This window comes from Bacteroidota bacterium (assembly GCA_041658205.1).
In the GTDB taxonomy this organism is placed as follows: domain Bacteria; phylum Bacteroidota; class Ignavibacteria; order UBA10030; family UBA8401; genus UBA8401.
Genome location: JBBAAO010000001.1, coordinates 1,211,100 through 1,326,442, shown reverse-complemented (window position 1 = coordinate 1,326,442; position 115,343 = coordinate 1,211,100). Strand labels below are relative to the sequence as shown.

Annotated in this window: 92 protein-coding genes and 1 tRNA gene (2 of these 93 cut by a window edge); 23 read left to right on the top strand and 70 right to left on the bottom strand. The window is 40.5% G+C overall.

Annotation, left to right across the window (positions count from 1 at the left end; translation table 11 throughout):
- The 14 genes from WDA22_05430 to WDA22_05365 form a co-directional block, all read right to left on the bottom strand.
- On the bottom strand, positions 1-1,120 hold the 5' end (the start) of the coding sequence (locus tag WDA22_05430; protein MFA5832904.1) for a serine hydrolase domain-containing protein. The gene continues 1,271 nt to the left of window position 1, outside the view; 1,120 of the gene's 2,391 nt are visible here — the first part of the coding sequence; it begins with the start codon at positions 1,118-1,120; its stop codon lies beyond the left edge, outside the window.
- 56 nt (positions 1,121-1,176) lie between these two features.
- Positions 1,177-2,859 carry an alpha/beta hydrolase-fold protein gene (locus tag WDA22_05425; GenBank protein ID MFA5832903.1) on the bottom strand — a complete coding sequence of 561 codons (1,683 nt, stop codon included), beginning with the start codon at positions 2,857-2,859 and terminating at the stop codon, positions 1,177-1,179.
- Positions 2,860-2,885: 26 nt separating this feature from the next.
- Entirely contained in the window at positions 2,886-3,401 is a 516-nt protein-coding gene (locus WDA22_05420; GenBank protein ID MFA5832902.1) for a T9SS type A sorting domain-containing protein, read from the bottom strand.
- A 205-nt stretch (positions 3,402-3,606) separates the two neighbouring features.
- Positions 3,607-7,890 carry a fibronectin type III domain-containing protein gene (locus WDA22_05415; protein MFA5832901.1) on the bottom strand — a complete coding sequence of 1,428 codons (4,284 nt, stop codon included), beginning with the start codon at positions 7,888-7,890 and terminating at the stop codon, positions 3,607-3,609.
- Between the two features lie 117 nt (positions 7,891-8,007).
- Entirely contained in the window at positions 8,008-10,197 is a 2,190-nt protein-coding gene (locus tag WDA22_05410; protein ID MFA5832900.1) for a T9SS type A sorting domain-containing protein, read from the bottom strand.
- A 36-nt stretch (positions 10,198-10,233) separates the two neighbouring features.
- Positions 10,234-11,181, bottom strand: coding sequence for a ribokinase (gene rbsK / locus WDA22_05405; GenBank protein MFA5832899.1), 948 nt, complete (start codon positions 11,179-11,181; stop codon positions 10,234-10,236).
- A gap of 46 nt (positions 11,182-11,227) precedes the next feature.
- Positions 11,228-12,256 (bottom strand): PorV/PorQ family protein, encoded by a 1,029-nt coding sequence (locus WDA22_05400; GenBank protein ID MFA5832898.1) that lies wholly within the window; start codon positions 12,254-12,256, stop codon positions 11,228-11,230.
- Positions 12,256-14,175, bottom strand: coding sequence for a hypothetical protein (locus WDA22_05395; GenBank protein ID MFA5832897.1), 1,920 nt, complete (start codon positions 14,173-14,175; stop codon positions 12,256-12,258). Before WDA22_05395 ends, WDA22_05400 begins: the two co-directional genes overlap by 1 nt.
- Positions 14,176-14,187: 12 nt before the next feature.
- Positions 14,188-17,124 carry a carboxypeptidase-like regulatory domain-containing protein gene (locus WDA22_05390; protein ID MFA5832896.1) on the bottom strand — a complete coding sequence of 979 codons (2,937 nt, stop codon included), beginning with the start codon at positions 17,122-17,124 and terminating at the stop codon, positions 14,188-14,190.
- Between the two features lie 31 nt (positions 17,125-17,155).
- On the bottom strand, positions 17,156-18,202 hold the full coding sequence (locus tag WDA22_05385; GenBank protein MFA5832895.1) for a LacI family DNA-binding transcriptional regulator: 1,047 nt from the start codon (positions 18,200-18,202) through the stop codon (positions 17,156-17,158).
- A gap of 386 nt (positions 18,203-18,588) precedes the next feature.
- On the bottom strand, positions 18,589-19,362 hold the full coding sequence (locus WDA22_05380; GenBank protein MFA5832894.1) for a TlpA disulfide reductase family protein: 774 nt from the start codon (positions 19,360-19,362) through the stop codon (positions 18,589-18,591).
- 51 nt (positions 19,363-19,413) lie between these two features.
- The gene (locus WDA22_05375; protein ID MFA5832893.1) at positions 19,414-20,280 is read right to left on the bottom strand and encodes a SprT family zinc-dependent metalloprotease; all 867 of its coding nucleotides are present in this window, start codon (positions 20,278-20,280) and stop codon (positions 19,414-19,416) included.
- A 13-nt stretch (positions 20,281-20,293) separates the two neighbouring features.
- On the bottom strand, positions 20,294-20,944 hold the full coding sequence (locus WDA22_05370) for a DUF6629 family protein (GenBank protein MFA5832892.1): 651 nt from the start codon (positions 20,942-20,944) through the stop codon (positions 20,294-20,296).
- A gap of 372 nt (positions 20,945-21,316) precedes the next feature.
- A tRNA-Thr gene (locus tag WDA22_05365) sits at positions 21,317-21,389 on the bottom strand.
- Positions 21,390-21,529: 140 nt separating this feature from the next.
- On the opposite strand from WDA22_05365, the gene WDA22_05360 reads away from it, so the two are divergent.
- From WDA22_05360 to WDA22_05345, 4 genes are all read left to right on the top strand, one after another.
- Positions 21,530-21,970, top strand: coding sequence for a hypothetical protein (locus WDA22_05360; GenBank protein MFA5832891.1), 441 nt, complete (start codon positions 21,530-21,532; stop codon positions 21,968-21,970).
- A 95-nt stretch (positions 21,971-22,065) separates the two neighbouring features.
- Positions 22,066-24,438, top strand: a complete 2,373-nt coding sequence (locus WDA22_05355; GenBank protein MFA5832890.1) for an alpha/beta hydrolase-fold protein — start codon at positions 22,066-22,068, stop codon at positions 24,436-24,438.
- A gap of 7 nt (positions 24,439-24,445) precedes the next feature.
- Positions 24,446-25,753 (top strand): YCF48-related protein, encoded by a 1,308-nt coding sequence (locus WDA22_05350; GenBank protein MFA5832889.1) that lies wholly within the window; start codon positions 24,446-24,448, stop codon positions 25,751-25,753.
- A 143-nt stretch (positions 25,754-25,896) separates the two neighbouring features.
- Entirely contained in the window at positions 25,897-27,897 is a 2,001-nt protein-coding gene (locus WDA22_05345) for a M1 family aminopeptidase (protein MFA5832888.1), read from the top strand.
- Positions 27,898-28,032: 135 nt separating this feature from the next.
- Here WDA22_05345 and WDA22_05340 read toward each other — a convergent pair whose 3' ends face one another.
- Entirely contained in the window at positions 28,033-28,740 is a 708-nt protein-coding gene (locus WDA22_05340; GenBank protein ID MFA5832887.1) for a hypothetical protein, read from the bottom strand.
- Between the two features lie 63 nt (positions 28,741-28,803).
- Between WDA22_05340 and WDA22_05335 the strand changes: the two genes are divergently transcribed.
- The gene (locus WDA22_05335) at positions 28,804-30,300 is read left to right on the top strand and encodes a bifunctional UDP-sugar hydrolase/5'-nucleotidase (GenBank protein ID MFA5832886.1); all 1,497 of its coding nucleotides are present in this window, start codon (positions 28,804-28,806) and stop codon (positions 30,298-30,300) included.
- A 59-nt stretch (positions 30,301-30,359) separates the two neighbouring features.
- The gene (locus tag WDA22_05330; protein MFA5832885.1) at positions 30,360-30,761 is read left to right on the top strand and encodes a hypothetical protein; all 402 of its coding nucleotides are present in this window, start codon (positions 30,360-30,362) and stop codon (positions 30,759-30,761) included.
- On the opposite strand, the gene WDA22_05325 is transcribed toward WDA22_05330, so the two are convergent.
- The 11 genes from WDA22_05325 to WDA22_05275 all read right to left on the bottom strand — a co-directional run bounded on the left by WDA22_05325 (position 30,762) and on the right by WDA22_05275 (position 41,994).
- Positions 30,762-31,529 (bottom strand): PAS domain-containing protein, encoded by a 768-nt coding sequence (locus WDA22_05325; GenBank protein MFA5832884.1) that lies wholly within the window; start codon positions 31,527-31,529, stop codon positions 30,762-30,764.
- 2 nt (positions 31,530-31,531) lie between these two features.
- Positions 31,532-32,044: a thioredoxin family protein gene (locus WDA22_05320; protein ID MFA5832883.1), complete on the bottom strand. Its 513-nt coding sequence runs from the start codon at positions 32,042-32,044 to the stop codon at positions 31,532-31,534.
- Positions 32,034-32,933: an NAD(+)/NADH kinase gene (locus WDA22_05315; protein ID MFA5832882.1), complete on the bottom strand. Its 900-nt coding sequence runs from the start codon at positions 32,931-32,933 to the stop codon at positions 32,034-32,036. Before WDA22_05315 ends, WDA22_05320 begins: the two co-directional genes overlap by 11 nt.
- Positions 32,930-33,202, bottom strand: a complete 273-nt coding sequence (locus tag WDA22_05310; protein MFA5832881.1) for a DUF1844 domain-containing protein — start codon at positions 33,200-33,202, stop codon at positions 32,930-32,932. The genes WDA22_05315 and WDA22_05310 overlap by 4 nt, the downstream gene beginning before the upstream one ends.
- Complete coding sequence (locus WDA22_05305; GenBank protein MFA5832880.1) at positions 33,199-33,966, bottom strand: glycosyltransferase family 2 protein; 768 nt, start codon at positions 33,964-33,966, stop codon at positions 33,199-33,201. Before WDA22_05305 ends, WDA22_05310 begins: the two co-directional genes overlap by 4 nt.
- A complete protein-coding gene (locus tag WDA22_05300; GenBank protein MFA5832879.1) occupies positions 33,963-35,066 on the bottom strand; it encodes an O-antigen ligase family protein in 1,104 nt (367 codons plus the stop codon). Before WDA22_05300 ends, WDA22_05305 begins: the two co-directional genes overlap by 4 nt.
- 56 nt (positions 35,067-35,122) lie before the next feature.
- Complete coding sequence (locus WDA22_05295) at positions 35,123-36,982, bottom strand: ABC transporter transmembrane domain-containing protein (protein MFA5832878.1); 1,860 nt, start codon at positions 36,980-36,982, stop codon at positions 35,123-35,125.
- Between the two features lie 38 nt (positions 36,983-37,020).
- On the bottom strand, positions 37,021-37,824 hold the full coding sequence (locus tag WDA22_05290; GenBank protein ID MFA5832877.1) for a glycosyltransferase family 2 protein: 804 nt from the start codon (positions 37,822-37,824) through the stop codon (positions 37,021-37,023).
- A gap of 80 nt (positions 37,825-37,904) precedes the next feature.
- Positions 37,905-40,514: a leucine--tRNA ligase gene (gene leuS / locus WDA22_05285; GenBank protein MFA5832876.1), complete on the bottom strand. Its 2,610-nt coding sequence runs from the start codon at positions 40,512-40,514 to the stop codon at positions 37,905-37,907.
- A gap of 54 nt (positions 40,515-40,568) precedes the next feature.
- Complete coding sequence (locus WDA22_05280; GenBank protein ID MFA5832875.1) at positions 40,569-41,108, bottom strand: copper resistance protein NlpE N-terminal domain-containing protein; 540 nt, start codon at positions 41,106-41,108, stop codon at positions 40,569-40,571.
- On the bottom strand, positions 41,098-41,994 hold the full coding sequence (locus WDA22_05275; protein MFA5832874.1) for a tyrosine-type recombinase/integrase: 897 nt from the start codon (positions 41,992-41,994) through the stop codon (positions 41,098-41,100). Before WDA22_05275 ends, WDA22_05280 begins: the two co-directional genes overlap by 11 nt.
- Before the next feature lie 162 nt (positions 41,995-42,156).
- Between WDA22_05275 and WDA22_05270 the strand changes: the two genes are divergently transcribed.
- The 3 genes from WDA22_05270 (at position 42,157) to WDA22_05260 (ending at position 45,785) form a co-directional block, all read left to right on the top strand.
- Positions 42,157-44,229, top strand: coding sequence for a T9SS type A sorting domain-containing protein (locus WDA22_05270; GenBank protein MFA5832873.1), 2,073 nt, complete (start codon positions 42,157-42,159; stop codon positions 44,227-44,229).
- Positions 44,230-44,334: 105 nt separating this feature from the next.
- Positions 44,335-45,216: a serine hydrolase gene (locus WDA22_05265; GenBank protein MFA5832872.1), complete on the top strand. Its 882-nt coding sequence runs from the start codon at positions 44,335-44,337 to the stop codon at positions 45,214-45,216.
- 56 nt (positions 45,217-45,272) lie between these two features.
- The gene (locus WDA22_05260) at positions 45,273-45,785 is read left to right on the top strand and encodes a hypothetical protein (GenBank protein ID MFA5832871.1); all 513 of its coding nucleotides are present in this window, start codon (positions 45,273-45,275) and stop codon (positions 45,783-45,785) included.
- 354 nt (positions 45,786-46,139) lie between these two features.
- Here the strand turns inward: WDA22_05260 and WDA22_05255 are convergent, their stop codons facing one another.
- The 5 genes from WDA22_05255 to WDA22_05235 all read right to left on the bottom strand — a co-directional run bounded on the left by WDA22_05255 (position 46,140) and on the right by WDA22_05235 (position 51,906).
- A complete protein-coding gene (locus tag WDA22_05255; protein ID MFA5832870.1) occupies positions 46,140-46,418 on the bottom strand; it encodes a transposase in 279 nt (92 codons plus the stop codon).
- Between the two features lie 70 nt (positions 46,419-46,488).
- Complete coding sequence (locus tag WDA22_05250) at positions 46,489-47,070, bottom strand: RNA methyltransferase (protein ID MFA5832869.1); 582 nt, start codon at positions 47,068-47,070, stop codon at positions 46,489-46,491.
- An 11-nt stretch (positions 47,071-47,081) separates the two neighbouring features.
- A complete protein-coding gene (locus WDA22_05245) occupies positions 47,082-47,984 on the bottom strand; it encodes an EamA family transporter (GenBank protein MFA5832868.1) in 903 nt (300 codons plus the stop codon).
- Positions 47,981-48,517 (bottom strand): hypothetical protein, encoded by a 537-nt coding sequence (locus tag WDA22_05240; protein ID MFA5832867.1) that lies wholly within the window; start codon positions 48,515-48,517, stop codon positions 47,981-47,983. Before WDA22_05240 ends, WDA22_05245 begins: the two co-directional genes overlap by 4 nt.
- Before the next feature lie 206 nt (positions 48,518-48,723).
- Positions 48,724-51,906, bottom strand: a complete 3,183-nt coding sequence (locus WDA22_05235; GenBank protein MFA5832866.1) for a phospholipase D-like domain-containing protein — start codon at positions 51,904-51,906, stop codon at positions 48,724-48,726.
- A gap of 111 nt (positions 51,907-52,017) precedes the next feature.
- Here WDA22_05235 and pgsA point away from each other — a divergent pair, with 111 nt between their 5' ends.
- From pgsA to WDA22_05200, 7 genes are all read left to right on the top strand, one after another.
- The gene (gene pgsA / locus WDA22_05230) at positions 52,018-52,650 is read left to right on the top strand and encodes a CDP-diacylglycerol--glycerol-3-phosphate 3-phosphatidyltransferase (GenBank protein ID MFA5832865.1); all 633 of its coding nucleotides are present in this window, start codon (positions 52,018-52,020) and stop codon (positions 52,648-52,650) included.
- Positions 52,631-53,122 (top strand): phosphatidylglycerophosphatase A, encoded by a 492-nt coding sequence (locus WDA22_05225; GenBank protein ID MFA5832864.1) that lies wholly within the window; start codon positions 52,631-52,633, stop codon positions 53,120-53,122. The genes pgsA and WDA22_05225 overlap by 20 nt, the downstream gene beginning before the upstream one ends.
- A complete protein-coding gene (locus tag WDA22_05220; protein MFA5832863.1) occupies positions 53,122-54,372 on the top strand; it encodes a competence/damage-inducible protein A in 1,251 nt (416 codons plus the stop codon). The genes WDA22_05225 and WDA22_05220 overlap by 1 nt, the downstream gene beginning before the upstream one ends.
- 79 nt (positions 54,373-54,451) lie before the next feature.
- Complete coding sequence (recA, locus tag WDA22_05215) at positions 54,452-55,516, top strand: recombinase RecA (protein MFA5832862.1); 1,065 nt, start codon at positions 54,452-54,454, stop codon at positions 55,514-55,516.
- Positions 55,517-55,564: 48 nt separating this feature from the next.
- Positions 55,565-56,191, top strand: a complete 627-nt coding sequence (locus WDA22_05210) for a RecX family transcriptional regulator (protein ID MFA5832861.1) — start codon at positions 55,565-55,567, stop codon at positions 56,189-56,191.
- Entirely contained in the window at positions 56,188-57,237 is a 1,050-nt protein-coding gene (locus WDA22_05205; protein ID MFA5832860.1) for an AI-2E family transporter, read from the top strand. Before WDA22_05210 ends, WDA22_05205 begins: the two co-directional genes overlap by 4 nt.
- A complete protein-coding gene (locus WDA22_05200) occupies positions 57,234-57,905 on the top strand; it encodes a ribonuclease H-like domain-containing protein (protein ID MFA5832859.1) in 672 nt (223 codons plus the stop codon). The genes WDA22_05205 and WDA22_05200 overlap by 4 nt, the downstream gene beginning before the upstream one ends.
- A 128-nt stretch (positions 57,906-58,033) precedes the next feature.
- Here WDA22_05200 and WDA22_05195 read toward each other — a convergent pair whose 3' ends face one another.
- Positions 58,034-58,609 carry a biotin transporter BioY gene (locus WDA22_05195; protein MFA5832858.1) on the bottom strand — a complete coding sequence of 192 codons (576 nt, stop codon included), beginning with the start codon at positions 58,607-58,609 and terminating at the stop codon, positions 58,034-58,036.
- Positions 58,609-59,481: an alpha/beta fold hydrolase gene (locus WDA22_05190; protein MFA5832857.1), complete on the bottom strand. Its 873-nt coding sequence runs from the start codon at positions 59,479-59,481 to the stop codon at positions 58,609-58,611. Before WDA22_05190 ends, WDA22_05195 begins: the two co-directional genes overlap by 1 nt.
- 149 nt (positions 59,482-59,630) lie before the next feature.
- Between WDA22_05190 and WDA22_05185 the strand changes: the two genes are divergently transcribed.
- The 7 genes from WDA22_05185 to argH all read left to right on the top strand — a co-directional run bounded on the left by WDA22_05185 (position 59,631) and on the right by argH (position 64,809).
- Complete coding sequence (locus tag WDA22_05185) at positions 59,631-60,584, top strand: ribose-phosphate pyrophosphokinase (GenBank protein MFA5832856.1); 954 nt, start codon at positions 59,631-59,633, stop codon at positions 60,582-60,584.
- A gap of 33 nt (positions 60,585-60,617) precedes the next feature.
- Entirely contained in the window at positions 60,618-61,307 is a 690-nt protein-coding gene (locus WDA22_05180) for a 50S ribosomal protein L25 (GenBank protein MFA5832855.1), read from the top strand.
- Positions 61,308-61,360: 53 nt separating this feature from the next.
- Positions 61,361-61,963, top strand: coding sequence for an aminoacyl-tRNA hydrolase (pth, locus tag WDA22_05175; GenBank protein MFA5832854.1), 603 nt, complete (start codon positions 61,361-61,363; stop codon positions 61,961-61,963).
- An 81-nt stretch (positions 61,964-62,044) separates the two neighbouring features.
- Entirely contained in the window at positions 62,045-62,464 is a 420-nt protein-coding gene (gene rpsF / locus WDA22_05170) for a 30S ribosomal protein S6 (protein ID MFA5832853.1), read from the top strand.
- The gene (gene rpsR / locus WDA22_05165; protein MFA5832852.1) at positions 62,461-62,784 is read left to right on the top strand and encodes a 30S ribosomal protein S18; all 324 of its coding nucleotides are present in this window, start codon (positions 62,461-62,463) and stop codon (positions 62,782-62,784) included. Before rpsF ends, rpsR begins: the two co-directional genes overlap by 4 nt.
- Positions 62,785-62,803: 19 nt before the next feature.
- On the top strand, positions 62,804-63,247 hold the full coding sequence (gene rplI, locus WDA22_05160; GenBank protein MFA5832851.1) for a 50S ribosomal protein L9: 444 nt from the start codon (positions 62,804-62,806) through the stop codon (positions 63,245-63,247).
- A gap of 170 nt (positions 63,248-63,417) precedes the next feature.
- A complete protein-coding gene (gene argH, locus WDA22_05155) occupies positions 63,418-64,809 on the top strand; it encodes an argininosuccinate lyase (protein MFA5832850.1) in 1,392 nt (463 codons plus the stop codon).
- 27 nt (positions 64,810-64,836) lie between these two features.
- On the opposite strand, the gene WDA22_05150 is transcribed toward argH, so the two are convergent.
- The 37 genes from WDA22_05150 to WDA22_04970 all read right to left on the bottom strand — a co-directional run.
- Entirely contained in the window at positions 64,837-65,475 is a 639-nt protein-coding gene (locus WDA22_05150; GenBank protein ID MFA5832849.1) for a transposase, read from the bottom strand.
- Positions 65,476-65,569: 94 nt separating this feature from the next.
- Positions 65,570-66,358, bottom strand: a complete 789-nt coding sequence (locus tag WDA22_05145; GenBank protein MFA5832848.1) for an SDR family oxidoreductase — start codon at positions 66,356-66,358, stop codon at positions 65,570-65,572.
- A gap of 48 nt (positions 66,359-66,406) precedes the next feature.
- A complete protein-coding gene (locus WDA22_05140) occupies positions 66,407-67,603 on the bottom strand; it encodes a M24 family metallopeptidase (GenBank protein ID MFA5832847.1) in 1,197 nt (398 codons plus the stop codon).
- Between the two features lie 125 nt (positions 67,604-67,728).
- Positions 67,729-69,363 carry a chaperonin GroEL gene (gene groL / locus WDA22_05135; GenBank protein ID MFA5832846.1) on the bottom strand — a complete coding sequence of 545 codons (1,635 nt, stop codon included), beginning with the start codon at positions 69,361-69,363 and terminating at the stop codon, positions 67,729-67,731.
- Between the two features lie 41 nt (positions 69,364-69,404).
- Entirely contained in the window at positions 69,405-69,695 is a 291-nt protein-coding gene (groES, locus tag WDA22_05130) for a co-chaperone GroES (protein ID MFA5832845.1), read from the bottom strand.
- Between the two features lie 121 nt (positions 69,696-69,816).
- Positions 69,817-70,488, bottom strand: coding sequence for an ABC transporter ATP-binding protein (locus tag WDA22_05125; protein ID MFA5832844.1), 672 nt, complete (start codon positions 70,486-70,488; stop codon positions 69,817-69,819).
- Between the two features lie 2 nt (positions 70,489-70,490).
- A complete protein-coding gene (locus tag WDA22_05120) occupies positions 70,491-71,711 on the bottom strand; it encodes an ABC transporter permease (protein ID MFA5832843.1) in 1,221 nt (406 codons plus the stop codon).
- The gene (locus WDA22_05115) at positions 71,711-72,940 is read right to left on the bottom strand and encodes an ABC transporter permease (protein ID MFA5832842.1); all 1,230 of its coding nucleotides are present in this window, start codon (positions 72,938-72,940) and stop codon (positions 71,711-71,713) included. Before WDA22_05115 ends, WDA22_05120 begins: the two co-directional genes overlap by 1 nt.
- A gap of 1 nt (position 72,941) precedes the next feature.
- Positions 72,942-74,063 (bottom strand): peptide chain release factor 2, encoded by a 1,122-nt coding sequence (prfB, locus tag WDA22_05110; GenBank protein ID MFA5832841.1) that lies wholly within the window; start codon positions 74,061-74,063, stop codon positions 72,942-72,944.
- A 9-nt stretch (positions 74,064-74,072) separates the two neighbouring features.
- Positions 74,073-74,396, bottom strand: coding sequence for a hypothetical protein (locus tag WDA22_05105; GenBank protein ID MFA5832840.1), 324 nt, complete (start codon positions 74,394-74,396; stop codon positions 74,073-74,075).
- A complete protein-coding gene (locus tag WDA22_05100; GenBank protein ID MFA5832839.1) occupies positions 74,393-75,754 on the bottom strand; it encodes an acyclic terpene utilization AtuA family protein in 1,362 nt (453 codons plus the stop codon). Before WDA22_05100 ends, WDA22_05105 begins: the two co-directional genes overlap by 4 nt.
- 78 nt (positions 75,755-75,832) lie before the next feature.
- The gene (gene aspS / locus WDA22_05095; GenBank protein MFA5832838.1) at positions 75,833-77,596 is read right to left on the bottom strand and encodes an aspartate--tRNA ligase; all 1,764 of its coding nucleotides are present in this window, start codon (positions 77,594-77,596) and stop codon (positions 75,833-75,835) included.
- A gap of 124 nt (positions 77,597-77,720) precedes the next feature.
- Positions 77,721-79,115, bottom strand: a complete 1,395-nt coding sequence (locus tag WDA22_05090) for a hypothetical protein (protein ID MFA5832837.1) — start codon at positions 79,113-79,115, stop codon at positions 77,721-77,723.
- 284 nt (positions 79,116-79,399) lie between these two features.
- A complete protein-coding gene (locus WDA22_05085; protein ID MFA5832836.1) occupies positions 79,400-79,834 on the bottom strand; it encodes a hypothetical protein in 435 nt (144 codons plus the stop codon).
- Positions 79,835-80,020: 186 nt separating this feature from the next.
- Entirely contained in the window at positions 80,021-80,587 is a 567-nt protein-coding gene (locus WDA22_05080; protein ID MFA5832835.1) for a hypothetical protein, read from the bottom strand.
- Between the two features lie 2 nt (positions 80,588-80,589).
- The gene (locus tag WDA22_05075) at positions 80,590-81,210 is read right to left on the bottom strand and encodes a hypothetical protein (GenBank protein MFA5832834.1); all 621 of its coding nucleotides are present in this window, start codon (positions 81,208-81,210) and stop codon (positions 80,590-80,592) included.
- Between the two features lie 54 nt (positions 81,211-81,264).
- Positions 81,265-83,061, bottom strand: coding sequence for a GspE/PulE family protein (locus WDA22_05070; protein ID MFA5832833.1), 1,797 nt, complete (start codon positions 83,059-83,061; stop codon positions 81,265-81,267).
- Between the two features lie 16 nt (positions 83,062-83,077).
- Entirely contained in the window at positions 83,078-84,397 is a 1,320-nt protein-coding gene (locus WDA22_05065; GenBank protein ID MFA5832832.1) for a type II secretion system F family protein, read from the bottom strand.
- Positions 84,398-84,534: 137 nt separating this feature from the next.
- A complete protein-coding gene (trxA, locus tag WDA22_05060) occupies positions 84,535-84,858 on the bottom strand; it encodes a thioredoxin (GenBank protein ID MFA5832831.1) in 324 nt (107 codons plus the stop codon).
- A gap of 12 nt (positions 84,859-84,870) precedes the next feature.
- Entirely contained in the window at positions 84,871-88,362 is a 3,492-nt protein-coding gene (gene dnaE / locus WDA22_05055) for a DNA polymerase III subunit alpha (GenBank protein ID MFA5832830.1), read from the bottom strand.
- 71 nt (positions 88,363-88,433) lie between these two features.
- Complete coding sequence (locus WDA22_05050; GenBank protein ID MFA5832829.1) at positions 88,434-89,846, bottom strand: aldehyde dehydrogenase family protein; 1,413 nt, start codon at positions 89,844-89,846, stop codon at positions 88,434-88,436.
- A gap of 48 nt (positions 89,847-89,894) precedes the next feature.
- Positions 89,895-91,592 carry a proline--tRNA ligase gene (locus WDA22_05045; GenBank protein ID MFA5832828.1) on the bottom strand — a complete coding sequence of 566 codons (1,698 nt, stop codon included), beginning with the start codon at positions 91,590-91,592 and terminating at the stop codon, positions 89,895-89,897.
- Between the two features lie 191 nt (positions 91,593-91,783).
- Complete coding sequence (locus WDA22_05040) at positions 91,784-92,545, bottom strand: TMEM175 family protein (GenBank protein ID MFA5832827.1); 762 nt, start codon at positions 92,543-92,545, stop codon at positions 91,784-91,786.
- Positions 92,546-92,676: 131 nt separating this feature from the next.
- Positions 92,677-94,578, bottom strand: coding sequence for an Ig-like domain-containing protein (locus tag WDA22_05035; GenBank protein MFA5832826.1), 1,902 nt, complete (start codon positions 94,576-94,578; stop codon positions 92,677-92,679).
- 1 nt (position 94,579) lies between these two features.
- Positions 94,580-95,443, bottom strand: coding sequence for a hypothetical protein (locus tag WDA22_05030; protein ID MFA5832825.1), 864 nt, complete (start codon positions 95,441-95,443; stop codon positions 94,580-94,582).
- Between the two features lie 136 nt (positions 95,444-95,579).
- Positions 95,580-98,240, bottom strand: a complete 2,661-nt coding sequence (locus tag WDA22_05025; GenBank protein ID MFA5832824.1) for an N-acetylmuramoyl-L-alanine amidase — start codon at positions 98,238-98,240, stop codon at positions 95,580-95,582.
- A 16-nt stretch (positions 98,241-98,256) separates the two neighbouring features.
- On the bottom strand, positions 98,257-99,657 hold the full coding sequence (locus WDA22_05020; protein ID MFA5832823.1) for a DUF4159 domain-containing protein: 1,401 nt from the start codon (positions 99,655-99,657) through the stop codon (positions 98,257-98,259).
- Positions 99,654-102,794: a tetratricopeptide repeat protein gene (locus WDA22_05015; protein ID MFA5832822.1), complete on the bottom strand. Its 3,141-nt coding sequence runs from the start codon at positions 102,792-102,794 to the stop codon at positions 99,654-99,656. The genes WDA22_05020 and WDA22_05015 overlap by 4 nt, the downstream gene beginning before the upstream one ends.
- Before the next feature lie 82 nt (positions 102,795-102,876).
- Complete coding sequence (locus WDA22_05010; GenBank protein ID MFA5832821.1) at positions 102,877-105,594, bottom strand: T9SS type A sorting domain-containing protein; 2,718 nt, start codon at positions 105,592-105,594, stop codon at positions 102,877-102,879.
- 29 nt (positions 105,595-105,623) lie between these two features.
- Positions 105,624-106,067, bottom strand: coding sequence for a hypothetical protein (locus WDA22_05005; GenBank protein MFA5832820.1), 444 nt, complete (start codon positions 106,065-106,067; stop codon positions 105,624-105,626).
- 5 nt (positions 106,068-106,072) lie between these two features.
- Positions 106,073-106,696, bottom strand: a complete 624-nt coding sequence (locus WDA22_05000; protein ID MFA5832819.1) for a DUF5683 domain-containing protein — start codon at positions 106,694-106,696, stop codon at positions 106,073-106,075.
- Positions 106,693-108,177 (bottom strand): DUF4159 domain-containing protein, encoded by a 1,485-nt coding sequence (locus tag WDA22_04995; GenBank protein ID MFA5832818.1) that lies wholly within the window; start codon positions 108,175-108,177, stop codon positions 106,693-106,695. Before WDA22_04995 ends, WDA22_05000 begins: the two co-directional genes overlap by 4 nt.
- 2 nt (positions 108,178-108,179) lie before the next feature.
- Positions 108,180-111,206, bottom strand: coding sequence for a hypothetical protein (locus tag WDA22_04990; protein ID MFA5832817.1), 3,027 nt, complete (start codon positions 111,204-111,206; stop codon positions 108,180-108,182).
- Positions 111,207-111,216: 10 nt separating this feature from the next.
- On the bottom strand, positions 111,217-112,104 hold the full coding sequence (locus tag WDA22_04985) for a type IX secretion system membrane protein PorP/SprF (GenBank protein ID MFA5832816.1): 888 nt from the start codon (positions 112,102-112,104) through the stop codon (positions 111,217-111,219).
- A gap of 52 nt (positions 112,105-112,156) precedes the next feature.
- Positions 112,157-113,884, bottom strand: a complete 1,728-nt coding sequence (locus WDA22_04980) for a hypothetical protein (GenBank protein ID MFA5832815.1) — start codon at positions 113,882-113,884, stop codon at positions 112,157-112,159.
- Positions 113,885-113,976: 92 nt separating this feature from the next.
- Positions 113,977-114,666, bottom strand: coding sequence for a 16S rRNA (cytidine(1402)-2'-O)-methyltransferase (rsmI, locus tag WDA22_04975; GenBank protein MFA5832814.1), 690 nt, complete (start codon positions 114,664-114,666; stop codon positions 113,977-113,979).
- Positions 114,666-115,343, bottom strand: partial view of an NAD+ synthase gene (locus tag WDA22_04970; GenBank protein MFA5832813.1) — the 3' portion only. The gene runs 168 nt beyond the window's last position; only the last 678 of its 846 coding nucleotides appear in the window; its start codon lies off the right edge, out of view; the stop codon is at positions 114,666-114,668. The genes rsmI and WDA22_04970 overlap by 1 nt, the downstream gene beginning before the upstream one ends.

Here is a 115,343-nt window from a genome sequence, read left to right as displayed (position 1 = left end):
AGCAATACAATGTAACATATCGTTTTACAATAAATCCTGACGGTGTTACCAATTCGATCACAGCGCCATATCGACCGGGAGATTCCGCAGATTTCACTTTTTGAAAATCCTTATTGTAAAATGTTACCGTACTTTGAGTTTTACCCAGTTCGTTTTCGACAAGGATTTCATTTTTCCATCGAAATGTTGGGAAACTTCCGGGAGGAAAGATATATTTTTCCGGAACAATCTCTTCCTCCATGAATGCTCGAATCCGTTTTTTATTAATTTCAGCCCATTTGATGGTGTCAACAATGTTTTCGGCAATGTTTATGTATGAATATCCGTTCCCTTCAGGCTGTTGATTCCTGGGAATTGTGATTTGTGCTTTAGACATAACTCCATCTTGCTGCAATCGAACTTCTCCTTTATCAGCACCGGGAGAATAGTGAAGAAGTGTTTTACCGGAAAGTTTTTTTGAAGTGCAGAGCGTATATGCAGCATCTCCCATATGAATAAAATCCATTGCAGAGTAGATGTTTCGATACTCATTGGCCTTCATGTAGACTAATGCATCCCGATACGCATATAAGCGATACCATATTTCCTCTTTCACCTCTCTGCCGCGGATTCTGAGTTTTAACGATTTCCCCTTGGTCAATTTTGACCGGTGAAGAGCTAACACCATATATCCCAAATTTGCCCCATAAGAATTTTGAGCAACTGCCGTAAACGAAAGACGGATTCCATTATTTCTTTTAACAGTCCATGCACTTTCATTTTTTGTGGAGAATGTAACAGTATCAGCGTCATTCACTGTAAGATCGAACCATTCATTGCCTAAATTGTTTCCAAAACCGCATACCCAAATGAATGAAGCTGAATCTCCTTTCCATGATTGTGGAATAGGGGCTGTATTCCATGCAAACATCGATTCACTGCCGGAAGTGCGGGCAACAAATGCTGAGTCCCTACTTTGACCGCTACGGTGAGATTGATACGGTGAGAATGTTCCCTCTATGTATGATTGATATCCTTCTATCCACTTATTCGGCTCTGACTCAATTGTAAAATGAAGTCTGGCCACTGATTCAATATTTACTTGTGCGTATAGAATAGAATGGATTGACAGAACTACCATTACTGAGACAAAGTGAATATTTTTACGAATAACGTGCTTTTCAGAATTTACTATCATCACTGTTTTTTCTTCGTTAAAAGCCATTCATAGATTGCAGGATTATTGTATGTTCTGGTCCAAGCATCGTGATATAGATCAGAATACGATGTGAACGTTGGGTTAGCACCGCAAACAACTAACATATTGATAACTGTTTGAGCTTTTGAAAATGGAATAATATCATCTTTTTCTCCGTGGAAAGCCCACAGTGGAATATCCTTTATTTTGCAGAGATCCCATCCATCTTCAATGCGAAATGCAACAGGAATCAGTGCCGCAAATCGTTTCGGATATCGTATTGCCAAATCTAATGTGCCAATCCCACCCATACTTAATCCGGTAAGATATATTCGATTTGTATCGATCGGGTAACGGGAAATAAGACTATCGATGAGTGTATTCAATTTTTGCTGGATTCCGCCGTTGTAATACCATTCTGTAGATGACGGGCATTGAGGGGAGACAACAATAAATGGAAATGTGTTTTTACCGTCAAGAATTTTTGGTAACCCCTCTCCTTTTACTTTCCAAAGATCGCTTCCCCGTTCGCCGATTCCGTGCAACGAAATGATTAAGGGATATTTTCCGTTCACGACTGCTGAAGTTTCGCGAGGCATAAAAAATAAATAGTTTAAAGTAGATAAGTCGTAAATCTCTTGTTGAATAATCGGATCGCTACCAAAATCCGGTTGCCCCAACACATAATCCGCAAAAGCGCCATTCGGCAGAGATGCGGCGTGATTAAAAACAAGAATACGATTGTTCGATTCATCAACAAGATATAATCTACCCGAAGCATCGCCAAATACTCCTCGTAAATTGCTCATACCATTTCGAGAGAAGTTTTTCAGATTGGTGGTAAAATCGGATTGCCCTAAAACTCCGCTTGCCGCCGCACCATTAGCCAACATCGAGACAGAATCAAATCGAATCACGCGGTTATTGTCATCTTCACAAACCCATAGATGATCGGTACTATCGGCATATACGCCCATCGGTCTATTCATTTTTGTCGATGAAAGTCCGCTTGTGCTTGTCACAAAATCCGGCTGGCCCAATACCCCATCGGCATTTGATCCATTTGATTTCGTCGAGGCAATTTCGAATCGTAAGACACGATGGTTTAATCGATCGGTGACCCACAAGTTTCCTTTCCGATCAACAAAGACACCAACCGGACCCTTCAATTTATTAGCAGAAGTTCCGCCGAAATTTGAAATAAAATCTGCTTGTCCTAACACTCCATCCGCTGCGGCACCGCTCAGTTTTGAAGAGGCATTATCAAACCTTAAGACTCTGTTATTGAGATAGTCACTCACCCACAATCTTCCGGCATTGTCCAGATGGACTCTGAGAGGATCATTAAACTTTGAAGCAGATATTCCGCTGGATGCTGTTGTGAAATCTGGTTGACCGAACACCGCTTCTGCCGGTGATCCGTTAATCATCTTTGCCGACGAGCTCCACCGAAGAACACGATTATTGTAGCGATCGACAACAAATAATTTTCCAGAAATTGGATCGACAGCAACACCAGAGGGAGAATTTAACAACGTTGACGTGGTTCCAGAAAGTTTTGCTGTAAAAATTGATTGTCCTAACACTCCCGCAGCTGGCATATTGTTAAATAGCGGAGACTGAGCGGAAAGTAATCCGAAACCAAAAGCAATTAAAACAAAAACATACAATTGTTGTTTCATTTCCTAAACATCCTTAACGATAAAAACTACTTCATCAAACACATTCGTTTAACAACAACTCCTTGTGTTGTACGAAGGGCATACCAATAAATACCACTGGGTAAATATTTTGCATCAAACGTGAGCATGTATTGCGTATTCGATGTAGCAACGTCATTGAATAAGTCCGTTATTTTTTGACCTAAAAGATTGAACACAGCAACAGAAGTATGGCCTGTATTTCCCACAGAAAAGAAAATCTGTGTTACAGGATTAAAAGGATTCGGGTAATTTTGAGAGAGGAAATGGTCTGCTGGGAATGTAGTACCTTCGACTCTGTTGATTGATACCAAGATTGATACATCGAACCGCATCACGCGATGATTATCAAAATCAGTCACCCAAATATGTCCATTGGGAGAATCCACAAAAATAGATTGCGGATAAGCGAAATTATTTACGGATGGAGCAACGGCGTTTACGGCAACGGATGCTTGTGAGTAGATGAATGGCTGAAGCGTGAACATTAACAACAACGCGCAATGTAATCCAGAGAGATGCATATTCTTCCAAAAAGGTGAAGTCAATTCTACCGAATTTCCATCTTCAAGATACCGGTAAGGTAACAATAAATAGAAAGGAATTGTAGAACATTATAATGCTGAGCATACATCAAACCCTTGAAAGGTTTTGAGGAATCAACATTCGGTGATTGAAATTCCTCTATTGAATGCTGCGCCTTTCAAGGGTTGATGATATTACCAAGAATTATTTCTGAAGCATCAGTTTTTTAACTTCCGTAAAGTTCTGCTCTGTTTCCCCATCGGATGAGGTTGCCGTAATCCGATAGATATACATACCGGTCGATAGTCCTGATGCATTCCATTGATAGGAATAATATCCAGCGGCGAGTTGGCTATTGACAAGTGTAACCACTTCTCTGCCGAGAACATCATAGATTTTCAATGAAACTGTACTTGCTTCCGGTAATCCGAATTTAATTGTTGTCGATGGATTAAATGGATTTGGGTAATTTTGCGACAAGGAATAGACAGTCGGTAAATTACTTTCTGCGTTTTCAACACCGGTTGTTGACGGTGTAGCATCTACTTCATTACTATATCCGCTTTCCATGCCGTAGATATTTACTGCTGTGATTCGGAAATAGTATTTCGTTTCATTTGTGAGGCCGGTCATCACTTTGACGGTATCGGAAATCCCTCCGGTGGCCGAATCGACTTTCGTTGTCGGATTTGCCGCAGTTCCACGATAGATTCTATACCGCAGGAAATCACCTTCTTGATTTTTATTCCATTTTATTGTCACTTGGCCGACGCCGCGTGCTGCACTGAGATTTTGAGGAGCTGCCGGAGCAGTGACAGTAATCGTTGGACCGTTAAACCGCAACACACGATGATTATATACATCAGGAATCCAGACACTGCTTGTTACATTGTCAACAAACACTGACAATGGATATCCCAAACTGCTTGCTGTCGGTGGAGTCGGTGATTCATCGGAAACGAAATCAAACTGACCGTACACTTGATCAGCATTTCCGCCATTCGCTTTTGCTGCTGCATTGTCATACACCATCACACGTGTATTTCCTTCGTCTGCAACATACAATCTTCCTGTTGCATCAACAGTCACTCCACGCGGTTCACCGAGACCTGCTTGAGTTTTTGCAAATGCAGATGATGTGAAGTTTACCTGACCTAACACGCCGTTTGCATCAGCGCCATTTGATTTCGATGCAGCATTATCAAACCGCAATACACGGCTGTTCGATCTGTCAGCAACCCATAAGCGACCATTGATATCCAAAAATACTCCCCATGGAGCACTCATTGTTGCTGCCGTTGTTCCTGAGGTTGTGGATGTATAACTGTCTTGTCCGAGCACACCGTTTGGTGTACCACCGTTTGCTTTTGCAGCAGCGTCATCATAACGAAGAACTCGATTGTTCGCTCTATCTGCTACCCACAATCTGCCATTTGCATCGGCATAAACACTTGCCGGAGCATTCATTTTTCCGCCTGAAGCACCTAAGGTGTTTGTAATAAAATCCGGCTGCCCAAGCACGCCATCTGCTGCAGCTGAGCTTGCTTTAGAGGATGCATTATCAAATCTCAGCACACGATGATTGTCTCTGTCTGCAACCCAAAGTCGACCGCTTGCATCAACGGAGAGGCCGTTTGGATTATTCATTGTGGAAGCGGAAATTCCGCCGGTATTTGCCGTTCGTGTGGTAAAATTCGGCTGTCCAAAAACCGCTTCGGCTTTTGCACCATTGGTCAATTTTGCAGTTGAACTGAATCGAAGGACTCGACGATTATCCCGATCGGCGACAAATAATTTTCCAGTCGTCGGATCGACGGCAACGCTTGCCGGTTCAGCAAACGTTGAGTCCGTCGGGGAAGTCCAATTTGTGTTCGTGGTGAAGTTGTTTGTTCCTAAAACACCGAACGCTGTTCCAAATGTGGATGGTGTCGCTGTGGCTTCATTGCTGTATCCGCTTTGCATACCATAAATATTCACAGCAGTAATGCGGAAATAATATTTTGTTTCATTCGTTAGTCCATAAATGACAATGGAGGTGTCGGAAGGGCCACCCAAGGTCGAATCGACTAACGTTGTGGGATTGGCTAGCGTTCCGACATAGATTCGGTATCGTGCAAAATCCCCCTCGGTATTTTTGTTCCATTTTAATGTTGCTTGCAGATTTCCACGATACGCAGCAAGTTGTTGCGGTGCTGATGGAGCAACAAGATTTATTTTGGGACTTTTAAATCGCAATACACGGTGATTATAAATATCCGGTATCCACACATAGCTATTCAAATTGTCAATGAAAAGCGAGAGTGGATATGCCAATGTATTAGCACCCGGAGGGTTTGGTGAAGCATCGGATGTAAAATCAAGTTGCCCATACACATTATCGGCATTTGCACCATTTGCTTTTGCTGCTGCACTATCATAAACCATTACGCGAGTATTTCCTTCGTCAGCAACATATAATCTACCTGCTGCATCCACCGCAACGCCGCGAGGTTCACCAAGACCTGCTTGTGTTTTTGCAAATGTTGCCGTAGTAAAGAGAGCTTGTCCTAACACACCATTCGCGTCTGCACCATTTGATTTTGTCGCTGCGTTATCAAAACGTAACACACGACTATTCCCTCTGTCTGCTACCCATAAGCGTCCATTCACATCAAAGAACACTCCCCACGGCGCACTCATTGTTGAAACTGATGTTCCGCTTGTCACCGATGAATAATCTGCCTGGCCTAATACGCCGTTAGGTGTTGAGCCGTTTGACTTGGCAGCAGCATTATCAAACCGGAGAACACGATTATTTGCTCGATCAGCAACCCAAAGTCGTCCATTAGCATCGGCATGCACACCGGCAGGAGCACTCATTTTACCGCCGGTAGCGCCAGCAGAGTTGGTGACAAAATCAGGTTGTCCCAGTACACCATTTGCGGCTGATGAACTTGTTTTTGTTGCTGCACTGTCAAAACGGAGGATACGATTATTATCTCGATCTGCAACCCACAATCGTCCGTTCGCATCAACGGAAACGCCGTTCGGATTATTCATTGTAGAGGCAGAGATACCACCGGTGTTCGCCGTTCGAGTCGTAAAATTTGGCTGGCCAAACACAGCTTCAGCAGCTGCTCCATTTACCATTTTATCGGCAGAACTAAACCGCAAGACTCTGCGATTATCACGATCGGCAACAAACATTTTTCCGGAAGCGGGATCGATTGCAACACTTGCCGCTTCTGCAAATGTTGATGTCGTTGGCGATGTCCAATCCGTGTTCGTTGCAAAATTATTTGTTCCTAAAACACCTATTGCTGATGGTGGACCAACCTCAAATCGTAACACACGATGATTCCCTAGATCCGGCACCCACAAATTGCTGGTAGCAGGATCAATAAAGAGCGACAAAGCATATGCTAAACTTTTTGCAGTGGGCGGATTCGGAGCAAGATCTGAAACAAAATCTGCCTGACCAATCACAAAATCTGCATTTGCTCCGTTTGCTTTTGTTGATGCACTATTATAGACCATGATTCTTGTATTGCCTTCATCCGCAACATATAATCTTCCCATAATATCCACAGCAACTCCGCGAGGCTCGCCAAGTCCTGCTTGTGTTTTTGCATACGTAGCTGTGGTAAATGTTGCTTGTCCTAATACACCGTCCGCAGACGCACCGTTTGGTTTTGTTGCGGCAGTATCAAATCGCAGAACACGACTGTTAGAACGGTCGGCAATCCAAATACGTCCTTTACTGTCTCCGGTAACACCCCATGGGGCACTTAATGTTGTTGCTGTCGTACCACTTGTAACAGTAACAAGATCCGGTTGACCGAGTACACCATTAGCCAATGCGCCATTGGTTTTTGTTGCAGCACTGTCAAACCGTAACACTCGATTGTTTGCTCTATCAGCAACCCATAAGCGGCCTTTGCTATCAACGTAAATGCTCGCAGGTGCATTCATTCTTCCTGCTGTAGTTCCTGTAGTACTATCGGCAAATGTCAATTGTCCTAATACTCCATTCGCTGCTGCACCGCTTGCTTTTGTTGATGCACTATCAAAACGTAAAATACGATTATTATCACGATCAGCAACCCAGAGTCGTCCATTCGCATCTACAACCACACTATTGGGGTTTTTCATTGTTGCAGCTGAAATTCCGCCGTTATTAGGTACTCTGGATGTAAAGTTCGGTTGTCCAAATACAGCTTCCGCTGCTGATCCGTTTATGAGTGATGCTGCGGAAGTGAAACGCAATACTCTACGATTATCCCTATCAGCAACAAACAATTTCCCTGTCGTCGGATCGATGGCAACACTGGCAGGTTCTGCCAATGTGGTCGTTGTCGGCGAAGCATAATTCGTATTTGTTATGAAATCTGTTGTGCCTAGAACACCTGCCGCTGCCGGAGTGTTCGAGAGAGGAATTTGTGCGAACAATGACAGATTCATCATTGCCAGCAACAAGAGCATCGTACCGAGTAGCTTGTTTTGTTTCATAAAACCTCCATCATAAAAAATTGAGAGGTGTATAAAAAGTGAACTATGTGATCTATTGTTACTAAACATGTTATGAAAAACACTTATTGACTTCTTAGGTGCATCAACATATCATAATTATTTGATGAGCATCATTTTTTTTGTCATCGAAACACCATTCACCTGCAGTCGGTAAAGATACACACCGGTCGAAAGTGAGGAGCCGTTAAATGGCACGGTCATCGTTCCGGCAGGAAGTTGTGTATTTAACAATTCATCAACTTTTTGTCCCAATGCATTAAAGACTTCCAGCAAAACAAACGACTTTGTTTTCACATCGACCGTGATAAAGGTTGTTGGATTGAATGGATTCGGATAATTCTGATGAAGCGATATTTTTTCCGGCATTAGCATATTTTTTTCAGACACAGATGTCAAAAGATCATTGGAATAGATCGTCAAACCATCTAATTTCTCTGCCGTATAGATATACTTACCATTCACAACAACGCCTCGTGATTCCGGAACTCCGTCATAAAATCCATCTTCTACCGGCGCTGATGGGTCAGAAATATTTATTGCCCTCACTCCCGTTCCTTCTGACGCCACATAACAGTATTTTCCATCCACTACAGCCGTATAGCCATATCCGCCTGTTTTAATTTTGGAAACCAACGATGGGACATTTAAATTTTCAATTTTGTAGATCTTTAAACTGTCGCCGTCCGGCACAAATGCATTCGTTCCGGAAATTGCAAAACCTTCGTTTCCTATTTTAAATGATCCGGTAGAACCCTTTTTCACCGGAGCGGAAGGATTAGAGATATCGTAAAAAGTAATTTTACTGTAGTCAGTAATCCCGGCGATTGATCCATTCACAGAAACATTTTCACCATAAACACTGTTGCCGGTATATTTAATAACAGAAGCAGAGGTCGGTGTTGTGATATCAATTACTCCCATTCCGCTGTCACTAGCGGCAACGTATACTTTTGTACCGCTGATGGAAATTCCGCGAGCACGAGGAGTTTTAATGGTATTGATCTTAACAGGAGTTGATGCATTTGTTACGTCAACAATATATACGCCGGAATCTCGAGCTGCCACATACGCATAATTTCCACTTGCAACAACTGCTCGAGAATCGCCACCCAAATCTACTGTTGAAAGTAATGCCGGACTGGAAGGATTTGACACATCGAGAATTCTGAGACCGGCCGTTCCATAAGCAACATATACTTTTCCGTTATCATAGAATGGCGTATATGCGGTTCCGGATGGCGCAGCAAGTGCTGCAAGAAAGGACGATGTCACCGGTGCCGTAGGAGTCGATACGTTGATGGCGCTGACTCCGGGAGCAGGATTTCTGTTTGCTACAAAAATATGTCCTGTTGGTGTTCCACCAACAGAGACGGCACCATAGTACAGCGAAGCAGCCCGTCCTGTCGTTTTAATTTTTGTCGAGTAAACCGGTGCTGCCGGATTCACGACATTATATATAGACATACCGGAATCACCGACGGCTACATATCCATAGTTACCATCAAATACAATCCGCGCAGTTCTGTATCCTGATGGAATCTCCATCACATTCACAGGATTTGCCGGTGCCGAAACATTCACCACAGCTAATCCGGCATCATAATTACATACGTAGGCATAACCCGACCTGACATTGATATACTGGTGGTATCCTCCATAAGCCGCAATTCTTCCGACATAAATTGGAGCTGCCGGGTTTGTTATATCAAGGATATGACTTCGTGATCCTGCTGCGATGTATGCGTACTGTCCAGAAATGACGACACTTTCACAATACTCTAAACTATCAATTGAGATAACTAATTGTGGAGTTGCTGGAGTGGCAATGTTGTACACTTTAAAACCAGCCCCACCAGCAGCTACGTACGCATATGTTCCGCTCGTGGCAATTCCTTCACATGTTGTGCCGGGAGCAACTTCCACCGTTGACACCAATGATGGTGTTGTGGGATTTTGAACATTCGCGATCCACATCTTACTGCCGCCGCTTGCAACGATGTATTGCGTACTATTGATCGATGTCCTTACAAGATCTTCGACAACAGCAGACACAGTCACGCTTCCAATTTTCACGGGAGTTGAGGGATTTGTGAAACTCGCTATCTGAATTTTATTTCCCAGTCCGTAATATACCACCGAACCTGCGGCAAATATTCCTTTGGATTCCCCTTCACCTTTTCCATAATTTCCAAGGAGTGACATGTTCTTACTCTCCTGAGCGATCAACACTTGACCTAACAGCATCACGAACGTAAGAAATATTGCAAACGGTGAATTAGATTTCATCTGAACCTCCATTGTGATGATGATAAAACAACATTCTTAGTTGAACGCTACAGCTTCAGAGGACGCATGTGTAGCAATAAATTTTTCAATTTCAGTCCGACGCGGGGCAGAATTTTGCGCTCCCATTCGGGTGACAGAAATAGATGCGGAAGCATTTGCCATCCTTGCACCTTTTTCGATCGACATGCCTTCAGACAGAAACGCAGCCAACGAACCGCTGAAGACATCGCCCGCTCCCGTTGAATCAATAGATCGTACCTGGTATGCAGGAATAAGTTCCATTGAACCGGAAAGTCCGGCAAAAATTCCTTTCGAACCGAGCGTGATCAAGACATTTTTAATTCCATAGTCAAAAAATTTTTTAGAAATAGTCCGCATGCTCTCTTCATCAGTTACTTTGGTTCCTGTAAGCATCTCTGCTTCTACTTTATTGGGAGTGATGATGTCAATCTCCTTTAAGATGCTTGCCTCCAACACCTGAGCGGGAGCAGGATTCAAAATAACTATCGTACCGTTACGGTGGGCATTTTTAATTGCTGCAAGAACCGCATCAAGCGGTGATTCTAACTGCACAAGCAATACTGCGGCTGAGGAGATTTCTTCCTTTGCCTTTTCAATATCCGCAGGATGTAGACGTGCGTTTGCGCCGGAAGCTACGACAATGCTGTTTTCTCCCCGTTCATCCACGACAATAAATGCAACGCCCGTTGCAACATCGGTATCATGAAAAACATACCGAGTGTCGATCCGCTCTTCTGACAGCCGCTGGATTCCTTCTTTCCCAAGCACATCATTTCCCACTCTAGCGATAAAACTGACTTTGGCTCCGGCACGGACTGCCGCTACTGCCTGATTTGCCCCTTTCCCTCCTCCACCTTCCGAAAAGATTCCGCCAATCACCGTTTCTCCCGGACGTGGGATTCTTCCTGTTTTTATGGTGAGATCCGTATTATAACTTCCTATGACAACTACTTTATTTTTCATGGTCAAATTATCACGTTCCGCATTATTAGGACAATGCTGTTAAGGTTTAAAAAGAAAATCCAAACGAGAACATGTGCGCCTGCGTTAGTTCATTAAAGTCGACATATGCATAATTGAGAGTGCCAAATGTTCCTGCAAACGGATACGTAATCCCTGCTCCGAATGTAAATCTCTGCACGTCATAATTGAATTTATATCCGCCGCGAAGAAAAAATATTCCATCAAATGCATAACTTGCACCAAAATGAAATTTTTCTTTCCCGTCATTTGGATGGTCCCCTTCTATCACAACTGTTACAAAATGAGGGCTCCCGTCTTCATTCAAAAAATCCATCGCCATACCGGCACGAAAATCCAACGGCATGCGAACGTTATCCGATTCTGTTTGAAATTCTTCACTCCATCCGCCAAAACGTGAATCGGGACCGAAATTTCTCGCCGTAATGGCTATGCGCAATGTTTTAAATCCTGTGTAGTACATTGTTCCGAAATCTAACGACCAGTTTCTCATGGAAAGTTCTGCAATTTGTTGCTGCATCCATCGGATGTTGCCGCCGACCGAAAGATTGTCCGTAATCTTTCGAGCGAATGAAAAACCTGCCGCAATGTCATTTGCTGTGAACATATTTCCCGTCACGACCGGTGTTGTTCCGCTTGTTCCAGTAGACATATTGATCGTTTCTGGAATATCACCGTATCCAAGTATGGCAATACTGGCACCTACTACACCGATATCACCTAAATTATATGCAATGGCAGAGGACTGATGATTAATATCTGCAATCCACTGTACTGCATTAATTTGAACATCGATATTTTTCACATCGGAAAGTGAGGCGGGATTTCCGAAAATAGCACTTGCATCACCATGAGAGACTGCGGTATATGCTCCCGCTAATGCCGCTTGCCTGGCATCGCCGTTTATTTTTAAGAACTGCCAACCTGATTGTCCCGCCCGTTCAATATCGATCGGTGAAATTCCGGATTGTGCATAAATACTTATCGGCAAAACAAGCGTGATAGAGAGGATTGCGTGAAATATTGTTTTTTTCAATTGCATGAGATTCTTCTCCATTACTTCACAATTGCTAATTTGCCGATATATGATTCACTCGTATGGCCCGGTACTAGCGATTCAACACGGTAGATATAAACGCCCGGTGCAATACCGAGAGTCCATTTGTTCAATTGATAATCAAGTCGTTTAATGCTTCCCCATGCTTCAGATCCGCTTCCGTCATCATGTGTAATTTCTTGTATGACATCACCGGTGAGGGTGTAGATTTTTATTTTGCATTTTGCCGGAATGCCGATGAATTCCATTCGATATCGTTCGCCGGTGCCGTTAAGATTACTATGTTGTCGAAAAGGATTAGGAACAACAGAAACGTTATTCGGAAACTGAAGATTTGGCCCGCGCAGTGGATATACCGGAAAGCGTGTATTATTTACTTTACCGCATTCATTACCGCTCACATCATAACTGGTCACACAATAATAGTTGCCGACACCGAACGGTAAATCTTTATCGACAAATCGAATATTTCCATTAACCAATACAGTAGAATCTTTTTTGATATCTGATACTAGTGTCCACGGTCCGATTGTAAAGTAGTTAGAACGGTAGACTCGATATCCGGCAAGATCATTCACGCCAGAGATAGGATCTTTATACGCTGCTGAAACTGGAGTCCAATCAATAATAATTCTTCCGGGCTCAGTGGTTACTTTCAAACTATTCTCTCCATCCGTAGGTGTTGGAGGTGGATGAACGGCAGGAAGATAATTACTTGCATATAATTTCCGTGCAGCACGAACGTGCGAAAACATGGAATCGCGAGATGCCGTTGCCATGAGATCAATGTTCGCAACGCCCCCTTCTACTATTTTTGCACGATCCATTTCTCCCATAACTTCGGCAAAAACGATTTTAACAGAGCCGAATGGAGAGAGAGAAACGGGGCCGACACTTACTAAAAATTCAGGCCGACGTTCGTATTTATTTCCTCCTTCACCACCAATTATACGGGCAGAATCCCAGGACATTCGCGGCTGCTGATGCGTCATCACTTCTTTCACACGTGCATGGGAAGATGATCCCTGAATGAACATTTGATCTACTGCTCCGGCACCTTCTGTTAAACCTTGTCCGGTATGTTCCAAAATATTTTGATATACATTGGCTCCCGCTGAATCAAGAACGACAACCGTAAAATATCCCGGAGCGTCGAGTTCGTGTTCTCGTATTCCTTGTTGATAAATATCCCTGGCATCTCCTATATCACCGCGTAATGGACCGACACCAAAATTATATACCGTCGGCGCTTCGTCCTGACTCCTGAATCGTTGATGATCATAAAAGTAGAAGAGTTTCTCCGTCGGGCTCCATGCATATTTTTCATCTCCTCTGCTGCCCGAACGTTGGGTCATACGAATACCATATCGCATTCCAAAAATCATCGAATCGACCGACGTCAATTCGTTATTGGTGATTGTCACCTCATGAATGATAAAATCACTTAACCCGGGGTAACTCCAAACCATGCTACGGCGTGACACATCCACATTTAGTCCGTTCACATGATGAGCGCCAGTCACAATCTCTTCTCCCGATATTCCAAGATTTTGCAGATTATAATTTTTCGTCAATGTCGCCTCTTCAATCGGAAAAACATCTTGCCCCGACGGGAAGAACCGTGAGTTGATTGTGTATGAGGATGCAACATTCTGTCTTACACCATAGATTGCGTATCCGGCAGCTTCAGCATAATTTAAAGCATCATTAACATTGGTCCCTTTTGAATATCCGGGATAATCAATCGTATGAAATCCATTTTGCGTTTCTGTCGGATCTCCGTATTGAAGCGAGTTCCAAACAGTCGCCCACAGTTTCCCTCGTTTTAAAGTCTGTTTTCCCCACGTCACTTGTGCGGACACTTCAGTAACACCAATCAGAAAAAGAATAATTACAATACCATGTTTTTTTATGTTCACTGTAAGACCTTCTTAAAATTTTATCGATACCTGGAAATAGATTCGTTGCGGTGCCACTTCGTACGAGTACCATTCCCAAATGTTCGGTTCGGAAAAATCGGATGTTTTCGGAAGGCGTTCGCTGTCAGGTAACTGTGAATTTTCAATATAGCGTATCAATTCATCGCCATAAAGCAGGCGGAGAAATTTAGAATTGAGCACATTTTTAATATCAACGCTGAACTCTGTCGTCAATCCGATCAGGTCAATCCCCTTTGAAATTTTGAGATCGATCTGATAATAGTTGAACCATCGCATATTATTCGGTTCCGTGGAGGGATCGCCCGGACCATGGTACGTGTATTGATCCCCCGTTCTCCACCAAAAATTTGAATAGATGTTCACATCACTTAACGGTTTTATTCCCGCAAATTCAGGACCTTCATCTTTATTGATCGAAAAACTTGCCCATCCTTTAATGCGCTGATAGTTGCCCCATGCTCCTCTTCCTTGACGCAAACCTTTCGGGACATTGAGGCTTTGCGATCCCGGTTCATATAATCTGCTGAATCCAACTTCGCCGTCGAACGACCAATACATTTCATGACTCAATCCGAAATTGAACATTCCATCAAATCGCGAATCAAGCTTTGTTTCAATACCGCGTACATCGGAATATCCAGAATTGCTTACCATTAATGCTTTTGTTGCTGTGTGGGTGGACGCATAGACACCAGTAATCACATCCGCTTCGTGCGAAGCATCTTTATAATAACCGGTGAGATCGATTTTTATGATCTCTGCGATATTATAATCTACTCCCAATTCGTATTGTATTGTCCGCTCATATCCCAATTGTGAATTGCCATAATATCCCTGCCATTCATCCATATAGGTAGTCTGTTTTGCGTACGGATTCAGAATACTATCCCACGATGTTCTATAGTTTACAAAGGGAAAACCAAACATTTTCGTCCAGGAAGGACGTTGATAAAAATGTCCATACACAAAATGAAGAACAGAATTTTCACTCATTGGATGAGAAATACCAAGGCGAGGAGCAATGGCAATCTGTATTTTTGTCTGTTCCCGTTCCGGCGTTCCTGGAATTCCCAACGGCGCACCAGGATCATGTCCCGGCGTTCCAACTTCAAATGCCAGCGGATCAAACATCAACTTTGGAGTATTCCTATTTTGATTAAAAAAATCTCCCCGGATACCGATGTTCACAATCAAACCGGGAAATTCTATTTTGTCCTGTGCATAGACATTCCCTTCGTACGGATTTCCGTCAAAGATATTCATAGAATTATTTCTGCTGCTTTTGGATTCGGCGGCAAAATTTTCATAATAAAAGTCATGCGTTTTAAACGTAAAGCCAGTTTTAAGGTTGTGTGTTTTTGTAACCTGATTGGTATAGTCCCCTTTAATTTGATATGACTGCGAGAAATTTTTTGTCCACGTGTGATAGTACGCCTGAAGCGTATAGCGCGGATGCATCGATACAACATCAGCCAACCAAAGAGTATCCGAAATGCGGTGTTCTCTATCCGATCGATCCATCCGGTCCTTTAGATAACTGACGGTTACTTCATATAATGATTGTTCATTCAGCACATGAGTTACCTTCCCATAGAGTTGAGACCAACGTCGTAATTCCGGCCATTGTCTGAACGGAGCACCAAACAAATTAAATTTTGCTCGTGCATATTGTTCATCGATTCTCATCGGGGCAAGCCATCCTGCTTCCTGTCCCATCTCCGACGTATTAAAATTTGATGAAGTGTAATCTGCACTTTCATATCCGCCGACAAACCCACCGACACGAAACTTAAATGCTGGAGAAAATTTGTAACTAAGGTATCCTTGAATATTAAATTCGGGATTGAACGGAATGGCCTGTGGAAATATTCCTACTCCTTCTTTATATCGACCCGAGGCAAGAAAACTTAACTCATCTGTTACACTGCCAAAGAATGTCCCTTCATATTCATATTCGGCACGATCGGCATATTTTCCCATCACATCATTCGGCGTCGTTTGCTTACGCCAAGACTGAAGCAGTGAATCAGGATTTTTTTGATAATATCGACTGTTCACATCTTTTGATTCATCAGTCCAATATTGAATACCAGTGCTGACATAATCGTTGTTCTCTTTGCTGTACATGTTTCTTCCAAAATGATACACACCGGCCGGACGCACGCGACCGATCAATGTACCGCGTATCCCTTCCGGCGCTTCTTTGGAAACAATATTAACAACCGCAGAACGTCCTTCGCCATATTCCGCATTATACCCGCCGGTCAAAACCGATATTTGTTCAATGGTTGAGGTGTTGAATCCGGAATAGTTATCCGATACTAATCCACTGTTCACGGAAAGATTGTCAATCATATACACTGCCTGCACCATAGAACTTCCACGGACATATCCTTTTGTTGTTCCCCGCTGCCATGCAAGATTGGAGTTATCGCTGAAAATTCCCGCTTGAGTTTCCAAAACATCTTTTATCGTACGCACTCCGGAATTTTCCAGAACTTTGCTTGTCACAATTTGTTCGCTTGCTGTTAAGTCCTTATCGATTATTGGACGCTCTGCAACAATATTAACAACTTCCCCTTCAAGCACAGAAGATTCGAGTGCGAAATTTTTCGTTGTTGTTCTATCGATAATGATCGAAACATTACTGCTGTTGACCGTTTCGTATCCAAGAATAGAAACAGTCAGCGTATATATTCCGGGAGGAACGTTCAGAATAAAATAGTCACCATTCACATCAGTAGAAGCTCCCGTTTTTAATCCTTTAATCATAACATTGGCACTAATGAGCGGTTCACCATTCGCTTTGTCAATCACTCGTCCCGCAATCTTGCCGGTATTTCCTGCAACACCAATGAACGATACAATTACCGTCACACAAATCATGGCAATGATTTTTTGAGAAACATATTTTAAGAAAGGCTTCATTCGAACAATCTCTTTGATGTACTCAGTTACGTTATTTTTTGTTTAGATGCGTTATGTTGGAGAATGTTGCGAGACGAGCAACGGAATTGCGAACATTCAACTTTGGTTCCAACAATACCTTTCGGCGTTCATCTTCGGGGTTTCTCATTCTTCGATACAACATTGCCACAGCCATCTCAGTCATTTTCGTGATTGGCTGTTCAATCGCAGTAAGTGCCGGAGACAAATATGATGTGAAGACAGGATCGTCGAACGTGACAAGAGAAATATCTTTGGGAATATTAACACCGTTCTCTCTGCACGCTTCGAGTGCGCCGAGCGCAATAAGATCGCCCGCAGTAAAGATGGCGGTCGGAGGCTTTGATAATTTTAAAAGATGTTTTGTTTCAAGGTAACCGTTCAACGAACGAAAGTCATCACCAACAATCAAATGTTCGTCGATGGCAATTCCTGCGTCATCCAGTGCTTCTTTGTATCCTTGAAGTCTTGTTTCATTTGCATATGTCCCGGGCAATCCCTGAATGAAAGCAATGCGGGTGTGCCCCTCTTTGATAAGATGATTTACCGCATACAGAGATCCTTTCACATTATCCACGCTCACGGAGTCAATATCCAGAAAATCGAAACAGCGATCGATCATCACCAGCGGAATAGCTGCCTCCCGAATTTTTTGTATATGGGAAAACTCTTGACCAACAGAAGCGATGATCAAACCATCCACACGTTTTTCCAGCAGACTCTTTACAGCAGATTTTTCGATGGAAATATCTTCATCCGTATCATATACAATAAAATTGTAGCCACCTTTACGAAGTTCGCCGGCTAGAGACTTAATCACTGCAGAAAAAAATGGGTTGGCAATGTCCGGAACAATCAAACCAATCTCATACGTCTTTTGCAAACGCAGTCCCCTCGCTAGCGTATTAATTCTGTATCCAAGATCCTTTGCTGCCTGTTTTATAGTTGCTTGAGTCTCTACGCTGATTTTATATTTTTTGGAATTGTCGTGGAGAACTCTCGATACTGTGGAGATGGAAAATCCGGTCTTTGTTGCAACATCCTTGAGCGTAGATGACATAGTATTCGTTGGTTAATGGATGCTTTTATGTAGAAATTTTAGATTTTGTGCAAACGATTGTATAATAATCAGGTATTATTGTTTTTATTCGATTATTAATGCATGCAATCGTTTGCACAACGTAGGGAATTATTCCAACTCTGTCAAGTTAAAAAATCGAGGATGGGATTTCTTAGAAAATTAGAAGGAAAATGAGGAACTAATCTGGTTATTGTATTGAGAAGTTTTTTAGAAGATAATTCAATATCTAATGGTTTTTACATAGAATTCGTCTGGCAGTTAATGACATTTATTAAAATTTTACCGTCTCACATGTTCGCTAAGAGATACATCTTAAAAGGAAGCAAGAAGGGTATTATTAATTTTCGTCAGGTGATAATATTCTGTTATTCGATTATAGCAGCAGCAATTTTATCAACCATTCGTTGAAAGCTTTCTTCACTAAATCCAATTGACTGGTAAATAATGGTCCCCTCTTTTCCGACAACAAAATTTCGCGGGATTGACTTCACTCCAAATAATCTCGAGATATTTTTATCATGGTCGTACCCAAGAGGAAACGTATAACCATATTGGCGCATAAAGTTTCGTAACTCATTTTCGTTATGATCTGTTGTTAATGCGATCATCACAAAATCGGTGGACTTAAATCGCTGCCATACTTCTTTTTCCAGATGCGGTATTTCTCTCACACACGGTCCACACCATGCTGCCCAAAAATTGATCAGGACTACTTTCCCTCGCAGACGGTTAATATCAACTTCCGATCCGTCCAAATTTCTGTAAGTAAACGATGGGACAGGAAGGCCAATTAAATTGTCACTCGCTTTGGGATTTGTTCTTCCTGTTGAACCTCCCGCAGTTTTCTCTAACTCAAGGTTAGTCGATGAAGATTGAGGGAAGGAGGGCATCGGTATTGAAGCCGTTGAACGTTTTACTTCAGTTAATTGCCACGTACCATTTCGTTTTAAAACGACCACACGGCCGTCAAATGTTAATGCTGTATCTTCCGGTTGTGCGGAACGATTCATCATGAACCACATTCCATTTTTTTTTAGCATGACAGTTTCCCCACTAAGCGTCCTTGCACGGATATCCTGACAGAAAACAACGCTTCCCGTCAAAAACATAGAACCAATCATTATTAAAATTATTTTCATCAATTCCTCAACTATTGATACATCTGTGGGATGAATAAATCTTACAAAATTTCAGATAAGAGTATTTTCACCCTTCGCAGCGTTGTTCGGGTTATATTTTTCCATCAGTTTCTTAAATTTTGCGTTATGCTTCCGCTCAATAAAGTGCGCTAACTCATGAACAATGACATGTTCAATAAAATGCAACGGTTTTTGTGCTAATTCAAGATTCAGCCATATTCTTTTTTTAGTAATATTACACGTACCCCATTTTGTTTTCATTTTTTTAATTCTCCACTCTTCCGCGTGCACATTCATCTTCTCTTCATATTGTGGAATAATCGGCAGGATGATCCTTTTCAACTCCTCTTTATACCACGCATCCAAAATCGCCTGACGGTTTTTACGGTTTGATCCTGGTCGTACCACCATAACAAGTCTTGAACTCTCCTTCTCCTTCCTTTCCAGATCTGTTTCTTTAGTTCTATTCATTCCCGGTTTCGTCTTTCTCGTTACTGAAGTCAAATTCTGACAGCACGATGAATCTGATGAATTTTTCCCATAAAAGTATTTGTCATTGAAAATAACTCCTTGTTTCCCTTTTCTCTCCACTACTTCCAAACGGTATGCTTTCCCGAGATAGCAATGTCCTTCACCAGAGAGATAGTGCACCGGAACTTTCCATACAACACTCTTCATCTTAGACTGATGTTTGCGTATCCATTCTATCTTTGATCGTACAAAATGAATGATTTTTTCTTCCGGATAATTGTGAGGCGCTGTTATTACAATATTCCCTGAAGGAGGTGTAATACGTAGATTAAGATTTTTAATCTTTTTCGATATCACATCAAGCGATATCTCTTCTATCATAATATTCTTCTTCGGATTCATTAACACATTCAATCCTATTAATCCTGTATTTTGAGAATTTTGCAATTTTGATAATTTATTACGTTTTGTTCATTACAGATTTATCGTTCACTATCCAAAGAATTACAACACTCACCACGGCCGCAAAAAAGCACCAAACTGAAGTAAGATACTCAATGTAAAATACCCCCGTCACAATACAGGCAAGTAACATTAATATTCCTAAAAGGCGACTCCTTTTTATACTTGAGACAAATAGCGGCGGTATAGCTGCAACTACGTAGATGAAAAACACTACATCAGCTAACGACTGAGGGAAATCACTGATGTATTGAATATGATGTCTATCGATCTGTGGATAAACATTCATAAATAAAAGACAATATGAATAATAGATCGCAACCGCAGCGCCCAGCCCAAACATTACCCGTAAAATCTGCTTTCGTTTGGGATCCTCCTCCATTAACAATACTGACAATGGCATAAGCACAGGCCAAAGGATTCTGGCGACAAATAAAAAGATATATGTGCCATACTGTTCCAAATTAGCATTCGCCGGATTGGATAATGAGTACCAAACAAGACCTTCAGAGAATTGTTGAATTCCAAAAACTAATGGAATTGACGCAAATGTCGTTTGTGCAGGAACGTGGATTTTTTTTACAGCGGCTACGCCTATCGAGGAAACAACAATACCTCCTGCAATACTTGCTTCTAATGAAAAACACATATCAAATCCTTATCATAATTATTTACTATTCATGCAAACAAAAATATCTGTCTCGGTTGTTGTACATTCTATTTGGTAATTCATGTTCTATTATACATACATAGAGTTTTGAGAAATTGCAATCCCGTAAAAGCGGTATAGAGAAAAGGTAACAATGAATGAGAATAACAATTTTGAAGGGAGAGATCTAATACTTGAATTCTGGATAGTAAATCTTTACCACAGAGGCACAAAGGCACAGAATAATAGATGGATAAAACTTGAATCCTAAATCCCTAAACTTTTGAGAATTCATCTTGAACCATAGGTATATAGGTTCATTTTAAAAACAAAAAACCCGTTAATTCAAAAACAATTAACGGGATCTTTTTGAGCTGGCAACGAGACTTGAACTCGTGACCTGCTGATTACGAATCAGCTGCTCTACCAACTGAGCTACGCCAGCAAACAATGTTCTTGCTTGAAATTGTGAATAAATATACAATTTTTAGCGCAAATCCTCAACTAATAATATATCTCCCTTCTTCAAACCGTTTGGTGCTATATTAGTATACTTCATATTAGACTCACAATAAAGAACTGTTGATGCCAATCGAAATAAAAATAAGCTTAGAAGATTTAATACGAAGAGTATTCTCTCTCATCGATGGACAGATACAAGTATCTTCTTCTGAAAATGTTCCTTTTCCTTATTATGATCTGAATGAAATGATAAAAATCGAATTTGAACAGATCCAATCTCCTCTGCGGCTTTCCATCAAATTTAAGAACAACAAGAATAAATATGGATCCGAGTGTGACATCACTGGCAATCTCTTTGCCATGCTCTGGATGTATAAGCATCGAAAACAAATATCGGACAGGAAAAAGGATCCAAAACCTAAGTTCAAGGTACAATGTGAGCTCTACGATTTATGGCTGGAGGATTATCAGGAAGTAGAAGAAATTGATATGAATTCTATTTCAACTATCGATGCCTATACCATCAACAAAAAGACCAAGAAAATCTTCCCACTAAAGTTTTAGTAATAGATCAATAAACAGATTGCACTTTTTTTTCCTCCTGTTATTCTTCCCTTTTTTTGGTACGTTTAAACTGTCCATCTAAGAAAGGACATACCATGAAACATCTGATACTGTTCCTTCTCATTTCATTTTCCTTCGCACAACCCAGTAGGATTGAATTAAAAAATCATTATTCGGCAACACTTACTACTGTGAAAGAATTTAACATTTTTTACCCTGAAGGATACGATACTGAATCAGTGCGTTATCCCGTTGTCTATCTTTTCCGCGGCGCTGTGGACGAATGGGCAGATCCGACGGAAGATAACAACCGTCGAGGAAACATCAAGACGGTTTTCGATTCACTCTATGCAAAAAAGAAGGTCGGGAAAATGATTTTGATCATGCCGGGACTGGGTGCTCCCGCTTCGGGTGCTGAATATCTTTACCTTGTCAATGATCTCATACCGTATATCGATGCAAATTATCGAACCATACCGAGCAGATCGCATCGTGCCATGGATGGCTTTTCTCTCGGCGGACTCATTGTGACAAATCTTCTTGCCGAGGCACCACAATATTTTATATCTGCCGGTTCGTATGACGGAACATTATCATTATTCAATAATGTAAAGTTCACGAATGCAAGCAGCTCCCTTATATATTCTATCAAACAAGTGCAGCTTCTCTATCATACAGCGTCAGTCGGCGGGAATAATAATAGCAACAATCTCATAACGTTTAACATTCTCAACACAAAAGGTGTTTATAATTCTCTTCCATCGTTTTTATTAGATCCTAATTCACAACACAATTGGTATTATGCTGATTGGCATGTGGCTATAACTCTACCGCTTCACTGGCAAAAGATGCTTACTTCAAATAACAGTTTGGATGTCGCCTTAAAAACGGAATTGACCGGTAAGACTGTTTCCGGCAATGTTACAATTGATTGGACACACAGAAATGTTTCCGATACAATAACAACGCTTCTCTCTTATTCAAAAGATAATGGAAAGAACTGGTCAGTGTTTTATACGACAAACGGAAGCGACTCTTCAGTAATATGGTCTACATTATCACTCCCTGACGGAACGCGGTATAAATTACAAGTTGTGGCAGCCGGAGATACATTATATGGTTCATCCACAAGCGGATTATTTACAGTGAATAATCCCGGCAACGGTTCACCCGATGTAGAATTCGCCAATCTGAAAGAACAAGATACTGTCTCCGGCAATTATAATCTGCAATGGTATGCAGGCGATGCTGATGGCGATCTTTTAACAATCTCGATCGATATTTCTTATAATTCCGGTACATCATGGAAAAACATTGCGTCATCCATTCCAAACAATGGGTCCTATCTTTTTGATACAAAGAATCTTCCCAATGGAAATAATACTCTCTTCCGAATTACCTGTAGCGACGGAACAGTAAGCACACAATCTACTTCTCCAGCGTTCATCCTCTATAATAAACGACTCAACTTAACAAATGCCGTATTTATTCATCACACCGGATTCAGTGATGCAATACTCAAAGCGGTTGGGATGTCCGTCGATTCACTTCGGCAAGCGAATTATTCCATCACATTCCAAGAAGCATCCGGGAAAAAATCATACTCAGTGTTTACTGCCAATGGAGTTGAAGTTGTAAAAAATGCTACAGAGCTCGATGGAAAAACAGAGGGACCGTATTTTGACGGATTTCGTCTGTTGATTCAGGATGTTACCGTACCGATTGTGAATATAGATTCTTCTCGTTGGATCACCGGCTCATCCACTCTCTCCGGTGAAATTAAACTAATTGATATCATAACCGAAACTGGCACTGTTTCAGCGACTCCTTTTGCTTCGGATTATGAAATTAGGATAAGTAATTCCATTGTTGATACTTCACTTTCGCTGTATGGAGCATCGGCTGTTCCGCTGAATTTTCTTCTTTGGAACACAAACATTAATAGAAAGACAAAATTTCTTTTTGTAGAGCTGGATAATAATGGAATACTCAGCAGAAACGATGAGTTGTATTTTATCGAAAAGGATTCTCTCAACGCTCAGATATTAACTTGGCATATTCAATTTGTCGGGAATGTGACCGCCACGAACCCCGGAAGTGGTGATGTGTTTAGAATCAAAGTCATTAAACCGTTGACAATATCCGATCGCTATCAATTCCTTTTTACACCACCGCAAGCAGCCGCAGACAATACAATCATACCGACAGAGTTTACATTAAAACAAAATTTTCCAAATCCGTTCAATCTATCCACAGCTATTGAGTTTTTTATTCCAAAGGATGATATTGTCTCATTATCAATCTATGATGTTCTCGGAAGGAAAGTGAACACATTATTTGATCAAAAATTACTGTCCGGAAAACATACATATCATTTGTATGCTGATCAATTTGCAAGCGGCGTTTATTTTTATCGTCTCAAAACTCAACAACATATTCAGACGAAGAAAATGATTCTCATTAAATAATGTTTCTATGAAAATTATTTCAACACTATTTTTTTTAGTTTTGTATACCCCAACATTTTCACAGAATGGATACGAATGGAGCATATTGACCTCCTCTCCAATGCAATCAGGACGATATGAGGATATCAGTTTCATTAATGCACAGCAAGGATGGGCTGTTTCCGGAACATCTACAATTATTCGAACGAACACTGGAGGAGAAACATGGGAAGTATTGCAGGCTTCAGCGCCATATAATGTGTATTTCCGTTGTATCTCCCTTGTTTCTTCTACTAAAGCCTTTATCGGAACGCTCAATTCCACGTATCCATTAATTGTCACTCCAAACAGCGGAAAGACATTTTCACCCGTAACATTTGCCGGGAAAAAACCGACGAAAATTTGCGGATTGTTTAGAATCAATACAACTATTTTTGGAGTCGGTGGATTTGATGGAAATGCTACTTTTATTAAATCCACTGACGCTGGTAACACGTGGACAGGATATGATATGACTCCCTATGCTGTTTCCCTTGTGGATTGCTTTTTCTTTAACGACAGCCTCGGATTCACTATCGGTTCTGCCGATGGCTCTGCATATAACAGCGGAAAATCTGTTGTGCTGCGCACCACTAACGGTGGTACAACATGGACACCAATGTATAAATCTACGAGAGTAAAAGAATGGGGCTGGAAACTATTTTTTATTAACGATTCTATCGGATTTGTCAGTATTGAAAGAAGATCTCCTGATCCGGGTGGGATTTTCTACTTAAAAACGACAGATCAAGGAAGCACGTGGAGCGATTATTATTTTACCAAGGATTATGATGTTGAAGGAATCGGCTTTGCCGATGAATCGACAGGATGGATCGGAGGATGGTCTGGACCGACATATCAAACAACTGACAGCGGAAAAACGTGGAATGAATTTTCTCTCAGTAACAAAATGAATAATTTGAACAGAGTCCGAAGAATTAACGACACACTCATGTTCGCCGCCGGAACACAAATATTTCGATGTGCTCCTCGAAATATCACTTCTGTGCAAGCCCAGGAAAATCTCCCGCAAGGTTTTTCAGTATTACAAAATTATCCCAATCCATTTAATCCAAACACGACCATTGAATTTACATTGAATCAATCCTCCACCGTACGAGTTTACATCTACAATTCTGTGGGTCAATTGATTGAAGCGATTATGGATAACCCAAAACCTGCCGGTGTGTACAAACTGCAATGGCGTCCCTCCTCGCATCTCACCAGCGGAGTGTATTTCTACCAAGTACGCACTGAGAGTGCCACAATCACAAAGTCCATGCTATATCTTAAATAGCATATTTTCAAAAATATAATCGGACAATTTGCTATGGAATGAAGGTTATTATAAAAACATTTTCATCGTTGACGATTACTACTCACTTTCCTTTTCGCTATCTTTCCTTATGTTCTTCGGCATAATCATCATGGACATCCACTATGAAAAAGTTCATTATCATATTTTTATCCTTCCTTCTTGTCACTTCTATTCATTCCCAAGAAAAAATAAAATCCGGAGCTGAGATCTGTTCGGAAGGAAAACAACATCGAACATTATCGCTCCAAAAAATATCGTCAACAGGTTCTCCAAAGCACACATTCGATGTATTGCATTACAAAATAGATCTCGATCTTTTCAAAAACTACACTTCCCCTTTTCCCTCGTCATTTACCGGTTCTGTTACTTTGACAATGAGAGCGGATACTTTGCTCACTTCAATTTCTCTTAATGTTGTAAACACATCGCTGCTTATCGATTCCCTTCAATTAAGCGGGAAGACATTTAAACATACAGGAAATATTCTCAACATCGATCTTGATAAAACGTATAATCTCAATGATACGTTTGCAGTAAAGATTTATTACCGTCATCAAAATGTTGCCGATGGGGCATTCTACGTCGGGAACGATGGTATGGTCTTTACGGATGCTGAACCGGAAGGTGCTCGAAAGTGGTTCCCGTGCTGGGACAAATCGTCGGATAAAGCCACAGTGGAATTAATTGCAAAAGTTCCAGGCACAGTAAAACTCGGATCAAATGGCATTCTCATTGATACAATGAGAATTGCTGATACGCTCTATTATCATTGGTACAGTAACGAGCCGGTGGCAACCTATCTTATCGTTTTGTCATCAAAAGTAAATTACAATCTCGATATCGTCTATTGGAAAAAATTATCAAATCCAAAAGACAGTATCCCGATTTATTTCTATTGGAATACCGGTGAATCTCAAACCGGTTTAAATAATATTAAATCCAAAATTGTCCCCATGACTACACAGTATTCACAATTATTCGGGGAGCATCCGTTTCAGAAGAACGGTTTTGCTACTATGAATAATTTATTCAACTGGGGAGGAATGGAAAATCAAACGCTTACCAGTCTTCTGCCCAATGGATACAACAGTGAAAATTTGGTTTCTCATGAATATGCACATCAGTGGTTTGGCGATATGATCACATGTGCTACATGGGCAGACATTTGGCTCAACGAAGGATTCGCAACGTACGGCGAAGCATTATGGTTTGAATATACATCCGGGTATAGCCGTTACAAAACTGACATTCTTGCTGATGCAACAGGATATCTCACCAATAATCCCGGACGGCCAATCTATGTCCCAACGTGGGCAACCAATACTCCAACGACAGGAGAGCTCTTCAATACTGCCGTCACATATTACAAAGGTGCTTGCGTACTGCATATGCTTCGATATGTATTGGGAGATTCAACCTTCTTTGCGGCGCTGCACGATTATGGAACAAATCCATCTCTAAAATTCGGAACAATCACTACAGCAGATTTTATTCAAATAATGAATACAAGCACGAAACAGAATCTGACATGGTTCTTCGATCAATGGCTGAAAGTTGCAAATCATCCTCAATATTCAGTTCAATATTCTGTTAATCCCGATGATAGCACAGCAAGGGTCGTAATCGCTCAGACACAAACATCAGGAGCATTTTGGAAAATGCCTGTGACAGTAAAATTTACGATGTCGAATGGTAACGATACAACGTTGAGAGTATTCAATGCAGTCAACAAAGACACGTTTTATTTTAAATTTCCTTCTGTCCCACAAACAATGGTTTTCGATCCAAACAACGATATCGTCTTAAAAACAGCAGTGACGCAAAAAGTGACAAGTCTACAGGAATCATTTACTCCGCCCGTGGAATATGCGCTCCATCAGAATTTTCCAAACCCATTTAATCCTTCAACAACTATCCAATTTTCAGTCTCGCAATCCGAACGTGTGATGATACAGATTTTCGATATTCTTGGCAGGGAAGTCGATATGCTCTTAAACCAAATAATGGATCAGGGCGTTTACAAGATAAGTTGGAATGCAAAACAACATCCCAGCGGGGTGTATTACTATCGCCTAAAGACTGAAAATTACATCCAATCTCGAAAAATGCTTTTGATAAAATAAATTATTGCATACTGCAATCCCAAATGTGGACATATCTTAAAAGAAATCCCCCGCCACGATGGTACTGTTGTTGATTGGATGGAGTGTGAAATTTGATCGACGGAAGTACGAGTTTTGAGGATACTCAGAATGGAGTTAAAACATAAAGCCAATAAATGCGCCGTGATATTGCCGTTGATAATCAAGTGCATTATTGTTCATATTCCAGCGCTGTGATTCAAATCGATATCCCACAAGAACCCCCTGATAGAGAATATCAGAAAAGACAAGCTGCACTTCCCCGCAGAATGAAGTTTGGGAACCATAATCCGTACTGAATCCCTCCGATGCATAATAGAGAGAACCAACAGCGAACGCTTGAATACCAAATGACCGTTCGAAATGTTTGAATTTAATTCCTGTTCCCAGTCCAAAACTGCCAATATCGAAATCTTCCAACACCGCTTTTAGAGATTGCGCCCGGACATAATTTGCAGTGACAATAATGGGAAGATAAAACAATGCTTTATTACTTTTTGATTCGCCCAATGCAAAATCATTTTGCGATTCGCCATAGACAGAAAATGACTCCCTGCTTTTTCCGTTAATATCGTTGTATGTCTGATACCCGACTGCGAGTCTGCCGTTGTTTTGCCGGAATTCAATAAACGGTAATCCCGTCAAAAAATCTATCTTATTGGAATCAGACAATGAGTTGGACGAAGTGGAATGAAACCGTTGCGCATTATAACTTACACCCAACGCTCGGTATTCCGTCAGCATAAGGTATTCATATCCAAAATCTTGAGCGTTAGCGATCGAAAATCCGAATAGGATGAACACTAAAAAATATTTCTTTTCCATGAGAGATTATAACATTTTTTCCGTTAACATTCATTATATTTGAACTAATCATTAAAGGAACGTATGAAAATATTTACCATTGTATTATTTGTTGTGAGCAACATCTTCGCTCAACAGACAACCTTAACCATTCTCCATTGGAATGATTTCCATTCACAGAATCTCCCCTTTCAGGTAAAATCAAGAAATAGAGTGACCAATACCGATACAACATTTTTTGTCGGTGGCAGCGCTACATTGTCGTCGTATCTCAAAAAATATAAAGCCGAATCTCCGAATGTATTGCTCTTACACGGTGGCGACGATTTCCAGGGAACTCCTATTTCCTCTATAACGAAAGGAAAATCACAAGTTGAGTTGCTGAATCTTCTTCATCCCGATGTGATGCAGCTGGGAAATCATGAATTTGATTACGGACGCGAGCAAGTAACAAAATATTTACAATCCTTCAACTTTCCTGTGCTTGGTGCGAACATGTTCGATACACGCACAAAACAGACATACGCAAAGCAATACGTGATTAAACAAATAGGGAATGTGAAAGTTGGAATTATCGGATTGATGTCGATGGAATTACCGACACTTTCTCTCCCTGATAATGTGAAAGATATTGAATTGAAAGCATTGTCACAGACCGTGAAAGATCTTGTTCCTGAACTGAAAAAACAAAATGTCGATCTCATTATTGCGTTAACGCATATTGGCGCTGACGAAGACAGTGTTTTAGCATTGAACACCCCGGATCTCGATATTATCGTCGGCGGACATAGTCACACACCTCTCTTTCGTCCCAAACGAGTGAATGGAATCCTCATTACACAAGCAGGCTCCCGTGGAAGATGGTTGGGGAAAATAGATTTAACTGTCGATACCGAGAAAGATACCGTTATCTTGTCGAAAGCAGAATTGATTGAATGCCGCACAGCTGATATAGCGCCGGACAGCATCGTTGCTGCGAAAGTACAAGAATTTGAACAGCTGGCAACCAGCGAATTAAGTGAAATTATTGGTGAATTAAAAACGGATTGGAAACGTGACGGCAGAGGCGAAAGCAATCTCGGAAATTGGATCTGCGATGCGGTACGTGTCTATGCAAAAACAGATGTATGTTTACAAAATAGCGGCGGAATCCGTAAAGAATTATTAGCAGGAAAGATTACCGTACGCGATCTCTGGGAAATCAGTCCGTTTGGAAATACAATCGTAACGTTTATTGTAGATGGTACAACGTTACGACGCATGGTTCAACATCAACTCTCCCTGAATGATGATTTCTGTCAGATCTCCGGAATGAAGGTAGTCTTTCGTAATAATAACGGAGAACGAATACTTCACAATCTGAAAGTAAATAATGTGCTTGTGAAGGACACGCAAAAATATTCCATTGCAACAAACAACTTCGTGGCAGCACAATCAAAAAAATATTTCGGGATAGAACTCCCATCCGTTGAAATAACGCAATTGAACATTACTGATCGCGATGTTCTGATTGAAGCAGTAAAAAAACAAAAAGTAATCAATTCGCAGATTGAAGGACGAATTAAAGAAACAGAAGAATAATATTCCCCAAATGCCATAGTAGCTCTCTGAGATTTTATTGACGGATGTTTGTTTATTAGATGAAAAACCTTTCTATCTTTACACTTATCAGTGCTGTAGTCTTCCTATTGGCATGTGAAGATGCATCGACCAATACTATCTCTGACATTAATAAGATTGTCTTCCCTGATTCAAAAATCAATTACTATAAAACAATTCAGCCATTGTTTAATATCGGTTGTGCGGTGAATGGTTGTCACGATGTTCAGACAAAAGAAAGTAATTTAGATTTGTCGGATTATCTCGGCATTAAACAGCGATTTTATGATGTGGTCATTGTGAGAGATACGGTTGCCAGCAGATTAATTTGGTATATTGACGGTCGAATGGCTTCGGCACAATGGCACCGTCCATTGAACAGCAACCAAGTGCGCGGATTTAAACAGTGGATTTTGGAAGGCGCTACGGATACAATCAAATAATTACATCAGTGCAGGATCGGAAAGATCGTGAATGACAGTGATGATGATCTTTCGTTCCCCAAGATGCAACGTTGAAACAGATGCTTCCAGTAACAGGTAGGATTGATCTTTTTTGCATCCATAAAACTGATAAACCTGCGGTGCATACTTCCCAACCTGTCTCGTCCTTGTATACTCCAGCATTTTTTGACTGACTTCAGGCGCTTGAAATTCCGAAACATGACGACCAATCACCTCTTCAATTGAATCATATCCATATAATTGCGCAAACGCTTTGTTAACGAATACCACCTTCTCGTTCTCTTCGATAAAAATTGCATCTCGAAACGCATCCATCACGTTCGTCAACCAATCGAGCGAATCCTGCATCGAATCGGAAATCAATTTGGTCAGAGTGATGTCGTGAGTTTCGCAGATGATGGAATGGAAATCTTTTCCGGCAACTCTAAACACAGTTTCCATCCAGCGCCAATGTCCATTTTGAAGCTGCATACGGTATTGCAAAGTAGCATCTTCGCCCGCTTGATGGAAAGACCCGCATATCGACTGATAATTTGGGCGTTCTTCCGGATGGATGAACAAAAAATTATCCTTACCAATAAAATCTTTGGGGGAATATCCGAAAATTTTTTCCACCGATGGAGCGGCAAATATCACTGTCCCTGAACCGTTGATAACATGGACAGAGAAAAGTTGGGATTGCAGCAATAGTTTGTATTGTTCCAGTTCCGGAAGTTTAGTAAAAAGGTCGGCTGAAGGTGTCTGCATGATTACCGCTGTAATATTCTCAAGAGATCCTTTTCCTGCGAATCCCTTGGATTTTCAACGATTCTTCCTATTTCCTGCTCTCCTCTAAAAACAAGAAGTGTCGGTATTCTTTGGACATTGTATTTATCCGTGGTACCATCCTGACTTCGTTTGGAGCGGTCTACTCCGAAGAGCTCAATTTTTTTCTTCGAAATATCCATTGCATCAAAAACCTTAAACATCTTTGGTACTTCCCGTTTTGAATCTCCACACCACGTGCCGAGAACAAGAAAAAAATGGACATCTTTTACGAGCGGTTCAATTTCTTTTATTGCTGCCGCATCAGGGGTATAAGATTGATAATTTGCTTTGAACCATGTAAACAATGAATCTTCTTCAAGGTCATTTCGATGCAAGACTCCTTTAATCACTTTTGTTCCGGATGGCTCCATCTCAAATGTGTATGATTCCGATCCGCAGCCACAAATAATTGCTTCAATGAGAAAACTAAGAATGAAAATTGCTCTAACGTTCATGGTGCTTTCCTTTAACCAGTCTGATATCACTTCCCCAGAATAATTTTGCCCTGAGAACATCGTAATAACTTCTGTCTTTTCGTTTGATAAGGTGTACAGTATGATCCGCTTTGCCAATATGAATATTCATCGGCGGTGTAAATGTTTTTTCCAATTGTCCATCTGCTGTTATGCGCGCCTCGTTGGAGAGATGTTCAACAACGATTCTGATTGAACTTGTTTCCGGAACGATTACTGTGCGGGCCGACAACGAATGTGGAGAGATCGGTTGAATGATGATCACTCCGGTTGTAGGAACAACAATCGGTCCTCCGGCAGCGAGTGAATATGCTGTTGATCCGGTCGGAGTTGCCAAAATTATTCCATCTCCGGAATAACTGACAAGGTAATCGTCATCAACATAGACAGAGATATGGATAAGTCGCGATGAACTACTATTGTCGATCACCACATCATTCAATGCGTAAAACTCTCCGGTATTTTTTTCAATGGATGTCTTCAACAGCATTCGTTCTTCAATAAAATGATTTCCGTTAACAATATCCCGGAGGATGGAATCCAATTCATCCAATGACACTTCTGCCATAAATCCCAACTTGCCGAGATTCACCCCAAGGATTGGTACTTGAGAACGACCGACCATTCGGGCAGCGGAAAGTATTGTTCCGTCCCCTCCAAAAGCAATGATGATATCACTTTCTGTGACAAGATCTGCCGATGAAAGGAATTGCCGTTGTTCAATTTTCCCTCCAATCTTTTTATGCAAAAGCTTTTCGAGTTCTGAATGAATAAAGAACTCCAATTGATACTTCGCTCCCAAAGCGAACAACGTGTCAACGGCATCAGCAACGGATTCTTTAGAGCTATTTCCAATAACTCCGATTTTCATTTTGACTCTTTCGCTTTTTCATCGACATAATTCAGTTTTGCTTCATTAATCACCGTCGCGAAGAATTTTTCTTCGTTCGATGTTAAATTCCCTTTTGTCTTATCTCTCAGCATATCCAGCATTTCAATTGTCACTTCTGCTTGTGCTAGATTTTTCTCCATTTTATCTGTCGCGGGATTCTTCATTTTTCCCATCTGCATCATTGCCGCACCATGGAGCGACGACACCAGCTGGATAAAAAGCATTTGTTGCTTTTCGCTCGCGTTCATATTGATTTATTATTTTGAGTGATGGAATTCCGTTCCCATAGTTTCGCATATTTTGTAAAAACATAGGCTGACGAAAATAGCGCCAGAAGAAGTCCCTGTATTCCATCCAAAAAACCGAGACGGATAATATACATTCTTGTGAATTGCCACCAGGGACGGATAAGAATATCTGTAATGTTGAAATTTTTTCCCTTCTTCTCAAGTTCTCCAGAAGCTAATGTAGTGTAACGATTGAACTTTGAAAAGTAGTGATAGATATTCGGATCTGTAAAATGGAGTAGGTCAGATTTCAATTCCTCAATTTCGCCACGGATTTCCAATCCCTCGTGAACTGCCGCATCATTAAACGATGCTCTTTCTTTATGAAACAAGCGTGCTACACGTCCGGGATACCAACCGGAATGTCGAATCCATTTTCCTAGAAAATAAGCCCGTCTTGCGATAGTATATGCAGCGACGTTGGGCATCAATGGAAGAATGAGTTGAATTTCCAAAGCAAGATCTGGCATTACTCGCTCATCCGCATCAAGCCATAAAATCCAAGGATATTTCGTCTGCTGCACAGCAAATTGTTTAGCCGAAGCAAAACCTTCCCATGCTCTCACAAATACTTTGCTGGTATACGTTTTTGCTTTTACAACCGTATCGTCTTTACTTTCCGCATCCACCACAACAATATCGTCACAAAACGAAACGCTTTGCAGACATTCATCAATATTGTGCGATTCATTTTTTGTGATGATGATAACGGAAAGTTCAATCATATCGATCCGCTTTCATGAATATTTTTACCGGCGATGCAAAGACCGACAGTAAACCAAACAAAAATCATAATTTCATGATCACCAAAATTCCATTCAAACATTCCATTCACCATAAATCCGGAAAATACAGCAAGCGAGCCGAGTGCAATATTGCGGATAAATGGCGACGATGATGAACCCGCGAACGTTGCATACTCAGTCAACAGGACTTTAAAAAACAAAAAGAACACGACAATGAGTCCCACTGCTCCCAGTGTTACAAGTAAATGGACATAATTATTATGAAGATGTCCGGCAGGTTCATCTCCTGTCGGAGTTCTGTATGTTAAATATGTTGTATAAAGATCGATGTCACCAAATCCCAAAAGCGGTCTATCCTTCCACATTCGAATACCTGTTGCCCACATATTAAAACGACCAATATTGGTGGAGTTTGTAACATCAACGATACTCTTCGCCCTCATCACCTGCTGTTCCGGCGCAAACGAAAAGAAGAGTATGATAGCCGCGATGAGGATTACAAATAATTTTCGATAATGAAGCACACTCATAACGAGAACGCCAACAATAAGACCAAGCCATGCACTGCGTGTATTCGTCAGGATAAGAGCTATGATTGTGGGGACAAAAACAATGGAAAAGTAGATCCGATCTTTTTTAGATGTTTCTTCACTCAGCATAAAAGGAATCAACATCAATGTAACAATCATCTTCAATCCGCCCGTGGTCATATAATGTTGAAAAACGTAAAGCCGTTCATTGCCCAGATTATAGTATAAAATAATTTCTGCTATGGACAACAGTGCAACAGAACCGGAAAGGAACATTATGGCTTTTCGGATTTTTTCTTTGGAATCAAATGCAATAACAACGGCATAGACAATTACAATTAATAATAATCGCTTCGTGTTTTTCAGCGCATCCAACTGAAGATCGGAGTTTAATGCAGTAATAAATTCCACGGCAATATAAGTAATAACGGCATAATCGATCGGCGTTCGTGGAATGATCCATTTCTTTTGAGTAATAGAAAGAAGAATCACTGAAAGGAAAATCAAACCCAGTAACACTGAAGATGCAGCAATGGAAATTGAGATCAAGCAGACTTCAAGAACCAGAAACCAAAATAATGATATGTTGATTTTCTCAGTCAGGTTCATTGATGGTCGAACTGCATATCGTGAAGTTTTTTGTAGAGACCGTTTTTCTGCTTTAAGAGTTCAACGTGCCTTCCCTCTTGGACGATTTTTCCATGCTCCAGGACAATGATGCGGTCTGCATTTCTGATGGTAGAAAGACGATGAGCTATAACAAAGGATGTTCTGTTTTGCATCAATCGTTCCATCGCTTCCTGTACAAGAATTTCACTTTCGGAATCTAGCGCCGATGTCGCTTCATCAAAAATCATGATTGGCGGGTTTTTTAATAATGCGCGGGCAATCGAGAGGCGCTGCCGCTGGCCGCCGGAAAGTTTCACACCACGATCGCCGATGATCGAATCAAATCCATGCGGCATTTCATCGATAAACGAAAGCGCGTTTGCGGCCTTAGCCGCTTCCCGAATCTTTTCGATGGGACAATCATCCAAACCGTAGGCAATATTATTTCGGACTGAATCATTGAAGAGAATCGTCTCTTGCGTAACGATACCAATTTTTTCCCGCAGCGATTTGACGTCAATATTTCGGATATCAATTCCGTCAATTGCGATGCCTCCGCTGATCGGGTCATAGAAACGCGGGAGCAGATCAACAAATGTTGTTTTTCCGCTGCCGCTTGGACCGACAAGTGCAATCAATTCCCCTTTTCGAACTTTCACATTGATCTCTGAAAGGACCGTCCGTTTTTCTCCATCTTCGGACGCATATCCGAATGTCACATTTTTAAATTCAACAGATTCATTGATGGAAGAAATGGCAACAGCACCGTCCGAATTTTGGATGGCCGGTTTCGTATCGAGAATTTCAAAAATGCGTTTCCCGGCGGCAGAAAACTCTTGCAGACGATTGTTGACGCTAGCAAGATCTTTCACTGGGGGCATAATTTGAAACACGGCAAAGAGGAAACCCAAAAATTCTGCCGGTTTCATTTCGTACGATATCAATACCTGTTGACCACCGTACCAAATGATAATTGCACCGGCAAGTATCGATAATAATTCTGTGGATGGTGACGACAAATTTCGAATGCGTGTCATCTTTAGGATCGTTTTGAAATAACTTTGAGTCTCTTTTCTAAATTTCTTGTTCTCAAATTCTTCCATTGCAAAAGCTTTCACCACTTTCACATTCGAGATGGTCTCCTGCAATACGGAAGTGATATCAGCCATTTTTTCCTGCATAATACCGCTCTGCTTATGCAGTCGTAATCCAATCCCGGCAATAATCAAAAGAATTAAAGGAAAAACGATGAACGCCAACAGTGTCAGTTTCCAGCTGAGCGTAAATGCGATGGTAAGAAAAACGATAATCAGCAGCGGTTCTTTGATAAGCGTGACGAAACTTGCCGAAACTCCCCCGTTCACGACATTCACATCATTTGTTACGCGGGAAATCAAGTTCCCTGTCCGTTCGTTCGAGAAATAGCTCAGTGATAAATTATGAAGATGTTCATAGAGTGCATTGCGAAGGTCGCGCATCAGACTCTGTTCCACCTTGGCCATCAAATACGATTGGCAGTAATCAAAAATATTCTTCATCATAAACATGAAGAATATTAAGCCGCAAATCTTAAATAGCGCTTCCGATTTTGAGCCGGAAAAAAGAAACACACGAATAGAATTCTCCACATATTGTTTTACTGAAACAATTTCATTTGGTACGAGTTGATTTTTTAGTGGAGTCTGGGTTGCGGAAATGACGATTGGCGTTTGATCAAACAATGTTTCCAGTAACGGAATGGTAAGATAGATCGAACCACCGCTAAAAAGAGAAAACATAAACGTGCACGTGATGGAAAGTGCCAACGTTTTCCAATATGGACGGACATAGGAAAGAATGCGTAAAAATATTGTCATGAGGTCAATCGCATACCAATGCTATGCGGAAATAATATTTATAAATTTTTGAGCTGTGCGACCGCTTCCGCTGTTACCGGAGGCAACACGCCTCCCTGTTGCTGTGCTGTTTGATATTCCCAACTTTTGGCAAAGATCGATAATGAATGTAAGGCAGAATAATACGCCAGAACAAATCCATGAAATCCGTCTTTATACCCTTTAAGTGAAATAAACATTCGTAAAAAAACAGAAATCGGATTGAACACAAAATTATACCAGCCGATCTTCCTTTCGTTTGAAAGTTTATTCAATACATCCAACGAAGAATACGTGTTCATCTTTTCGATGTATTGATGGAGCGACTGATACGTGTAATGGTTGAGATCAGCCTGCAGAATGCCTTGTATTCCTTCAACAAGAAATCCTTCGTGTACAGGACGATGATTCATTGTCGTTTTTGATTTTTTAAAAAGACGAAGCTGATATCCCGGATACCACCCTCCGTAGCGGATCCATTTTCCTAAAAAAAAACTCTTCCGTGGTATTTCATATCCATTAAGAGTCTCTTTCAACTGTATTGTCTGCAGAATTTCCAATTTCAATTCTTCAGTTACTTCCTCGTCTGCATCAATAGAAAAAATCCAATCGTTCTTTGCCTGATGCATGGCAAATTCCTTTTGTTTGGAATATCCTTCCCAGTGTTTAACAATCACTCTCGCATTCATCGTTTGAGCGATCGACACTGTCGCATCAGAACTTTCTGCATCAACGACAATAATTTCATCTGCCCATTGAACGCTCTTAAGACATCGTGCGATGTTCGATTCTTCATTTTTAGTGATGATTATTATTGAAATCATAGATCAATTTTCAATATTCCATAATTACATGATTTCAATTTTACATTCTTGAAAATCTTGTAATCTTGCAATTCAACGATTTATTTTACGACAATATTTACAAGCTTATTTTTCACTACAATCTCTTTCACAATCTGCTTCCCCTCCAAATGAATTTTTACATTCGGTTCTGCATGCGCCGTTGCTTTTAATTCACTTTCTGCAGTATCTGTTGCAGCATTAAATTTTGCACGGATCTTACCGTTTACCTGTACAACAATCTCCACTTGATCCATCACCGTCAATGATTCATCAAACGTCACCCATTTCGCCGAAGTAAAGATTGATTCTGAATGTCCCAACTTGTTCCATAGTTCTTCCGCGATATGCGGTGCAAAAGGAGCGAGGATAATGAGAAAATCGTTCATTAATTTTTTGGGTAATTGTTCCTGTTTGTATGCTTCATTCATGAAAATCATCATCTGCGAAATTGCAGTATTAAATCGCAACGCTGGAACATCTTCCGTCACCTTCTTGACTGTCTGATGGAACAGGCGCAGAAAATCTGCCGACGGTTCAGCATCAGCGATGATGCCGTTCAATTGCTCTTCATCAGTCACATACAATCGCCAAACACGATTCAGAAAACGAAACACTCCCTCAACTCCCTTCGTGCTCCACGGTTTCATCTCTTCCAAGGGACCCATGAACATTTCAAACAGGCGCAATGCATCCGCACCGTACTCTTTGGTCACATCATCAGGATTCACCACATTGCCGAGAGACTTCGACATCTTCTTGGAATTTTCTCCGAGAATAATCCCTTGATGCCGTAACTTCATAAACGGTTCAGCAGTGGTAACATACCCGAGATCAAAAAGAACTTTGTGCCAAAAACGAGCATACATAAGATGTAAAACGGCATGTTCAGATCCGCCGACATAGAGGTCGACCGGCATCCAATATTTTTGCTTTTCAAAATCACAGAAAATTGTGTCATTCTTCGGATCGATATACCGTAGATAATACCAGCAGCTTCCTCCCCATTGAGGCATAGTGTTAGTCTCGCGTCTTCCTTTTTTTCCTGTGACAGGATCAACGACATTCACCCAATCAGTCGCAAGCGCAAGGGGTGATTCTGTTGTTCCACTCGGTTGAAATTTTTGCAAACTGGGAAGAACAAGAGGGAGTTCTTTTTCATTTAATGGACTCATCGTTCCATCTTCCCAATGGATAATTGGAATCGGTTCACCCCAATATCGTTGACGGGAAAAGAGCCAATCACGCAGTTTAAAGTTTATCTTCTTTCTGCCTATTCCCTTTGTTTCAAACCACGAAACAATTTTTGCAAATGCCTGTTCGTACGATAAACCGTCAATGCTGACTTCGCTGTTGGAAGAATTAACACATGGTTCGGCTTTTGCAACAAATACATTTTCATTAACATCATGCGGTGACTTGACCACTTCGACAATAGGAAGCAGGTATTTTTTTGCAAAATCCCAATCACGTTCATCATGCGCAGGAACAGCCATAATCGCACCAAAACCGTATCCCATTAAAACATAATCGGCAATCCATATTGGAATCTGTTTCCCGTTGGCTGGATTTACAGCATATCCACCGGTGAACACTCCACTCTTATTTTTATCCATTCCTCGATCAAGTTCGGATTTGAGAGTGGCTTGTTTACGATATTCAGCGACTTCATTTTGCTGCGCTGCAATCGTCACCGAATCAACAAGCGGATGTTCCGGTGCAAGAACCATATAGGTAGCACCAAAAATCGTATCCGGTCGAGTGGTAAAGATTCGAACGTTCTCCGAACTGTTCGCAATCTTAAAATCAACTTCAGCACCTTCGGAACGCCCAATCCAATTTTTTTGCATTTCAACGGTTGAAGCAGGCCAATCCAGCGATGCTGCATCTTCCAACAGCCGTTCGCAATACGCAGTAATCCGCATCATCCATTGTTTCATGGGACGACGTTCAACGCTGTATCCTTTTTCCACCCACTCATCAACTTCTTCGTTCGCTAACACTGTCCCTAATTTTTCGCACCAGTTGACAGGAATTTCTGCGATGTAAGCAAGTCTGAAATCCTTTAAGACCTTCTGTTGTTCCAAAACGCTCATTGCTTTCCAACCTTGAGCATTAAAACAGCAATCGTTATTTCCGCAATACAAGGTGCAGTCTATTTTGGAACAACCATATTGTTCAAATTCAGCAATGAGTTCTGAGATCGGTCGTGCCTTTTTCGCACGGAAATCGAACCATGAATCATAGATCTTTAAGAAAATCCATTGAGTCCATTTATAATAACCAGGATCGGTTGTATTAACTTCACGTTCCCAATCATAACTCAGTCCAAGCATTTTAATTTGTCGGCGGAAGTTATTGATGTTCTCTTCAGTTGTAACCGTAGGATGAATGTTTGTCTGCATTGCATACCGCTCAGCCGGTAGACCAAATGCATCCCATCCCATCGGATGGAGAACGTTCACTCCATTCAATCGCTGAAATCGTGTGAAAATATCCGTTGCTGTGTATCCTTCCGGATGACCCACATGTAATCCTGCCCCACTGGGATAAGGAAACATATCGAGTACAAATAATTTTTTCTTGGAAGGATCTTCAACCGTTTTGTACGTTTGGTGTTTTTCCCAGTACTCTTGCCACTTTTTTTCGATGTCGATAAATTGATAACTCATTGATCGGATTTCAGTCTAAAATAATTGAAATTTGGTTTTTTGGAATTTGTCCTTTTACTCTTCTTTTTTCCCTGTGAGTATAAGTTTGTAATTTTGATCTGAAACAATTTCTTTCATTGCCTGGTCAAGCATTAATAATGTATCTTCGGTGATGCGAAGAAAATAGGTTCGTTTGTTCTCTTTATTAAACTGAAGATTGTATATCACAGCATCTTTCTCGCGGTATGTACCCTTGAGGAGACTATACTGACCATGATCAATCACTGCCTGGTCTCCCTCTTTCGTCTCGATAAACGCCTGTTTGATAATAAATGGTGATGTCGTTCCATCGGTGGAAATTTTCAACTCTAATTGCGTCTTGATTTCACTGCAATCATTGCACGGCAGAGTTCCTTCATAAATCAACCAAGTAATTGCTTTGTCTGGAGTCGGAAAATCCGGTTTGGAAGAACCACATCCTAAGAACAAAGTGATCAGTAAACTAAAAAATGAAAGGCTTGTCATTCTAAGTCCTTCGAAGCGGAATGAAGAATCTGAATTTAGAATCAGGTTTTTTGTGGTATTATTGTTTTTCAAACCGATTTTAATTTTCATTTTCAATATACCTCCGCACTGTCAACTCTTTTATGATATGAAATTTCTTTTTAATCTCTTCTATACTAGCGCCTTGTTGAGACATTAGTTTAATGGCCGTTAATCGAAGCGAAAGCGCAGTTATTTTTCTCGTCTCGCCATTCTTAATGCCAGCTTTTTCCAAATAAAAATTGATCCGCTCTCGAATTCCTCTTGAGGTCATCCGTTGACCTCGGGTCCGATTCCCCGCACTCATAAAGAGCGGTTCACTATTCTCTGCATTTGTTCGGAAAGCAAGGTAGCTCTTGATGGCATCTTTTGTGTCTGTAGGAAGTGTGATCGTTCTTTCTTTCGATTTCATCCCTTTCAATTGCAGTGCAATCGACATCACCCCTTTTTTTATCTTGATATCTCCAATATCCGCCCGGATCAATTCAATCTCCGATAAGCCGTAACTGATCATCAATTTTACCACGGCAAAATCCCTGAATCCAATTTCATCTTTCCGTTCGATTGCCTGAATCAACGCCTGCACTTCTTGAACAGAAATACTCTTTCTAGAATGTTGCTGATTCTGCGCTCCGCCTTTAACCTGTTTTGCAGGATTGCTGATCAACACTCCACGTCCAACCAGAAAATCAAAGAATTTTCGAACGGATGAGAGATACATCGTAACAGAAACCGGAGAAAGTTTTCGTTTCGTTAAAAGGAATTTTTTATAGCGCTCGATTTCCTTTGCTGAACATTCAAGTTCGGGCTCTAAACGGACCCAACGCATAAACTCCCGGAGCGTTCGTTCATACGTTCCGCGAGTTTCGGGATTTCTCCGTTGGAGGTCATTCACGTAATCAGAATGAAGTACGAGAAGTCGTTGAAGCGTTATAGTCTGTGGGTTGTAATGTTTCATCGTCCGTTATGGAAAATAGAAAAAATGGATATGATTAGCAACGCGGGACAATCCTGCTTTATTGATGATTTGTTCATATACTCAACTCAGTAAATTAGGTCGTCTTGCTGTTCTTTACAATAACAACTACATTGTCAAAGTCTAAAACAATTCCGTGCAATCATGAAAAGACTATTTTCTTTACTTTTCCTTTTTCCATTCTTTGTTGCAGCCCAGAAAGTTAATGTAACATTTTTGGTAAACACTGCCACTGTTCCCGATACCATCCGCAGCGCAGCATTTGTTCAAATTCGAGGTGATAAATCGCCATTAACGCAGGACTCCACTTCTCCGGTAATCTGTATGAGAATCGCTGGAGATTATTGGAAAGCGACAGTACAATTTACTCCACAGGATACTATTGAATATAAATTTTTCGTTAATGGCGGAAGAAATAAATTTTTCGGATTGGAAGGTTCACCATCAAGAACATTGATCGTTGGGATGAAGGATACTACGCTTCCGTTACAATATGTCTTTGGATCAGTTCAAGATACAAATCAATATTGGAGACCGTACACTGAGACCGACTCCATTGAGGTTCTCTTCAGAGTAAATATGCAAGAAAGAGAAGATTTCAATCCTGCTACGGAGAAACTTGGACTTCGCGGCGGAACTCCCCCTCTCAATTGGGCAAATTCCATATTTTTAGAGAGAGAGAATCAACACATAAATCCAACAAGCAGAGAATATAACGGCGGACATTTTTGGAGCACTGTTGTACGATTTCCAAGAACTGTCTCAGATTCTATCATACATTACTTATTTGTGCGACACAATAGCTCCGATTTGGCGGCAAATAATCCCGCTCAATGGGAAGATATTTCCAATTCTCAATGTGAAGATGAAGGAGACCGATCGAATAGAACGTTTCGGTACAAAACTTCTATGAGTGATACTACCCTTGCATATAAATATTGGTCAAATCGTTATTGTCCAAAACCTTATCCTCTTGATACATTTATTGTCCATTTTCGAATCGATTTGTCAACTGCAATAAAAAATTATATGTACGCGCAAGGCGATTCAATTCTTGTTTCAAGCGGGCATTCGGGATCTGCAAATAAAATTAAAAAATCATTACTGATCAAAATGGGTCAATCAAATCAGTATGAAACAACTGATACAATTTTTGTTCTCATGGGTGCGCCTTCGCGTAGTATTTTATATCGTTATGTTCAATCAAAAAATGGAAATGAAATTTTTGAACAATACTATAACTTTTCTCTTTTCGAAAGCACTTCTGATATTACAGTAAGAAAATTACGCTCGCTCACGTATCAATTAAATAACGATCACAAACAGTTCATTTCAATTCTCGATACTGCAAAAAGTTCTTCTGAAAGCCGGCGCCAGCCAGTTTGGTTTATTGGAAAAAATATTCAACAGAATATGCTGTTGACTGTAACATGTAATTTGCAACCGGCATATTACCAACTCTCTACCAGAAAGGATACGCTATTTTCATCCTTGGTATCTGCTAAATATTTCAACATTACACAGGCGGACAGTGTTTATCTCTATGGAGTTTCTATCAATGGAGTTGGATTTGACACAAAAGGATGGCTCCCGTGGGGTGATGCTCTCTATAATGATACATCCAGAACCATGTATGACGATGGAACTCATGGTGATAAATTTATTAACGATAGAATTTATACTCGGCAGTTCATGTTATTCGCAGATTCGTTAAAAACTTCAAAAAATATCATTGAATATAAATTTGGAATTCGAGGATATGACAATGAAGCCGGCAAATATGGGTATATGATTAATCACTTTATGATGACGCCGATTGATATAAATAATTTTACAAAGGAGGTTGAATTTGGTAGCCAATATCCCACTTTGTATTCACAATGGTGTTATGATTGTTTAATTGAGAGTGTAGAAAAAGAAAATATCGCTCCACAGTATTTCATGCTTCTACAAAATTATCCCAATCCATTCAATCCCAAAACGACTATTACTTTTACAATTTCAGGAACTCAGTCTATTCCAGTACAAAAACATAATGCTCAACTGTATATATTTGACCTTCTTGGCCGTAAAATTGCGACGCTCGTCGACAATCACCTCGATCCTGGAACATACAAAGTTACTTGGGATGCGAAGAATGTTCCGAGCGGTTTGTATTTCTATCGATTGCAATCAGGAATTTTTTCCGAAACAAAACGGATGCTGTTAGTGAAGTAATCATTTCCACAACTTCCGAAGTGATTAAATACTACGGCACTCTGTCCATTTCCTTGAATTTCGTCCAATCTTTCTTTAGTATAAAGTAATATTCAAGGATTTCTTATGCGTTCCTTCCTCTTTTTCTTTCTTGTCACTCAATTCCTATTTGCACAGGAAGATCTTCTTCACCAGAAATTTTTCAATAAGGTCAAAATGATCGCCGATCAATCTGAAGCAATTGTCGGTGTGGCCATAAAGGATCTTAAAACCGGCGAACAAATTTTGATTAACGAAAAAGAGATTTTCCCTACTGCCAGTTCAATCAAAATATTTATCCTTACCGAAGTGTATCGCCAGGCATCCGAAGGGAAATTCAAACTGACCGACATCAGACCACTTCCCCCATCTGCTCGTGTTGCCGGCAGCGGAGTCCTTTCCATGCTGGGAGATAAATCTGTCTCAATGTCAATCCGAGATTATTGTGTGTTGATGATGAATCTAAGCGACAATACCGCAACTAATTTTTTGATTGACCTTGTTGGTATGAAAAATGTTAATGATGTTGCACAAAAGAATGGCAGTTCTTCCACAAAACTCCAGCGCATCATGATGGATGTTCAATCCGCAAAAGAAGGACGGGAGAATATCAGCTCGCCAAACGATTTTTTGATCATTCTGGAAAAGATGTACCGTGGCGAAATCGTTTCAAAACAAGCTTGCGACGATATGCTTTCGATTATGAAACTAGAAAAAGAGGGACCTCTAAAAAGCGGTTTGCCTTCTTCAGTCCTTATCGCCGACAAAGCGGGCGACATTGAAGGTGTTAAATGTGATGTAGGAATTGTGTTTTTGGAAGGAAATCCTTACATCATTTGTGTTATGACAAAAATGTTATTGAATGATAAAGATGGCGGAACAATAATTACAACCATTTCAAAAGAAGCGTACGGTTATATCGAGCGGAAAGCCAATTCCAACCAATATGGACGTCGTATTCCAAAATAATATCTTAGCCTGATAAACTTGCTTATAAAAGATAAGCTCCATAAGACTGAACAGAAATGATAAAAAAACTCACCGACGCATTTACTTATATCTTTTCCGACAACGAATGGTTCAATAAAGTTCTTGTTGGCGGTTTTTATTTTTTGCTGATTCCGTTTGGCATAGGAATAATTATGCTCAACGGTTTTTTAATCGAACTGATCAGCAAAATAAATAATGGCGAAAAAGGAATGCCGTATTGGAGAAATTATAAAATTATCTTTACCAATGGACTTCGAAGAAGCTGGCTTTCGTTGATACTTGTTGCGGTAGTATATCTTGCGATTTTTTCCTCACCGTTCGAGTTCACCATCCCAATATTTATCCTTGTTTTATCAATATTCGTATCTGCAAATACAATCATTATCACGAAATCGTTTGATCTCATTTCATTAATTGTTTCTATCGTTCTATTAATAATCGCAATTTCAATCGGTTGGATGTGGATCGTCGTCGGTTGGCCGTTATTAATCTTCCTTGCAATATTGGTGCAGACACTTCTTTTTGCAAATCACCATAAAAACGTATAACCTTGCGAAGGTTGTGAAAGCTCTTGCAAGGAAACCTTCACAAGGTTAATACCGCTTGTCCGTAAAGCTAACGATCATTATTTAATCAAAAATATATTTGGATATACCCTGGTGTTGGTTGAATTCCTCAATATATTTTTCGTAACCTTTTCTATCGTTGAAATATCCATTTCGTAAAGTTAAATCAGTGAGCAACCCATTTCGTTTACCAATCCATTCCAAATAATCTGAGTATATCCAATCATCCGGTTTATTGGTGAGTTTTGCTGTAACAGGGTTAACATGAATATATCTGCATACTTGTATTACATATTCATCGCTATCTACTAAAATACTTTTAGCACTTCCTTGGAATTATGTGCCGCTATGAGAAGTAATTTTATTGAACGCTTGGGTGTAAGAATTAAAAACTGTTTGAATAAATCTCCCTATTGAACCATTACCATTTTGACGAAGTAATAAATGGTAATAGTTTGGCATAAGACAATAAGCAAAAATTGAGACATGATATTGCGGCGAATATTTCAACAATAGATTAATGCAATATTCATAGTTTTCATTTTTCAGAAATATATTTTGTCTGTTCGCACCACGGTTATAGACATGGTAATATTTCTCATTCTCATATTTCATTCAAATATATTTATTAAACCTTCCGAAGGTATTAGGTTTAGATTTCCTCAACCTTCGTAAGGTCCTACTTTCACTTTTTCAACCATTCTTCTTTGAGCTGTTCTAATGTTTTCCCTTCAAATCTTGGATTAGTGTAATATCCCTTTTGCATTCGCTGACGCAACGCTTCATAGATAGTCACGGCGCAAGCTACTGACACATTTAAACTTTGAATCATTCCCATCATCGGAATATAGACGGTAGCATCTGCTTGGTGGGCGGCTTCATCAGTCACACCGGCATGTTCATTTCCAAATACAAATGCAGTCGGTTTGGTAAGGTCAAACTCGTACAATTGTTTCGATTGTTCGTCTAATCGCGTAGCAAGAATTTGGAATCCATCTTTTTTTAATTGTGAATAACATTCTTGTATGGAAGGATATCGTTTTCGGGAGATCCATTTGTTGGCACTGGATGAACTTTTACTTCCAATCTTTGGATATTTTGCCGAAGTATAAATTAAATTCACTTCGTGAATCCCGACTGCATCGGCAGACCGAAGCATTGCACTTACATTATGCGGATCGTGAATATTTTCCATGACAATGGTAAGATCGGGTTGTCGTTGTTCCAGCACTTTATAGATTTTATTTTTTCGGCGATCAAGTTTCATAATCGTTTACATTATTCACTGACAATAATCGGTTCACCTTTTTTGGAATCTTGCTGCAAAATAACAATTGCAGTGATCACACAGAATGCTCCAATAATTTGAATAATTCCCATTCTCCCGCTCAAAAATAACCATTCCGATACAATCGCCACCACTGGTTCAAGTGTGCTAATGATGATCGCCTTACTGGATTGAATATGTTTCAAACCGTAATAATACAGAGAGTATGGGATCAAGATAGAGATCAAAGCAATCAATCCAAAGACTTTCCAATCTTCCACAGTATAATGTGCATCGAGAATATCAATCGGAGTATTGATGCAACTCCAGAACAACGTAGCAGCGCCAAGGAGATAAATCAATCCAGTCCAGATGGAATATTTTTCTGTGAGTGATTTTCCGCTGATATTAAAAATTGAGAACGAGACCGCGGCAAGCAGAGCAAAGACGATACCTTTTTGTGTCCCTTGAATGATCTCTGGATTGTAAGCTCCGATGGCAAGAACAATCCCGACTATGGAGAAAACAAGAGCTGATATTTTTGGTACTGTGAGTTTTTCTTTTTGAAATAAGATAGTGTACATCATCACCATGATCGGCGCAGTATACTGAACGAGAATAGAGGTAGAGACATTTGATTCTTTGATCGCCGCGTAATAAAAATAATTTGATCCTGCAACACCAAGAATACCAACGATCAGAAAATGCGGAATATCTTTCAGCTTAAATTTGAGGAGCGAACGATTAGTGGAGAGAAAAAATAAAAACAACACTGCGAACGATAGCGTGACACGCATTTGAACAAGAATCAACGGTTCATACGCTTTATTAAAAAACGATTTTGCAACAGAGGCCGCAACTCCCCACAAAATTGCTGCAAGAGAGATTGCGATGTACCCTTTCAGGTGCTTCATTTGATGGGGCTCTCCCCGGACTCATCGGCTTTTACGCGATAGTATTCCGCAAGATCCGTTTCGCCGATAGCATGATACAAAACGGTAAGACGGAGACAGATATTTTTGTTATTCGGAACAAATTCATATCCGATCTTTAGGAATTCTATCAGAATTTTTGCGGGGGGAATATCGAGGTCAGGATTGTAACAATCACATGCATCAAGGTATGGATCGATGTCGCTCGGTCGAATGGCAGCGGCCTTTTGATAATAACTGAGCGCCAGTTCAAAATTATCTTTCTTACCGAAAATTACTTCAAAAATATTCGCCAGCCACATATACACATCGTATGCAAGATGACGATACTGTCGGGCAAGTTTTTCTCCAAAAAGAATCAACTCATCGGAATCAAGAGAATCGTTCCAGAAAAGAATCCTGTATAACTCAACATCATCAATCCCCTGTTTTAATGCAGCATCAAATGCATCAAACAATTCATTAAAATTCTTTGACTCATTAAAGATATGTCGAATTTCTGTCCGCGTGGGCATGATGATCTTTAGTTATTCGTTTAGAAAATAGCGAATGCCAACTGGAGAAGCAATAAAGAGAATGGGGAATATCGGCAGTACTACTTTTAGAGTACTCTGTTAACCAATAGACTGATCATCCAAAAACGGATTATGCAGGGTGAAATAAAAAAGGAGGAATATTCTTGAAAGATTCTTCCTCCCTTTTTGCGACAGGTTAACAGTAATTATTTTTGCAGGATCATCTTTTTCGTTGAGACGAAACTCCCTGAGCGTAACTGATAAAAATAAATTCCGCTTGAGAGATGCGATGCCATCCATTCAACAACATAATTTCCAGCAGCAAGTTGTTCACTGATCAAAGTCACCACTTCTCTGCCCATAATATCATAGACTGTTAATGAGGTAAATCCGGATTGTTTTACAGCAAACGAGATATTTGTTGTGGGATTAAAAGGATTTGGATAGTTCTGTGAGAGTTGAAAATCTTTCGGTGATTTTTCCTTTTCCCGTTTTATAGAGACAAGTATGGAATCTGTTCCTCCTGCTTCAAGATATCTCGCTTTGAACTCTTGATAATACAAGTTTGCAATCCTCTTGCTTTGGACAATAAGTGTATTTTCGTTGTTTGCAATTTCAGCCGAGGTACTCCAATTATGAGATCCTGTTACAACAATATTCTGCAGCAACGGATTGTCAGCATCGATGATTGCATATTTATGATGTAAAAGACCGGTCAACGCCGCTCCGGGTAAACGCACATCGACACCGCTTGTTTGTAAAAAAGAAAAATCATTTCCACTGTCAGTATTATTATCCATCAGCACACGCGTTTTTTTACCGGCTGATTTTTTGGATGCGATCGTTTGCGCAAGTTCGTCTCTTGTAAACGAAAGTATCGCAACATTAATGGAAGATTGTGAAGATTTTAAAGCGTCATTAATGTGAGCAGAGACTTTATCACTTGGACTGAAATACATTTCAATTGGTGTTCCATTAATAATAAATTTATGTGGAGTATTATCCAGTTTTCGAGCGCCAAATCGTGAGGCAGTTTGACTAGGACCATCAACATTTGATCCCCACATTTCTTCAAATTCCATTGTGTATGCCGTGGCCAGCGCTTTATCCTGAATGACGATGATATTTTGGGCATCATTCAATGTTCCCGGATCTGTCGCATTCCACGATCCGGTCAACACCCAATCATCTTGGTCTGACGTCTGATCACGGTTATCAAACACATAAAATTTATTGTGCATCAATCCTGCTGCGGCATTCACTAGGTCATAGCCATCGTCAATCACTGTTACTCCACCATTTTTCAAAGTTCCCCACGGTGCTGTACCTTGATTATCTTTTTCACCGATTACTCGGATCTTCACACCGCGATTGCGTGCATTGAGAAGTGCTGTTGCAATATCAGCACCTATCGTTCCGCTCAAACTGTATGCTGCCATATCAATAGAGAATTTTGCCGCATTAATCCGATTGATCAGCACCGTATCGAATTTTGCAATTGTTGCATTCTCTCCTTGAGCAACATTTGTATTGACAGACTTGTTAAAATAAACTCTGATAGCTCCGGTTGATGTTTTTGATGAAGTGATCACAATATTGTCAGCTGACAATGTTGTGCCCGCTGTATTAACTGAGCCAATTTGCACATGATACACTGTTGCAGGAGTTAAACCGGTCAGTACAACACTATGCTGCGTCACTTTATTTGTATCACTAACGTCTGAACCATACGAAACGGTTGGTCCGTACTTCACAAGGGAAGTTCCCGGTGCATCTGTTAACCAGGAAATCTTCATACCCGTTGAAGTGATGTTTGATTCGTATGGTGGAGTTGTAACAATTCTCGGTCCGGCACCTTCTACAATAACATCATCCACCATACGAGGAATAAGTTGATAGTTGGTGGTAAATTGACCGAGCACGCCAATCATATCAAATGTTGATGTCGGAGTTGGAGTATTTGCAATATTTGTTTTTGTAACAATTCGCACTTGTAAGGCTCCTGTTCCGTCGCTGATATTATAATTTGTCCCGCTTGCGGAAGCAGCCCAGCTGGTAGCAGGAGTTCCTCCGGTTGTTGTAACACTTGTGATATTGTTAATTCTGATAAGTCGTGCTTCATCCGGTTCTGATACACCTTGTGCAAGTGCCTGCGCAATAGTCATCACAACGGTGTCAATACCTTTCCCCTCACCTAATTTCTCCAGAAGGACTGACGGTGTAAATTCAAAAAGGTCATTAAATGGAGTGACAAGTCCGAGAATGACAACATCATCTCCTCTAATTACATTGTTAGAAACAGATGAGTCAAACAATGCCATTCCCGCAGTCCCATCTTGTAAGTACGTCGGACCGCCAAATTCATTTCCAACCGTGACAACTCCCCTAACAACTGCCCATTTCCCGAGCAATGTATGCGATCCGTTTCCTTCTTTCCTTTTTACGTCTTTTATAGAACGCGGTGCTCCATAAATAACAGTTTTTGGGAATGCAGGAATCGGTAAAAATGTTGAACCGTTTGAACTGGAATAAATCGGTAATGAAAATTCATTTGTTGTATCAGCAGCAGTAACCGATGGAATTGATATGACAAGACTATCGCTGCCGCTCAACATAAAATTGGTAACGGTTGTCGTATCACCTGAATTTGTCATGAGCGCATTAGCCGGCAATATTGAGATAGCTCCGCTATTCCAGTTGAATGGTTGCGGCTTGATGATCTTAATCCCTTTTAAAGTGTCCGTTTGCGGTTTTATAATCACTTGAAGATTTGTCGATTGGTTAAACTTCCACCTGTTTGGTTGCAACGATCCAATTCCTTGTCCTGACGGAGCTGGTTCCAAATCGTAATACAGTTCAATAAACTCGTTTACAAATGAAGTTGCATCAGAAAATTCACTGATGATGATTTTTCCTGTTTTTGTATTCGTCATTCCCGTTCCGGGATTTGCCGCTGTAACGACATCTCTTGTCCAACTTGTTTCCAAGGCTGCATCGCCGATTGGACTTTTTCTTTTAATAGAATTAAACGGAGTTGCAGCAGGCATAGCAATTGTCGGTCCCTCTATTTTAACGGACGATGCATTTTGTAATTCATATGTCTCAGCTCCGTTAATAGAAGGAAATCCATTCCCGCCAATAACTGTTGTTCCATTGATAAAAACAACATTAGCATTCAATGTCGTTGCCCAAAAGGTCTCGAATGATGCTTTTGTCGCATTCCGTGCTACAATCAGGTACCCTCCAGGTTGAATTGTCGTTCCTGCAGGCAGAGTGATAGTCAATGCAGCGTTTGTCTGAACAATCTTATAACCGGAAATATCCAATGGTTGGGATTGTAGTAACATCGAAAATAGAATAATACTTGAAACGGTATAGAGTTTTTTCATTTTAAATCCTTAGCAATATGTTTATCCAAAATACAGAAAATATGCATATAAACCATTATCGCAGGTAAATTGTTGATTGATGACAGAAAATGAATTATTTTAGTTCACATTATGTTTCGAATCCCAATTTCGCCTCCGAACCAATTAACACTGCTCAGAATTTTAATGACGCCGGTGTTCCTCTATTATTTATTCTCGGAGAATCCGGTTGACAAACAAATTGCACTTGGGATTTTTATAATCGCAGCCATTACAGATTGGTATGATGGATATGTTGCCAGACGTTGGGGATTTATTACTCGATGGGGAAAGTTTTTAGATCCTCTGGCTGACAAAATCCTCACATCTGCGGCATTCATATCATTCATCTATATTGGATACGCTGAAGCGTGGATGGTTTGGATCATTGTCTTTCGCGATTTTTTGATGACATTTCTGCGAGCGTATGCTGAGTTCAAACAGAAACCGATCAACACGAGCGGATTTGCCAAAACAAAAACTTTTTTTCAATTGATTGTCATTTATCTTTTTTTGGTAGATTATATTGTCAGAACTTCAGACTATCTCAATCAACAGTTCGGATGGTTTTTTGATATCGTTGCTTCGCCTCTGATCATGTTCCTCTTGATGGGACTGACAACATTTTTGACAGCACTTACAGGAATAATGTATTTGACCTCTAACAAACAAATTATTATTGAATTGTTTACAACGAATGATAACAATGGAACAATCGCAGAATAATATTCCAACAGAAACTCCTGCGTTGGACTTCTTGACAAAATTTGTTGGAACCGGATTCTTTTCAGGATACGTTCCAAAAGCCCCCGGGACTGCAGGGTCTGTTGTCGGACTCGCATTCATGTTCCTTCCCGGTTTTAGAGATCCATTCACGCTGATTCCGGTAACGCTGATTCTCTTTTTAATGGGAGGACTGGCCGCAGAAAAAATGGAAAAAATTTACGGACAAGATCCCAGCATCGTCACGGTGGATGAAATTGTCGGTATGTGGCTCAGTCTCTGGTTTATTCCATTTACATACGTCAATCTTGTTCTCGCGTTTGTCATCTTTCGAGCTTTGGATATTCTTAAACCATACCCTGCCGTTATTTTTGATCAACGGACCGGCGGATGGAATATCATGTTCGATGACATTGTAGCAGCTCTTTATACAAACATCATCATTCAAGTTGCGCTCCGCATCAATCTATTCTAATGACAGCAGAAATTATCACGATCGGCGATGAATTACTCATCGGTCAGATCATTAATACCAATCAAGCCTATATCGCTGAACGTCTGAATGGAGTGGGAATATACTGCGACCGTATGACTACGGTTGGCGATCAACCAAAGACGATTGAAGAAACATTTTCCACTGCGTTTGATCGCGCCGATGTTGTGTGTGTCACCGGCGGACTCGGGCCAACGCACGACGATATCACCAAAAAAATGGTGTGTGAATTTTTCAAGACCGATCTTGTGATGCACGAAGAGACTCTCTCCCACATTAAATTGTTAGCGCAACGTAGAAACATTGCAATGATCCAATCGAATATCGATCAAGCCCTTGTTCCAAGAAGTTGCACCGTCATCCCTAATCCTGTCGGAACAGCGCCGGGAATGATGTTTGAACAGCGAGGGAAATATTTCTTCGTGATGCCAGGCGTTCCGTTTGAGATGAAGGAAATGATCGACCAATGGATCATTCCATTTTTAGAGAAAAAAAATGTTGGTTCTGTAGTTCGCCATCGCACACTGAAAACAACCGGAATCGGCGAATCGATGCTCGCCAATGAAATCGGGAATATCGATGAAGTTATTGGAACAGATGGAACGACAACCCTTGCATTCCTTCCCAATCCCATGGGGACGAAACTACGAATTACCGTCAAAGACAAAACCCATGAATCTGCAGAAACGAAATTGAAGCATGCTGAACGTGTGCTGCGTTCAAAGGTTGAGAAATATATTTATTCCGATGATGAAAAGGATCTTGAAGATGTTATTGGAGCGTTATTAAAGGAACGGAAACTGACGTTGACCACGGCAGAATCGTGCACGGGCGGTTTAATTGCCAATCGGATTACGAATGTGCCGGGAAGTTCAGAGTATTTTCTTGGGGGATTCGTCGTCTACCACAATCAACTAAAAATTGATGAACTCAGCGTTCCGGAAAAACTCATCACCGATCATGGCGCAGTCAGTAAAGAAGTTGCAGCAGCAATGGCGCACGGCGCACGGATCAAAACAAAGGCAGATATTGCTCTTTCAACAACCGGCATTGCCGGTCCTTCAGGCGGCACTCCCGAAAAACCTGTCGGTTTATGTTGGATCGGTTATGCGGATTCCCAATCGAACTTCGCACTGAAATTTAATTTTGGTGACAACCGCACTCGCTTTAAGGAACGTGCATCTCAGGCTGCACTTGAATTATTAAGAAGAAAGTGCCTGAAATTACAATAATTGAATCTTGATTCACATAGACGAAAACATTACTTTGCTACATCAATTTTCAAAAAACACATTTATAAAAGGATAAGCCATGGCTGAAGACAAAGACGCAAAAGTTCAAGCGCTCAAAGTTGCGATTGAACAAATAGAAAAGCAACACGGAAAAGGTTCCATCATGAGATTGACCGATGGACCGATCATGAAAATTGATGTGATCTCCACAGGATCGATCTCGCTGGATAATGCACTTGGCGTCGGCGGTGTTCCTCGAGGACGAGTGATTGAAATTTATGGACCGGAATCTTCCGGTAAAACAACCATCTGTCTGCATATTATTGCCGAAGCCCAAAAGACCGGCGGTATTTGCGCATTCATCGATGCTGAACACGCACTTGATACCGGATATGCACGCAAACTGGGAGTTGATACTTCTTCCCTTCTTCTCTCCCAACCGGAATACGGTGAACAAGCTCTGGAGATTGTTGAAACACTCGTACGCAGCGGTGCGCTGGATGTTGTTGTCATCGATTCTGTTGCCGCTTTGACTCCCCGCGCAGAAATTGAAGGAGAAATGGGAGATCCAACCATGGGCGTTCACGCACGATTAATGTCGCAAGCGCTTCGCAAATTGACATCAGCAATTTCAAAATCGAAAACTACCGTCATCTTTACCAATCAACTCCGAATGAAGATTGGTATCATGTTTGGCAATCCGGAAACAACCACCGGTGGAAATGCATTGAAATTTTACGCATCCATCCGTATGGACGTCCGGCGCATTGAAGCGATTAAAGACGGCACAAACGTAATCGGTAACCGGACAAAAGTAAAAGTGGTAAAGAATAAAGTTGCACCACCGTTTAAGGAAGTTCAGTTTGACATTCTCTATAATGAGGGTATTTCAAAACTTGGCGATCTGATTGATGTGGCTGTTGAAAATAATATTATCAACAAAAGCGGTTCATGGTTCTCCTATAAAGAAGAACGTATCGGTCAAGGGCGGGATTCGGTAAAAGCATTTTTGACAGGAAATGACGCTTTGACAAAACAAATCGATTCAGAAGTTCGCGTAAAACTTGGCATCAACGCTGCAGCAATTTCAAAGGATAGTGAATCCGACGAAAAGCCCGTGAAAGAGTCAAAAAAAGCAAAATAAACATTCCCAACAGATCGGCGTTAGTGCAGACCTGTTAGTATTGAAGTTATGATCATCACAAAAATTGAACGGCAAAAAAAGAATAAACTCCGCTTTTCAATTTTTGTTGATGAAAAATATGCATTTAGTGTTAGTGAAGATGTGTATGCTCGATTTGTCCTCCATCAGGGACAGTCATTAACGGATTCTGAACGGGAAGTAATAGAACGGGCAGAAGCGGAATCATCCGTTAAACGAGCTGCATTGCAATATCGGTCATATCGTCCCCGTTCAACAAAACAGATTGTTGAATATTTAGAAAAAAAAGGATATGACGACGCCAATATTCAACAGGCAATTCACTATCTCTCTGAAAACATGCTTTTGAACGATGAAGAATTTGCCAGAATGTTCTGCCGGGATAAATTGATGCTGAAACCGGTTGGTAAATCATCGATGAAACAATTGCTCTTTAGAAAAGGGATCGACCGGAATATTACAGAGAAAATTATCGGAGAGTTGTACACGACCGAATCAGAAAATGCTCTTGCACTGAAAGAAGGGGAACGGAAATATAAACGTGTCTCAACACTCCCCCTCATCACTCAGAAAAAAAGGATTTACGAACATTTAGTCAGAAGAGGGTATGACTCTTCTCTTTCACAAAAAATTGTATCACAATTGGTAAAACAATGAAAGAAGACAAAAACTTTTTCCGCAGCCGTCAATGGAAAGTATTTCTAGTAACAATGGCGATCGCTTTACCGATTTTCATCCTCTCCACATTTGAAGATCTATTTCTCATTCTTGTCATATCCTTCACATTAACATTCATCCTAAAACCGATCGTTGATTATATCGAAAATCTTGGTGCAGCACGATGGATTGCCGTATTGATTGTCTTTATGGGACTGGGAAGTTTAGCAGCACTGGCAGTAGTAATGCTTTTTCCCGTCATCTCCAATCAGGTGTCTCAAATTTCAGCAGCATTCAGCAAAGAACATTTAACCATTATGCTGAACGATTTGAGCAAACAAATCTCAACTGAGGTTCCGTTCCTAAAATCGGAGTCAATCCGTGAACAATTGAATAGTACGCTTGTTTCCTTCGGCAATTCCGCAGCCGAAGCACTTTCCGGCCTGCTCAGCACGGTCGCAACGCTCGCTATTGTTCCTTTTATTACGTTTTTTTTATTGAGCGATTATTACAACATGCAAAAATCACTGATTCGCAGTATGCCGAACAAATATTTTGAAATGGCATTGAATATCATTTATAAGATTGAAGATCAGTTGAGCAAATATATTCGCGGTACAGTGACAGAATCTGTGATCGTTGGGATGATTTATACTATTATTTATTTTTTCCTCGGCATTAACTATGCGACCGTGCTTGGTTTGATCGGTGGATTTACCAACGTCATCCCTTTTGCCGGACCGTTCATCGGTGCTATCCCCACGCTGCTTATCTCCATCGTACAATTTGGCGATCTCCGCATGTTGATTCCTATCGCCGTTGCAACGATTGCCGTACAACAGATCGATCAGATGTTCGTTCAACCGGCAGTCTTCAGCAAGATAATGGACATTCATCCTTTGACGATGTTTCTCGTCATCTTAATTGGAAATGAAACCCTTGGTGTGATGGGAATGGTTCTTGCCGTTCCGATCTATACTATTGTCCTTGTAACAGCGAAAGAAACAAACTGGGGGTTAAAAAATTATAAAATCACACAAGCATGAGCAGGATCGTCTTCGATATTGAAACGCTAGGGTATCCTCTGGAATCCTTCGATAGAGAAACACAATCATATCTCCTCCGATTTGCCGACAGTGAAGAAAAAATCGAAGAGGTAAAAAAGAATCTCAATCTCCATCCGCTGACTGCTCAAATTCTCTGCATTGCTCTCTTCAATCCCGACTCTCAAAAAGGAAAAGTGTTTTTCCAATCCGATCGTAATGAAGAGTATTTTTCCGATAACAAACGATGCCATTTTATTTCGGGATCGGAAGAACATCTCTTACAGGAATTTTGGAAGATTATCCCTAAATATGAACAATTCATCACCTTTAATGGACGAGGATTTGATTGTCCGTTTGTGATGCTTCGGTCTGCGAAGTTTGGGATTAAAACTAGCCGGAATTTAATGCCCTATCGTTATGATTCAGAAGTGCATTGCGATCTGCTTGAGCAACTGACCTATTATCAGGTAACGAGGCGCTTCAGTTTGGATTTTTATTGCAAATCATTTGGTATCGAAAGCCCGAAGGCAAAAGGAATTACTGGTCTGGATATGCGAAAGCTGTATGAAGAAAAACGGTTTCACGATATTGCAGAGTATTGCTTCGGTGATGTTCTTGCCACAGCGGAATTGCATAAGCGGTGGAACGATTTTCTCAATTTCCACTGATGATGAATTTTTTCTTCCCAACTCCAAAAGTATTCGGCAAACTCAAATTGAGCATAAGCATAAGTAGTAGTACAATAAAAAATCCTCTCGCATGAGAGGATTTTTTATTGAAGAGGTTTGAAAGCTAATTACGCCGGTAGTTTTTTATATCGTTTCGAAAACTCATTATAAATTGCCGCTGCGGCAGTTAATTTCAGAACATCCCACCAAGAGAAGATCAGAAAGCCGCTCATAATAGCTTGTTGAATATTATGAAGAGCAACAAAGTTTAAATACAAAGAACCGATCGTGAAGACAACCACTAATCCTAAAAACATTGAGACGATCGTCCACACATATCCTTTTCGGAGACTGATGAGATAGCCGATTAATGCCGCAGCGATAGGAAAGCTCAATAAATATCCGCCGGTGATACCAAATATTCTTGCCATTCCAAATGATGCACCGGAGAATACCGGAAGACCAATAGCACCTGCACCGATATAAATTATTTGCGCAATAAATCCGTTGCGTGGTCCAAGAAACGCGCCGGAAAGTAACACAAAAAATGTCTGCAGAGTAAATGGAATCGGCTGATGCGGAATTTCAATCTGTGCACCAAGGGATGTAAGTGCAGCGAAAAGTGATATCCATCCTGCTTGCGCAAGAGTCGATGATTGTGTTTGTGAAGAATCCATAATAAATTTCTTTCGTAATACTTCCATTACACCTCCGGGTAAAATTGTGTTTGAAACCAACCTGTTGTTATTTCTAATACATGATTCATTGTCGGACTTTCATCCTTGTATGGATGTTTCGCTCCATACATATGACCCACACCTTCCAACTTCACAAATTTTGTCAGCTGTTTGTCCGCCACTCCATATAATGTTTCTGCTTCTTCAATCTTTGCAGGAATATCTGCAGTGCCGTGAATAATCAACAATGGCTTTTGTAATTTTTCAACCGCCTTAATAATGTCCAACCGCTCTGCATTATTTTCAATGTCGTCGAGCAATGCAGTGTTGATTTGAAATATTTTTTGACTACTCACAGAATGCAGTTGAACAAATCCCTTCTCTCTCCATCTCCGCCGTTGTTCATCAGTATATCTATTGAAATGAGCAATCGTGGACCAAACGGCAATTGCTTTCACTCTTTTATCTTCCTTTGCCGTAATCAGTGCAACTGCCCCGCCTCGAGAATGTCCGACGACTCCAATCTTTGACCGATCAACAAAAGATAATCCAAAAGAATCGCCGGAAATCTCATCCAACACAGTTTGAACGTCTTCAATTTCGAGCGATACCGTATTATTGGCAAATCTTTCGTGCTCGACAAATTTTCTCGGCTCTTCCCCGATACCGTTATGCGAAAAATTGAGAACTATCGAGAGAAATCCATGTCGCGCAAAATATCTTCCAATTGCCGGAAATGGTCCCCAATCCTTAAATGCTTTGAAACCATGACAAACAATAATGACCGGAAGATTTTTCTTATGAGATTCGGCTAACTGATTGTTCCATCGTAGATCGCCTCGTAGAGGCGCTCCGGATGGAGTAGTTAATACAAATTGGATCTGTTCAATATCGGTCATAAAACGTGATAAAATACCCAAACAAGGCTGAAATGTCAATACGATTCAACATTCATGTTTATAAAGGTAAATCGTTGACTATCTGCTGATTTTTTATTATTTTTGTTAACTAAAATACACTTTAACCAAACGTTAAAGACACTAAATTTATGCCGCAATTGAAATTGTTCTCCGGACGAGCTAATCGTCCTTTGGCCGAAAACATCGCTCATCGTCTTGGTGAGCCGCTCGGAAAACTAGAGATTCAAAATTTCAGCGATGGCGAAATTTGGGTAAAGTTCATTGACAATGTCCGGGGCGCTGATGTTTTTATCATTCAAACAACGGTACCCCCTGCAGACAATTTATTGGAATTACTGATTACCGTTGATGCGGCAAAACGGGCATCGGCAAGAAAAGTCACTGTCGTAATTCCATATTTTGGTTATGCACGGCAAGATAGAAAAGATCAACCGCGTGTTGCTATCACGTCGAAACTGATTGCAAACCTGATCACAAAGTCTGGTGCTGATCGTGTTATTTGCATGGATCTTCATGCCCCGCAGATCCAGGGATTTTTTGATATTCCCGTGGATCATTTGTATTCGTCAGTGGTCTTTGTGGAACATTTACGAAAGCAAAAGATTCCAAATCTGACGGTTGTGTCTCCCGATGTTGGCGGCATCAAAATGGCGCGCGCATATGCAAAACGATTGGAAGCTGATCTTGTATTGATCGATAAACGACGTCCTGCTCCCAACGTTGTAGAAGTAATGAATATTGTTGGAGATGTTGAGGGAAGAAATGTTTTGATCGTTGATGATTTAATTGATACGGCCGGAACATTCACCAATGCAGTTTCTGCCTTAAAGAAAGCAGGAGCAAAATCGGTCTATGGTGCTTGCACGCATCCTCTGCTTTCGGGAAAAGCGCTAGAACGCATTAATGCCAGCGATGTGGAAAAGATTCTTGTGTGTGATACGATTCCTCTCAAAGTGGAATCCTCAAAAATAGAAGTGATGTCGGTAGCACAAGTTTTTGCAGAAGCAATTGAACGTTGTTTCCATAATAAATCGATCAGCTCATTGTTCGATGTAGACAAAGACAAAAGTTTAGATAATTAATTTATTTATTGTTTTCATGTAAGGAGAGATATAATGTCAGAAGTAGTATTGAATGCAGTTGTGCGTAATGAGATCGGAAAAAAAGTCAACCGTTTGCGGTATGATGAAAAGATTCCTGGGGTTTATTATTCCCGCGGCGAAGAAAATATCAACATCACTGCCACACCATTAGCAATGAAGCCGTTGATCTATACCACCAACACCCACTTGATCAATTTAAAGCTTGATAACGGTGTAACGAAGACTTGTATTCTTCGGGATGTACAGTTTGACCCGATCTCGGACAGACCCGTACATTTTGATCTTCAAGGCGTAAAAGACAATGAAGAATTGACTGTTCAGGTCCCCGTCATCTTAAGTGGTAGCCCCAAAGGGGTTAAAGACGGTGGAACGTTGCAGTTTATCATGCACAAAGTTCGTGTGGCGTGCTTGCCGAAATTCATCCCGGAACACATTGAACTCAATGTGGCTGAACTTGGTATGAATGATTCGATCCACGTTCGCGACATTAAAATTGAGAATGTAAAGATTCTTGATAATGAATCCGCAGCGGTCGTTGCAGTTGTTCCGCCGACAATCATTAAAGAAGAGACACCAGTTGCAGGTGCAGTGGATGCAACAGCTGTAGCAGGAGCAGCAACAACAGTAGCAGCAGAACCGGAAGTGATTGCAAAGGGAAAGAAACCGGTTGAAGGTGAAACAGCAGCTCCGGCAAAAAAATAATTTTTTCGTTCGTTCTTTGAAAATAAAGTTTCTTCTCCACAAGGTCACAGACAGTGAAATGCATCGTAGGTTTAGGAAATCCTGGAAGCCGGTATCGAGATACGCGGCATAATGTTGGATGTCTCTTTATAGAATTTTTGATCACAAAATTCGGCGCTAAATTCTTTGAGAGTACAGAGTCCTATGAATGTTATCAAGCTGTAATAGAAGGGAGTGAAATCCTTCTGTTGATGCCGCAATCGTATATGAACAACAGCGGAATTGCTGTCCGAGAAATTCATCAAAAATACAGCATCGCACTGGATGAGTTTTTAATCGTGTATGATGATTTTCAACTCCCCTTTGGGACATTGAGGTTACGTCCAAAAGGAAGCGATGGCGGACATAACGGATTGGCTTCAATCATTTATCACACTCAAAGTGATTTGTTACCGAGATTACGCGTGGGGGTTGGCGGTGCAACACTGCCGGAACATCATACTCACGAAGCAATGGCTGATTATGTTTTAGCCCATTTTGATATTGAGGAAAAGAGACTTCTCCCCCAATTATTCCTTCACATACACGATTCGTGTTTGAGCTGGTTACAATCTGGGATTCAAAAGACAATGAATTTGTATAACAAGAATTTTTTCAGTTCCGCAAATGCGGAATGAGTTTTAGAAAAAACTGAACACAACCTGCTCCATCCTACTGCTTCATATGAGATGGGGTCTAATGTCCAAAGGAGGATGTTAATGCAATACAAAACCAAGATCTATGAATCTATTATCATCGTCAATGCTACGCTCGAAGATGCTCAAATCGAAGCGGAAATTGAGAAGATAAAGGACTTCATCACCAAGAATAACGGTGAAATTCGCGCTCTGGAAAAATGGGGCCGTCGCCGTCTTGCATACGCCATTAAAAAGAAAAACAATGGCTTTTACTGTCTCTACGAATTCAAAGCATCCGGCGATCTGATTGCAAAATTAGAACGCCAGTACCTTTTGAATGAGAATATCATCCGTTTCTTAACGGTTGAATTAAACAAAAAGGCGTTGAAAGCAAAAGAAGTTGGTCAAAAAACACCAATCAGTGAACAAATCGTTGCGGAAGAAGCAAAGGAAGCAGCAAAAGAAGCAGCGAAAGAAATAAGCAAAGGAGTTACCGCATGAGAAGAGAATCATCATTCGATAATAACAGACGTGAAGGCGGCGGATTCCGTAAAGACGGAAATCGCGGCGACAATCGCAGAGATGCAAAGAAGGATGCTCAACAAAAGAAGAAACGCACATGCCGGTTTACAGCTGCCGGGACGATCTATATTGATTACAAAGATGAAAAGTTGCTCCGCAAGTTCATCAATGAACAAGGCAAGATCATTCCCAAACGTATTACCGGGACAAGTGCCAAATATCAACGCCAGCTCGTTCAGGCGATCAAACGCGCACGCCATATCGCGCTTCTTCCGTTCACATCTGAAGCCATTAAGTAATTGAAAGAGGTCTGAGAACATGAAAGTCATTTTACGTCAAAATTATAACACACTTGGCAACATCGGCGATGTTGTTGATGTGAAAGATGGTTTCGCTCGCAATTATCTCATTCCGAGAAGCATTGCATTCCGCGCAACCGAAGGTAACCTGAAAGCTCTTGAACAGGAAAAGAAACAACTTGCACGAAAAGAAGAAAAAGTTGTTTTGGATTCTGAAAAACTTGCAGCACAACTCGGCAGTGTTTCATTGACCATTACAATGAAGGTCGGCGAAGACGATAAACTCTTTGGCGCGGTAACATCGCAAATGATTGCTGAATCACTCACAGAGAAAGGTTATTCTATCGATAAACGAATTATCGAATTGGAAGAACCGATCAAAACTCTCGGCATTTTTGAAGTACCGGTGAAGTTACATTCAAAGGTCGCTGCAAAAGTGAAGGTGTGGGTTGTAAGGGAGTAATAGTTGAGTTGACCGTCACCTTTAAGGTGACGGTCAACTGAGGATGTAAAAACCTGACTGCATCAGTCAGGTTTTTTTTTGTATATTTGCATACGCCAATCTTGGAAAGGTTTAACGAACACCTCACAGGGTAACCTTGTCGATATATTCAATTATTTGGAATTTATTATATGCCACAATCAAAATCACTCTGGGCCGGACGATTTAAGACAGCACTATCAGAAGCGGCATTACGCTTCTCCTCCTCGATCGATCTCGACAAAACTCTTTATCAGGAAGATATTCAGGGCAGTATTGCCCACGTTGAAATGCTTGCTGCATGCAAAATTATTACTGCAGAAGAATCACGTCGGATTCGTACGGCATTGAAAGGAATCCTTGCCGAAATTGAATCGGGCAAACTGGATCTCTCCTGGGATAAAGAAGATATCCATATGGCCATCGAACAGCGCCTCATTCAAAAAGTAGGACCGGTCGGCGGTAAACTCCACACGGGCCGAAGCCGAAATGATCAGGTTGCCCTCGATGAACGACTGTATCTTCGATCGGCGATTATTGAATTAAAAAAGCGTATCGCTCAGTTTCAACGAGTGTTATTATACAAGTCCGAAAAATATTTCGGGACAATAATGCCCGGATATACTCATCTCCAGCGGGCTCAACCTATTTATCTTTCGCATCATTTGTTGGCGTACGTTTCCATGTTAGAACGAGATGATGAACGGCTTTCTGATTGTTACAAACGAGTGAACCGCTTGCCGCTTGGAGCTGCTGCAATGGCCGGTACATCATTTCCGATTGACCGGGCTGCAGTTGCAAAAAAATTAGGGTTTGATACTGTCCTTGAAAATAGTATTGATGCCGTTTCTGATCGCGATTATATCATCGAATTTGTTTCTGCCAGCAGCAATATTATGATGCATTTAAGTAGAATGTCTGAAGAATTAGTGTTGTGGTCTTCACAGGAATTTAATTTCGCGAAGATTGATGATTCGTATTCAACAGGCAGCAGCATCATGCCGCAGAAAAAGAATCCCGACATGGCAGAATTGACCCGCGGGAAAGTTGGACGTGTTTATGGCGATCTTATGAATATCCTGACAATGATGAAGGGTCTCCCCCTTGCCTATAATCGGGATATGCAGGAAGATAAACTCCCCTTGTTCGATGCCGTCAATACTACTCGTGATTGTGTCTACATTATGACGCATGTATTCGTGCACACAACGTTCGTTAAAGAGCGATTTGAAGAAGAATTGAAGAATGATTTTCTGACTGCAACCGAAATAGCAGATTATCTGGTGAAACATAATGTCCCTTTTCGCGATGCTCACTCAATTACCGGCAAAATAGTCGGATACTGTATTGAACATGGCAATTCCTTTTCAAAGCTCACCTTGAAAGAATTACATAAGTTCTCACATAAGTTTTCGGAAGATGTTTTTGATTTGCTCGATCCGCACAAGTCTATTGAACATAAAAAATCGGCAGGAAGTACTGCACCAAATGAAGTGAAGAAACAGATTGTTCATTGGACAAGAATCTTAAAGAATAAAAAATAACACCGTAGGACGGGATGCCATCCCGTCTTACAAAAAATATTTACAATATGTAAACTTCCATTTTTTTGGATCTTTCACAAAACCAGCTTTCACTGGATTGTATACAACATATCGGATTATCCGTTCCAATTCTGCCTCATCTTTTACGACATGATCGTAGCTCTCTGACTGCCAAAATGGTCCAGATCGATGTAAAGCTCTATTACATTCAAATGCAGTGAATCGCTTCAACGAATGGAGAATTGTGGTCAGAACGGTGTAACTATTGTAAGACGGGATGACATCCCGTCTTACGTCAATAAGCATATGAACATGGTTCGACATGATCGTGAAACAAATCAAATCATAATCTTTATTGTCTCGATATTTTATCGCGTTATATACAATTCTGGCTACAGCATCTTGTCGTAACCATGAATTCCCCGATTGTTGATTATCAAGGAAAGAATCAAAACTCTCAAAGTATTTACGGTAGAAGGATTCTGGGACGGATTTTATAGCAGGATCTATTTTTTGAAGAGATTTCAATTCCCTATCCTTATCATACTCTTCCATGAGCTGTAAAATAAGATGATGCGGTAGCGAATTAATAAGTCTAAATGTGATAAAATAAATTGCGGAAACAGGGTTAATATGCGGAAGGTGTCGTCTGTAATATTCTTTCATTCAGAATATTACTAACAGTGTATATATATAACAACGTAATTCTCTTGATAGAAAAGGTGTATATCTTAATAGGACGGCATGCCATCCCGTTCTATTATATACTCTTGATCTGTCCCCCATCCACAATAATATTTGACCCATTGATATAACTTGCCTTTTCTGATGCCAAAAAAGCGATAACATCACCAATTTCTTCCGGCCTTCCCAAGCGTCCAACCGGAATATTTCTTACACTTTCAGCAAGATATTCTTCCATTGATATATTCTTTTCCGCAGAATGGGAGCGGCTAAGTTCTTCTTGGCGATTTGTTAAAATATATCCCGGACAAACTGTATTAACCGTAATATTAAATTTACCGTTCTGATTAGCTAACACTTTTGTCAGTCCAAGAATTCCGGGACGAATTGTTGAAGAGATCATAAGATCATCAATTGGTTGTTTAGCAGTAAGTGAAACAATGGAAATGATTCTTCCCCAATAATGCTTTTGCATGGACGGAAGCACTGCTCTCGTCATTCTCACCATGCTCATTAATGTAAGATTAAATCCGCGCTCCCACTCCGAATCAGGCAGAGATGCTATATTGCCCGTCGGTGGGCCTCCGGCATTGTTCACAAGGATATCAATCCTGCCAAACTCCTTGGTTACAGACTCAACCAGTTTATCTATTTCTGATGCCTGTGATACATCTGCTATATATGGAACGACTCTCACCCCTGTTGCTTTCTGTATCTCAACAGCTGTTGATTCAATCACTTTTTTATTTCGTGAGCAAATCGCAAGATTCACTCCCTCTTTTGCCAAAGAAAAAGCAGCGGCTTTACCAAGTCCTTGACTTGACGCTGCAACAAGTGCAATTTTATTTTTTATTCCTAAATCCATAATGTGGTAATCGCTGTTCTGAAATATTTTTGTTTTCGAATACTCATGTTAACAATCGATTTTCACAATTTGTTTTTGATATTTATCACCGAGCAATATCACTTCTTTGTTTTTCGAGATATAAACGTCAATCTCCAATCGAATACCAAATTCTCCAGGTAAATATATTCCCGGTTCAATGGAAAAACATGTTTCCGGAATAATTTCCCGCACATCCATGGTCTCAAAATTATCAATATGCGCGCCGTTACCATGCACTTCTTCTCCTATATTATGTCCGGTTCTATGGACAAAATATTTTCCATACCCAAGATCGTCAATATACTTTCTTGTCACATCGTCAACATCACACCCTCTTACTTTTCGACCGGCACCAAACTCCTTTTTTAGAAATTCAACCGCCGCATCACGAGATCCTTTGACAATGTCGAATACTTCTTGGTATTTTTGCGGAATGCTTTTCCCTGCATAACCGACCCATGTAAAATCTGCATAGACTGCTCCGGGTTTTTTCTTTTTTGCCCACCAATCGATCAGAATATAATCCCCTTTTTTGATCTCTGAGGATTGTTCCGAGCTCGGATCATAATGTGGATTTGCCCCATTCCCGTTGACTGAGCAATTCGCAGGAGCATATGTTGTCAATTGGTGTTTCTCAAACTCAGCCATGATTAATTGTTGCACATCATATTCCGTAATTTTTTTTCCGTCCCGTAAATTTTCTCCGATATAATTGAACGCTTTGTCGATTGTCTTCAATAAAATATTTGCTGAATCCTGTGCATCGGTATACTGTTCATCAGTCCAACGAGCTTCAAAAAACTGAACAATATCGCCTGAAGAAACAATGTTTACACCAAATGAACGGATGAATTCTAACGTACCGGCATCAACCTTTGAAAGATAAGGAATATCATTGTTGGGTGAGTATTCCATGCAAATAGTTTTTGCTCCATGAAGAATCTTTTTGACTCCTTCATGCAGTGTTTTCCATTGATTAAAAATGGTCTTTTCACCCGGGAGATGATCAAGATCGTATTGCTCAATACTGTGCACCAATTTTTGCGGTGTACCATCTGCGGGAATGTAATAAAAATACCGCCTTGAGGAGAGTTTACCGGAGGACATCTCCAATATTTTTGTAGCAAAAGAGTTGCATCCTCGAAAATTATAGAGGAGCCATCCATCGAGTTTATAATCTTTCAGCTTTTGTTGAATCTGGGGAAGTTGTTGTTGAAATGACATTTGTTGGTTCCTTTCACTTTCTGAAATATAGAAAATAAAAAACCCTCAGCCAAGAACTTTGACTGAGGGTTGAAATAGCAATAACCAAGTCAATGGTAAAAATCATTGACTTGATTACGGGAATATTAATACATATCACCCATTCCACCGCCCGGGGGCATTGCGGGTGCTGATTTTTTCTCTTCTGGTTTTTCAACAATGGTTGCTTCCGTTGTTAATAACAACGCGGCAACACTTGCTGCATTTTCGACCGCTACACGGCTAACTTTTGTAGGATCAATGACGCCTGCCACAATAAGATTTTCATACGTTTCTGTTAACGCATTAAAACCAAAATCATCTTTACCATTTTTTACTTTATCTACAACAACCGAACCATCAAGACCTGCATTTGCAACGATCTGCCGAAGCGGTTCTTCCAGAGCACGACGAAGTATTTGTACACCTGTCTTTTGATCTGCATTAGTTGTTTTCACATCTTTCAACGCATCAATAGCGCGAAGAAACGCTACGCCGCCGCCGGGAACAATTCCCTCTTCAACAGCTGCCCGCGTTGCGTGTAATGCATCTTCTACACGAGCTTTTTTCTCTTTCATTTCGACTTCTGTGGATGCTCCAATTTTCAATACAGCAACACCACCTGAAAGTTTTGCAAGACGCTCTTGTAGTTTTTCTTTATCATAGTCCGATGTTGTTTTATCAACCTGTGACTTGATTTCAGCGATACGCTTTTTGATGTCATCTTTTGTACCGGCACCTTCAACGATTGTTGTGTTATCTTTGTCAACAACAATTTTCTTTGCTGTACCAAGGTAGGCAAGTGTTGCATTCTCAAGCTTGTACCCTTTTTCTTCAGAGATCACCTGTGCGCCGGTTAAGATTGCAATGTCTTCCAACATCGCTTTTCGGCGATCACCGAATCCGGGTGCTTTTACTGATACAACTCGAAGTGTTCCGCGGAGTTTATTCACAACTAATGTTGCCAGCGCTTCACCTTCAACTTCTTCGGCAATGATAAGGATCGGGCGTCCTGATTGAGCCATCTTCTCGAGGATCGGAAGAAGATCTTTCATCGCGCTGATCTTTTTGTCATGAATAAGGATGTAAGGATTTTCGAGTTCTGCTTCCATTGTATCTGCGTTTGTCACGAAATACGGCGAAAGATACCCACGATCAAATTGCATACCTTCAACAACATCAACTGTTGTTTCTGTACCTTTTGCTTCTTCAACAGTGATAACACCATCTTTACCAACTTTTTCCATCGCATCGGCAATCAAATTTCCGATCGTCGGATCGTTGTTTGCAGAGATTGTTCCCACTTGAGCAATTTCTTTCTTGCCGCTCACTGGTTTGCTCATTGCCTTTAATTGTTCAATTACTTTGGTAACGGCAAGATCAATACCGCGTTTCAAATCCATTGGATTTGCACCTGCTGTAACGTTCTTTAATCCCTCTCGAACGATGGCTTGTGCAAGAACGGTAGCTGTTGTTGTTCCATCACCGGCAACATCCGATGTTTTGGAAGCAACTTCGCGAACCATTTGTGCACCCATATTTTCAATTGCATCTTCTAACTCTACTTCTTTTGCAACAGTCACGCCGTCTTTTGTAATGGTCGGTGCACCGAATTTTTTCTCAATAACAACATTTCGGCCTTTGGGACCGAGAGTAACTTTCACAGCATTTGCCAGTTGATCAACACCGCGCTTTAAACCTGCACGTGCGTCGAAATCAAACGTAATAATTTTCGCACCCATAGTATTATCTCCTTAATTTAATTTTCAGTTTCAAAAAAAAGTTATTTCGGCATGATTGCGAAAATATCGCTTTCACGCATGATGAGCACTTCTTGGCCATCAACGGATACTTCTGTTCCGGAATATTTGCCATAAAGAACTTTGTCGCCAACTTTTACTTCCATCGAAATTTTTTTGCCTTCGTCCGTAGTTTTTCCTGGACCTGTAGCAATCACTTCTCCCCACACTGGTTTTTCTTTCGCTGTATCAGGAAGAAAAAGACCGCCTTTGGTTTTTTCTTCAGCTTCAGCTGGTTTTACAACGATTCGATCTGATAATGGATGAATTTTCATAGATCCTCCTTATAACATGTTGATTTGTTTCAAGTTAAGGGAATTGATAAATTTAGCACTCCCATATTATGAGTGCTAATATACATAGAAATGATACCCTTGTCAATAGTTGAATGAGAGATTATGGAACAATTAACCCGTTTGAAAGGGTGATTATGCGGTCGGCACGGTTGGCAAGCTCTTTATTGTGTGTAACAATAACGAATGTTTGTCGATGTTTTTCTCGAAGGTCGAATAGAAGATTGTGGAGTTTTTCAGCATTCTCGGAATCAAGATTTCCCGATGGCTCGTCCGCAAAGATTATTTTAGGAGAATTCATCAGAGAGCGGGCTACTGCGACACGTTGTTGTTCCCCTCCAGAAAGTTCGCTTGGTTTATGTTCTCCTCGTTCTGATAAACCAACATCCTGCAGCAAATATTTCGCCCGGTCGTACACTTTTTGACCGGAAGTACCGGCAATATAAGCCGGCATCATTACGTTTTCGATTGCAGAAAATTCCGGAAGTAAATGATGGAATTGAAAAACAAAACCGATATTTTTATTTCTTACTTTAGAGATTTGCTCATCGGTATAGTTTGTAACATTTTTACCTTCAAAAAGTATCTCACCCTCCGATGGTTTATCCAAAAGTCCAAGCAGATGAACTAACGTACTTTTTCCTGCACCAGATTGTCCTACCACAGCCACTATTTCCCCTTCGGAAAAAGAGAGCGATATTCCTTTTAGTACCTCTAAATAATCGGAGGTACCAGTTTGGTAACTTTTTTTAATACGTTTTGCTTCTAAGATCATCGTCACTCCCAGCGAACTGCTTCGGATGGCTGTAATAATGCCGCACGTTTTGATGGGTAATATGCGGCAAGGGAACATAATATTATTGCGGAAAGCGGTACCAAAATTATATCTATTGTTCTCATTTCAATGGGGATTGCCGGAATAATATAAACATTGGAATCGAGAGCAAACAAATGAAATGTTATCTGCATCCAGCAAATAAATGAACCTAAGGCGAGTCCTAACAAGGATCCAACAACACCGACTAAAATTCCTTCAAGTCGAAATATTGTAAGGATATCATTTTGCGTTGCCCCCATTGCTTTCAAGATTCCTATATCTCTTGTTTTTTCAATAACAGTCATTGTCAATGATCCAAGTAAATTGAATGAAGCCACGGCAATAATGAGTGTGAGGATGATAAAGGCACTCCATCGCTCAACCTGCATTACAGAATAAAGATCTTTATGAAGATCGTACCAGGATTGAATATTCAGTGTTTCTCCATATTGCGTCCGTATCACATCAACAAACGATCCAGATTGATCGATATTCTTGAGTCGGACATCAAATCCATGAATTGAATTTGTTCCAAATAACTTTTGAGATGTCTCTAACGATGTAAAAGCGTACAATCCGTCGTAATCTCTATTTTTTGCTTCGTAAATTCCAATCACCTTCAGACTAAACAATTGTGGTAGTGCAAATCCTGTCATTGCATTTTGAACTCCAGCCGAAGTAACAATATACAGTGTATCATCTATTCCAATTCCCAGCTTGTCTGCCAAACTGTATCCCAAAACTATTTCCGGTGTTTCTTTTGAGAATTTCGCATTTCCGATAACCATACTTTGGGTCACGCCTGAAACGTTTGAAAGCGATTCCGTTTCCAATCCACGAATAAAGATTACTTTTGTTGTTTTTTTGGAAATGACCATCCCTTTCCCAGAAACAAACGGGGAAAACGCTGTAACAATGCCTTGGCTCGAAATGAAACTCTTCAGCGTTACAAACGATGAAGAATCAATATTTTTGGGAACATTTATTCTCACATGCGGATCAAATCCAACTAAAATATCTGTCACTAATCCATTGAACCCATTAAATACTGAAAGCACAACGATAAGAGCTGCTACTCCGATCGTAACGCCTAGAATGGAGATTAATGATATCACCGTAATAAAACTTGCCTCTTTTTTGGCAAGAAGATACCGCTTCGCTATAAAGAATGTGTATTTCATCAGCCGAGTCGTATCGCTTTAATGGGATCTAGTGTTGCGGCTAGTCGTGCGGGAATATACGAAGCCAGCACGCAAAGGATGATGCTCACGAAGGATACAATAAGAAAATTCTCAAGTTTAAAATAAATTGGAACAGTTTTCATGAAATAGATCGTCGATGGAAGAGAAATAATTTGATACTGCTGTTGAATCCAACAGACAAAAAAACCCACGACATTGCCCAGAACAGTCCCCACAAACGCAATAATCGTTCCTTTGATTAAAAATATTTTTTTGATTGATGAGGAAGAAGCTCCTAATGATCTTAACACACCAACCTGTTTTCTCTTTTCTAACACAAGCATTAATAATGTCCCGACGATATTTACAGCCGCGACAGCGATAATGAGCCCCAAAATCAGCGGAATAGGCTCTTTTTGCAATTCAATCCAGGTGAAGAGATTTCGATAAAGCTGAAAGAGCGTCCTTGCACTAAATGGATAACCCAGAACATCCATAATGTTTTTTGCGATTTCCGGTGCAGAGTTAACATCATCCAGGAGAACTTCAAAACCCGAAACTGCTTCTTCATAATTTATTAGCTGTTGAGCAGCGGGGATGCCAACATAGAAATAAATATCGTCATATTCCGACATCCCTGATTCATATACGCCCGTAACGATAAACGCCATGACATTTGGCGCTATGGTTGTTTGTATATGTCCTTGTAAACCGAAGACGAGTAGCGTATCATGAATTTTTGCCCCAAGAGTGGTTAAAAGCTTTCTTCCTACTGTGCAACCATACAATCCATCAGATATTTTTTCAAAATTTATTTCCCCGTCAACAAGATATTGAGATATCCCGCTTTCCGCGGAAACTTGTTCAATTCCTTTAACAATAATTCCTTCCGTCGATTCACCATAATTGACCATTCCTTCTTTTGAGATGAAAGCGGAAACAGACCGAATATGTTTGACCTTTTCTTTAAGCTTCGTTTCAATATTGGAATAATATCGAATTGGTTGATTCGTGTAGGTTGTCACTTGGATATGCGTGGTGAATCCAATGACTTTTTCTTTCAACTCTTTTTCAAAGCCGCCGAGAATGGTCAATGCAATAATCAATGAAGCAACACCAAGTGTCACTCCAATGATCGAGATTAGTGTAACAAACGAAATGAAATTTTGTGACCGGGATGTTTTTTGAAACTGCAGGAATCTTCGAGCAACAAATGTCGTGAATGACATGTTAGGCAACCTTTTGATTGCCTGCCTGACGGTCAGGCATGCTAGACTGCATCAAATACGCTTTGATAAATTTATCAAGATCACCATCCATAACACCTTGCGTATCGCTAGTTTCATGTTCTGTGCGATGATCTTTTACCATATTATAGGGGTGGAATACGTACGAACGAATTTGACTTCCCCATTCGATTTTTTTCTTTGTCCCTTCAATCGCTGCAAGGCGGGCTTCTTCTTCTTCTTTCCGAATTTGATAGAGTCGCGATTTTAACATCTTCATCGCTCGTTCACGGTTTTGGAATTGTGACCGTTCTTCCTGGCACGCAACAACAACACCGCTGGGAATATGACGCAGTCGCACTGCGGTTTCAACCTTGTTGACATTTTGCCCACCTTTTCCTCCTGCACGATAGGTATCCATTTCGATATCGGCCGGGTTAACTTCGATCTCGACATCATCCTCAATTTCAGGATAGACAAAGACGGAGGCAAATGAGGTATGCCGTCGTTTATTTGCATCAAACGGAGAAATTCGGACAAGACGGTGCACACCTATTTCCGCTTTTAAATATCCAAAAGCGTAATCTCCAAATATTTCAATCGTTGCACTTTTTATTCCTGCTCCGTCACCATCCTGCCGCTCTGCCAGGGATATTTTGTATCCGTTTTTTTCGCACCAGCGTGAATACATTCGCAAGAGCATTTCAGCCCAATCCTGGGATTCTGTACCGCCGGCGCCGGAATGGACTGTTAATATTGCATTGCTCTTATCATCAGTCCCACTGAGCATATTTCGAAATTCAAGATCACCAAAAATATTCGTAATCTTTAAGCAGTCCGCATCAATCTCTTTTTGCAATGATTCATCCTGCGATTCTTCGGCTAATTCAATGAACGCAAATGTGTCATCAATGAGCCGCTTACTCAATGTCCATGCATCCACCCACGATTTACGCGAATTGATTTCCTGCATCACTTTTTGGGCAGCAACGTTATCCAGCCAGAAATTTGGTTCAGAAGTTTTTTGTTGGAGGGAATCTATTTCACTTTGTTTGACATCGATGTCAAAGAAACCCCCGAAGCTGAGTGAGTCGTTCCTGTAATTTTTGCAATTCTGCTTTTGAATTTTCAAACATTATATTGTTTCCTTAATTTCCAATTCCATTCTCAGCATTACACTGCTGAGTGTTTTTCCCTGCGCATCATTTTTTAAAGATTTAGTCCCTCCACCCCCGAGAGAATTATGGAGAAGAAAATTTAATGCTTCAATATTCGGCAACTCAAATCGTTCTACCTTCCCCAGACAGATTCCTTCAAAATGTTTTTTAACGCGTTCTTCTGTCAGATACTTTACCAAAAGAGGGTAATACTCAGATTTCCGGGCGATCACACCAACATTTCCTGTATCCCCTTTGTCACCGGATCGTGCATGGGCAATATGATATAATTGAATTTTCATATCGTAGAAACCTCCACTTTCGGTGTTACGGCTGTTTTAGGTAATAATGCAGGCCAATATGCAATCACTTCGCTTGGTTTTGGCCGTCCTGCAGCAAAACCTGTCACAGATGGCGGACCAGTTAAAATTAACGGAGCAATTTCTCTGCTGAATCGTTCCATGGCATTCTTATCATTTCCACGAACACCAACACGCATAACCACTTCATTCAACAATTCAGGATGTGTTGCTAATGGACCAAAACTGGAATTGTAACCAAGAAATTCTGTTCGTATCTCTTCAAACTGCAATCCTAAATTTGAAAGTCGAGTTCTCAATATTTCATCCGCTTTTTTTGCTTTCTCTAATGCATCAGGCCAGGCGTATGTTAATGTTGAGAAGGCAGTGTAACCATCAAAATATGCCATCGACACTTTGTATGAATCTGTTGCTGGACTGCCTTTGATTCCTGAAACTTCAACCCTATTTGTTGTTAGATCTTTAAGATGAATTGATGTAAAATCTGCAATACAATCGGGAGTAATATAATTTTTGGGATTTCCGATCTCATACAACAATTGTTCTTTTACTGTGGCACTTGAGACTAGACCACCAGTATGTTCATGCTTTGTCACAACAAATCTACCATCGGGATAAGCTTCAGCAATTGGAAAACCAATATTTGCAAGATCCGGGACAGATTTCCAATCTCCTGTAAAATTACCTCCACTTGCCTGTCCGCCGCATTCCAGAATATGTCCAGCAACTGTTCCAGCGGCAATCTTATTCCAATCGTTCCACTTCCAATCAAATTCATATACCATGGGAGCAAGAGTCAATCCAGTATCGGTGGTTCTTCCCGTAATAACAATTTGGGCACCCTGTTTCAATGCCTCAACAATTGGTTGCGCTCCAAAATACACATTCGCGCTAATGACATTTTTCCGAACAGAAGATAATTTTTCTCCTGTTTCCATATTGTCTAAATACATCCCTTGTGATGCAAGATTGTCTATGTCCGGAAGAATATCATCTCCATACACAACACCAATCTTCAGATTGGCAATATTATGTTTTTTAGCAACTTCAAATATCGCATCACGGCAGGCAATTGGATTCACTCCTCCGCCATTTGTGATCACTTTAATTCCTTTTCGAACAATATCAGGAAGGATAGTATCAAAAACAGATATCAGATCCTTAGCATATCCGAGTTTTGGATCTTTCAATTTCTGTTTCTGCATGATGGACATAGTGACTTCTGCAAGATAGTCAAGCATCATATAATCGATCTGTCCTTTTCGTACTTGATCGATTGGTGCCGTCTGCAGATCGCCCCAAAATCCTTGTCCTGAGGCTATGCGAATTTTTTCCTTCATGATATTCTCTTTCTCAAACGCGAATGTTTTTCTTGTTTGAGCCGTTTGCAGAATGGTGGTTCTGCGTTGGTGGAATTGTTATTTCAATTTGATATGTAGTTCATCCAATTGTTTTTTATCAACAGTCGATGGATTATCGTCCATTAACGATATTCCGCTTGCTGTCTTTGGAAACGCAATAACGTCACGGATGGATTTTGCACCGGCGAACAGCATCGCCATACGGTCTAAGCCGAATGCGATTCCACCATGCGGAGGCGCACCAAATCGAAATGCATCGAGCATAAAACCGAATTTCATTTTCGCTTCTTCTGGACCAATTCCCAATAAACTGAACACTTTACTTTGCAATGCAGAGTCATAAATTCGGATACTTCCTCCCGCAATTTCATTGCCATTCATGACAAGGTCATATGCACGTGCTCTTGCTTTTGTGGCATCACTGTCTAGAAGGTGAGCATCTTCCGGTTTTGGTGATGTGAATGGATGGTGCATTGCGACGTGTCGTTTTTCTTCTTCCGAGTAATCAAACATCGGGAAATCGACTACCCAGTGGAGATTCCATGTATTTTCATCGATCAAATTCAGACGTTTCGCCATCTCAAGACGAAGCACACCAAGCGTTGTATACGTTTTTTGCCATGTGTCTGCGACGATAAAAACATTATCGCCAACTTTTGCACCGGCGGATTCACAAATCTTCAAACAAATGTCATTTCCCAAAAATTTCTCGATCGCGGATTCAATACCTTTTTCCGTCAATTTAATATACGCGAGACCACCGACACCAAGTGATTTTGTAAAATCGACAAGATTATCCATCTGATTGCGCGTGTAACTTGCTCCACCCGGAACTGCAAATCCTGCAACCACTCCCCCCTTTTTTACATTTTCGGCAAACACTTTAAAACCGGATTCTTTAACGAGATTGCTGAAATCGGAAAACTTGAGATCAAAACGAAGGTCCGGTTTATCGCTTCCGTATCCTTCCATCGCATCCTTGTATGTAAGGCGCGGGAAAGGCGTAACAACATCGACACCTTTAATTTCTTTCATGAATCGCTTCATCAATCCTTCAACAATCGTCTGAATATCCTGTTCATCCACAAAAGACATTTCAACGTCTATTTGAGTAAATTCAAGCTGACGATCCGCACGAAGATCTTCGTCGCGGAAACATTTCACAATTTGAAAATAGCGGTCATACCCCGCTACCATCAATATTTGTTTATATGTCTGCGGTGATTGCGGCAATGCATAAAATTTCCCCGGATTGATGCGGCTTGGAACAAGGAAATCCCTCGCACCTTCCGGCGTACTTTTCATTAATACCGGCGTTTCTACTTCAATAAAATTATGTTCATCAAAATATTTTCTAGTAATCTGATACATTGTATGTCGCAACATCAGATTCTGCTGCATCGGTTGACGGCGTAAATCGAGATAACGGTATTTCAATCGCAGATCTTCATTCGTGTCCAGTTTATCTTCAATAGGAAACGGCGTGGTTTCTGCTTTATTCAAAATGGTCAAATCTTCTGCAAGAACGTCGATTTCTCCAGTACTCAATTTATCATTATCTGTTCCTCCAGGTCTTTTTTCTACTTTTCCGGAAACAGAAATCACGAATTCAGTTCTGAGTTCTTTTGCCAATGCGTGAATGGATTCATTATATTTTGGATTAAACACAACCTGTGTTTTTCCATAGCGGTCTCGAACATCAATGAAAATAACACCGCCAAGATCACGGCGTGTATCGACCCATCCCGTAAGCGTAATTGATTGTCCTACATGCGATAATCGAAGTTCACCACAAGTATGCGTTCGTTTTTTGTATAACATTGCTTAAAATATTCTCCTCACAATAAAAAATCCCCGTTAAGAGGGATTATTTGAAATGCTACTCTTATGCACAATCAAGATACAGAAAAGTGGGGGTTTTTTCAATGAAACCGGTAAACAAAAACTAGTTCTGTCGAACCAAGTTCTTCAAGAATTCCACAAGTTTTCTCGGTGCGGAACGGGGTCGATAACTATCGTTATCGGTAAGATAGGAGAAAAATTTTCCATCTTTATAAATCGAAGGTGGACTAGGGCTTTGCGGATTAAATGGACTAAAAATACCTTTATCACCGCCATACGGTATGGACGGATTGAAAATGCTTGATGGAGACTGACTAAATCCATATTGTCCCCATGAATTAATAATCGATTGTGGGTTTGCCGTATCCGCAAGGACCATCCCAAGATATGTTCCATCCGGTGCAATAATTCTCGAACCAAGAATCTGATAAAACTCTTCACTGTTCGTCGATTCATCATCTTCATCCACAAAGAGAGAATCATCTCCAGCAGAAACAGCGGAATTAGGCGATGGCGTATTTGAGCCATATCTTCCGAAGGTAAATTTGGTCATACTCACCGGTTCATTAATCTGATCGTATACTATTAATTCAATTTTATTACCGCGAGAATCGTATTTATAACTATTCTTAAATTTTAAAGCTCTATCGGTTCCGGTTTCTTCTGTAAGATTTTGTTGTTTATCATATTTCAGATTCCGGACATATGTCAACTTCCCTTCGGCGTTAAACTCCTTTTCTTCCAGTAATATTCCCTTCTCATTTCTGATATATTGTGTTCTGGTTTTCAGAGTGCTATCCGGTCTATACGATCTCATCTCAATCAGATAATTTGAATGATCGTATTCAAAAACATGCCGTTCCGAAAGATTGTATAATATTGTATCCTGAGCTTTAAAATATCGTTGATACTTGGTTACTAATGTAATATTACCACGACTGTCATATACGGAAGTAATTTTTTTAAGATTATTCTTAAACTCTTTGACATTTCCTTGTCCATCATAAAGATATGAATCGCGCATAAAGAGGCGGCCATCATCAAGTTTACCGAATGTTTCAAGCAAAAGTCCTACCTCATCATAAACAAATGATATTTTTCTATCTACTGTCCCATTTGCTTTATAGAAGACCGTTTCAACTCGATTATTGCGGGAATTATAACGGTGAGCGGTTTTCAATGTATTTTCATCTTTTTTAACAATCTCTTCGGTAAGATTTCCGTTTTTATCATATCGATAATTCGTTGTAGATCTAATAGACCCATCAGCAGGATTGTATTCAATCTCCCTGATTATATTCCCTTTGTCATCATAGCGGACGGTGGATTCAAGAATTCCGTTTTTGTCAACTTTTCCAAACAGGTAATTATATTTAGTACTATTTATTGAATAAATACCGGAGGAGGAAATTTTTTTCCGTTCGCCAATCTCAAATTGTTTTTCTTTCTCTATTTCTTTTTTACTTTTAGGATTGAATTCGATTTGCTGGGAATACAATAAAGACGTAATAAAAAGGAAGAAACAAACCATGAAAGGTTTTGGAGCAGGAAAATGAAGTATGTTAAAACCCCAGAAAAAACGCATAAAAAATAGAACCGTTAGAATAGAAGATTTGATGCAGAAAATAGAAAAACGGTGTATGAAGATAAAATAAAGAGAGGTGAATATCAATTGCAAATACAGTAATATGCTATCGCAATGATCTTTCGATCATTTTTTAACGGAAACGCCCATCTTCATATCAACAAGACGGGCGTTTCTGTAATATTGCTGTAATTCTATTAGAATGAATCCTGATATTCTCTCTCTGTAAACGTTCGCAGCATTTTCCAGCGTCCGTTGTGGAATTGAAATACCGACGTTTGTGTCACTATCCGCGTAACCTTCACTTCGTTGTCCACTACCGTCGTGTGCGATGCTACCGATATCACTTGTGTCTGCGATGGCAGAAAACCTGAAGGGCGCGCCGCCGAATAACGAACCGTATCGTTACCACTGACAAACATCCGAGGCTCAAATGTATATCGGCTGGAATAATCTGCCATATACGTTTTTGCCAACGACAAACCTGTATTTGCCAATTGTTCAGACTGCGCCAATGTTGCTGTTTTCATTGCTGATTTATACATCATCTCATCAGCATTATTAAACGCAACAATGTAAAACCCGAATATCAGATACACTCCCGAAAGCATGATGATCTTTGATGAGCCCATTACTGCCCTCCTCTCAGATCGTGTGTTGCATTATGTTTATTCTGCTTCTTCATCTCCTTAGCAATATACGGAACCAACGTGAAGAAGCAAGGGTTTGTGCGTTAGATTACTTTAATAACAACATTAGATAATTCTAACGTAGTGATGCATTGCACACAAGAGACTATTTTATCTGAGTGTAACGGATTATTGATTCGATGGGAAAATATGCGCTTCCCATTTTGCTTGCTGATAGGATAATGTATCTGACGTACCTGAGTAAACACTGACCAGTTTATGGCTAGACTCTATTGTAATAGAAACTTTAACAGATTTAATTCCTGTTCTATTATTACCATAGGAAACGGTACCTCCGGTAATATTGTAATAGTAAAATCGCAATAAAATCACATCCCGCGCAATCTCAAACGCCGTGCCAGAATTGAGTGTTCTATAGAGAATGCGATGTGATCCGCTTGCACCGGAACCTAAATAATAACGAATAGTTTCAACACTTCCATTATTATCCAAATCCGCAAAGAAAATTGTTTCAATAGAATCTGCTTTATTAAATGTTTTTGATGTTGAATTATATCCGGCATGTGAAAGATCGTTAAAAACAGTTTCTCCGATACCGGACACTAATTCATTCAATGCCACTCGTTCAGTCTGACGAAATAAAGAATTATTCAGAGTAATCATGGTAGTGAGAATGATCAGCACAACCGCGGCACGAATAACAAAACTGCCAAGTATGTCCAGCAATACACCCATGTTTAGAACGAGATCACTTTACTAAAGGATAATGTATCTGTCAAGTAATGCCAATTCATGACGCTTACATCAATTTTTTTTAAATAGGTTTGTGATGAGGAATATACGACTGAGGAATCAACGTAATAGACATTTACCCATAATCTAAATCCGCTCAATGATCCTGATGTTGCAGCTCTAATATATCCATTGTAATCGTCCACATCGTCGTATCGATTATGGGAATTACTTACAGAACGGTATCTTGTCACCGATGCAGTAAGAGAATCAGGAAGTGGTACGTTGCTGCTCTCATAACCGGAAATATATGGTATGCCAAAAAAGGTACTCCAAATTGCGTCAGGTCCTAAATTACCCGCAGATGTAAAGTCCGTTGGGTCCGGAAGACCAGTATCACTCGTATCGATTATTTCATTTGGTCGTCCCGTTATAATGATGACATCATCAAATTTTTTCCCCTCAATCTCATCCAATAGTGCACCGGCTAATACTCCCGCTTGTTCAAATGCTTCTTTCTGGTAAAAGCCTGTATCCTTATCCACTACCATTGTATAAATGCCAATAACGGCCACTGTCAACAAAACCAGAAACCCAAGCGTCAACATTGTTTGACCGAGTCCCATAATTAAACTACTACACTATAATTGAATAAATTTCTACTAATGGTTTTTACACTATCAATCATCAGTCGTTATTGTGCCAACTTCATCGATTGAGGTAACCCCTGTTTTTAATAAATCAAGAGCACGGTGTCGTAATGTTGTCATGCCGCCATTGATTGCCGCTTGGCGCAAGGCCTCTTCATTAATCGATTGTCCGGCATCAAGAATTAACTGTCGAATATCTTTAGAAAAATACAATGCTTCATGAATCGCAATTCGGCCTTTGTATCCTTTCAGACAATCAATACAACCAGTCGGCCTGTATATCGGACTGGCATGTATATCTTCGTCATTCAACCCGAGTTTTCGCAATAAGGGATATTCGCTTTCCCGAATTTTTGCTTTACATCGAGGACACAATTTTCTCATCAGGCGCTGTGCAACAATAATATTGATACTGCTCGCAATCAGGAAAGGTTCGATACCCATTTTGTATAAACGGGAAAGCGCACTCGGAGCATCGTTCGTATGAAGAGTAGAAAAAGTCAAATGACCAGTATTCGCCAATTTAATTGCTATTTCTGCGGTCGATTTATCACGCATTTCACCCACCATCACGATATCCGGATCATGACGCAAAATGGCGCGAAGTGCACCTTCGAAATCCAACTTCGAATTAAGTTTTACCTGACGCGCTCCATCAATAAAATATTCAACAGGATCTTCCACAGTAATTATGTTCAATGAAGGATCCATCACAGTCCTGAGCGCAGCAACAAGCGTCGTGCTTTTTCCGCTACCTGTCGGTCCTGTAACGATGACAATACCATGCGGTTTCTTAATCGCGCGAATCATCCGTTCCTGACTGACCGGATCAAAACCCAATTCTTCAATCTTTTTTCCAACTTCCGGTTCTTTCAGAACACGAATAACGATAGATTCAAATTTGTTTTTAAGTTCTTTGCCAACAAGTGGAATGACAGACAATCGAAAGCGTATGGTTTTTTTATCAATAATCATTTGCGCAAAACCGTCCTGTGCTAAATTGCGCTCAAAACGGTCAAGATTTTTTGCACGATCTTTTACTACAGCGGAAACGGCTTCGGCACGTGTTTCTGTATTTGTATACCATCGTGAAAGACGACCGTCCACTCGAAAATAAAATTCGGTAATTTTTTCACCGCGCGGAACCACATGAATATCGCTCGCCCCAACGCGGACGGCATCCACAAAAATACTTTCGATCAATGATACAAGACCGCTGCGACTGATTTCTTCGTCAATTTCCTGTTCAAATTTTTCACCTTCTTCTTCTTCGTCCTGAACGAATCCCTCATCGCGTAATTCCGTTTCCCTGTCCTTGTAAATAGCTCGATCGATGCTCACCCTGTTCCAAATATCATCCCACTGAGACAACGGCACATAGCAAATTTCAAATTTTTTATTATTGAATTCCCTGGCAATGGTGTAAATTCCGGAGTTGGTAGGATCAGGAGTGATGATGAGTAATCGACCTTCTTTTTCCACATCAATTTTATAGGGAAGAACTTTATTTTCTACTGCTAATTCACGTAAATACAGCGGAAGCGTTTGCAATTCCTTCCGTATAAATGCTAACACTCCATCATCAGCGGAATCTTTAGATATATCCAGGGTTCGAAATGTGTAAAATTGAGAAGCTTCGGCAAAAAGTGCGTCACGATTAACTTTGAATTGGTCAACTAAAATATGCAGTAATTGATTACGGGACTTTGAACCCTCTTTGCTTAATACTTCTTCCGCTTTACGCAATGTCGGTTCATCAATAATATTTTTCTCCAACAGAACTGATGTTAGTGTTTTTTTAAGAGTAGTTCCCTGTTGAACAGACATAATCTTTCCTCATCAATCACATTGTAGGTTGAATATTTAACGACGCTGTTTCCGTCGACAGGAGCGTTAAAAACACTAATGCACCCATAATGATAACGGTGATAATAATTTCAATAAAATTCATAAGATTTTTCATGGAGAATTGATTCTCCATTTGATAATAGTCCGCTACTTGCAGTGCAGTATCCTTAATAGCGCCGGTTTCTGACGCAGTACCAAATCGGGAGATAAATACATCCGGAAAAAAATCCGCAGCGTTTAATGCTTTGCTCAATTCTGTGCCGTACTTTAACATATTGGGAACAGTCACCGTTTTGATACGATGGGATAAATAGGTATTTCCGCTAGCTTCGGCTGCAATCTGAATGGCTTCAACATTTTCATTTGACGAAGTATACATAATCCCCAACACTCGACAAAATATTTCCGTGCTTGTATTCCGTAAAATATTACCAACGTACGGAATTTTCACAATCATTCTGTCCCGCCATAGTTTTCCTACTTCAGTCAAGATAAATCCATAGAAGCTTCCAACGATTATTGTCAGTAGAGATAACATCCAACCATAATTTTCTTTTAGGTATGCACTTAACTTTAACGAAAATGCTGTCAAGGGAGGAGTGGTTTCCATTAACGGTGCTAACATTTCCATCATTTGCGGAACAAGATAGATGACATAAAAAACAATTCCCCCGACTACCGTTACGAATGTTATTGCCGGCATGATCAAAGCACTGACTAATCCTTTTTTAAATTCTGTTTGTCGTTCTACCAGTGTGGCAACACTTTTGAATATCGACGTCATCTCACCGCTTTTGGAGGCTATACCTAACATCAAAGCAACATGTTCACCAAATACTTTCCCCTGCTTCGTAAATGCATCGCGAGAATCAACTCCATTCTTCAAATCAAGAATAATATTTCGCAATGCTCCTTTCAGGTATTTATCCCTCGTGTTATTTGCCATGATTTGCAATACTTCGCTATACGGGAGTTTCTGTTCCAAAAGACGGGAACTGGTAACAACAAAACTCACTATTTCAGTGCTTGAAGCCTGCAGCTGAAATTCATAATGTCTGCGAACATACTTAATTTCAAAACCTAACCTGATAAGATTTCGTCTTACTTCATCCGTTGAGTAGGCGTTTTGAAATCCTTCAATTGTTTTACTTCCCTTTTTTACGCTATACCGAAATACTTTCTTCGACTTTTGAGGAGTCAGAACAACTTTTTGCTTGGCGTTGGGGTCCTTCTTAGAAAAGAATGGAAATTTCCCATTTCTTTGGGGTCTATTTCCTTGTCGCGTGGACTGTGTCGATGTAGTTTTAGAAGCCATGTACAAAAATACACATTTTTGAAACTATTCCATAATTTTTAGGAATGAGAATGCTTTAATTCCAACTAAAAGAAGATAAAAAAAATCCTGTCTTTAGACAGGATTTTTGAAAACATTTAATTTATTGCTGTTGAGATTTAGTTCATATGTGGGCTAATTTTATCGAGTAAGCTCTTTTTAGGCATTGCACCGACGATTTGATCGACTACTTTGCCGCCTTTAAAAACTAATAACGTAGGAATACTCCGAATTCCGAACTGCATAGATACTTGAGGATTAGCATCAACATCAAGCTTGCCAAACTTCATTTTACCATTATATTCAGTGGCAAGTTCTTCTATAATGGGAGCGATCATTTTGCACGGTCCGCACCATGTTGCCCAAAAATCCACAAGGACCGGTGTTTGTGAATCTAATACCTCATTCTTAAAATTACCATCAGTTACTTCTACTGGTTTCATGCGTTTCTCCTTTTATGAAAGTTTAATGGCGTGTGTACCAAGAATCTCTTGCACGCCTTCGATAAATTCTGATGTCGGATTGATATTGTATTTTCGCGACAAAAAGACCTGTTGTTTTTCGAATTCTTTTCCTACAACATTAAAGTAGCAGTTGCAGTTCCCACGGTTCTTTTCCATCAATTCACGGAGTTTCGTAAGCGTAATATCGGTAACTTCATCTGCATTGAGCAAGAAAAATATTTTTTTCGCATATTTTTCCCGAACTGCGTCCATCGGAAGTATCTCATCGACAATGATCTTAATAATATCACCGCTCACTTCTCCTTTTCCCTCGACCAAAATCATTTTTTCTTCTTCCAGTAATTCTACATTTTTTTTGTAAACGCTGGAGAATATCACACATTCTGCCTTACCTGTAAAATCTTCGATGGTAATAAACGCCATCGTATTTCCTTTTTTGTCGATCTTTTTCTTGATACTGGAAATAATACCGCCGGCTTTCACGATGCCATTCTTCATTCCTTCCACATCGCCAAGATGGACAGTAGCAAAGGCATTGATCTCTTTTTCATATTTCAATAACGGATGCCCGGAAACATAGAATCCGAGAACCTCTTTTTCCTTCGCTAATTTTTCCTGGTCTTTCCACATCGGTATATTGGGAAGCTGTGGCTCAAGATTTATTTTTACTGTTGTGTTGGGATCACCGCCGAAGAGACTATCTTGTCCACGCTCTTGCTGTATTTGCGCACCAGCAGCGGATTGCACCATCTGTTCAACGGACTTATACAATTGCGCGCGGTTTTTATTAATCCCGTCAAACGCTCCGGATAGAACGAGACCTTCGATTGTTTTTTTTGTGCAGATATGAAGATCTACTTTCATACAGAAATCATAGAGTGATGTAAATTTTCCTTTTTCTGTACGAGCTTTAACTATGGCATCAACTGCATTGGAACCGACATTCTTAATTGCAGCAAGGCCGAATCGAATGCCCCCTTTTGTTACGGTGAAATCTCTTTCGCTTTCATTCACATCCGGAGGCAATACTTCAATTCCTAATTTGCGACAATCATCAATAAACAATACGATCTTGTCGGTATTGCTAATTTCTGACGTGAGTGTAGCTGCCATATATTCTGCAGGATAATGCGCCTTCAAATATGCGGTTTGATATGCCACCACAGAATATGCGACGGAGTGAGACTTATTAAAACCATAGCTGGCAAATTTTTCGATTAAATCGAATATTTCACCGGCAAGTTTTGCAGACAGTTTGTTCGCTTTCTGAGCACCGTCGATAAATTCCGCTTTAAGATCTTCCATGATCTTTTTATCTTTTTTCCCCATCGCGCGGCGCATCAAATCTGCTTTCGCAAGAGTAAACCCACCAACATCGGAAGCAATGCGCATGACCTGTTCTTGGTAGACGATAACGCCATACGTCTCCCTTAACGTATCTTCCAATTTTGGGTGAAGATATTCAATCTTCGCTTGTCCATGTTTCCGTTTGATGAAGTCGCCAATGTTTTCCATGGGACCGGGGCGATACAACGCATTCATCGCTGTAAGATCACTGATGGAATTTGGTTTTAACTTGCGCAACCAGTCTTGCATTCCGGAACTTTCAAACTGAAATACAGCAACTGTCTGTCCTTTACCGAATAATTCAAACGTGGATTGGTCATCTTCCGGAAGCGTATCAATGTCAATCGTAATGCCATGTTTCTTTTTAATTTGTTCCAGAGCATTCTCTATTACGGTTAATGTCCGCAAACCGAGAAAGTCCATCTTCAACAAACCCGCATCTTCAAGATCTTTCATCGTGAATTGCGTCATCAATTCCGTTGAAGGGGTTTTATACATCGGAACAAGATTACTTAACGGCTCCGGTGAAATCACTACTCCGGCTGCGTGCATTCCTGCATTTCGGTTCATTCCTTCCAGCACTTTTGCCACTTCAAACATCTGCTGAATCTTTGGATCAGCATTTTCCTTAAATGGTTTCAAATCGGGAAGCGAATCAAGCGCTTCCTGAATCGGCATCACCTTACCAAGGATTGTCGGTATCTGTTTGGTGATTGCCTCAACTGTCTGCAATGGAATACCCAACACACGCGCTACATCCTTCAGCACGGCTTTAGAAGAAAGTGTACCAAAGGTGATAATCTGCGCAACATTCTCTTCACCGTATTTTTCACGAACATACTTGATAACGATATCGCGTTTCCAATCCGAGAAGTCAACGTCGATATCAGGCATTGAAATACGGTCCGGATTCAAAAAACGTTCAAAGAGCAGATCGTATTTTAACGGATCGACATTAGTAATTTTTGTTGCGAACGCAACAATACTTCCGGCGGCGCTACCACGGCCGGGACCAACCATTACTCCACGTTCCCGAGCCGCTTTAATGAAATCTGCTACGATCAAGAAATACCCCGCATAACCCATCCGTTTAATAACGGCAAGCTCATGATTCATTCTTGATTCAATGATAGGAGTAATCTCAGTATATCGTTTACGCAATCCTTCCCATGAGATCTTTTCAAGATATTCTTCGAGTGTAGAAACCCCCGCATCTTCTGGAATAGGAAATTTAGGCATTTTGTTTTTGCCCAATTCGAGATCCAAAATGCATTTATCTGCTATTTCAAACGTTGATGCGATTGCCTCTGGATATTCTTTGAAGAGTTCGCACATTTCTGCGGAACTCTTGAAGTAGATCTGATCTGTCCCATAACGTAGATTGGTAATATCAGGTGTATCTGTGGCACTTGCTTCGGGAATGAGAAGCATAATGTTGTGAGCGATAGCGTGTTCACGCTTAATATAATGGCTGTCATTGGTTGCAACAAGCTTTATGTCAAGCTCTTTAGCAAGTTTTGGCATATCCCGAAGGACGATCTTCTCTGCTGGAATGCCATGATCCTGAATCTCAAGATAAAAATCTTCGCCAAAGAGATTTTTATACATTGCCGCAATCTGTTTCGCTTCTTCATAGTCGCCGCTAATGAGAGGGTTTGCTACTACTCCACCCGCACATGCTGAAAGACAAACAAGTCCTTCATGATGCTTCGATAGTAAATCAAAATCGATTCTTGGTTTATAATAATAGCCTTCGGTGTGCCCGAGCGTGACCAGTTTTATCAGATTTTTATAACCTGCAAAATCTTTGCACAAAAGAATCAAATGGTGGTAATCACGTTTCTTTTTTGCTTTTCCATCCGAAACGAGAAGATCGTTTCCTTCATCACGATCTTTCGATTTTGTGAAGCGGCTTCCTTTCGACAGGATATACACTTCACATCCAATAATTGGTTTGATGTTTTTCTTTTTTGCTTTTTTGAAAAACTCGATCGCTCCAAACATCACTCCATGATCGGTTAATGCGACCGCGGGCATGTTATTATCAACAGCGGCTTTAATAAGTGTTTCAACCGTTGCGGCACCGTCGAGGAGCGAATAATGTGTATGATTGTGTAAGTGTATGAATTGAGACATTTTATATTTTCAAGATTTTCAAAATTGTAAACAACGATACTTATAGATTGGTATACAAAAAAAAGAGTGTGTTAAATCACTAGCAATTTTTTTTCCATCATTTCTTCCATCGCGTATCGAACGCCTTCTCTGCCAAAACCAGAATCTTTGATTCCGCCGTAGGGCATATTATCAACACGAAATGTGGGGAAATCATTTACGATAAGTCCGCCAACGCTAAGATGTTTGTAGATATGCTGAATTGTAGCAAAATTGTTGGAGAACAAGCCGGCTTGCAGGCCGTATTTCGATTCATTCACTATTGAAATTGCCTCATTAACGTGTGAGTACTTCTCCAACGTGACAATCGGTCCAAATATTTCTTCAGAACATATTTTCATTGAAGAGTGAACATTCGTCATCACCGTCGGAGAATAGAACTTTCCATTCCTTGTTCCTCCTATCAAAATCGTTGCACCCTCCTTTTCGGCTTCATTCACCCATGATTCCACTCTTTGTGCTTCCATTTCTGAGATCATAGGACCAAGAATGTTTGATTCATCGGAGGGGTCTCCCATTTTTACTTTTTTTGCTTCTTCAACAATTTGATGTTGAAATTGTTCAAAGACGGATTCATGCACAAGTATACGTTGAACTTTAATGCATACTTGTCCAGCGTAGCCAAATGCTCCTATAACACACCGCTTAACCGCGTGTGCTATGTCAGCACTTGAATCGATTATTGCGGATGCATTCCCCCCGAGTTCGAGTACAACTTTTTTCTTCCCAGCTTTCGATTTCAGCATCCACCCTACTTTTGCACTGCCGGTAAAACTTACCATGGCAATTCGTTCATCCCGGACAAGCATTTCGGCCAAATCATTAGATGTTGGAAGAATATTGATAGTGCTTTTTTCTAAACCTGAGTTCATCAGGACTTCTCCTAAAAGCAACGAAGTCAACGGTGATTGCGGCGCTGGTTTCAAAATAAATGAATTCCCAGTTGCAATCGCCGGAGCAATTTTATGCGCAACCAAATTCAACGGAAAATTGAATGGTGAGATACAAAGAATTATTCCTATCGGGAACGAATTAACAATGCCCTGTTTCCCTTTTGTTCCTTTGGAAATATCAAGTGGTATTGTTTCACCATAGATTCTTTTCGTCTCCTCGGCGGCAATTTCAAATGTTATAATCGCACGATCGACTTCCGCTCGCGAGAATACAATTGGTTTTCCCGCTTCGGCTGTAATACACCGAGCGAAGTCTTCCTTTTTGGATTTTAGTTGAGAAACGATAGAATGCAGTATTTCCGAACGTTCAAAACCGGAATATTGCGATGTTATGGTGAATGCTTTTTGTGCAGAGAGAATTGATTCTTCTATATTTTCTTTTCCCGCAAGGTGAAGTTGTGCGAGATCAGAATTTGTGTATGGATCCAAGACGGTTGTGGTAGCATCACCCGTTCTCCATTCTCCGCCAATAATGAATTTCTGTTCTTTCATAAACACCAATAGCAGAAAGATGTAAACACTTGCCTACCGTTATTATCGTCACTCTTTGACAAATTTGACCACTTCATTCACAATCGCATCAACGGAGACATTCCATCGTTTATTGGAATTTCTGTCTTTTAATTCAATCTCGTTGTTCTTCAGATTTTTTTCACCGACAATCACATGAAGCGGCATACCAAGAAGATCTGCATCCTTAAATTTAAATCCGGCACTTGCGTCGGTTCGATCATCATACAACACCGAAATTCCTTTAGCGTTCAGTTCTGTATACAGCTCTTCCGATTTCTTTTTCACTGAATCGGAATTCATGTTCACACAGATCAAATGGACATCGTACGGCGCAATTGATTTCTGCCATTGTATGCCGAACTCATCATGATGCTGCTCAATATGACATGCTACAATTCGCTCTACACCAATACCATAACTTCCCATAATCAGCGGATTTTCCTTCCCCTGTTCATCAAGGAAATTTGCTTTCATGGATAGAGAGTATTTTGTTCCTAATTTAAAGATATGTCCAACTTCAATTCCTTTGACAATACGAAGTTTCCCTTTCCCATCCAGTGTTAATTCTCCTTCTTCTACCATTCTAAAATCATGGTACGCTTGAATTTTTGTGTCGCGCTGAAGATCAAGATTCATTAGGTGATAATCATTCTTATTTGCTCCGCATACTAAACCGTTGGCATTCTCTAATCGTTTATCGGCAACGATTGTGAATTTGTTCTCCAATCCGACAGGACCAATAGAACCTGCGTCTGCTCCGGTTAATTGCATCAATTCTTCAGATTGTGCAGGACGAACATCTTGACCAAACATAGATTGTAATTTCGTCTCGTTCAGCTGATCATTTCCAAGCATCAATACAAGGATTGGCTGTTTATCATTAATAAAAATCAACGATTTAGCACATCGATTGGTCGGAAGTTTAAGAAATGCTGCAACTTCATCGATCGATTTACAATTAGGCGTGTGAACCTCTTTCAATGGTTCAGAAATAGTAAATTTTTCTGCTTGAGGAACCAATGACGAAGCAATCTCTACATTAGCGGCGTATCCTGTTTCTGTACACACAGCCAGGTTGTCTTCCCCTGCATTTGATTCCACCATAAATTCTTGTGAACCGCTTCCTCCCATCGCTCCACTTGATGCACCGACTATATGAAAACTCAAACCGCAGCGTGTATAGATCTTCTTATATGCTTCAGCGTGAAGATCATAACTCTTATCTAATCCCTGCCATGTGGAATCCATGCTGTATGAATCTTTCATAGTGAACTGGCGTCCGCGAAGAACGCCTGATTTTGGGCGTGGTTCATTTCTAAACTTCGTTTGGATCTGATACCAAATCTGCGGCATTTCTTTGTAAGACTTCACATGATTTTTAGCGATAGACGTGATCACTTCTTCGTGTGTGGGAGCAAGAACCATCGCTCGATTCTTTATGTGAAACATAATATCGCCAAACGCTTTCACACGGTCGGTTTCTTCCCACAATTCGATTGGATTGAGCGCCGGAAGATGAAACTCCTGTCCTCCGATAGCATCCATCTCCTCTCGTATAATTTGCATCACTTTTTTCATTACCATATAACCGATTGGTAAGAAGGAAAAGACTCCGGCTGCTAACTGCCGCATTAAACCAGCTCTGATCATTAATTGATGACTTGGAATTACTGCATCGGAAGGGACTTCTTTTACGGTCGGGAAAAATCCACGTGATAAACGCATTATAATACTTTAGTTAGTTATTGATGAAAAAAAAATATTCCCGGTACACTCAAGTGAGAATAGAATAATTATTCGTGTTCTCGCGCAGACTCGAACTGCGATTAGAAGTTTAGGAAACTCCGGTTCTATCCACTTGAACTACGAGAACGGTAACTGAAAATACGAAAATTCAGGTTGAATAAAAAACGTGGTTAGTCCGATGCAGTAGAATTTTTTAATACGTTATAGACTTTTTTGCCATTTCGAAAACCCAATACTCCCTGCACCGGACCAATGATGCAATACACTAAACCAGAAATACCTGCGTATTGAATCCCGCCAAAGAACACAATAATAATTGAAATACATCCGATGATACAATTGGCAGAATGAGCCGTAATACTCCCCTTAGTAATAATGATCTCTGTTTCGTTTAATCCTAAATCTTCTCTCTTTGTGTATGCATGCAGATACATCAATGTGAAAATTGCATAAATAACAAGAAATCCCAAACCATATACCAGCATTAAGGTCACCATTTGATCGTTTTGAATGATCGGCACAACGGTTCCATTCGGCTGGGTTACGGCTAAATCGGCTCGGCTAAACAATTTTGCCAAAAAAGTGATGAGAAATTTTAAAGGATACACAAAAAAAAGGATGACAAACAACAATATTGCATTCAGCCAGAGCACTGTTTGCCCTTCTAAACCATAACGACGGAAGTATTTATAATGTTCATACCAAAATAAAAACAGCAGTGCAAATGCAAAAGCAAATCCAACAAATCCACGTAAAATATTTTCTAAATCCGAAAAAGTTCTTGGCACCTCTAGAGAAACTACAAGTAATGTCAACGCAAAACCAAATACATTATCGCTAAATCCTTCGATCCTTGAGATTTCTCCATCACCGCGCCAGCGAAAACCGCGTTCTTTAGCTAATGGTGTTTTTAGAAATTGTTCTCTAATCATTTCTCTTCTCACTTTTTAATGGTGAAATTCTTCATTCCCAGTCATCACAGATACAATCATCCAAACAGCAACAACTCTTATTGCGGTGAACTTTAACACTCTTCGCCATTAAGAAAACGGAGCTGTCATAATTACTTTATCAACATCATACGTTTAACGGAAGTATTCTTTGGAGTAACAAGTTTAAAGAAATACATACCGCTTGCGTATGAAGAAGCGTTCCATACTGTAGAATATTTTCCCGGATTTAGTTTATCATCCAACAAAGTTTCTACATGTCTGCCAAGCATATCATAAATTGTGACAATGGCATGGCTTTGTTCTGGAATCGAAAACTGTATCGTCGTGACGGGATTGAACGGATTGGGATAATTTTGTTCCAACCAAAATTTCAGCGATTTCATAGCGAGATTATCAACAGAGGTTGGCTGGCGTTGTGTGCGAAATTGAAAGACATAAGGATCTCCGGCTATTGTGTCCTTATTTCCATCAAGCATAAAATTAAATATTGATTTTGCGGTGCTGCCGATTGTTACTGTGTATTGAGTTTGATATTCCAATGGTGTCGGGGAAGCTTTCCATAATAATGTAGTATTGGACGTTGTCCAGGTAAACGTACCAGTAGTCTGCGGCGATATGCTGAATGCTGCTCTCACACTCGCAGTATCCATTGTCTCCGAAAAGCGGACGCCAACGACCTGCGTAATATTGAAATTTGTGTCATTCAATACAGGCTGTGTAAATTGAACATACGGCGGCATCGTCACAGTTTGGAATGATACAGATAATGGTTTTGTAGTTATGTTTGAAGTAACTGTTTTATTATCAACAAAAACGGTTGGCTGAAGTGTATTTCCGAGGCCGGTAAGCGAAAATGTATAGTTCGTCTTAAACCCAAGCAGCTTCTTTGGCGTAAAAGTCATCATTGTATTTTCGGGATTCCATGAAATATCCCCCTCCACTGCCGGATTACTTGAAAAAACCGAACGAACGAATGCCGTATCCATTTGTTTCACAAAGGTAAATGTTATCACCGAATTTCGTTCCACTGCAACAGCATTATTTAATGGATTAGTCGTTGCAATTCTTCCAGTTGCAGTTAAAGCAATACTCACAGTATCGAGTGCGTATCCTGGTGTTTCATAGACTATTTTGTAGTTTCCTGGAGACAAAGAGTCAAACATGTAAAATCCATTATTAAAATTATCGCCTTGATATATTTTATTTAATGGAAGTAGTCGCACAGTGATATTATTAATTGGTATTGTTCCATTTTTTTGAGTGCCGAGAATTATTCCAAGAGTATCATAAGGGATATTATAATATTCTACAAATGCATTGTAAATTCCATACGCCTCACCTTTGCGATAGTAATTGTTCAACAAGCGGCGCGTTTCAGGAAAATAATCATGGAAAGATCCTTCCGAAAGTTCACCCGGCATCGTTAAACCGTTTAACACGCCGAGATTAAATCCACCGCTTGTACCTCCATAGAATGTATAATCCATGTACACACCTGGTTTGCCGGAGATATTTCCGGAAGACGAATTGGTTCTATTCTTAGCTCTAATGTTCGTATATATTAATGAAGACATATCAACAGCGGCTGGAAAGACTGGCTGCCTTGTCGATTGATTTTCCTTTAATAATACCATTGTATAATTCGTGGAAGTATTATTCCCACCGGTGGCATTGCTGTGAATAGAATGAAACCAGTGAACATTATTTGTATTTGCATATTGCCAGCGTTGGGTTAGTGTCGGATCGACATCTGTCGGATAATTATTTGTTTCACGAGTCAGGAAGACTGTCGCTCCTCTGGCTTGAAGCAATGGTCGTAATAGTAATGCTTTCTGAAAATTACTTTCTGATTCCCAAAAAACATTTCCAGGATCTGGTTCAACTCTCCGGTCGTTTGCAGCATTATTGCCTCCATGCCCAGGATCTATGCATATCTTCAATCCATTAAGATTTTGGAGCTGAGAAAATGAGCTAGTAAAACATAGAACTATGAGGGCGAGAATTTTTTTCATGTTATTGTCCCTCCTCATATTTTAGCAGGTAGAGATCGCCTTCAGCTGTCGTTGCCAGAATGACATTTTCAATCGGAGATGTTGCCGGAAACATTTCTTTTCTCGTTGAAGATTCGGTCAATTGAATGTGCACAAGGCCGTCAGTTGAGATAGCGATGATTTCAGATGCATAAATGGAATGCCCGTCATCTTTATCATCCATTCCAATAATCCACTTCCCATCTCGAGTCCATTGCGGCGAGTTACATTTGCCAAGACGTACAATATTTTTTCCATCAAGATCGGAAATGAATGCTCCCTGATCCATTTCTACTGCTACGAGTCTTGTTTTATCTGGAGAAAGTACCGGCCAGATATATTGACCATTTGGTAAGGGATCAATGATTGTTTTTAAGCCATTCTTGAAAAGTACGATCTTAGTATTTTCAATTCCTAGAATTTTTGTCGTTGAATTATCTACTATGATACCTGACTCTCTTGAAATCATTTCCGATGTTTTGGCTTTGTTTTCTTTCAAAAATACCAGCGTTGAGACAGAATTTCCTCGTTCAATCACACTGTGACGCAATGATTTGATATCCATTTCAACCGCTTCTTGTACACGGGTAAGATGATCTCCTTCATTTGTAGTTCTACGATATGCAATTGTCAATCCGTCATCTGAAACAGCAAAATTAAATCCTGATCCTTTATCCCTCGTAATCTCTTTTAATAATTTTGTTGAAAAAGAATACTGCCATATTCCATCGTATTGTTGATTGGTTAAATAGATTTCTTTGCCGGAAGGGGCAAATTGAACATGCATCCATTGTTCAGATCCCGAAATCGATATCTTTTCTATAGAAATAATTTTTATTTGTGCCATAAGAAATGAAACACTACCAATTAGAAACAATAAAATCTTACTCATAATTACCTCAACAATATATTGTCGCAATATAAAAAGACCCCGGACAGTGTTCAACGTACCGGGGTCATAACAATGCTGAAAATGTTTTGAGTTATTTCAGCAAAATCATTTTCCGTGTTTGAACAAAACTTCCTGCCTGTAATGTGTAATAATAAATACCACTTGGCAGTTTGGATGCTTCAAAAGACACTTGATGATTACCGTAAGGTGTTACTGCATCAAGTAGAGTTACAATTACCCTTCCGAGCAGATCATATACTTTCAAAGAAACATATCCGGATTGGCCTATGGAAAATGTAATATTTGTATTAGGATTGAACGGATTTGGATAATTTTGATCAAGGGCGTATGTGCCGGGTGTTCCTCGATCATTTCTATTGATTCCACTGATCGTCGCGTCAATCTGCATTTCATCAAAATACATCTTGCTTTCAGTAACAAATCCGGAGTTTTGTTTTACGATGATTGATGTTAATATTTTATTTTGACCAGTTAAGGATGATAATGGGAATTGTACAAACTTCCATCCTTTCCAATACACATTACCGATGTTCAAGATCTGATCATTTGGAGAGAAATGTAATTCTACTGAGTTTTTGTTGGCGTCACCTGCAATCCATAAACCGACTGTAGAATAAAAATCGAGCGGAGGAAATCCTCCCGCTTTCAATTCAATCTCTCCGCTGTCCTGAGATGTAAATTGATAGGATAGTTTTATCGCTCCGGGCCCTGCTTTAATTTTTTCTGCGACAAATGAAATAGTTGTTTTTGCCGTATCAATATTTTTCGATCGTGCAGACTGGGATGGTTGCTCCCATCCTTTTGTGTTTCCATCCATATTATCGATGACAATACCAGGGGTGAATATTTCAGGCGATGTTTTAAATTGAATAAGAACATCCGTTGATGAAATATTCCCATAAAAATCTTTCATTCCCTTAAACAACTTCAGAGTATATGTTGTATTTGGTTTAAGATTCGACGGAGTAAATGAAACAATCCCTTTATCGAGAATAGTCTCATTTTTTGCATTTGCTAATGAGATATTTACATTGTTTTCATCCACTAATTTTACCGTAGTCGAAAGTGATGTTGTCTGTACCGGTTCGTCTAAATTAATCATAACGTCTGTTGATGTAGAAACAGCATTTTCATTTTTGACCGGATACGTGGTAACAACAGCAGGACCAACAGTATCCGTCGGAACCGTTGTAAAAGAAGTCGTAAAGGGTGCCGTTCCAAGATTTCTTGATTTGGCAATATTCTTTGCACTCGTATCAATTTTGATTGTGAAATTTGTATTCCATGGCAGCAAAGCCGTTGGATCGTACGTCAATTGCGTATTATCAGCGTTCCATATAAATGTTCCTGAAACAATTGGCGTAATGGAAAATGCAGCGTTTGTTGATGTAACATCCATTTGTGTATTAAACTCTATAATAATTTCCTTATACGCAGGAAAAGCATTAATGTTAGATTGAGGAAGAGCACTTGTAATCACCGGACGAACAGTATCGGCTGTTGTGACAAGATTCATAAAACTACTCCATGTCCAATATTGTCCGGGATCAGTGTGAGTATTACAAGTAGGATCAAATCCCTGACCTGTAGAATTTACCCAGTTTCGCCACGTTGTATTTTGATGCTCACTATGTGCGATAACGTGATTTCGGTCTTTGGGAATATTATACTTATCGCAAAGATATTTGACAAGCTTGGCGGAGGAGTTATAACATTCTGCCGTGTACCATCCGCTGACGGAAGCATATCCTTCGTGTTCAATACCAATCATGTAGGAATTCCAACATCCTACGTGCCATGCGCGATATTTTTCTTCAACCATCTGCGTCACTTCTCCAACCGGTGCATCGGGTGTACTATTGGGTCCTTTTGTAGATGCATTGACACCATTAGGATGAGAATTCAACACATAATGAGCGCTCACTTGAGCAGTCGTATTTTTAAACCATGAAATGCATCCCAAATAAGAACCTTCAACATCGTGCACGACAACAAATTTTTGCTGAATCAATTGCGTCCCAAAATTCCCGGAATACGCAACGTTCCATTTTGCCAAAGGATAATCCGGTGTATTCATTGCATTATCAGATTGAATTCTTTTTGATTCTGTTGATGATTCCAATTCAGCAATGCGGACAATATTTTGGATCGATTCGAGATTAATTTCTCTTTTTCGTATTGCTATCCTATCTTGTTGATAGCCCGATGATAAAACAGAATAAACTTCCAGTCCTCTTTTTGCGGCAAGTTCTGTTTGAGGAAATCCGCTGAACTTTGCAACAGCATTCTGCCAGCTTTCAATCGATCCCTCCTCCACTCCAACTGGTGCGGGAAGTTCGGAATAATATTTTTTCAATAATGCCGCTGCTCCCCGAATATTTTGCAGCGGACTTTCTTTAAGTTCCTCGGGAGTTTTACCGATTAATTGAGCTGCCTCTCGTAAAGTGTATCCGAAATAATCATTATCCCATAAACCCATCACACCATACACACGCGGCATTCCGGTGCAATTAGAGAACTTATCTTCACCACTCCATTTCATGTGGGTCCAGCGCGTCTCCGCAAATGATATTCCTCTCAGAATGTCAGCCGGGACTCCAAATTCACCACCTGCCTGGTCAAAGAATTTATCATATAGTTCCCTCTCTTCTTCATGAGGTACAATTTGCAAATTATTCTGTGCCAATAAAGGCAACATTATAAGTGTGCACAAAAGTATAATTACTTTCATTCGTCCCTCTCAATAATTAGCGATTCTGTTCTGATGCAATTTTTGTCCTATTTTGGTCAACAATTCCGCCGCGTTGCGTTAACGCATAGACGACAACGTTCAATCCAAATTGCAATTGCCGTGTATTGTCATAAGGTCCGCCAGCGGTAGCAGGAAGAATTTTCCAATATCCCCAGGCAAAGTTATATCCGCGATTGGAAATTAATACGGCCATTCTCCCGTTGAGAAAAATAGCTTCCAAGTATGGATATATTTCTTTGACTTCTCGCACTCGATTATCATATCGTTGAATATCTTCTCCTGATGGAGGACCATTAAACTTTTCCCACACGGTATACATGGGATGAGAATTGGGAACCCGTTCGAACACTGCATCGTAACCAAGAGCATCTTTCAGCATTTGCCTTGCTGTAATATTAAACGCGCCGGATTGATATGCAATTCCGTCATCGATAAAAAGAAATCCGCCGCTTCGTAAATATTTTGCGATATTCCGTGCCTCTTCTTTTGTGTATCGAACTGCCGCCTGGAATCCCATCATATAGAGAAAAGGAACTGTCGTAAGTTCTTTCGAATCCAAACGAATCGTGCCCCGAATGGTCACTTTCATTTTTGTGCTGTCGTTGGCATATTGCGCTAAATTCGGAAGCGCCTGCGGGACACAATTCCACGACGGCTGACCATCTACCACATCCCAACCCGTTGCAGGAGATTTTTCTAATTTAGTGGAATTATACTCTAACTGATACACATTAAGAAATCCTCGAATATCTTTTTTGTTTTTCGGATTTACCTCTATAAAACCGTCAAACCGGTCTTCATAATTTTCTGATGAAATAAGATTATCTCGCATTGCCGAAAGACCTCCTCCACCACCGCTTCTTGTATTTTCAACATCGTTTGCAAAATTCGGCCCCCAATCTTTTCCATCACCCGGTCCTGCTCCCCAACCTCCAGCGCCACCAACTCCAAAACTTCTTCCATAACTTGTTGCACCTCCCGGTAATCCCCATCCAAGATCTGAAGCACCCGATGAAGCTGTTAATGCACCGAAAAAAACACTTCCTTCACCTGCTCTGCCGCTCGAAGAAGCACTGACTGGTGCATTATTGACAGGAGCGTTGGAGGCAGGAGCATCAGCTCGTGCAAAAACAATTTGTCGAGCAGACGTTTGCGGAGTATAGTCAACATCTTTTGCCAAGTCGAATGATTTTACAAAACGGGGAGGTTGCGCTTCAAATTTCACAGGAGGCTTCACAATATCATATGTATGCAGTTCAACACTCACAATTCGTTCCCCTTTTTCTCCTCCGACAATTAGAATCACAATCCCTACAAGGAGATGCAATGCACTGGATACGCCGATCCCAATAAATCCATATTTGGAAATCGAATGTAATTTTTGAGCTAATGTCATTGATTCTGTTTTGATTCCAGCCACCGTTTATGTTGTTCAGCAAAGAATACGATCATCTGCGCCTGAGCCGTTCCGGAATATTTTTCTATAATCTTATTGAATATCTCCAATGCTTTTTTCTTATCGCCCAGTTCAGAATAAGCCGAGGCAATATTTGCTTCACTGGCATATCGCACATCCGCATCAGGATATTTTTTAATTACCTCTTCCAACATTGGTATCGCACGCTTAAAATCCTGATTGTCAAAATAGATCATTGCTCTGGCGTATTCCTGGAATGAATTGATCTGATCCAACTCATGCACAAGTCCTTTTGCCTCCTCAATTCTTGTGTACGCCGGATACTTATCTACGATCGTTTGATATGCTTTCTTGGCTTTTTCGTATTCTTTATTGTTATAATAAAAATCCGCAATACTAAATTGGGCATCGGGCGCTTGAGTGCTGTTCGGGAATGTCCGGACAAACCGATTCAATTCTTCAACCATCTTCAATGTATCACCCATCCGATAATAGCACCATGCTTTGTTATATGCTGCGGTCACAGCATATTCTGATTGTGGATAATCTTTTGCCGTATGAGCATACTCCTGTGCCGCAAGATCAAACCGTTCGGCATTATAATATGTCTCAGCTATTTCGTATTGCGTTTGGGCAATTCGGGAATTGGTTGGATAATCACGGATATACCGTCTCTTGAGTGCAACGCCTTCGTCAACTTTACCAATGTTCACCAAACTGATTGATCTATTATATAAAGCATCTTCACTTTTTGGATCCAATGGAAATTTTTCGAGATAGATGGCATATAATTTTTCTGCATGTTGGAATCCTTCTCCTTCAAACATCAGATCTGCCGTTTGCCATAGGATGTCTTTGATGTATGGATGAGAAGTAAGCGTATCGGCTGCTTCGTGCATTGTTTCCACAACTTTGTCGAGATTGCCAAGATTACCATATGCATTCGAGAGTGCTGCAAATGCTTTTGCGCGTGAATTATCATCAGCACTATCCGCATGGATAACCTGATTACCATATTCAACAACATTTTGATAATCATTCACTTGAACAAATAATTCTGTTAATGATGAAAGGTATTTTACCCGTAATGACTGCGTTGTTACTTGCTTTAACAGTGTTTCAATTTTTTCGATGGCTTCTTTTTTCTTTCCTATTCCAAGATACGATAAGGCAAGTTTTTCATTGGCGGATGGAACTGAGGCAGGAAAGTTTTCAGCAAATGCCGATTGTTTCAGACAATATTCCAAATCTTCAATCGCTTCAGTATATTTTTTTGTTTGTTGAAACAACGCACCGCGGGCAAACCTTGCTTGGAGCCGTGCATTTTCCACCACAGAAGTATCACTGAGCACAATGGCCATTTCTTCGACAGCCTTATCAAATTTGCCGGAAGCGGCTAGCAATTCACCGAACGTTAGATGAGCATACGGTTTGAATTGTGAGGAATCAGGAAGCTCACTAATAATTCTCGAAATAAATTCCTCGCCTTCAACAAATTTATTTAGCGAAACATAAATTTTTGTAATGCGGCCGAAGGCAAATGGATAGAACTGAGAAGTCGGACGCACTTGTTGCAATGAGATAACAGCGCTATCCACTTGTCCAACATAAAATTGAGCCATGCCTAAATAATATTGAATTTCACTTCGAAGCTGTTCCACACTGATTGAACCGGAAAGTATTTTGTATTCAGCAATAGCATCCGGATAACGTTTTTCATCATAGTACGTTTTTGCGAACTGCATTCGTGCATGCGGTGCTTCCTCCGCAGAGGGATATGTATCGGAAACGGTACGAAATGATTCGCGGGCATTGTTAAATTTCCGCAGACTTAAGAAGGCATTGCCGCGGAGAATTAGTGCTTTTGCCGAAAATTCACTTCCGGCATGATTGGTTAAAAATGAATCCGATGAAACAATAACACTTTGGTAATTTTTTGCCGCATTATAATTTAACACGGAAAAAAATCGGGCATTTTCCAGTGAAAATTCTGCCAGATCAGCAAACTCTTGATATGCTTTGACAAAAAAATCATAGGCCCTCGCTGAACGTTCAAATTCTTTTTGATCCTGAAGCGTTCTTGCGATTTTGTACTGCATCCGAGCTTGAAATACTTTATTTTGAAAATTTTCGTCAATTGCACCTTGATATACTAACATTGCTTGGTCTAATCCACGTACTTTCAACATTAACTCTGCCCAACGGATATAGGAAATCTCAATCAACGTTGGAAGAAGCGTATATGTCCGAATGATATACCGATATCTGGCGACGGCAGAATCAATCGTATTGAGACGTTCATATGCTTCCGCTATTTTGAACTCTCCTTTTGACACCAGCTCAAGATTCATATTATCTTCTTCACGATTCGACGCAGCATCAAAAATCTGGCGTTCGCGATTTGCTCGAAGCTCCATATTTTGAAAATCGGTCCGAGAAAATGATTCTGGTTTATACTGGTTGACCAGAATTGAGAAGGCAATAATGGCATCATTCAGCTTGTTAGCATCAAGAGCGTTCTGTCCAATCTGATACATCGCTCTGACGCGAAATGTGCTTTCCGAATAGGTATCAATGAGATGCTGAAAAGATGCCGATGAACTGTCATAGTGTAACAAAAAACGAAATGCCCATCCGATATCATAATGTGCTTGTTCGACCTTCTCATCGAACGGATGCTGTCGGATTAAATCACGGGCAGCAGTAATTGCACTGTCGTACTCCTTTTTTTGAAAAAAGAGATCATAGATTTGATAACGCGATAACACAGGAAGTTTTGGGGAATCGGTCCGATTGACTGCAATACGAAATGTTGCAATTGCAGAATCGATCATTCCCATGGTGCGGTACGAATTGGCTTTTTGGTATAACGAAGCTGAACGGACACCAACATTTAATTCACCATTCAATAATGTTACGCGAACACTATCAGCGGAGAGTAAATCACTCTCTGTCGCAAGCACTTTTTCATACTGTTCGATTGCTTTCGGGTAGTTTCGTGCGGCAAAATAATTCTGCCCCGCAACAAACGAATCGCGTAATTCCTGAGGCGTTGGAATAAAATACGCAAGACTACCGACAGCAATTAAAATTGAAATGATTACTTGAAATGACATTCGTCCGCCATAGAAAACAAAAAGTAGTCAATAGTCCATCATCCGTTGCGACTACTGACTACTTTTCATTAAAAACTTGATACTATTTCAAGAGCAACATTTTTTTTGTTTGGACAAATTGTCCTGCACGGATTTGATAGATATACATTCCTGTGGAAACTTGTTTCCCAAGACTGTTTTTCCCATCCCATTGAACAGAGTACATTCCCGCATCATATTGTTCATTCACCAAACGGCGAACCTCTCTGCCAAGAACATCATAAATTCTCAATTCAACATTACCAGTCATCGGCACTCCAAACTGAATTTTGGTTGTCGGGTTGAATGGATTTGGGTAATTTTGACTTAATGAATATGTGTTCGGAACATCCGGTAGTACTTCATATTCAACTCCTACCACAAGTGTTGCCTCTTGTAAGATAATCGCATCTGCACGGACAACAAAACTGTCTTTGCGCGCCCGATTAACCAGCGAATCCTTGTAATATTCGCTCACTAATGCCGTATCATTTTCGAGTCGAATATACCCATTGATTGCTCCTGTGCCATGCGCATCTCTCGAGTTTGAACGCAAGAAAACTGATCTTCCTAAGAACACGCGATCTGCACCGCGATTGTTTTGGTTGATCGTATCAATCTGTACTTCTTTTCCGGCACCTTGGAATACTTTATAGATTACTCTCGGAGATGAATTTGACGAACCGACCGGGACTCGAGCATACACATTAAAAGTATCTAAACCAGGTGAACCTCCATCCAATACCGGAATTTTTGGGAAGTATTCAACATACGATGCTTTGTTCGGCAACGCAGGATCGCCGTTAAGGTTATAAATATATCCCAGCATTGTTGCACCACCGCTGCCGCCAGTAGTAGATACTTGCCACTTGTTCATATTGGCAAAATCCGGGAAGATAACGGGATTTTGTGGAAATGTGTAAGCTGCTTCAACATCATTTTCTTCCACGACAACTCCTGTCCCAACACCTGCTCCTGTTAACAGAATTGAATATGGGCTTTTGGTAGAATCGTTGGAATACACTCGAGCTGTTGTACTTAACGTACCGGCGATTGTATCTGGAAGGAATTCAACAGTAAGTTTTTCAGAACCATTGACAGCAGCCAACAATATTGGAAATTGGGGCTTGTCAACAAATTTATAAAATCGTGGATTCAGAATGACAACACTGTCTATGCGCAATGCTGATTCCCCGCCGCTATTGATTTCAATATCCAACCTAAAATTCTTAGCAAGATTTCTAACACTTTCATAGATAGAAACATTGCCAAAGTTCAATTGAGGAGTAGCAGCAAGTGTTGCACCTGTAGGTATTTTACGAATACGAAGTAAATCTGCACGAAGGACTGCGTTGAGCGCAACTTCACGGAATATTTTTACCTTAGTCCAATCACCCTGATTAAGAAAAATTGGTTTGTTTGCCAGTGGATAAAAGAACGGTGGTATGATTGCCTCACTTGCATTATACGACGAGCGAACAGTATCAACGGAAAATGCAGGGATAATCTCTATCTGAGCATTATCAGTATTGCTTGAAAAAGGAATAGCTCCAAATTCTATAAAATAGTTTCCCGAGGAACCGGGTTGACCATTAACGCTGTCCGGTAATTTAAATCGATACTCTGTGGATGCAACAGCATCAAAACTGAATGTCCCCTGTAAATTTCCACCGGCAATTTGAAATGGAAAAGCTGAAATTCCGGTACCGCTTGGGGCCCAGGTTCCCGTGCGGACAATTTCAGGGCGATTCGGATTTCCTAAATTATCAAACGGGGCATTGTAATTTGGTTCATTGGTCATACTTGCATTGAGAATAAAATTGTAATTGATTCCATTTCCACTCAGCGGAATTCTCGCTTTCATTTCCAAAGAATCATTGCTCTCTATGACAAGCGTATCTATAATATTTTCTTCTTGAAACGGTCTGAATCCTACCGCCACATTTGCTTTTCCGCCGGGAGGAATATTCAACGGAAATGCTGCATTGTCTGGAAGTTTAATATCCCAACGATTCGGCAAATTCGTTGCATAGACATTTGTTACCACCAACGTGGTGGAACCGAGATTAAACAGCGGAATCTGTTTGTATGTGATAACACCCAATGGTGAATCTGTCCACACCTCGCCCACACGGACAGAATCAAACCCGTTGCGCGTTCTGCGGCCAAATTCAAGATCTGCACCCGTTGATGAACTGCGTAATATTCTTATCCCATCCGCACGCATAATTGCTGAACCGGAAAGCGAATCCCCTCCAACGGTTATTTTGTAATTCCCTGAATTTAATGTGTCAATCATCAAAGGCACCCACGAGCCAACACCAACAGTTGCCACGGTAATAGTAGAGCGACGTAAATCATGCCGCACAGAATCCTGAACAATGTTGCTGAACTCATATTGAAGCTTGTAGAACACATTGGAAGCATTGTTTGCCGCCTGCAAAACATAATTATAGATTATATAGATATCGGATTTTTCCGGAGGCACTGTCACTGTCCATGTTGCAGAGCGTCCTGCAATCGGTATACCGCCAAGTTGCGATGTTTGACGATATCCGCCGCCAAATCCGCTTGCGCTGGCTCCTGTCCACCACAGACCCACTTCATTATACTCGGGTGAAATTGTGGTTGATCCCGGGTCACTAGCCGGCGATGTTGGTGAATTCGGCGAATTATCCACCGTATAATAGTTCGATGGATCGAGTACTTGTTGAGCACCAAGATTCGAGACCGCACCCAAAACAAGCATGGTTGCGAAGAACATGGTAAAAATATTTTTCATTTGGATCTCCTTATAAGATGAATGGAGTGTTACTTCTTTTTTACAACAATTCTAATAAATGGCGTTGGCTTTCCAACAAATTGAATGTTGTTCTGCGCATATCCATTGGGAAATATTTTATAGTAGATAACGACACTATCGTTTCCGCTTGGTTGAACTTCAGGGGACGAATCCACCCAGACGGGAAAAACAGGTCTGCCGCGCGGGGTAAGCTGTACGGTATCATTGGCGCTTCGATACACTTCCCAATCACGTAAGTTCGCCTGAATTCTGTTTGTTCCGTATTTAACGGAATCGTATGCCCACGTAATGGTAATAACTTTTTGCGATGCGGCATTGGTATCGATTGAATATTTCAAATTGATGATTTCCGGCACCCGATCGTTGTGCGTTTCCGGAATAAGGTTCCGTTCGGATTCACATCCAAAATACAAGAGTCCGAGCAATGTCGATGCTAAAAATATCTTTTTCATAATCATTACTTTAATGGTACCGAAAGCGAAACCAAAGGATTGTGCGGTGAATCAATAGATTGTAATCCCGGTATAGTATGTTGTTCAGGATTCAGCGAAAACAACGATTCTCCTTGATCTTCCGTGTTGTAGAGTACATCCACAATATTTAAAGACCACACAACTGCTGTAACAACCATAAACAGGTCTCTCCTGTTTTTATCTCTCCGCATTTGATCATGTGCGGATCGCATTTCTTGATAATAGTATTCTGCGTTTATCCACGATTCGGCATTTATATATTGAAACTCAAGAGCATCTAATCGTTCGTTACGGGCTATAAAATTATTATGAGAAATGACTGAGGTTAACAACGATCCGAATGCTGTCAATGTAATTCCCACACCCTTGTATGTGTCTCCAAGCATTGATTGGCCTGAACCAGGTATAAGAGATGAATATAACAACGCCGTTGTGCGACGTTCCGATAAACCACTAATATCAGATGAAGGAGATGATTGCTGTAGATCTGTACTATCCGTTGCAAATGTACGAAACACAACACTGATCGGTTTCGGTGTTTCGCCTGCAAAGACAATTGCCGCAAATCCAATTAAACACAGGATAATATTACGATAAATATTTTTCATTTTTTTGCCGATGCAAGAGCGTAATATAAAATATTGGCAAGCAATTCCCGCTGCCGCGTAAAATCTTTCCCTGTACGAATCTCCTGCGTGTTAAATTCTCCCCACGCAATTGAATATCCTCTATTGGAAAGTACTGCGACAAGTCGGTTCTCATAAAATAACCCTAACAGAAATTCATTTACCAGACGTCCCTCTATATTCAACAGTTCTCCGTCAACAGGAGGCAGTTCAGGGAATTTTTTCCAAGCCGTATAGATTGGATGATCTGAAGGAATTCTTCCTATTGTAACATTTCCCCCAATTAAAAAAGAGACATTGGTGATATAATTATTAATGGCAGACCAGTTTTCACTTTGAATGTTGGTAGATCGCTCATCAGCGATGATAAATCCACCCTTCTTAATCAATTCAGCCGCTAGTTTTTCTTGGTCTTCCGTAAATATCATTCTGCCTTCATCGGCAATGATCAATAAAACATTTGACGCTTGTATGTCGGATGCAACGATAGGAGTTTTAACATATGCCGTTTTGAAATTTGTATATTCGTTGAGATACAAATCCAATGGTTTCATCAGATCCGTGACGGGTAATGTATTAGTTGTTTTTACGGCAACGTTTACGATACCGTTTGGCCGGGCAGATGGATCAAGTTCCAGTATTGCCAATTTTTCTCTAAGAGAATCACGTGTTGCAATCAACTGATGTGCATTTTTCGGTAACTCGAATTGTGTCCGCCGAAAATAAAAATTCATTGATGTAAGCTCAGACGCCTGGTTGTTTTCATCATATCCAAGAACAAAATCATTGAACGTCATACGAATCCGTTCAACACCGTCCACCAATGGATCAAAGACGATTAAACCATCGCGCACATCTCCGCGGAACACCGGCTTACCGTAATAATGGACTACACGGCGTATGGTACCCATTCTGCTTTCAAACACATCATCGTCAATTCCCGACGTCCCTTTTCGTTTTTTAAAATATCCTTCCAAACTTTGGTACCTACTATTCTTCTCTTCCCTTCCATAACTGTTCAATTCATCGCCGCGATCGGTCTTGATAACGACATTCTCAGGATCGAAGTTTATTTTCCCCCCGGCATAATTATAGATCGTGACCTTAAAGACCGTAAACCTATTCGGCGTATATCCAAGATCAGGATCGATCCAATTAGCATAGGTGAATGGATTGGTGGAGAACTGAGCAGACTGTGACTGATCGGGAAATTCAAACATGTTTAAATGATAATCAGTAAGATACTTGATCTCGATTTTGTAGTCTTTCGTATCATAAATAACCGTTTGCTTATCATCACTAAGTCTGATGAACCGTGATGTGTCTTTCTCTGCTAATAATTCTTCATCAGGAATGAGCGTAAATTCTGTTCTCTCCGGCGGGAAAACGACGTATTCGTAAACGTTGTCGCAGCCGTTTGCCAGCAGAATTACACTATAGAGAAGTAACAGAATATGACGCACGATTAATATCCGGCAAAAATGGTAAAATAAATCACTGAAAATTGTGAATTAAACTCCTTCAGTTCGTACCGTTGAAACTCCTGGTTGGTAATTTTATATCCAAAATCGATGACAATGTTATATCCACTGTACTGCGATCTATTGGTAAGTGATACGGCAGATGTTGATGAATTAAAATCATCAATTCCGCTTTGAAGATTTCTCTGTTTCACTAAAAATGCATCAGTCAATCCAAACAGCGATGTCCCCTGCACACCGAAATGCAGCTCAGTATTTTCGGTCAATTTATAATCCAAACGTAAAATAGGAATCAAGGATTGCGTATGCGTTCCAATGGATGTCGCTTTGGATCCATCATCGAATGTATTATTCGATACTATCTTCAGAGTTCTGATTTTAAATTGCGGCCGCAATCGCATGGTATTGGCAAAGAAGGAATACGTGTAATCAATTTTATTTACCAGCGCAAGCGAGGTTAATCTTCCCTCAAACTGTTCGTCAATCAACGGACCAAAGTCCAGTTCGTCCAGCGTAGGAGTTCCGACAATAAATTTATTATTCGATTCAAATCGAACATTGTTTTCAATATTGAGATTCGGTATCTGCGTGTATTTTGTACCAAGATAAATGATATGTGAAAGGCTGTTGCGATAATTCCGTGCATCCCGAACAAATGCCGGGGTCGGATCTGCCTGGATTGTTCCTGCAAATTGGAAACCGTCATTAGCAATGTTATCCCGAACCCGCTTCAACGTATAGTATATATCCAATGCGCCAAACCGGGGAGTGGCAATTCCGTACGTTGCCTTGAAATAATTGACACCGTTATTTCCCCCTTTCGCAATTCCTTCTTCACGAATGAGTCCGGCACCCAACGATAAATTTTTCATCGCTTCGAATGTCATGAAATAATGGTATCCGTCGATATCCGGCGTGTACGGATAATCCGGGTAAATATCGTTTTCCTGGTTATCGATGACAGAATTATTGTTCCAATCGTCACCCGCCTCAAACGACGGCGGATCACTATAATACGTCATAAAATCTTCAGTGTAATCGGGCAGACCGTTTGAGTTTCTATCATCGTCCGGAATTCCATCCCGATCACGGTCCTTCCCGGGGAAAATTCCTGTATCCGGTTTTCTGATAATATCACTTAATCCGGAGAGTTCATTATTATTTTGTCGATATCCTAAATTGTATGGATGGACATTCGGACTGTTTGGATTTCCATCGGAATTAATCACATCCAAATTGCGGACAAAAATTCCAGTCGGTACAGCGTTGTAAAAATAAAATCCATCCTCCCATCGATCGTTATCATCATTATCATCAACAAGAGAAAAATATGCTCCGCCGGGTAACAGATTGTTTGTAATTGGTCTGCTTACGTCATCAGCCGTATATCCATAAAGGTCCGGAGGTGTATACGTAATGACATTGGCTCCAAGTGCTTGACTGCTGTAGTAACTGTTCTCCAGCATATACACATCCAATGCCGTGCCGTACCATGGTTCTATTCTATATCGTTCTCCTCCAAGTGTCAACCGACCGATCTCTTTGGTTCCCCGAATAAAAAATGCTTCTCCTTTTCGTTCCAGATGCGGTGTTGCTAACAATGGATATTTTCTAAACGAAGTACTGGTGTTGTACTCACCTTCAAGATCAAATCCATTCCACTTGAATTTGAAATTCATTCCATAAATAGACATCCCCGTGTTTAAACCATAGGAGTATGTCACCCACCGTTTGTTCGATGCATCCTGCACGTTCCCATTTGCACGTTCTACGGTAAAGAAGGGTGTTGGTCTTCCCTGCGTTAATGAACTTGTATGATCGGGATATAAATTTAATCGTTCTGTCGGATATTCATCGCTGCGTAACACCCAGTCTTGCGCTGCATCCAAAGCATAATCGTTTGCCAGAAGTAATTGAAAAGTTGCAGATTCTGTATAGAACGGCATTATGAACGCATACACAATTGAATTCCCGCCGGATGTACTAATCGGATATGTTGGAGCATTCGATCCACCCCATTCTCGTAAATATGCCTGGTAGTATGATTTATTTTGAGGGATGGTTCCATACACAGGATCATCATACGTTCCTGCACCTTCTGTATATAGATCGTCATCAATCGTAAAACTTCTGGTAGTTTCCGTGCGACGAAAAACATAGTATTGAATAGGATTGTTCAAATTTGTCGCAAACTGACTCGGCAAACTTTTATTAATATTTACGGTAGGATGTTCTTTCCCATTAATAATCAGTTTCGGTATAGCATAAACAATCGGACCTGAATTATCGCTTGGAGAATCGTCCCTAACCCGAATAAAAATTATTCTTGGTACAGCATTGGACACATCACCTTTTGATGAACCATCATTGCTATTGATAGAACTATGCCGCTGATGTTGATTGACATACGTTGCACCGATAGTCAAAACATCACCAAGGTCTGTTTCAAAATGTCCGCCAAACATATACACGGACCAATCCCGCGGACGGGCGATAGAATTTGGAAGGTTTGTTGCATCAAAACGAATACGGACAGGATCGGAAACACGCGACGCCACCAACGAACCGCGATATTTATTTGTCGCCCCGTCCCAACGGATACCGTTAAAACGTGCTTTATCAAATGTTAACGAGGTAAATTTTGTCCTGATCGCTTCACCAAGCATTATTCGGGAAGCAAAACCCCCATACTGGTCACTACCGATCAATAAATTATTGAACCAGAGATTATAATATTTTGATTTTTGAACATCACTTCCGCCAAACGTAGGACTAATGAATTGATTCTGCGATTCTCCAAGCTCATACACCGAAAGTCCGTCAACCAAAAAATTTCCAAAATTATCGTAAATCTTCCGTTTATTAAATTGAATGCTGTAATTTTCGTAATTTCGTCCTGAGTAATTGGCGTACCCTTCATTCCCTTTGATTTCATCGCGGCTAATGAACTGAGCAAACGTTTCAATCGGAAAGAGAGAAATAAAAAGTGTTAGCAGAAAAAAATATTTCATTATTTGTATACTAAAATTCATAACCGAGTGCTATGGATGATATTCCCCCTACTTGAGTAATAAACGCTTGATAGGAATACGAATAATCGATCGATAACTTTTCAACTTTCAATCCGAATCCTGCATTATATTCCCCCTGAGAATCTTTGACAGTTATTTTCCCTCCGCCAAAACGGACATAAAAAATGCTTTCAATTCCTGCAACGGAGGTTTGCAAAGCATTAATCTCAGTTCCTATGGAGACTTTCATTTCTCCATTTATGAATGCCATTCCGCCAAGAATTGTATAGTTGAATTTTCGGGAAATGTATGCAGCACCGGTATGGATCTCCATCGGAAGAACCGCATCCGATGAACCATTACTGGCAACAGATGGTTGTGTCAGATTAATGATGGATGCTCCAACCTGAAAATCATTTTCCTCCATCACTTCGCGAAATACATATGTTGCTCCAAGATCGAACGTGAAACCTCCGTAGGATAATGAAGGCTCGGGTACTGCGTTGTCTCCCTTCGGTGCTTCGGCACTCCATCGCAGAATTTTGACATTGGCGCCAAGCGAAAGATCTTCTAAAAACATTCGTGTGGCAAATGAACCGACAAACATCTGTTCACTCCAAAAATTCGGTGAGAACTGCGAAACGCCAATCCCAATCACGCCAATGCTGCCAAGTGAATACGCTCCCCCTGCATTAATCAAATTCATATTTTCATCGATGATATCCGGATAGAGATTTGAATAACTCGTGAAAACATTTCCGGATGTCACAAAACCGATTGCAGCAGGATTATAGAACATGAGCGATGCATCGTTTGTCATGGCAGTAACAGCATGCCCAACAGCATTGGATTTCGGATGATACCCTTTATCCACAAACGCCTGCGCGAATGCGTTCACTGCGCATCCGAACAAAAAACACGATATAAGAAAACACTTTTTCATAAATACTTTAATATGCTACCACAACAGATTTTGTCACAACCTGACCGCCGTTATCCACATCCAATGAAATTTGAACAATGTAAACTCCGGGACGAACTCGTTTTCCATTATCATCATTTCCATCCCATACAAATGCGCTTCCCCCTTTTCGAGGATCACCAAAATACGGATTGACTCCGGAAAGGACGTCGGCTACGGTTCGAATTTTTCGTCCGCTGAGATCGAAAATTTTTATTCGAAGCGGTTTCGATATTTCAATTTTTGTGACCGAAAAATCAATCAGCGTAATATCATTTTTGCCGTCATTATTCGGAGTGAATGGATTGGGATCAATAAGCACATCGACCAGCGGAGTGAGCGGAACACCCGCAGCGGTGACTGACCAGCTAAAACCAATTCCTTCTTTCGTTGCATCCACCGTTTGTGGATTCCATGCGGCATTTTTGCTTATAACTTCCGATGGGAAACTACCGCTTTCAATCATCTTTGTGGAAAAAACGATATCTATATTCGATGAAGTTTTAATCGTTTGTGGAAATCCGATAACTATAGCAGTAGAGGAAGGGACATATTGATACTGAACAGGACTTCCGTTGACGGAAACACTTCTGACAATGGAAGGACTTGGAGTTTGAATCTTTACGGTGTCAATTCCAAGCGATGTCGGGGAAATATTCGTTTTGATTCTATAGGTCAATACCGATGCACTGAGCACATTCACCGTATCGGGATTAATACTTGCAACCGTTGAGTCCGCAAGTAAATTTTGCTGGTACACGAATTTTACCCCACGAATTTTTGGGGTTTGAACGGTAGTGGTTCTTAAACTCAAACGGTATTGAAAATATTTTCTCGGTTCTGCTACAAATAACTGAGCACCTTTTGTACTGCTTGTAGAAGAATTAAAATCAATAGGTGCCGACCAATTCGACCAAGAAAGACTGTCAACAATATTTTTCGATCCAGTCCTCATCTCAAATGAGACGATCGTACCTAATGGAATATCTGCATCTAAAAAAACATTGGCAAAATTTGCCGGTAACGCTCCGGTTGAATCTACTTTTGACACATATGCCGCGTTAACAACATATCCTTGACCAAATATTTTGAATTCCGAGATTACTGTTGAAAGGTTCGGCGATTGTTTATCCAATTCAAATGTGATGTATTGAACAGGCTGAGGATCTGGAATAGTTGCAACATGCCTCGCAGAGTCAAGATTATTGAATTCCTGAAAGACTCTCGATTGTCTATTGGAATCAATGCCTGCATAATAGGAAAACGCTATCGGTCGCAGATTAAAACCTGTCCCGGGTGTATTTCCTAATCCGAACACAACAATACTGTCGACAATTCTTACGACTCGAAGATCAATCTTAATTTGTGTGCCGACATTCGACGGAGTTGGAAATTCAACATAGGTAAAGAAATTATTGTCGTGTAATTTTTCTGCATTGATCTTGTTTGTGTCCGGCTTCTGTTCGGAATTGAGTGGAAAGGAACCGGAATAATACGCTTTCATGAGAGAGTTGGCGGCAAGGTTTTTAGTTTTACCCGGTGCAAGAATAATATTTCCCGGCTGCGATTTTATATCGAAGTCGAACGATAATACCGGATCATATTTAGTCGTGTCAGTAAAACTAAAATTATAGATAAGCGAATCAACAGGAGCATATGAAAAAAGACATTCTGGTACGATGAGTAATGCGGCAACTAAATAGTAGAGTTTTATCATTGAACAATGAAACGATGAAAATGATTCTAAGAATGAAACGTTTCTCTTAAAAAAAGAAGTAATCAGGCTCACCGGAAAAACTTCTTTGTTCATCATTCCTTTTTCCCTTCAATCACAAACACAAATTCTCCTTTTAAAGTCTTTGATGTATATTGCTCCAAAACGACAGATATTGGACCGCGTGTGATTTCTTCAAATATTTTTGTCAATTCCCGGACGACAACAATGTTTCTATCACCAAAATATTGTAACAACTCCCGCAACGTTTTTTCCACGCGATGAACTGACTCATATAAAATAATCGTCCGCTCTTCTTTGCTTAACCGTTCAAGTTTTGTTTTCCTTCCTTTTTTGTGTGGAAGGAATCCTTCAAAGACAAATTCGTGTGTTGAAAATCCACTGGCAATCAGTGCCGGAACAAACGCCGTCGCTCCTGGCAGTGGAATGATCGTAATGTTATTCTCAATCGATGCGGTAATGATCGAATGAGCTGGATCAGAAATTCCCGGGGTACCGGCATCCGAGACGAGAGCAACAGAATCACCATTTTTTAATCGCTGAATAATCTGTGGAACACGAACCTGTTCGTTGTGCGAATAAAAACTGAGTAACGGTTTTTCAATTCCATAATGATCGAGCAGAAATTTTGTCATCCTTGTATCTTCTGCGGCAATCACGTCGACCCCTTTTAAGACATTCAAAGCACGGAGCGTGATATCTTCCAGATTTCCGATTGGTGTCGGAACAACGTAAAGCGTGCCGTGTTGAATTACTTCCGCCATCAAATACCCCAATCTCTCACATATCGGAAATCAACATTAACTGTTCGATGAGAGATCTTTGCAACCAGAGGCGGGCGACGTTTGAATTGATTGATTTGGACTTTACGCCGAACAGTAGCAATAAACGATTTTGCAAACCCAATCTGTTCCAATTCCTCATCATTCCTTCGTTCATCAATCATAAAATAGAGTAATTTGTCAACTTCCCGATAACTAAAACCTAACTCCCCTTCGTCTGTTTGCCCTTGCCAAAGATCGGCCGTCGGTTTCTTCTCAATCAATTTTCGGGGTATACCAAGTTCCTCCGCTAAAGCCCAAACATGTGTTTTATAGAGATCCCCCAGTGGATTAATTGCGCACGCCATGTCGCCGAAAAGTGTTCCATAACCTAACATTGTTTCTGTTTTATTGGATGTACCGATGACCAGTGATTTTTCCTTTTGCGATAAATCGTATAGCACAATCATCCGCTGACGAGCCATGATATTCCCTTTGCGCAAGTTGTCAGAGATCTTTTGTGACACAAACATCGGATCCACCATGGAAGAAATCTCTACGAGCTCGTTACGAATTCCTAACGCCTTCGCAACCAGCGTGGCATCTGCAGCACTTTCCGGACTGCTGGTTTTATACGGCATCATTACTGTCAACACATTCTTTGCTCCCAGTGCTTCAAC

Coding starts and splice junctions, on each gene's coding strand:
- WDA22_05290 (MFA5832877.1), bottom strand. CDS start 37,824: ATGATTTCAATAATAATCATCACTAAAAATGAAGAATCGAACATCGCA.
- rpsF (MFA5832853.1), top strand. CDS start 62,045: ATGCAATACAAAACCAAGATCTATGAATCTATTATCATCGTCAATGCT.
- WDA22_05045 (MFA5832828.1), bottom strand. CDS start 91,592: ATGCGTTTATCACGTGGATTTTTCCCGACCGTAAAAGAAGTCCCTTCC.
- WDA22_05370 (MFA5832892.1), bottom strand. CDS start 20,944: ATGTGTTTTTCATTAGAAGCAAGTATTGCAGGAGGTATTGTTGTTTCC.
- groES (MFA5832845.1), bottom strand. CDS start 69,695: ATGAAAATTCATCCATTATCAGATCGAATCGTTGTAAAACCAGCTGAA.
- argH (MFA5832850.1), top strand. CDS start 63,418: ATGCCACAATCAAAATCACTCTGGGCCGGACGATTTAAGACAGCACTA.
- WDA22_05020 (MFA5832823.1), bottom strand. CDS start 99,657: ATGACATTAGCTCAAAAATTACATTCGATTTCCAAATATGGATTTATT.
- WDA22_05075 (MFA5832834.1), bottom strand. CDS start 81,210: ATGGGACTCGGTCAAACAATGTTGACGCTTGGGTTTCTGGTTTTGTTG.
- aspS (MFA5832838.1), bottom strand. CDS start 77,596: ATGTTATACAAAAAACGAACGCATACTTGTGGTGAACTTCGATTATCG.
- WDA22_05125 (MFA5832844.1), bottom strand. CDS start 70,488: ATGATCTTAGAAGCAAAACGTATTAAAAAAAGTTACCAAACTGGTACC.
- dnaE (MFA5832830.1), bottom strand. CDS start 88,362: ATGTCTCAATTCATACACTTACACAATCATACACATTATTCGCTCCTC.
- WDA22_05400 (MFA5832898.1), bottom strand. CDS start 12,256: ATGGAGAAGAATCTCATGCAATTGAAAAAAACAATATTTCACGCAATC.
- WDA22_05265 (MFA5832872.1), top strand. CDS start 44,335: ATGCGTTCCTTCCTCTTTTTCTTTCTTGTCACTCAATTCCTATTTGCA.
- WDA22_05270 (MFA5832873.1), top strand. CDS start 42,157: ATGAAAAGACTATTTTCTTTACTTTTCCTTTTTCCATTCTTTGTTGCA.
- WDA22_05120 (MFA5832843.1), bottom strand. CDS start 71,711: ATGAAATACACATTCTTTATAGCGAAGCGGTATCTTCTTGCCAAAAAA.
- WDA22_05140 (MFA5832847.1), bottom strand. CDS start 67,603: ATGTCATTTCAACAACAACTTCCCCAGATTCAACAAAAGCTGAAAGAT.
- rbsK (MFA5832899.1), bottom strand. CDS start 11,181: ATGAAAAATAAAGTAGTTGTCATAGGAAGTTATAATACGGATCTCACC.
- WDA22_05220 (MFA5832863.1), top strand. CDS start 53,122: ATGACAGCAGAAATTATCACGATCGGCGATGAATTACTCATCGGTCAG.
- WDA22_05245 (MFA5832868.1), bottom strand. CDS start 47,984: ATGAAGCACCTGAAAGGGTACATCGCAATCTCTCTTGCAGCAATTTTG.
- WDA22_05025 (MFA5832824.1), bottom strand. CDS start 98,240: ATGAAAGTAATTATACTTTTGTGCACACTTATAATGTTGCCTTTATTG.
- WDA22_05390 (MFA5832896.1), bottom strand. CDS start 17,124: ATGAAGCCTTTCTTAAAATATGTTTCTCAAAAAATCATTGCCATGATT.
- WDA22_05195 (MFA5832858.1), bottom strand. CDS start 58,609: ATGGAAGTATTACGAAAGAAATTTATTATGGATTCTTCACAAACACAA.
- rpsR (MFA5832852.1), top strand. CDS start 62,461: ATGAGAAGAGAATCATCATTCGATAATAACAGACGTGAAGGCGGCGGA.
- WDA22_05225 (MFA5832864.1), top strand. CDS start 52,631: ATGGAACAATCGCAGAATAATATTCCAACAGAAACTCCTGCGTTGGAC.
- WDA22_05040 (MFA5832827.1), bottom strand. CDS start 92,545: ATGATTAGAGAACAATTTCTAAAAACACCATTAGCTAAAGAACGCGGT.
- WDA22_05335 (MFA5832886.1), top strand. CDS start 28,804: ATGAAAATATTTACCATTGTATTATTTGTTGTGAGCAACATCTTCGCT.
- WDA22_05330 (MFA5832885.1), top strand. CDS start 30,360: ATGAAAAACCTTTCTATCTTTACACTTATCAGTGCTGTAGTCTTCCTA.
- WDA22_05080 (MFA5832835.1), bottom strand. CDS start 80,587: ATGGGTGTATTGCTGGACATACTTGGCAGTTTTGTTATTCGTGCCGCG.
- leuS (MFA5832876.1), bottom strand. CDS start 40,514: ATGAGTTATCAATTTATCGACATCGAAAAAAAGTGGCAAGAGTACTGG.
- WDA22_05000 (MFA5832819.1), bottom strand. CDS start 106,696: ATGAAAAATATTTATCGTAATATTATCCTGTGTTTAATTGGATTTGCG.
- WDA22_05200 (MFA5832859.1), top strand. CDS start 57,234: ATGAGCAGGATCGTCTTCGATATTGAAACGCTAGGGTATCCTCTGGAA.
- WDA22_05035 (MFA5832826.1), bottom strand. CDS start 94,578: ATGAAAAAAATTCTCGCCCTCATAGTTCTATGTTTTACTAGCTCATTT.
- WDA22_05260 (MFA5832871.1), top strand. CDS start 45,273: ATGATAAAAAAACTCACCGACGCATTTACTTATATCTTTTCCGACAAC.
- WDA22_05420 (MFA5832902.1), bottom strand. CDS start 3,401: ATGCATCTCTCTGGATTACATTGCGCGTTGTTGTTAATGTTCACGCTT.
- rplI (MFA5832851.1), top strand. CDS start 62,804: ATGAAAGTCATTTTACGTCAAAATTATAACACACTTGGCAACATCGGC.
- WDA22_05005 (MFA5832820.1), bottom strand. CDS start 106,067: ATGAAAAAGATATTTTTAGCATCGACATTGCTCGGACTCTTGTATTTT.
- recA (MFA5832862.1), top strand. CDS start 54,452: ATGGCTGAAGACAAAGACGCAAAAGTTCAAGCGCTCAAAGTTGCGATT.
- WDA22_05180 (MFA5832855.1), top strand. CDS start 60,618: ATGTCAGAAGTAGTATTGAATGCAGTTGTGCGTAATGAGATCGGAAAA.
- WDA22_05385 (MFA5832895.1), bottom strand. CDS start 18,202: ATGTCATCTACGCTCAAGGATGTTGCAACAAAGACCGGATTTTCCATC.
- pgsA (MFA5832865.1), top strand. CDS start 52,018: ATGTTTCGAATCCCAATTTCGCCTCCGAACCAATTAACACTGCTCAGA.
- WDA22_05145 (MFA5832848.1), bottom strand. CDS start 66,358: ATGGATTTAGGAATAAAAAATAAAATTGCACTTGTTGCAGCGTCAAGT.
- WDA22_05310 (MFA5832881.1), bottom strand. CDS start 33,202: ATGAACGCGAGCGAAAAGCAACAAATGCTTTTTATCCAGCTGGTGTCG.
- WDA22_05415 (MFA5832901.1), bottom strand. CDS start 7,890: ATGAAACAAAACAAGCTACTCGGTACGATGCTCTTGTTGCTGGCAATG.
- WDA22_05380 (MFA5832894.1), bottom strand. CDS start 19,362: ATGAAAATAATTTTAATAATGATTGGTTCTATGTTTTTGACGGGAAGC.
- WDA22_05105 (MFA5832840.1), bottom strand. CDS start 74,396: ATGAAAATTCAATTATATCATATTGCCCATGCACGATCCGGTGACAAA.
- WDA22_05185 (MFA5832856.1), top strand. CDS start 59,631: ATGCCGCAATTGAAATTGTTCTCCGGACGAGCTAATCGTCCTTTGGCC.
- WDA22_05410 (MFA5832900.1), bottom strand. CDS start 10,197: ATGAAATCTAATTCACCGTTTGCAATATTTCTTACGTTCGTGATGCTG.
- WDA22_05305 (MFA5832880.1), bottom strand. CDS start 33,966: ATGATTGAACTTTCCGTTATCATCATCACAAAAAATGAATCGCACAAT.
- trxA (MFA5832831.1), bottom strand. CDS start 84,858: ATGAAACCAGTAGAAGTAACTGATGGTAATTTTAAGAATGAGGTATTA.
- WDA22_05360 (MFA5832891.1), top strand. CDS start 21,530: ATGCCAATCGAAATAAAAATAAGCTTAGAAGATTTAATACGAAGAGTA.
- WDA22_05315 (MFA5832882.1), bottom strand. CDS start 32,933: ATGAAAATCGGAGTTATTGGAAATAGCTCTAAAGAATCCGTTGCTGAT.
- WDA22_05210 (MFA5832861.1), top strand. CDS start 55,565: ATGATCATCACAAAAATTGAACGGCAAAAAAAGAATAAACTCCGCTTT.
- WDA22_04990 (MFA5832817.1), bottom strand. CDS start 111,206: ATGAAATATTTTTTTCTGCTAACACTTTTTATTTCTCTCTTTCCGATT.
- WDA22_05235 (MFA5832866.1), bottom strand. CDS start 51,906: ATGAAAAAACTCTATACCGTTTCAAGTATTATTCTATTTTCGATGTTA.
- WDA22_05070 (MFA5832833.1), bottom strand. CDS start 83,061: ATGTCTGTTCAACAGGGAACTACTCTTAAAAAAACACTAACATCAGTT.
- WDA22_05255 (MFA5832870.1), bottom strand. CDS start 46,418: ATGAAATATGAGAATGAGAAATATTACCATGTCTATAACCGTGGTGCG.
- WDA22_05065 (MFA5832832.1), bottom strand. CDS start 84,397: ATGGCTTCTAAAACTACATCGACACAGTCCACGCGACAAGGAAATAGA.
- WDA22_05425 (MFA5832903.1), bottom strand. CDS start 2,859: ATGAAACAACAATTGTATGTTTTTGTTTTAATTGCTTTTGGTTTCGGA.
- rsmI (MFA5832814.1), bottom strand. CDS start 114,666: ATGGCGGAAGTAATTCAACACGGCACGCTTTACGTTGTTCCGACACCA.
- WDA22_05355 (MFA5832890.1), top strand. CDS start 22,066: ATGAAACATCTGATACTGTTCCTTCTCATTTCATTTTCCTTCGCACAA.
- WDA22_05115 (MFA5832842.1), bottom strand. CDS start 72,940: ATGTCATTCACGACATTTGTTGCTCGAAGATTCCTGCAGTTTCAAAAA.
- WDA22_05205 (MFA5832860.1), top strand. CDS start 56,188: ATGAAAGAAGACAAAAACTTTTTCCGCAGCCGTCAATGGAAAGTATTT.
- WDA22_05325 (MFA5832884.1), bottom strand. CDS start 31,529: ATGCAGACACCTTCAGCCGACCTTTTTACTAAACTTCCGGAACTGGAA.
- WDA22_05340 (MFA5832887.1), bottom strand. CDS start 28,740: ATGGAAAAGAAATATTTTTTAGTGTTCATCCTATTCGGATTTTCGATC.
- WDA22_05030 (MFA5832825.1), bottom strand. CDS start 95,443: ATGGCACAAATAAAAATTATTTCTATAGAAAAGATATCGATTTCGGGA.
- WDA22_05015 (MFA5832822.1), bottom strand. CDS start 102,794: ATGTCATTTCAAGTAATCATTTCAATTTTAATTGCTGTCGGTAGTCTT.
- WDA22_05280 (MFA5832875.1), bottom strand. CDS start 41,108: ATGAAAATTAAAATCGGTTTGAAAAACAATAATACCACAAAAAACCTG.
- groL (MFA5832846.1), bottom strand. CDS start 69,363: ATGGGTGCGAAAATTATTACGTTTGATTTCGACGCACGTGCAGGTTTA.
- WDA22_04980 (MFA5832815.1), bottom strand. CDS start 113,884: ATGATAAAACTCTACTATTTAGTTGCCGCATTACTCATCGTACCAGAA.
- WDA22_05150 (MFA5832849.1), bottom strand. CDS start 65,475: ATGAAAGAATATTACAGACGACACCTTCCGCATATTAACCCTGTTTCC.
- WDA22_05320 (MFA5832883.1), bottom strand. CDS start 32,044: ATGAACGTTAGAGCAATTTTCATTCTTAGTTTTCTCATTGAAGCAATT.
- WDA22_05100 (MFA5832839.1), bottom strand. CDS start 75,754: ATGAAGGAAAAAATTCGCATAGCCTCAGGACAAGGATTTTGGGGCGAT.
- WDA22_05275 (MFA5832874.1), bottom strand. CDS start 41,994: ATGAAACATTACAACCCACAGACTATAACGCTTCAACGACTTCTCGTA.
- WDA22_05190 (MFA5832857.1), bottom strand. CDS start 59,481: ATGACCGATATTGAACAGATCCAATTTGTATTAACTACTCCATCCGGA.
- WDA22_05345 (MFA5832888.1), top strand. CDS start 25,897: ATGAAAAAGTTCATTATCATATTTTTATCCTTCCTTCTTGTCACTTCT.
- WDA22_05295 (MFA5832878.1), bottom strand. CDS start 36,982: ATGACAATATTTTTACGCATTCTTTCCTATGTCCGTCCATATTGGAAA.
- WDA22_05085 (MFA5832836.1), bottom strand. CDS start 79,834: ATGGGCTCATCAAAGATCATCATGCTTTCGGGAGTGTATCTGATATTC.
- WDA22_05050 (MFA5832829.1), bottom strand. CDS start 89,846: ATGAAAGAACAGAAATTCATTATTGGCGGAGAATGGAGAACGGGTGAT.
- WDA22_05240 (MFA5832867.1), bottom strand. CDS start 48,517: ATGCCCACGCGGACAGAAATTCGACATATCTTTAATGAGTCAAAGAAT.
- WDA22_05350 (MFA5832889.1), top strand. CDS start 24,446: ATGAAAATTATTTCAACACTATTTTTTTTAGTTTTGTATACCCCAACA.
- WDA22_05250 (MFA5832869.1), bottom strand. CDS start 47,070: ATGAAACTTGATCGCCGAAAAAATAAAATCTATAAAGTGCTGGAACAA.
- WDA22_05010 (MFA5832821.1), bottom strand. CDS start 105,594: ATGAAAAATATTTTTACCATGTTCTTCGCAACCATGCTTGTTTTGGGT.